Here is a 108,115-nt window from a genome sequence, read left to right as displayed (position 1 = left end):
CCACGTGCCACACTCCCGGGGCGTAGCGCTTGATTATCAGCTCGTTGAGCTTCTCGACCTCGTAGCCGTATTCTCTGGCCGTTTTCTGGAAGGTTTCGAGGGGTTCCCTCGGCATCAGCCTCTCAGGAACGGTGTTGTGGTAGTGGATTATAGCCTCGTCCTTGGCTATGCTCAGGGCCTTGGGGATGAACTCGTGGGTTTTCACTACATAGCCCATGAGGATTCTGTCGGCTATGTTCTCACCTGGAAAGTCGCGGTTGTCGATGTTGTAGGCAGTCATCCTGTCCTGCACTTTGTTGAGCTCGATGTTCTCAACTAAAAAGCGGAAGGTGTAGGGGCTCTTCTCTATGGCTATCACTCTAGCTTTTCCGTGAACTGCCATTGGGAGGCTGAGGTGTCCGATTCCGGCGAACATATCGACGACCAGCTCGTCCGGCCTGGCAACCTTCGCCATTCTCACCCTTTCCTTGACGTTTGCGGGCGAAAACATGATTTTAGCGACATCGAGCTTGTATTTAATCCCGTTCTCGACGTGGACCGTTACGGTATCGCTCCCGTAGAGAAGCTCGTAGTTCGTCTCCCGGAACTCGCCGCCTATTCTGCCCTTTCTGAGGACGGCTTTAACGCCGAGAACCTCCGCGTAAACCTCGGCTATCCGGTGTTTGTATGGTTCAAGCTCGGGCCTAAGCGGCAGAATCAGAACGTCTCCTATCTGGACCCAGTGTTTTGGGAGCATGGAGACTAACTCCGGCGGAAGTTCGCGTGAGAGAATCTCCCTGATTCGGGGCTTTATGAGCTGTGTCCTCACCATCGGCCTTACTCATCGAGAAAACCTTAAAAGCCTTCCTCTCGTCATTTCGGCAAAAAGCGATGAGAAAGCCTTAAAAACCTAAAGGGCGAAGATAAAGCGAGAAGTCCTCCGGAGGTCGATGGACTCTATGGATGAAGAACCCCCGAATAGTTGGTTGTCCAGACTGTTTAAGCCACGTGAGAAACCCGCCCTTCTTGAGCAGAAGTTAAGCAAAGAAGCCTATGAGGATTACAGGCGGCTTTTGATGAAGGCCCGCCCAGAGGTCGACGGCTCGAAGCTCACAATCAGACTCTCCAATGGAACCGTCGAGCTTGAGCGCGATGTTCTCCGCGTTAAGGCAAAGAATCGGAAGACCGCGGAGAAGATACTGCGCAACTTGCACTACTACAACCAGCCGCCAAGCCTCTGGCCGGCCTACGGCTTAAGCTACTCACTCAAGCGGAAGAAGGGGACGATCCTCTGATTTTCCCTTCTCCCTTCACTCCCCAAATTCTTCCCCAAAGCTTTAAATGGTGGGTCAGCCTTAACTCTCCAAGCGGATGACGACCCTTGCCCAGTCTGATGGGTGATGACGTCGGTATTAGCTGACGCAGGGGCGGCGAGGTTCGCGGGCCGATGACCCGCCCCGTTTCCTGGAGGGACATCAATGACGAGTCTTAATCAGCAAGAGGAGAACGATGGATTCCTGGAGTTTTACGCGAGCGAGGCCCTAACCTGTCCGAGGAGGATATACTTTCGCCTGAAGGGCTACCCCGAGAAGTGGCCGGAGTTCGTTAGAGTGAGGCTGAACCAGGGGATAAACACCCACAACGTGCTCGGCGAGATCTTAAAGAACCGCTTCGGCTTCGAGCTTGAGAAGCACATGATTCTCCGCTCCTCCAGACTCGGCTTCGAGATACACGGAAGGGTGGATGCCATAAGGGACTTCCCCATCGAAATCAAAGGCAAGACGAGTCTGCCGAGAGCCCCATACGACTATCACCTTGCCCAGCTCAACATCTATCTCCGCTGGGCTGAAGCCGAGTATGGCTATCTCTACTACATCAAGCTCCACGAGGAGCCTATGAAAATCATCAGCAAAATCGACTTTTCCCGCTTCCCCATCGTCAAGGGGCCGAACTTTAAGGCTTTTGAAGTGCCCTACGACGGCAAGCTGTTCCGCGAGACCCTCAGACACTTCTACAACGTCAAGAGGCACTACGAAAAAGGAAAGCCTCCCAAGGGCTGGAATGACTATGCCTGTAAATTCTGCCCGTATCGCTACCTCTGCTATCCAGACGATGGGGAGTAGTTGAGGGCCAAAAGCTCATTCTCTCCTAACTTTCCACTTTAGCCCATTATCCACTGTTGCCTCTATTACACCTTCATTGTAGAGCTTCGCCACAAAGGCCCTCAGCGGAACGAGATTGAGGGCGAGCTTCTGGGGCGTAATCTCAATGCCATAGTGCTCCATAACCCTAAACGCCAGCTCGTCGAGGCTCATCGGCGTTCTGAGGAGCTCCAGGATAAGCTCTTCAGCTTCCTCAACTCTCTTGAGGTTGAAGTCAAGAATTTCAAGTGCCTCCTTACCACTAACGGTCTTTCCATGGGAGGGAATCAGGGTGTAGCCCTTTTCTGCATAATTCTGTAGTTGTATAATTGAAGCTTTAAATAATTCTGGCTCGACCAGGTATGGAAGGCCGACCGCCTCTATGACTCTCTCGCCAAAGAAGGCGTCACCGGTGTAGATCAGACCGTTTTCCTCGTCGAGGAAGCCCGTCATTCCCGGCGAGTGGCCGTTTAGCTTTATGGCCTTAACTCCTAAGAGTTCATCCCCCCATTCGAAGACTGCGTGAACCTTTACCTCCTCCGGGAACTGGAAAACGAGGAAACCTTTTGGTGCTTTCGAGCCGAAGGTTAAAAGCTCCCTGTTGAGCGGGCTCTCGGCTATGGAGAACTCGAAGCGGTGCATGAAGAGCGGAGCGTCTATCTTTGGTGCAACAGAGACGTGGTCGGCATGACCGTGAGTGGCTAACTGGGCTTTAATCTCAAGTCCGAGCTTTCTTACCTCTCTCTTTAAGTCCTTGTGCCTCCCACTGCCGTGACCTGGGTCAATAAGAACAGCCATCCCATCAAAGACCCTGATGAGGGTTGACGGACTGCCCGGATAAAGATAAGCTGAATCCCCAAATTTTCTCAGCCCCATGATACCACCGGAGAAGTTAGGCACCTACGAATAAAAGCCCACCGGTTCATTAAAAAGAAGGGAAAGAAAAATCAGACGTGCCTCGGGTAGAGGGTCTTCTTGCCTTCGTCCTTGGCCCTCTTGACGGCCTTCTCGATAAGAACCTTAATCTCGGCCTCAAGAGCCTCGTAGAACTCCGGGTTAATTCTCATCTCGGGGTCTATGGCCTTCACGACATCCTTAACTTTGGACTTAACTATCAGCTCAGCCATTTTTACACCTCCAGATAGACGCCACAAGGTGGTCGTCATACTACATGGTGTTTTGAAGGTTTATAATCCTTCCTGAGAACTCCAGGAGATTCTCCCCTGGCAAAGGTTAAAATCCCCTTGGGTTCAACTGAGTACGGTGATGGTATGAGGCTGGCCTTGATCGACGGCGAGCACTATCCCGACGTCACCGCATGGGCGATAAAAAAGCTCGGTGACGTCTGCTGTGCCGTCTTCCTCGGTGGAAGTGAAAAGATTGGGAGCATTGGAGAAGTTGAGAGAAAGATTGGGGTTAAAGTTTATCATTCACCCAACTATCTTGACGCCCTCAGACGGGCTCTGGAGGAGAACGAGGTTGATGAGGTTGTCGACTTAAGCGACGAGCCCGTCCTCAACTATGAAGACCGCTTTAGGATTGCTTCCCTGTGCATGCTCTATGGTGTGTCCTATCGGGGAGCGGATTTCCACTTCAAGCCAAAACCGCTCAAAAAGACTAAAAAGCCGAGTCTGGCCGTTATAGGTACGGGCAAGAGGGTTGGGAAAACAGCCGTAAGCGGCTTCATCGCGAGGACTCTGAAAGAGATAGCAAAGCCCGTGATAGTTACCATGGGCCGCGGCGGTCCTGAGGAACCTGAACTGATAAAGGGCGATAAGTTCGAAATAACTCCCGAGTTTTTGCTCAAGTTCGCCGAGAGCGGAAAACACGCCGCCTCTGACCACTTTGAGGATGCACTGACTTCACGCGTAACAACCATTGGCTGTAGAAGATGCGGCGGCGGAATGGCTGGCTTTCCCTTCTTCGACGTGGTGGATGAGGGTGTGAAGCTCGCCGAGAACTTGCCCAATGATTTAATAATCCTCGAGGGCAGCGGGGCGACGTTTCCCGCTTACAGGGCAGACGGATACGTTGTTGTGGTGGGCGCCAGGCAAAAGCTCGACTTCGTCAGGGGTTACTTCGGCACCTTCAGGCTCTCACTGGCGGATATAGTGGTTGTTACGATGGCCGATTCCGTGGGCGAGGAGAGGCTGAGAGCCCTGCGAGAGGCCATACTGGGGATCAACCCCGATGCTGACCTGCACTTCACCGCCTTCCATCCGAGGCCGCTCGGTGATGTTTCAGGCAAAAGGCTCGGCCTGGTGATGACTTCCAGTGAGGCCCTGCCAAAGGCGAAGAAGCACCTAGAAGGGCTCGGTGCGGAGGTACCCCATACCTCGGGCAACCTTTCGAAGAGACCTCTCCTCTGGAAAGACTTGGAAAGCTTTAGGGGCATAGATGCAGTCGCCGTTGAGCTCAAAGCCGCCGCCGTTGACGTCGTGACGAGATGGGCACTGGAGCAGGGAATCGAAGTAATCTACCTCGACAACGAGCCGGTGAACATCGACGGAAAAGACCTAAGGGAAACCGTCCTTGAGCTCGGCCGCGCCCTGCTGGAGGGAAGAGCATGATAATCGTGACAGACCCCGAGAGGAAGATACGCCTTCCCTTTTCGAGAGGCATACTGACGCGCTCTATAACACTCGCCGGAGTTGACGTTGGAATAGCCTACATCATAGCCACCGAGGTGCAGAAGGAACTGAAGGAGAGGAAACTCAAGCTAGTGACCACCGAGGAGATACGCGAGCTGACTTATCAGAAGCTTCTCGACCACGGACTCAATGAGGCTGCGAAGCGCTATCTATTCTGGCGTCAGCTCCGGAGGCTTAAAATCCCGATAACAATCCTCCTGGGTGGAGCAACGGGCGTTGGAAAGTCCACCATAGCGACTGAATTGGCCTTCCGTCTTGGAATACGAAGCGTAATAGGTACTGACACTATAAGGGAGGTTATGAGGAAGATAATAGCGCCGGAGCTTCTTCCTGACCTGCACACGTCGTCTTTTCTTGCATGGAAGGTCGTGAGCTCGGGGAAGAGAGGTGATTCTCCCCTCATACGGGGCTTCGAAAATCAGGTTCAGCACGTCTCCGTCGGCGTCAGCGCCGTTCTCGAGAGGGCTTACAAAGAGGGCTTCAATACGATAATCGAGGGCATTCATTTGGTCCCCGGGTATATCGAGCTCAATGAGAACAGCTTCATGTACGTGATAACCGTCAAGGGCAAGAGGGACCTCGAGGCAAGGTTCTACGAGAGGGCCCGCTACAGCAAGAGGTCGGCTGACTACTACCTTGAGCATATAGACGCCATCCTGGAGATACAGGACTTCATAATCGGAAGAGCCAAGGAGTACGGGATACCGATAATAAACAACGTTGAGCTCGAGAACACCGTCAACGCGATAATGGAAAATATAATGGAAAGGCTCATGGAACGAATCGAGGTGATGGTCAAAGATTGAAGGGCCCCTTTATTTTCCATATTCCTAGCAGCCTTCCCGAGCCCCAGGTTGCCTGAACCTCGAAGACCACCGCCATGTCGCGGTAGACATCGATGAGGTTGAAAGTGTTTCCATAGGGGTTCCTGTGGAGCTCCCAGCTCACGGAGCCGGCGTTGACTACCGGAGTTTTCTCCACCTTCACACCGAAGGAGTTGCCGCCGTGGCCGGTCAGAACGAGATTTGCTTCCTCTCTCGTCAGAACCTTAAGCACGTCGCCAGCATCCTCCAGGAAGCCGACTTCCCTGCTCCTTGGAATCGGCACTATGTTGTGATGCATGACAACGACGGTGAAGCTGTCGCTGTAGTCCTCGAGATGTCTGGCGAGCTTTTTCTGACCTATCCTTCCCACAACGCCTATCGGCGTCTCGTACTGGGCGCTTATCACAGGGATGAACGTGAACTTTCCGAGCTCCAGTATTTTCGGCTCGCCGAAGTACTCCTTGAAGAGGTCGTAGCCGAGATAGGTTATGTCATTGTGTCCAGGAACGACCAGCTTTTCCGCCTCTATCTTCTCATAGAACTCGTAGGCCTTCTCGTAATAGCGCTCTATACCCATATCGACGACATCGCCGCAGTGGATCACTATGTCCGGCTTCAGCCTCTCGTTTATCGTTCGTATGGCGTTCTCGAGAACCTTCCGTCTGAAGTAAATCCTGTCCGAGACGTTGCTCTCGCTCATCTGGACTATCCTCAAAAGCCTCTTGCCCCGGGGGACGAATATCTTCGGCCTTACAGGCATGTACTCCTTTCTCAGCTCTTCTCCCGTAACGCGCCTGATCGTTACCTCTATCCTCCCGTCGTCGTGGAGGGTTATGATGTTGTAGCTGTTAACATCGCCCTTGCGCGTCTTCCTGCAGGAGGTGCAGCCCGCGTTAGCAACTACCATGTCCTCCACGCGGTAGACGTTGGGAACATGTTTATGCCCGCAGGTGTAGAGGTTCACCCCGTGCCTCAGGAGCAGGTCCAAAACGTCGCCTGCGTTGAAGAGCACGTTCCTTTCCCTGCCCGTGTCCGGTAGTGGAACGAGGTGGTGGTGGGAGGCAACGATTTTGAACTTCCTGTCAGAGTACTCCTCAAGTCTTTTTTTGAGCCACTTGAACTTGTAGCCGCCTATCCTGCCATCGCTCAGATCCGGGATCGTCGAGTCCACCCAGACTATAACGCCGTTCCTGAACTCGAAGACACCGTTTAGGGGCCCGATGAAGTTCTCGAAGAGCTCGTAGCCGACGTTTCTGACGTCGTGGTTGCCCGGAATAACAACGAGCGGTTTCTGGATCTTCTTCAGCTCGTAGGAGGCTCTCTCGTACTCCTCGCGCAGCCCCTGGTTGGTCACGTCCCCTGTGTGAATAACGAAGTCGAAGTTTCCACGGTTTATCTCGTTCACGATGAGGTCGTAGGCGTAGCCCTTGTACGCTGACTCGCTTGTTATGTGAGTGTCGCTTATGTGGGCAATCCTGATCATATGCATCACTCAGCCGCTATGGCCGTTTCAAGCCTTCTTCTGCTGGCGGTAAGAAGGTCGCTCAGGCTGAAGATGCCGATTATCTCGCCGCCCTCCTCGATGAGCATGTGCTTGATGCCCTTCTTCGCCATCAGGTCAAGTACCTCTCTCACCGGTGTGTTTGCGTCAACAGTTATCAGCTCGCTGCTCATTATCTCCCTGACGGGTGTCGTGTTTGGTAAACCCGGAATTACAACGCGCCTTATCACGTCGCTCTTCGTGAAGAAGCCGATCACCTTCCCTTTATCAACGACAACCAGAGAACCGATGTCGAACTCAACCATGACCTCGCAGGCCCGCTTTACGGTATCATCAGGTTCAACGCCTATGAGCTTTCTCGTCATGTAAACTTTAATCGGGGCGCTCTCTTCCATGCCACCACCCAAAAAGGAAATGGGGAGACGTCCTATATAACCTTTCACAGGTGAACCGTTTCGACCTCCACGTTCTCTTCGAGTATCTTGACGTAGAAGGCCGTCTCGTTTGGTATGATTTCATAATGGGCCTTGTGATAGAGCTCCAGCGTGGAAGAAGCGACCGCAAAGAGGTTCTCTTCCCTTAGGAGAAGCAGCTTTGAGTAGTCATAGTACTCCGGTTTCTGGAGCAGTTTATCGACCATCTTGGCTGTTATGAAGGCACTGAAGTCCCCCTCTGAACTCTGAAAGAGTGTCATCGTGTTGAAGACGCTCTTGGTGGTCTCTTCTATTATCCTGTAATGGACTAGAAGGTCTTCGAGCTTCGGGCTTGGAAGCCTTCTGCAGAGGTAAGTAGCGAAGGTGTAGCTGTCGGAGGCGTTCCTCAGGTCTTTCTCATCGAGCTCGGCGAGCTCTACAATCTTTGCCTTGTCGAGGTCTCCATTATGAAGCAGCCAGAAGTTGAAACCCCTCCTCGTAGAGAAGGCAAAGGGCTGGACGTTGAAGAGGTTTTTAACCCCCTGGCTGGCTGCCCTCGTGTGAATCATCAACACGGAGAATCCCCCGAGCTCGGTCTTCAGGGATTTAACTGCTTTGAAGTCTTCAAAGATTGGCTTTATACTCCTGTAGTGTCTCACGCTCCCATCTTTCAGCAGGACGTAGCCCCAGCCGTCCCTGTGCTGTCTTCCCCTTCCCCTGCGCTCCTTGTAGGGATCGTTCTCCGAGGCCTTGACGATTGCGTCAACTAGAGGTATGATTTCCTTTCCATCGCCAGCCGCAAAGAGTATCCGGCACATATCTTCCACCATAGGAGCTTAGCCCAAGAACCCCAAAAGCTTTTAGGTCTCGTGCGTAAATGTCTCCATGCTGTTGCGGGAGATAAAACGGAAGGCACTTACTCTAATCAGGGAAGACTTCAGGCTGATCGACTTCTCCTTCGCACTGCCATACACCTATGTTCTGATAGAGGGTGAGCGTGGGAAATCTATCGGCGTCGCTATGACCCTGTCTGAGGAGGTAGGTCGGTACAGGACTTCAATCGAGGAGCCCTCCCTGGAGGCGTTCATCGAAAAAGCCGACAGCCTGAACATCATCGAGAGGACGCTCGCTCTGGCAGCTATAAACGCGGTTTCTCAGTACTACCTCGATGTCTCTGAGGCCCCGAACGTGGACGTTGTCGAACTCCTGGATGGGAGCTTTGAAAAGGTGGCCGTTATCGGCAACATGCCGCCGGTGGTAAGGGCCCTTCGGGAGAAGGGCTTTGATGTCCTTGTCTTCGAGCGCAACCCGAAGCTCTGGGACAGGAACACCCTTAGCGATGCCCTTGAGTACTGGCTTCTGCCAGAAGTCGATGCCGTAATAGCGAGCGGTTCTGCAATTCTAAACGGTACCCTCGATATGATGCTCGATAGGGCCAAAAAGGCAGAGCTCTTTGTGCTGACCGGTCCTACGGCCCAGCTCCTGCCGGAGCTCCTGAAGGACACGGGAGTTACTCACCTGGCGGCAATGAAGGTAATCGACGTTGATGGGGCCCTCACCAAGCTCAAGCTGGGCTCATTTAGGGGTTTTGAGGCTGGAAGCAGGAAGTACATCATCGAGGTCGGTGGGTGATATGGACGAGCTGAGAAGGGCCGTTTTGAACGTCATCAGAAAGATACGCTCTCACAGAGAGCTCTACGTGAAGAACGAGGAGGCCGTGAAGCAGCACCTAATAGGCGAGATTTTTCAGGCCCTCGGGTGGGACTGGAACAACCCCGAGGAGGTTCGTCCAGAGGAGAGAACCGAGGATGGAAGGGCTGACTACGCGCTCATTCTGAACGGGGGTGTCTTCGCCTACGTCGAGGCTAAGAACCTTGGTGTGAACATCCTCAAGCGCGAGGAGCCTCTGAGGCAGCTTGCCCGCTACTGCTTCAACTCAGGTGTTCGCTACGGTATTCTCACCAACGGTGCGATGTGGATAGCGGTCAAGGCATTTGAGGAGGGCTCCAGGCTGAGGGACAGGGTTCTGCTCACCGTCAACATTGAGGAGGAGCCCGTCGAGAAGGCCATCCTCAAGCTGTCTATCCTCTCGAAGTCCCGCATAGAGGACATCGAGAGGCTCTCATCTCTTCTCAGGGCGCTGGAGTTGAGCTTCACCGGGCTGAAGAGGGAAGGCTACCCGGAGGAGATGCTCATCGAGTACCTGACCTCAAAAGAGGGATCAAATACCGTTCCGGTGGAGGAGCTGACGGGCGACGAAACGCCCAAAGCAGCTTACGTCTATGACAATGGCTGGAAGCTCCTTCCATTGCCGGAGAAGAGCATCAAAGGTGTCCTGCTTGCGGTTCTCCTCTACATGGAGCGCAGGGCCCATGGCTATCAGCGTGAGGAAATAAGGAAGGCCTACGAGCACCTCAGGACGATGCCCCTGAACCCAAAAACTGCTCTCGAGATACTGAGAAAGCTCGAGGAGGAAGAAAAGCTCAGAATTTCCGTGGAGCTCTAAACGACCTTCCAGAGCTCGTCGCTCTCTGGCCTTTCCAGAGGCTTTTCCCTTCCGTTCTCAACCATTACCCTTGAGTCTTTGTCTTCCAGAAACTCCCCGATTACCGAGGCGTTTATGCCCTTCCCCTTGAGGGCGGAGATTATACCATCGGCTTTTTCTTTGGGAGCGGCTATCATAAGCGCACCTGAGCTGATGAGGGCGAGCGGATTGAGGTCGTAAAACTCACAGATTTTTAGTGTTTCTTTCCTTATCGGGATCTTCTCTGCGTAAACGCGGAAGCCGAGTTCGGCAGCATCGGCCATCTCGTGGAGGCCGTTCGCCACGCCGCCCTCAGTGGGGTCGTGCATGGCATTGACGCCGACCTCGTTGTTGGCAGTTAAGGCGTCTTCCACGACACTTATCATCTCAATGAGGGATTGTGCTTTTTCCACGAACTCCTTTCCGAAAGCTTTTTCGAGCTCCTCACTCCTCTCGCTTGCTATTATGGCCGTTCCCTCCAAACCTGCCCACTTGGTGAGGATTATTGCATCGCCTGGCTTAGCCCCGTTCGAGGTTACGAGCTTCTCCTTCGAAACCTCCCCCAGCATGGTGCCGACCACTATCGGCCTGTGAAGGCCCGGAGTGACCTCCGTGTGACCGCCGACTATTGCGACGCCGAGTTTACTGGCGCTCTCGTGGAGCTCGTTCATGATCTTGGCGAGCAAGGCATCGTCGGCATTTTCGGGAAGGAGGATAGAAACTAAAAACCACTTGGGCTTGGCGCCGAAGGTCGCAACGTCGTTCGCGTTGATGTGAACCGCATAAAATCCTATTCTCTCCTCGGCCCCGGTTATCGGGTCAGTGGAGGCAACCAAAACGGAAGAACCGAAATCGATTGCAGTGGCATCTACCCCGAGGTCTGACTTAATTATAACTCTCTCGCCTGGGGCTCCCAGGCGGTTGAACACTATCTCCCTGAGTTTTTCTGGGGGAATTTTGCCTGGCGGCAGCATTTCAGACTTCCTCGAGCTTCTTCTTGACTTCCTCAGTGTGTCTCTTGGTCTCCTCCAGAGTGTTCCGCAGGTTTGCCAGCTCGAGCTTCAGCTCACCCAGCGTCTTGTTCATCTGGTAGAAGGCGAAGACCATTATGGCTATCAGGATCAGCCCGAGGATTATGGATATCCACCCGCTCGGGGTCGAAGTGTACGGCATCATCACACCTCCTTCAGGTTTTTCACAATCTCGTTATCGATGACGAGCTTGAAGGGCTTTGCCCGGTAATACTTCTTCGCCCTTGGATCATTCGGCTCGAGGCGAAGCTCGCTCTCGACGAGGTTTGCCTTTTCCAGCTTTTTCAAATGGAGGTAAAGCAGCTGGCGAGAAATGCCCAGGGTCTTTGCGAGCTCGTAGACGTACCACTCCTTTTCGCAGAGCATCTTGAGTATCCTAACTCTGATTGGAGAGCTCAATGCCTCCGCGATCACTGCCAGCTCTTGAATGCTCTCAACCATTTTCACCACGCTTGGCCTTCCATAGGGCAGGAAGTTCTTACATAAGTTGGAGGGGAAAAATAAAAAGCTTTCGAAATCAGCGCTTCAGGAGGGCGTAAAGCAACGCCCCCAGCAGGAGGAGGGGCAGGAGCAGGAACGCTAAGCGCGCAAATATGAAAAAGATTGCAAATATTCCAAAGCCCCACCACATCCAGCCGAAGCCCCACCTCCTCCTTCCGAACATTGGGCCCCTCATTATTGGTCCTCCAAATCCCCTCGGCATTTTCATCCCTCCAGATAAAGCCATCCCACGACGGTTTCTCCGCAGTCGAGCGTTACTTTGACCCCAAACGGGGTCTGGTAGGCGCTTCCAATGGTGAGCTTTTCAATGGGGCACTCACCTACGACCTTTCCGATGTAGTTTCCGTACTCATCGAGCAGTTTCATCACAGTTCCCCTTGAGGTCTCGTACATCTCGACCCTCACGCGCCTGAGCAGCTTTAGAGCGTCGTCCTTAACTTCCTCCACATCTATCTCCTCAACCGGGAACTCCCCGAACTCAACGAAGTGCCAGACCTTGGCCTCCATATCTAAACCTCCATTCGATTATAGAATAAAGAAGGAAAGCTTCAGATGGCGAAGCCCATCCTGTGGGCAAAGCCCCTCATCCAGTTCCAAGTGTTCCTGAAGGTGTTGATGATGCCGTCAATTATTCCAGTATCCTGAGTCGGCTCCTGCGCGGCGCTTTCCCACATTCCGTGGCCCCTGACAACGTCGCCCATCGGGTTGCCGAAGCCGTGGCTGTTTGCCGAGCTGATGACCTCCTGGTAGTAGTCCTCGCTGACCACCTGCGGCTCGTATGTTACCCCGTAGTTCGCGAGCACGCTCACAAAGCCCCTGAGGTGGTTCTCGCTACCTGCCTTGAGGCTCTCGTAGACCTGGATTATGTCTGCGTTGTCGGTCTTCTCAGTCCACTCCTCCAAGTCAGCTATGTCAGTCTCCTCTATCAATGCCCCGACCTTGAGGGCGTCGACGAGGCTCTGGCTGCCCATCTCGACGAGCTGGTCGTAGAGGGCCTGAAGCTCCGGGTTCGTGAAGACGCCTATCTCGTCGGTGGCCGGGTCGGTAAGGTTGTACTTCTCTATCAGGGCAAGCACGGTGTCAGTGTGCGTCTGCTCGCTCTGGGCTATGTTGTAGAATATTGGCAGTCCATACATCTCATAGAACGTCAGGTAGACATCCCTGGCGAGCTTTTCCTCTTCTCTCATCCAGAGTAGGCCGTCTATTTCCTCCTGGCTCAGATCAGCGTAGTAAGTGGTGAGTGTGCTATCCACGAGGGGCGCGGTCTCCTGGACCGGCATCCTCGGACCGGCCCAGCTCGGCATTGCCGCGACCGCTCCAAAGGTCATTCCAAGCAACAGGGCGAGGAGCCCAACTCCAAACAACTTCATATTTCTCATGTTCTCAGCCTCCTCCATGTGTAAGTCTAATATTACATATGTCGGAGACTTTATAAAGTTTTCGGTATAGATACAGTTAAAAACGTAGCCTTGGGCCCATACATCATGCGGCTCAAGCTGAAGAAAATACTCATTGAGGAGTGGTTGTTTTCTCTCTCGGTCTCTGGCCTAGTCCTGACTTCCCTTGTGACACAGAGAATCCCCCACTACTCCACCGACGACTTTCAGGTTGTCTTCACACTATTCGTGTTCTTAGTCATTGTCAACGGCCTACAGCGCGAGAACGTCCTCAGGTTCTTGGCGGCCAACTTTCAGGGGAACTTGGGAGCGGTTAAGCTCGTTGCAATAACCGGGATTCTCTCGATTTTTGTCACCAACGATGTCGCTCTAATAACGATGGTTCCCCTCACTCTTGCCATAGACTTCGAAGACGCCGCCCTAGTTGTTATTTTGGAGACGCTAATGGCCAACGCCGTCTCAGCTTTGACGCCCTTTGGCAACCCCCAGAACCTCTTTATCTACTACCACTACAACGTTTCACCCGCAGATTTCGTCTACACTATACTCCCCTTCGTCTTGGTGACCTCTCTTGTTATACTTCTCCTGAGTTTCAAGGTGAGGGCCACTCCAGAGGTTGAGTTCTCTGGGAAGCCATCTCGGGAGGGATGGATATACGTGGGGATGTTTCTCCTGTTCATAGCTGCAGTCTTGAAGATTGTCCCCCTGTGGATCGGCGTTATAGTTTTGGGCTACGTCCTCCTTTTCGATAGGATGAGCCTCAGGGTAGATTACTTCCTTCTCGGCACTTTTCTGGCGTTCTTCGGCTTCACAGACAACGTCTCCCACCTTCTGAGATTTGAGCTGGAGTCCTCTCACGAAACATTCTTCACTGCCGCATTCCTCAGTCAGATAATGAGCAACGTTCCCTCAGCACTGCTCATTGCTGACTTCACGTCCGATTGGAAGGCCCTCCTCTGGGGAGTGAATGTCGGTGGATTCGGAACGCTTATCGCTTCACTTGCAAACCTAATTTCCTATCGCATATACTCATCCCACAAGAATAAAGAGAAGAAGTATCTGATACGGTTCCATCTATACTGCTTTTCATTGTTCCTGCTGGGGATTATCCTGTATCTGGTTATTGGATAACAGAATTTGGTTGCCTGATGACAGTAAGTAAAAAAGGATCAAAAACTAAAATTAAACATCATGGGGCCCCTCTATGGGCAGGGAGCATGGCGTGGGCCTTTAAGTGGGACTTGCCGTCCATGAAGAGTTCCCTAAGGGTGCTTTCCAGCCTCATCAAGAGGACGTTGGCCGTCTCCACGTCGTTGTTCTGGATGGCGACCTTGAGCTGCTCAACCAGAGCCTCCAATTCCGAGACATCGATTCCTGCCCTTTCCAGGACTTTTATCTGGGCTTCCAGGCGGTGGAGTGTTACATTGGCCCTCATCATGGGGTTGAACCTCATCCTCATGCTCCACTCGCTAGAGGCTATTCTTATCACGAACTCCGCGTGGGCCTTCGCCGCTATCGCCATCCCGTAGGCCTTTCCGTATTTACCTTCGCTGTAGGCTTCTTTGGCTTCTGACAGCTCTTTCTCTGCAAGCGTCAGCATTCTCTCTACCAGCCTCTCCTGCATTGGAGTGAGGGTTGCGTTCTCAAGGAGGGCTTTGGCGGTGTTGATCCTCTCCTCGCTCGCGTTTATCGCTTCGAGAGCTATCTCGGCAGTTATGTTGACATGAACACTGGTGCAGTTGCACTCCCTGGACTGGTTTCTGAGCTGCTCCCTTATCCTGAGCATGGTTCTGTTCATAAGGGGAGTCTGGACGATGGTCACGTTGCCGGTTCTGACCTGAAGCTTCAGCATCAGCCTGGTCACGTTGGTTGTTCCATTGACGAATGCAATCATCGCCCTTTCTCTGACCGCTATCCTGAGGGCGGCCTTTATTCCGGCCGTGTCGTTGCCCGGAACCATGATGAGCTTATCCTTGAACTTGAGCTTGAACTTGACCTGGGCCTGGGTCATGACCATGAGGTTGGTCTCGTACCTGTTCTGACCGCCCCAGCGCTCCACTGTAATACCCAGCTCCTGGAGATCATTGACGTACTGCTCGACCACTGCCTCGGGGCCACCTATTATTATGACCTCGTCCGGAGCGTAGCTCATTATTTCGGCGGCGACGTTCGGGTCATAAACACCCCACGTAGTCGTCACAATGATTGCACCGGTTACGTTTGCCAGGTACTCGGCCAGTGCACAGTCTGCCTCGTTGTCACTAACAAGAATGACAGTTACTGAAGTTTCCTCTGCTGAAACCTTTCCAAAGGATAGGGTAGTTGTTATAAGCATCAAACCAAAGAGCAGTGCAATTGCTTTTTTCCACATCATGTCACATCACCTCGGTTATTCTTATGTGAAAAGGCATATTTAAGCCTTTTTCACGAAATCGTCTGTGTAAATTCAAGTTTGTTTAGCCTTGAGCTGGTTATTGTGATTTTTTGGTCGGCACTGTTAAACAACGTTAGCCATCGTTTATTTGTGTTTAACGTGCCTTTTCAGAAGAGAAAACTGGAAGAGGAAGCATTTCGCCCTTCTCTTTGGACCTACCATCCATTGTGTCAGGGCGCTAAAAATAAAGCATCACTCGCCTCACACTTCCTCGAGTATCTTCTCCACCTCGACGGTCTGCCTCCGAAGCTCCGTTGCGGCCTCGTTTATTCCCCGGAGCTCTTCGGTTATGGCCGCAAGGCTCTTGTGGAGGGAGTACATGGAGAACAGAACCACTGCTAAGAGAACGAGCCACAGGGCTATATTCATGTACTCGACGTAGCCGGGAGTTTCGGCGTAAAAAGATTGGGGAAGGTAGGGACCCATCAGTTTTCACCTCCTTCAGCTGTTTCGTTTCCTTCAACGGGGGTGTTTAAACCCAGGAGCTTCTCAATCGCCGCGGCGAGCTCTTCCTTGAAGACCTCTCTGTCTAGACCGTTCTTGAGCTCGATGGTCTCAAGGAGTTCGTCGGGCTCTGCTTCGATGCCGTAATCTTCCTTCAGGACTTTGGCCAGCTCGTCCGCAGGGACGCCGTAGAGATCCGCGAGCTGTTGTAGCGTATAGCTCTTGAGCATCGTTCCGGTGATTTCAACGTAGGTGTATGTGGTGTTGATGGTCTCATTCGGGAGGTAGTCCAAGTAGTCGTAGGTGCCCTCAGTGTCTTCCGTGTTCTCTTCCTCTACGATCAAGGTGCCGTAAGCGTAGAACCCCGCTGCCAGGAGGGCGAACACGAGCAGCAGCGCAGCGATGGGCTTCCACTTAGTCTTCCTAAAGCCCATCCTGAGCATGGTTATCATGCTCTTGAACCCTATTATCAGGTGAGCCGCCACGAGACCTACCATGGCAAAGCCGAAATATGTGTGGATGTTGGTCCACGTGTCCTTGTCAAGCCCTAGGAAAGTCCAGCCCAATGTATCTGCTATCCTTCCAGAGGGTGCTAAATACAGGGCTATTCCAGAAATGATGATCACTATAAAAACAACCGTTAGTGCGAGGTCTATTATTCCCCTAAGCCAGGCCGGGGCCGCTTTCCACTTCATCAACGGCACCTCCCCTTGCATTTTATGGTTCCGAGAGTGGGAATTGTTGGAGTTTCAATGCGGAGGCCTCTGTCAAGGGACATTCCTTTGGTTTTCAACATCAATTTCATACGAATCACCACATATGTAACTTTAAAATTACATATGATAGCTTCATTTAAAAAAGTTTCGGTATGGTGATTGGCCAATTGAATACTCTAGTATCAAAACCTTAAAAGAGTAATCTCCTGCAGAATAAAGGGAGAGAACACAGAATCAGGGAGAGACGTAGTAGTACTCCCCCATCTCCTTCTGTTCCCTGTCCTTGACGCTTCCTTCCTTGTTGGCCCTCGGCCTTCCAGTATCAGGATCGCGCCTGAAGGTTACCCCCACACTGGCCAGGAAGCGGTTCATTCCCTCGCGCATTCCCGTCGGTGGCAGAGCCTTACCGTACTTTCCGGGCTCGCCCTCGAAGACCATTATCCTGTCGCTTATGTAGTCTATCATGAGGACGTCGTGCTCTACTACGAGGGCAGTCTTTCCTTCCTTTTCCATGAGGTGCCTTATCGCCCTTGATACAGCCAAGCGCTGCTCGACGTCGAGGTAGGCTGAGGGCTCGTCGAGCAGGTAGAGGTCGGCATCGCGTATGAGCGCCGCAGTTATGGCGACCCTCTGCAACTCTCCACCGCTCAGCTCGTTCACCTGCTTGTCGTAGAGGTCTGGAATGCCCAGCGGGTTTAACAGCTCGGTCTTGTAGAAGTTGCTGAGGAGCTTTGAGGCATCTATCTTGCTCAGGAGGTCGTAAACCGTTCCCTCATAGTCTGCCTTGATGTACTGGGGCTTGTAACTGACCTTGAGCTCCCAGTCAACCTCGCCCTCCGTCGGCTTCTCCACTCCGGCCAGCATCTTCACGAAGGTGGTCTTACCGATACCGTTTGGGCCAACGATGCTAACCACTTCACCCATGTAGAGCGTCCCTGGCTCGGCCTCCAGTCTGAACCCACCGTAGTCCTTGACGAGGCGCGGATACTCAACGAGTATCTCGCTCGCCTGGCTCTGCCTCTCGCTGGACTTGGTGAAGCGTATCTCGTAGGGCCTAAATCTAACGTTCTCGTCTCTTAGGTAACCCCTGAGGAACTCGTTGATGCCGTTCCTCGTTCCCTTCGGCTGGGAGAAGATACCGTAAGCGCCAGGCTTACCGTAGACGACGTGGATTATGTCGCTCAGGTAGTCGAGAACCGCCAGGTCGTGCTCGACAGTTAAGACGGCCTTTCCTGAGTCGGCAAGCTTCCTTATTATCCTCGCGACCTTGAGGCGCTGTCGTATATCGAGGTAGCTGGAGGGCTCGTCAAAGAAGTAGAAGTGTGCATTCCTGAGCAGAGCCGCGGCTATTGCAACCCTCTGCAGCTCACCACCGCTTAGCTGGTCTATGTTCCTGTCGAGGACGTTCCTGAGCTCGAGCTCATCAACAACTTCATCGAATGCTCCAATCTCGTCTGCCCTCTTGAGTAAGTCTCTCACCTTGCCCTTCACTGCCTTGGGGATTAAATCGACGTACTGGGGCTTGACAACGGGTCTAATCTCCTTGTTTTTCAGCCTCTCAAAGTAGGTCTGGAGCTCGTTGCCGCGGAAGGCCCTAATAACGTTGTCCCAGCTGTCGTTGTCGCCGCAGAGGTTCGGGAGGAGCTGGCCAGCGAGTATCTTGACCGCGGTGGTCTTACCGGTTCCGTTTGGACCAAGGATTCCGACGACCATACCGTCCTTGACGACCGGCAGGCGGTACAGCACAAAGGCGTTGACGCCGTAGCGGTGGACGCAGCCCTCTTCAAGCTCCTCCGGGAGGTTCACGATGGTTATCGCGTTGAACGGGCACTTGTGAACGCAGATTCCACAGCCGGTACAGCTTGCCTCTTGGATTATGGGCCTGTAGTTCTCCTCGTCGATGATTATAGCCTCGCCACCCATCCGATTGACTGGGCAGACGCGCTCACACAGGAAGTGCCCGCACTTGTCAGGGTTACACTTCTCATAATCGATGACCGCGATTCTCATTCTCACCACCGCCCTACCCTACTGGGAAGGCCTTTAAAAAGTTGCGACGTAGTTCAACCCATGAGCATATTCGAGGCCTTCAAAGACCTCAAAGGCGAGATAGCCCACGTAAGCGTTTTTCCACCGAGGGAAGGTGATTTCTCGGATTTCCGGTTCAACCACCGTGAGATAAATGCCCTCCTCAACGAGCTGGGATTCACCCTCTACCGTCACCAGGTCGAGGCGCTGGAGAAGCTCTACTCCGGCAAAAACATCGTGGTAACCACTCCAACCGCGAGCGGAAAGAGCGAAATCTTCAGGCTTGCCATCTTTGACTCTTATCTCTCGAATCCTCGCGCAACGTATCTTCTCATCTATCCCACCCGCGCGCTTATCAACAACCAGTATGAGAAGTTCTCGCTCGAAGCCTTCCACTTCTTCAGGCTCACAGAAAAGATGCCGACGGCGAGTATCTTGACTGGCGACGTCCCGTGGGAGGAGAGGAGAAAGATACTCCGCGAGAAGCCGAACGTGATATTCACGACCCCCGACATGCTCCACTACAACGTCCTGAGGCGGTGGCGGGACTACGAATGGCTCCTGCGGAACCTCCGCTACCTCGTCGTTGATGAGCTCCACACCTACCGCGGCGTCTTCGGCAGCAACACTGCCTACCTCTTCCGCAGGCTGGCCTTCAGGCTGAAACGCCTCGGAGTTAAGCCCCAGATAATAGCCCTCTCCGCGACGCTCAGGAATCCGAAGGAGTTTGCCGAGAACCTCTTCAAAACCAAGTTCGAGGTCGTGGGAGAGGCCACAAACCCCTTTCCGAGGAGGTACCTAATCCTCTTCGAGCCGAGGAACCTCGACGAGAGACAGCTCCTCAGGGCGGTCGTCGAGAGGCTGGCGGGGAGAGGAATCAAAACCCTTGTCTTCTTCGACTCGCGGAAGGGCACCGAGAAGCTCCTGCGCTTCATGCTCGGCTCCCCGGTTTTCACGAAAACGAGCACCTACAAGGGAACACTGCCAAAAAACGTCCGCTGGGAAATAGAGTGGGACTTCAAGGAGGGAAGGCTTTTGGTTTTACTCACCACGAACGCCCTCGAACTGGGAATAGACATCGGAGATTTGGACGCAGTGATAAACTATGGCATCCCACCAGACGGCCTCTTCTCGCTCATCCAGCGCTTTGGCAGGGCTGGGAGAAAAGCGGACAGAGAGGCTATCAACGGTATCGTCCTGAGGAAGAACGGACTCGACTATTACTACAAGGAGCACGTCGATGAGCTCGTCGAGAAGCTTGAGAAGGGCATAATCGAGTACATGCCAGTCAACCTGGAGAACGAGCGCATAGCGGAAAAGCACCTGCACTATTTGCTCACTGAAATAGGAGTAATCGAGTGGGACGAACTGGACGAGTTCGAGCGAAAGGTGATGGAGAGGCTTGTTATAGAGCGCAGGGCCTCGCTCAGGAAGAACCCAATAACAGGCAAGCTCGAGGTCAGACCTCTGAGGCCCGCTTTCAGCTACTCCTCTCTCCGGACGGCCACCGACGAGAGCTTCTTCCTCGTCAAGGACGAGCCCTGGATAAGGGCGAAGCTGATGCAGAAGCGGGATATGGGAGAGCTTCTCCGCTTCGTCAACTGGCTCAAGATCAAGGGCTACCTCATCGAGGAGGTCGATGCCGACGAGTATCACCGCTCACTCCTCCCTGGAATGGCCTACTTCTCCCGCGGGGAGCTTTACATGTCAGGAGAGCGCTTAACCCTTGGAAAGTTCCACTTCGTCTTCGCCAGGCAGTTAAATCGCCTCTGGGACGTGGAGACATTCGTGAGCAAACGCGAGGAGGTAGAGATACTTGAGACAACGGCAAGCAAAGCGTATAAGGGCGTAGAGATAGGCCTCGGCAGGCTCAGAGTAAGGCACATCTATACTGGCTTCGCCATCAAGGGCAACGACGTGGGCAACTACGTGGCTGAACTGATGAGGCTGAAGGAAGCGGGAGTTCTGAAGGGCGAAATCTATTCCCCCCTGAACGGTGAGAGGGTCAAGGCCGACGAAGACTTCTCGATACTCAACTGGGAAAGGTTCGCCAGGGTTGAGTTCGAGGAGCCCCACATTAGGGAATTCGAGACCGAGGGAATCTGGCTCGTCTTCCCCGACTGGATACGAGAGATTCCGAACGAGGAGTTCAGGGAATTTTTTGGCATAGCTGCAGAGAAAGGCAAGGAAGACCTCGCTTTCACCCTCTACGAGAACCTGGACAGAAAGAAGCTCTTCCCCATCTACCTCGGTGCCACGAGCCACGTCATCAGGAAGGCCATAGACGACGCCCTCCAGCGTTTTGGAATAAACGAGGGGGAGCTGGCCTTTGCGATAAAGAAGATGGTGGACAGCAAGGATGGAATAGGCTCGGCCCTTCACGCCATAGAGCACAACATTATCAAGATAGCGCCCATCTTCACCTACGTCGATTCACGCGAGCTCGGCGGCTACAGCTACGCGAGCTTCCCCAATCCGCCCCACATCGGAAGGCCCCTCGTCTTCATCTACGACGGCAACGAGTTCGGCGCTGGGCTGGCGCCAATACTCTACGAGAACGCCGAAAAACTGATGGAGAAGAGTTTAGAGCACCTGAAGGGCTGCGAATGCAAAGACGGCTGCCCGGTCTGCGTCCTCTCGCCGAAGTGCGGCACCTTCAATGAGTTCCTTGACAAGTGGATGGCGATAAGGGTGTGGGAGAGATTACTTAAACAACCCAACAAAGGGCAAGATTTTTAACTCCCGATGGTCACCCTCAGCCCATGACCGTGCAGAGCATCCCTGGACCCGAGGCGTACCAGGTAATCTACAGCCTTGTGGACCGTGGAAGGTTCGAAGAGGCCCTCGCCAAGATACGGGAACTCCCTCCGGACTATGTGAGCGAAGAACTGGCTTCTCTTGTGGTGGAGATTGCAGCGGACTTCGCCCGGCGGGGCGATCTTAGGAAAGCACTGGTCGTGGTGGACATCCTCATGGGGGACTCCGTCGATTGGGCGAGATGGCGCGTTTTTGTTTTTAAGGAGTATCTGGATTCATGCAGTCCGGAAAGAGCGGAGACGTCCTTTGAGAGACACCACGTTCTTATAAAGCCGGAGAGCAAGGTGGAGGTTCTCCTGGACATTGCGAGGTGTGCCGGAAAAGAGAACTCAAAGCTTGCCCGTGACGCGCTGATGCTGGCCCTCCAGTGGGCGAGGCACATAAAGGGACGTTCAAACAGGGACTGGCGGCTGGAGATGGTTATAAACACTGCATGTGACCTTGAGGAGTGGGATATCGTTGCAGAGGCCTGCCGGGCCATGAGCGGAAAGGGGCGAAGAGAGGCCATAGAGGATAGGCTCTTTCCCGAGGAGCTGGAGAAAGGGGTAACCACCTGTCGGGAATTCGCCGAGACCCTGAAGAGGCGCTATGAATCGGCGGAGGAAAACGCCCTTGACCTGGTCATAGAGGCCCACTTGAAGTATGAGAAGGAAATCCTGAGATCGCGGGGAGTGAACCCTTACCTGTACAAGCTGAAGGCAGTAAAAACTGAAGAAGGCGTTACGTTCTACGCCGTTAGAAGACCCCTTACGGTGGCACTTGCCAGGTACCTGTTGGACAGAGTGAGGCGGCTCCTGAGTCTAAACGCTCCTCATGAAGAGGGGCCTTAGTCTAACCCTCCCGCGCGTCTTTTCGGTCAGAAGCTCCATCAGCGGTTCGGCATCACCCTTCCGCGTCTCGACCGTGAACTTAACCAGTCCGCCGTATTCCTCTCCGACTATTCTGCCGCCTGCCTTCTCAACAGTCTCCTTTACAACGTGGAAGAGTTGTAGGGGAGGGTAACCTCAAAACGCTCGGTTTCGTAGATTTCGACGATGCCAGCCTTATCTATGGCCAAGCTAGCCGCATCGCTGTAAGCCTTAACAAGCCCGCCGTAGCCGAGCTTTATGCCGCCGAAGTAGCGCGTAACAACGACAACGACGTTGCTCAGGCCTTTGTTCTGGATGACCTTTAAGACAGGCTTTCCGGCAGAGCCTTTAGGCTCGCCATCGTCATCGTAGCGAACGGCGAAGTTCTTCCCATCGTTGATGAGGTAGGCTGAGACATTATGGGTCGCATCGTTGTGATGAGCCTTTATCCTGCCTATGAAGGCTTTAGCTTCCTCTTCCGAGCTGGCCGGTGAGGCGTAGCCGATGAAGACGGACTTTTTGACCACGAGCTCAGCGGTGCCCACTCTCTTGAGCGTCCTGTATTCCATACCTCACCCTCTCAGTGTCGCTGTGAGCTTCCTATCATCGAGAAGCATCGCTATCGCGTCTTTTACATCTTTGACAACGATGTCACTTGCGAGGAGGGCTTCGACGGTCGCTCCTTCTGACCCTATGATGCAGAAGGCCAGTTCAGCGCTCTCAAGCATTGCCACATCGTTGTTCCCGTTGCCCACAGCTATGTAGGAGCCATAGGCCATGGCCTTCTCGAGTTTTTCGCTTCCATCTTTAACGCGCTCGATCCTTACTGGAAGGCCTTTGAACTCTTCCTCCAGCGTCCCGAAGGTGTCGGCGCTCAGAATGACGACGGTGTACTTGTCCGACAACCTCTCGAGGAGGTGCTTTACCTCTTCATCCACCCGGCCGCTGACGCCAAGGGTGCCGTTGAGGTCGAACACTACTGTTTCAGCTTTTATCTCTCCGTAGCCCGGAATCTCCATTGATCTCACCATCATCTCTTTGTTCGGAGAGTTTTTAAGGGCTTGGACTCTAAACGCCACTGAGAATGACAACTCACCTCTCGAATGTTAAAATTAAAGACGAAAAAGTTAAATATCTAACCACTGGGGGTAATACCATGCTGAAGCTGCGGGAGCTCACTAACGACTGGGAGGTTCTCGTGAGGCTAAACGCCTTCTTTATAAGCTACTTTGGGTGGCTCCTCTTTGGGCTCGCTTACGGTTTTCTCGGCAGGTACAGCGTCGACGTCACTCACTACCTCCTGCAGCTCCCGTTCACCTCCAGGGATTTTGTGATAGGCCTCATCGAATTTACAAAGAGCCTCCCGCTTCTCTACTGGCTCTTTGAAGGTGTGTACTACCTTGGTTTTTCAGGCTCAATAGCCCTCGCCGTTGCGTATCTGCTCCTCTACAAAAGGGATCTGGGAGCCTCTGATGAGCTTTTCATTAGATACTTGCTCTCCTACACCGTGGCAGGGTCGATATATTTGATCGTCCACGTCCACGCGCCCCATCTGGTCTACAACCTGCCCGGATACCTCTCGGAGAACACCTATTTGACCAGACAGGAGTTCGTCCTGCCTTCCCTTCACAACACGTTCGCCATGGTCAACATAATCACCCTCTGGAAGTACCGGAAGGAGAAGATTGGTGCGACTCTCATTGTCCTTAACTTGTTGATACCCTTCACGACGCTCTTCCTTGGCCACCACTGGATCTACGATATAATAACTGGAATGGTCCTTGCAGGGGTCGTTTCGAGGCTCACAGCGGGTTATTCTCCAAGACTTCCAGCAATGTTGTGCGGGCTGGAGCTTTCATATTTAAGACGGCTGGCAGTTCTGAGCTTCTTCATTGGTGTAATCGCCCTCTTTCTAGCCGCTGATCCTCAGCACTGGAGCCAGCTTGTCAGCAATCTCTTTGGGACTCCCTGAGAAAAACTTATAAAGGTCTCCAGAGCCCTTAACATGGGACGCCGGGGTAGCCTAGCTCGGCAGGGCGGCGGACTCGTAATCCGCAGGTCGCGGGTTCAAATCCCGCTCCCGGCTCCACAATACCTTTCCGCATTTCTGAAGCCGACCTTCGCTGGAAAGCCTCATTAGAACGGCATTATCATTATTGCCACCAACTAAAATCTACACCTCACCACAGAATAAGGCCGCCCTTCACCTGGAGATGGACGGAGGTGGGCTCATCGGTCGAGTCGGACATTATGACCAGATACAGGGGACCTTTTTTGGGAAATCTCCAGACTCTCTCCACGCTGGTGGTGCTGTCAACCCTAAAGAGGCATATCGTCCCTTCTCCAGATTTTAGCATGCTGAGGCCAGTGTCATCGGTGATGCATATTGTAACCGGTCTGTCAGACTCTATCAAGAAATAGAGCATGCTCCACTCGTAGCCGTCTAGTTTGTAGACCTGGTAATCCCCTGGCTCTATCAGGATATCCTCCTTGAACTGATATGAAGCCCCCCATAGTATTGGAGCGATAATGAGAACAGTAATCACTACTATAGTGAATCCAATGGCTTCTATGCGCTTAATGGTTGCTGATTTGAGAGTTATCGTGGCCACTGTCTATCCCCATTTTTTATTATCATTATCGCGCTATTTAAGCGTTGTGACGTTAAGTTTGACTTTACTTATCTTATTGTCACATTTGTCCCCACAATCTGAAGCTTCAGCATCATATTGGACAAAATCCAAGATATGGGAGGTATTACTCTTTCCCTATATGAACTATTGGGACATTAGAAGCGGTGCTTACGAACCCTCCTGAGGATTTATAAGCAAGAAAGGAGAACAGGAAAACCATGGAGAGGGAATCCCTCGGGACACTCCTCGCGATGACTGGGATGTTCATCTACGGCCTCGAGCCAGTCGTGATAAAATCAAACCCATCAAACCCAATTAGTTTTGCCGCATTTTCAGCTCTCACGGCCTCCCTGATACTCTGGGGGAGTCTAATTTGGAGCGGGGATTGGCGGGAGATTCGGGGCAATCCAAGAGACCTCAGGAAGGCCTTTTTTGTGGGATTATTTGGAACTGCACTGGCTTATCTTGCCTATTCCTTCGGCGCGCGAATGAGCACTGCCATAAATGCCGCACTCATAACGAGGAGCGAAGTGCTCTTCTCCTTCTTCCTCTCGTGGCTCTTTCTTGGGGAGCGGATAACCCGGCGGCTAGTGGTTTATTCCCTCTTTATACTCACCGGCTTAGCCTTCGTGATCACCCAGGGCCGTTCTCTGGAACTTCACCTTGGGGACTTTCTGCTCCTCCTCGTCCCACTCTTCTGGCAGCTCGGCCACGTTATAGCCAAAAGGCTCTCCTACGGCCCAATTACAATAGCAGCACTGAGAAACACCTTCGGCTTTTTACTGCTCTTCCCTCTGGCGGCTGCTACTAGTTTGGAGCTTTCCAGGTTCGTCATCGCCGAAGGCATGATAATAGCTTTAGGCCAGATAGTCTGGTACAAGTCGATAAAGCTCATCAACCTCTCGAAGGCGACGGCGATAATAACGCCCGCTCCTGCAGTGGCGATTGGAATAGGCGTGCTCCTCGGTGAAAGCTTCACGCTCTATCATGCCATCGGTTTTCTCCTCATAACCCTCGGAACGCTGGGTGCAGTAAAGGTAAAGAGCGAGCTCAGAACTTGAGGAGAGCCCAGAGAAAACGAAAGACGTCCTCAAGACGGAAGTGGCCTGTTTCAACACCGTAAATCATGCTGACGGGTACTTCTTTAATCCTCGCTCCCATCTTCGCCGCCTTGATGAGCATCTCGGTTTCAACCTCATAGCGGTCGCTTTCAATGGTCGGCACGAACTCCCTCTTCATTGCCCTGAAGCCGCTCTGGGTGTCATAGACGTACTGCTTCAGCTTGAGCCTCAAAAGCCTAGTTGTTATTATGTTGCTCAGCCTTCTGTGGAGAGGTCTTTTACCCTGAACCTCAAACTTCCTCGCGCCGATAACGAAGTCTGCGTCCTCTCTAACTATTGGCTCAACGAGGTTTATTATTTCCTCCGGCCTGTGCTGGCCGTCGGCGTCCATGAAAACTATGATCTCTCCAGTCGCTTCCTTCACGCCTGCCCTCATGGCTGCTCCTTTTCCGCTGTTCTTCTCGAGTCTCAGCGCTTTGATCCTGGGATCTTTTTTGCTGTATTCAACGGCTACCCCATGGGTGTTGTCGTTGCTTCCATCGTCCACGACGATTACTTCATCCACGAACTCTGGAATCCTCTCGAGGACTTTCCCGATTCGTTTTGCCTCGTTGTATGCTGGGATTATGACAGTTATCCTCTTGCCTTCCAGCATTCAATCATCCTCGCTCAACCTTTCGAGGACCTTCCTGGCTTTTCTCTTGAATTCCTCTTTGTCAAGAAACTCCCAGTAGTGCTCCCTTGCAGGGAAAGAGCCGTTCTTGACCTCTTCACGGTAGTTCTCGAGGGCGAGGCGAATCATCCCACCTATGTCAGCGTACTTCTTGACGAAGGGCGGGACGTTCTCGTAAATTCCAAGGAGGTCGTGCCAGACCAGAACCTGTCCGTCCACGTATGGCCCAGCCCCGATGCCGATGGTCGGAATGGAAACCTCCTCGGTTACGAGCTTGGCAACATCAGCAAGCGTGAACTCCAGAACGACAGCAAATGCTCCGGCTTTTTCAAGGGCCTTGGCATCGCGCAGGATTTCCTCGATCTCCTCCTCGGTTTCACCCATCAAGCGATAGCCTCCCAATCTGAGGTAGCGCTGTGGAGTTAAGCCTGTGTGCCCCATAACTGGAATCCCCATGCGGACGAGCCTCTTAACGAGCTTTTTATGATCATAGCCGCCCTCTATCTTGACGGCATCTGCACCGGCCTGAATCAGCCTGATGGCATTCCTGATGCCTTCTTCAACGTCAACCTCGTAGCTCCCGAAGGGCATATCGGCCAGAACGAGCGCCCGCTTGACGGCTTTGGCAACGGCCCTCGTGTGGAGAACCATCTGATCCATAGAAACGACCAGTGTGCTTGGTTCGCCGTAAACGACCATGCCGAGAGAATCGCCGATGAATATGATGTCCATTCCTGCCCTGTCCGCTATGAGCGCAGAAGGATAATCGTAAGCGGTGACCATAGCGATTTTCTCTTTGCCCTTCATCTCCATAATCGTCCTTGGGGTTATCTCCCTCATGCTCTCACCCTTAGCCTAATAAACCCCCGTCCCTATAAGTCTTCTGGAGGTGAAAAGATGCGCGAGTGGGAACACTACGAGCACACCGCGGACATTGGAATCCGCGGGTATGGTGAGACCCTTGAGGAGGCCTTTGAAGCTGTCGCGTTGGCGCTCTTCGATGTCATGGTCGATGTGAGGAAGGTCGAGCCGAAGGAAGTGAGAGAACTTGAGGTTGAGGCTGAAGACCTAGAGGCTTTACTCTACCTGTTCCTCGAGGAGCTCTTGGTGCTCCATGAGATGGACGGCCTCGTCTTTGGGGACTTTAAGGTCAAAATCGAGAAGACGGAGGAGGGCTACAGGCTCAGGGCCAGGGCCTACGGTGAGCCCCTCGATTACGAGAAGCACGAGCCCAAGGAGGAGGTTAAGGCCATAACCTACCACGACATGAGGATTGAAAAACTGTCAGATGGGAAATGGATGGTCCAGCTCGTGCCCGATTTATGAGGTGGTCAGATGAGCGTGAGGGACGAGATCAGGGAGGCCAACCCGGAGTTTTACGAGCGCTATTCTCAGATAGAGGATACCGATGAGTTCTGGGAGTTCATAGTAAAGCCCCTCAGGCAGAGCATCAGGGTGAACACGCTCAAAGCCCCGCTTGAGGTTGTAGTTGAGCGCCTGAGTGAGGACTACGAGCTCGAGCCAGTTCCATGGGTCAGGGAGGGCTTCTTTATCAACGTAGATAACCTCGCCAGAGTTCCGGAGCACAGCCTCGGTCTGATATTCGGCCAAGAGGCCAGCTCGATGATTCCACCCGTTGTTCTTGATCCAAAGCCTGGAGAGCTCGTTCTCGACATGGCCGCCGCGCCGGGAAGCAAGACCGGACAGATAGCCCAGTACATGGAGAATGGGGGCTGCATAATAGCCAACGACCCGAAGATAGAGAGAGCAAACGTTCTCATAGCGAACCTCAACAGGATGGGCGTTTTGAACACGCGCGTAACGACGCGCGATGGTGCCTACTTCGGCCGCTTTGAGAACACCTTCGACAGAATTCTCCTCGATGCCCCCTGCTCAAGCGTTGGCATGATAAGGAAGAGCTGGAAGTTCCTGACGGGGTGGAGGTTCAGGGGGGTCATCAAATACATGAACATCCAGAAGAGGCTTATCCTTGCAGCATACAAAGCCCTCAAACCCGGAGGAATTCTCGTTTACTCTACCTGCACCATAGACCCGCTGGAGAACGAGGAGGTCGTTGACTACCTCCTGAGGAAGACGGACGCGAGGCTGGAGAAGATAGAGCTACCTGTGAAGACGAGTGAGCCAGTTCTCGAGTGGGAGGGCAGAACCTACTCGGAAGAGCTTAGGAAAGCCCTCAGGATTCACCCCAACGACAACGACACTGAGGCATTCTTCATTGCGAAGATAGTGAAGCCAGGGGAGGGAGAAGCATGAGCGAGAACCCGAGGGGAGAGATAGGGAAGACGAACGATACCGAGCTCGTGAAGAAGCTTTTGCTTGAGAATTACGGCTACGCTCCGGATTTAATTTACGAGATACGCGGCAGATACCACAAGGTCTATGCATACAAGCCTTGCGACTTTGAGGTGAAAAGTACGGACAGACAGGGGGTCTATTTTGGCAGGATAGAGAGCGACGGGATAAGGCTCACCATCGAGGGGAGCTTCCTGGTTGGACCAAAAGCGACGAAGAACATTGTTGAGCTGGATAAAGAGCGAGCCAAGCGCTATCTTGCCGGCGAGAGCGTTTGGATTGACGAAAACCTTCACGGCTGGATCATTGTCAAGTGGGGGAGCTACTACCTCGGTTCGGCCAAAGCCAAGGGGGGCAGGCTCATCAACTACGTACCGAAGGAGAGAAGGTTGAGAGTCTAACGCGAATTAGGGATTTCATATGGGGTAATTCTTTTAAATTTTAATAGTATAGTTAGAACTTGATTGCTTATGCAGTCTAAGAGGTGCGATATACATTATCTCGTAACACGGATTATTAATCCAACGTTGAACTGGATTATAGTGACTATGCGTTCATCCCAACATGTACTTAAGGGCAGGATTAACACCCAATATGGACCGGCAAATTTAAGGTGGAGAGATACTACTATATGGGACAGCTTTTCGATAGAATTAGAAGTTTGGAGGGATGACCTTTGGAGATATGAGAAAAAAGAGTCAGTAGACCCTGAATTAATACTTGAACCTTTGTTCAGTATTCTTTCGAGGATGGAGGCTAAACTTCCAGACAATGAGAAAAAACAAAGAATACTCTCTGAGCTTTACGAGATGGTTCTAAGAATTGGCAGATACTTGGAAGCTGAGGAGTACGTGAAAAAAGAGTTATCTGAGGTAAAGTCAAGAGCCGCTTATATCAAGGAAATGGATGAGAATCTAAAGAATACTATCCGAGAGAGCCAAAGAAAACTTTCGAGAGAAGCTCCAATAGTTTACTCCTCTCTCAACAATAGTGTATCTGTCCCCAAAATCTCTTCTCGACAGAGTTCCATCGAGACTAGAGGGATTCCAGCACTGATAATAATTAAAAATTCACGAATCAGAAGAAAAGGGAGACTCTGGGTGAGCAATGATGGCTGGGTTGGAATTGCCATTGATGGAAGTTCTCTCAAAGGAATTGTGAAAAGATCTAAAGTTAGAATATGTAAAGATAGTAACACAATAAAAGTTGAAATTGACAAGATTACTGACAAAGATATGGAACGATGGAACCATTATAAAAACACGTATCTTGCTCCCGAGAAATTGATTCCTGTAAATTTTGATAAAAATTGCAGCAAAAAACAGAAGACCAAGAAAAAAGGCATATTTCCTATTATAGGCAAAATACTAGGGGGAGTGACTTCCATATTTGTGGGCATTTTAGCTGTTCTCTTATTACTTTTGTTATTACTCTCGACAATTTCATACATATGGGGCTTTGTATCCCCAATAACACTTATTTTAACAGCTCCTAACAGTCAGGACATGAACTGGGTTATGGGAAATCCTTCGAGAGTGTATTTCTACGACATTGATTCAAGCTGCTATACCGCCGACAAAATAGTAATAGACTCAAGTCTAAATTATCTCTCAAAAGAGACTGGTGTTAAATTTATAGAGCTCCCTCACCCTTTGGCTCTTTTGATTGGGGGCATCAGTTATTCATGTACTCCGCCAAAGACGGAATTCGCTGCTGGTGAGGCTGAATCTGGGTATGGTGGCATCTCGATTTTTGTCATATCATGGAACAAGATAAGAATCCCCCACAATTTTATGACCCAGGAAGTAGTACTACACGAAACTTTACATGCCATGAGCTTTGGACACAGTAATGATCCCAGCAACATCATGTATCCAACTATCACAGGAGTTTCAACCTTGAATTCCCAGCTTAAGAACTACATTCACACTTGGTATGTGAAAAATCCTCTAGCATATCTCACAATAGTACCAAGGAACTTGGCACTTTTAGTGTTCATTCTGTTTATCCTAATCTCAAAAGCCAGTTAATTGGGGATAACGACTTTGTCCCTCGAAAGCTTAAAATAACGTTAGGAGAATCTAAAACGGGGGTGAGAGGATGATTCCGCTGAAGAAGATTGATAAGATAAGGTGGGAGATACCAAAGTTCGATAAGAGGATGCGCGTTCCGGGAAGGGTCTACGCCGATGATGTTCTCATAGAGAAGATGAGAGGAGATAAGACTCTTGAGCAGGCGGCAAATGTTGCCATGCTCCCTGGCATCTACAAGTATTCCATAGTCATGCCCGACGGACACCAGGGCTACGGGTTCCCAATCGGTGGTGTAGCGGCCTTTGACGTGAAAGAGGGCGTAATAAGCCCCGGAGGCGTGGGATATGACATCAACTGCCTTGCTCCCGGCTCAAAGGTCCTGACCGAGCACGGCTACTGGCTTAAGGTTGAGGAGCTTCCCGAGAAGTTCAAGCTCCAAGGCGTGAAGGTGTACAACCTCGATGAGGGCCACAACGACGCCTCAAACGTTGCCTTCGTCGCGGAGAGAGAAGTTGAAGAAGGCGAGATTGCGATAAGAATAACGACCGAGAGCGGCAGGGTGATCGAGGGAAGCGAAGACCACCCTGTTCTCACGCCAGAAGGCTACGTCTACCTGGGCAACGTCAAGGAAGGTGACCTGGTCATAGTGTATCCCTTTGAGGGAGTTGAGTACGAGGAGAGAGAGGGCATAATTCTCGACGAAGATGCCTTTAAGGATGAAGACCCCCAAGTGATAAAGTTCCTCCGTGAGAAAAACCTAGTTCCGCTCCGCTGGGAGGATCCCAAGGTAGGGACGATAGCGAGGATACTGGGCTTCGCCTTCGGCGACGGCCACCTTGGCGAGATGTCTGGAAGGCTGACCCTGGCCTTCTACGGGAAGGAGGAGACTCTTAAAGAGCTCAAGAAAGACCTCGAAAGGCTCGGGATAAGCGCGAACCTCTACGTCCGCGAGAGAGACTACAGCATCGAAACGACCAGCGGGCACTACGAGGGGAAGAGCGTCTCCGCGGAGCTGAGGGTTACCTCAAGGAGCTTCGCGCTCCTCCTTGAGAGGCTTGGCATGCCGAGGGGCAGGAAGACAGAGAAAGCCTACCGCGTCCCGGAGTGGATAATGGAAGCCCCCCTCTGGGTCAAGAGAAACTTCCTGGCCGGGCTCTTCGCGGCCGATGGGAGCATAGTGGAGTTCAAGGGCAACACGCCTTTCCCGATAAACCTCACCCAGTCCAAGGATGAGAACCTTGCTGAGAACCTCGCGGAGTTTTTGGGCGACGTTGCCAAGCTCCTCGCAGAGTTCGGCATAAAGACGACCCTCTACGAAATAAAATCGAAGAAAGGAGTTACCTACAGGCTCTCGATAGTGGGAGAGGAGAGCGTTAGAGCCTTCGTCGAGAGGATAAACTACGAGTACGACCCAGAAAAGAAGGCCAAGGGCCTCATAGCGGCCGCTTACCTGAAGCTCAAGGAGCGCGTTAGGGAGGAGCGCAGGAAGGCAATGGAGAAAGCAAGGGAAGTTTACGAAAGAACAGGAAGCCTCAAAGAGGCCCACAATGCAGTTAAAGACGTTGTCAACAGGCGCTTCGTCGAGAGGAGTATCTACGAGGGTTACCGGGAGCCGAGGGTTTCAAAGGACTTCCCGACCTTCGAGGAGTTCGCAAGGGAGAGGGGCTACGAAGGCGGCTTTGTCGCCGAGAGGGCCGTGAAGGTGGAGAGGGTTAGGCCTTCCTACGACAGGTTCTACGACGTCGGCGTTTACCACGAGGCCCACAACTTCATAGCCAACGGCGTTGTCGTCCACAACTGTGGTGTCCGTCTTATCCGCACGAACCTAACTGAAAAGGAAGTTAGGCCGAAGATTAAGGAGCTCGTCGACACACTCTTCAAGAACGTGCCGAGTGGTCTTGGAAGCAAGGGGCGCGTGAGGCTCCACTGGAGCCAGCTCGACGATGTTCTGGCAGAGGGAGCAAAGTGGGCCGTTGACAACGGCTACGGCTGGAAGGGGGACCTTGAGCACCTTGAGGAAGGCGGCAGGATGGAGGGCGCGGATCCAAATGCCGTCAGCCAGAAGGCTAAGCAGAGGGGAGCTCCACAGCTCGGTTCCCTTGGCTCGGGAAACCACTTCCTCGAGATCCAGGTCGTTGACAAAATCTACGACGAGGAAGTGGCGAAGGCCTACGGTCTCTTCGAGGGCCAAGTCGTTGTGATGGTTCACACCGGAAGCAGGGGTCTCGGCCACCAGGTAGCGAGCGACTATCTTCGCGTGATGGAGAAAGCCAACAGGAAGTACGGGGTTCCGTGGCCCGACCGTGAGCTTGTCAGCGTTCCCTTCCAGAGCGAAGAGGGCCAGAGGTACTTCAGCGCAATGAAGGCGGCAGCAAACTTCGCCTGGGCCAACAGGCAGATGATAACCCACTGGGTCAGGGAGAGCTTTGAGGAGGTCTTCAAGCGCAAAGCCGAGGACATGGAGATGACCATCGTTTATGACGTTGCCCACAACATCGCAAAGGTCGAGGAGCACGAGGTTGATGGAAGGAAGGTCAAGGTCGTCGTCCACAGGAAGGGTGCTACCAGGGCCTTCCCTGCCGGTCATCCAGATGTGCCGAAGGCTTACAGGGACGTTGGCCAGCCGGTTCTCATTCCTGGCTCGATGGGTACCGCCAGCTACGTTCTTGCTGGAACTGAAGGCTCGATGAAGGAAACCTTCGGTTCGAGCTGCCACGGAGCCGGCAGGCTCCTCAGCAGAAAAGCGGCAACCAGACAGTACCGCGGTGACAGGCTCAAGAACGAGCTCCTCCAGAAGGGCATCTATATCAGGGCGGCAAGCCTCAGGGTTGTCGCTGAAGAGGCCCCAGGCGCTTACAAGAGCGTTGACAACGTTGTTAACGTCGTCCACGAGGCTGGCATTGCCAAGCTCGTCGCCAGGATGCGCCCGATGGGCGTTGCGAAGGGCTGATGCCTTTCTTTCAACTTTTGGGGGCGTTGCAATGAAGGAACTAACCCACGTCGATGAAAAAGGTGTCAAGATGGTCGAGGTTGGGCATAAGAGGGAAGTCTTCAGAAAGGCTGTCGCGAAGGGCAGGATACGGCTCAGACCGGAGACTATCGAGCTGATAAAGGCTGGGAAGACGAAGAAGGGCAACGTTATTGCGACGGCGCAGATTGCTGGAATTCTGGCCGTCAAAAAGACGCCCGAGCTGATTCCGCTCTGCCACCCGATACCGCTCACGGGCGTGGACATCTCCTTCGAGTTCGGCGAGGACTACATCGAGGCCACCTGCGAGGTTCGCGCGACCTACAAGACCGGAGTCGAGATGGAGGCCCTGACGGGGGTAACCCTCGCGCTGCTGACCATATGGGACATGGTTAAGGCCGTCGAGAAAGACGAGCAGGGTCAGTATCCGTTCACGAGAATTGAGGGCATCCACGTAGTCGAAAAGGTGAAGGAAGAAGGCTGAGGCCTTTCTTTTCTCATTCCCTGCAGTATCCCAGGATAACATATTCGAGGATCTTAAGCAGGTCATTGAGGAAGAAGCCCAGGAGCACGAGGAAGAAGCCTGCGAACGGGTATCTCTCGTCTAAATACTGAAGGCCGAAGACTAGGGGCGCCCAGATAACGAGAGGTTGGAAGCCCATCAGTATCTTCATCATTGTTGAAGTCTGGCTTAGGATGAGCTTTTTCAGTGCTCCCTCGTTCCTCACTAGATATGCGTTTTCTTTAAGCTTGAATTCCTTCGTAAGAGGGTCGGTGGTCCTCGCAAGCAGTTTGATCCCGTCCTTGAACTTTATAAGGTAGACGTGTTCTCCAAAGGTCGACTCAAGAAAAGCCTCAACCGTCAGCTCGACGTCCCAGTCTTCTCTCAGCTCGGCGACGTGAATGCCTTTTCGCCTCAGGCCTTCCACGAACTTCTTACTATCAAACTCCAGCTCCCATATCCTAAATCTGTAGCTGGGCTTAAGGAGTCTTTCGAGGAGCATTGAAGACACCGTGTTACTGTTATCGTTAGTACTGGCGCAACTCATCCTTATAAAATTTCCCGGGAGTTTCCTTGATGGATTGTGCTGGTGTGAGACGGTGAATGTCGGAAGGTTTTTTAGACTTCGACCCATTTCTTGAACGATGACCCTCAAGCTTAACCCAGAGGCTAAGGCAATCTACCGGGCGATACTCGAGGAGATAAAGAGGCGGTTAGTCCTTCCTGGAAGCTCGGCTTTTCTTGACGAGTTTGGGCCGGTTTCTGAGAGGGGTGAAATCCTCCGCAGACAGGCGTATTTCAAAGAGAACCTGCCGAAAATCCGGCCTGAACTCAGGAAATATCTCTCGAAAGTTCGGCCCATAAAGTTCAGGCGCGACTTCCTCCACGACAGGGTTCTGATAGTTGATGAGAGCGAGCTTGAAAAAGCGGAGAATTTAAACCTCTGTGAGGTCTCGACCAGCCTTGAGGATGCCGAAGGCTATCCCCTCGTCCTCAGCACCGTTGGCTACGGCATCGATGTTAAGCTTACACCTTCCGATATAGCTCCTGAGCTCTACATCATGCCTCTATGGGAGAACAGAGAGACGCTTCAAGCCCTCGTGGGTATAGGTGAGCTCACAGGAGAGAAGAGCGTTGCGGAAGAAATTCTCGAGGCGCTTAAAGAACTCGAAGAAGTCATGGAAAAAAGGAGGCTCCTTGATGGGCTCGAAGAACTGATAGCTGGCAAGGAGCGCGAGCTGAACGAGAAGATTTCAGAAAAGCTCGAGAAGTTCAGCTTGACTTTGAGCGGGAAAGAGCTGCTTGAATTCCTGGGCGAGCTTAAAGCTGGGAACTACGAGGCGATTTTCTCGCACTTCGGAGAGGTAGAGGGCGAAATTTTAGACCTCATCAACGGGGCAGAGAAAGAGCTGAGCGAAAAGCTCGGCGTCACGGTTGAGCTGTTCTCCCGCGAGGAGCTCTATCCCGTCACAGTTCCCCCAGAGAGAGTCGAAATGCTGAGAGAGGAACTTGAGAAGGAGCTCAAGGTGGAGCTCTACCTCAAGAGCCGCGAGGTTCTTGGAAAAATCCGTCCGCTTCTGGCTAGGCTTAAGGAAGAGCTGGAGAGAGTTTACGAGCTGGACTTCTTGAGGGCAGTGAAGGAGTTTGCGGAGGGCTTCACCTTCCCCGAGCTCTGGAACGGTGGAATCGCGTTCATCAACGGAAGGCACCTATTCATCGAAAATCCCCAGCCGGTGAGCTACGTCGTTGGGAGAAAGCCTGAGAACTTTGCCCTTCCCGGCGCGGAGAAGGTAAAGGACGAGCCCGTAGTAATCCTCACCGGTGCGAACAGCGGTGGAAAAACTTCACTCCTGGAGCTGATCACACAGATAACGCTCCTCGCCCATATGGGGCTGCCAGTTCCGGCAGAGAAAGCGTGGGTGGAGCCTCTCGATGAGCTGTTCTTCTTCAGGCGTAAGAGGAGCGTTTACGGTGCCGGAGCCTTTGAGACGGCCTTGAGGTCTTTCGTGAGGGCACTGAAGGGGGAGGGCAGAAAGCTGATCCTCATAGACGAGTTCGAGGCCATAACCGAACCGGGGGCGGCGGTCAAGATAATCGGAGAGCTCCTCAAAGTCGCCTATGAGAGGGGCTTTTACGTCGTCATAGTTTCACACCTCGGCGAGGATCTGAAGAGGGAGCTGCCCTTCGCGAGGGTTGACGGCATAGAGGCCAAAGGTCTGGATGAGAACCTCAACCTCATCGTAGACAGGCAGCCGAAGTTTGGAACGCTCGGAAGAAGCACGCCCGAGCTCATAGTCGAGCGTCTCGCAAGGATGAAGCGTGGAAAAGAGAGGGAGATTTTTGAGAGGATTCTTCAGGCATTTAGGTAACCCAGCTCCTCTCCCTGTACCTGCCTCTGCTTTCTATCTCCTCTATCTTGGCCTTCAGCTCTTCCGCCTTTTCTCTGCCCCTGACATCGGCGTAGCCCTCGAGAACGGCCGCAAAGCCCTCCTCAAACCAGGTGTAGTGCGTGCTCTCCATGGCTCTCTTGAGCAGGTGCAGGTCGACGCCCTGGGCTTCAAGCGTTGGGTCGAAATCGGCCAGACCGAAGTCTATGAGGTAAACCTTTCCGTCTCGAAGGATCATGTTTGAAGTTGTAAGGTCACCGTGCACTATTCCTGCCTCGTGGAGCTTCCCCACCTGTCTCCCAATCTCCCGGCAAAGGTTCAGCCTCTCCTCCATCGGGACGCTCTCGAGGAGCTCCTTTAATCTCTCTCCCTCGATGAACTCCATAACGATTTTCATGTCCCTCAGGTCGACCTCGTAGACGTAGGGGCAGTTGACGCCGAACTCCTTCGCCTTGTGGAGCACTCTTGCCTCGCGGACGGTTCGCTCTTTCCTCAGCCTCTCGTCTATCTCCTTTATGCGGTATCTCTTTGGAATGCGGTGTTTGATGATGACCTTCTCGTTGTCCCACGGAAAGTAGAGCTCCTCGAAGTGTGCTAGGTATATCTTAGCCTCCGCTCCCTGTTTTATGAGCTCCACTCCGGTCACCTCTCCTTAAGTCCGAACTCCTCGATTAGTCTCTCGTAGTTCCCGACTGTTGCCCTTATCGTTATTACGTTTTCCATCTTCACGACGAGGGTTCCAGTTCCGTCCCTCACTACGAGGACGGCCGAATCGATGTTGCCGTCATCGAGCTTCTCGCGGGCGTATCTGAGCTTCTCCTCGTCCGACTCAAGCATATCATCAATCACGGAAGCCTCGTTCTCAACGTCCACGCTCAGGAGGTCGTACTCCTCAACGCGTCCAAAGACTTCCCTCACCCTCTCAACAGGCACCTCATAAACCCTCGGCTCCATGTTCCACACCTGGAATTGATCCGTTTTGAAGGTTTTAGCCCTTTCCCCCACTTCTATGTCAACTTTTTGTCATTTATTCAAAAATCAGTCGTTTTTTTGAAATTTTCGACCCAAAAACTTTTATAGAGTGCTGACGAAGCGTTTTTGCCAAATTGATTTAGAAGGAGGAATGTCGAATGGCACAGCTTAGTGGACAGCCGGTTGTTATTCTGCCCGAGGGAACCCAGAGGTACGTTGGAAGGGACGCCCAGAGGATTAATATCCTTGCCGCGAGGATTATTGCTGAGACCGTGAGGACCACCCTCGGTCCGAAGGGTATGGACAAAATGCTTGTTGACAGCCTTGGGGATGTTGTCATTACCAACGATGGAGCCACCATTCTTGACAGGATTGATCTCCAGCACCCTGCTGCTAAGATGATGGTTGAGGTCGCCAAGACTCAGGATAAGGAGGCTGGTGATGGTACTACTACTGCTGTTGTGATTGCTGGTGAGCTTCTCAGGAAGGCTGAGGAGCTTCTTGACCAGAACATTCACCCGAGCATCATCGTCAAGGGTTACACCATGGCCGCCGAGAAGGCCCAGGAAATACTCGAGAACATCGCCATCAAGGTCACTCCCGACGACGAGGAGACCCTTCTGAAGATAGCCATGACATCAATCACAGGCAAGAACGCCGAGAGCCACAAGGAGCTCTTCGCCAGGCTCGCCGTTGATGCCGTCAAGCAGGTCGCCGAGAAGAAGAACGGCAAGTATGTCGTCGACATCGACAACATCAAGATCGAGAAGAAGGCCGGTGAGAGCGTCGAAGAGAGCGAGCTCATCCGCGGTGTGGTTATCGATAAGGAGCGCGTCCACCCGAGGATGCCTACCAAGGTTGAGGGAGCCAAGATAGCCCTCATCAACGAGGCCCTTGAGGTCAAGAAGACCGAGACCGACGCCAAGATAAACATCACCAGCCCGGACCAGCTCTTCCAGTTCATCGAGCAGGAGGAGAAGATGCTCAAGGACATGGTCGACCAGATAGCTGCCACCGGCGCAAACGTTCTCTTCGTCCAGAAGGGTATTGACGACCTTGCCCAGCACTACCTTGCCAAGTACGGTATCCTCGCCGTCAGGCGCGTCAAGAAGAGCGACATGGAGAAGCTCGCCAAGGCCACCGGAGCTAAGGTCGTTACCAACGTCAAGGACCTCACTCCGGAAGACCTCGGCCACGCCGATCTCGTTGAGGAGCGCAAGATAGCGGGCGAAAGCATGATCTTCGTTGAAGGCTGCAAGAACCCGAAGGCCGTCACCATCCTCATCCGCGGCGGTACCGAACACGTCATCGACGAGGTTGAGCGCGCCCTTGAGGACGCCATCAAGGTCGTCAAGGACGTCATGGAAGACGGAGCCGTTCTCCCGGCCGGAGGTGCCGGTGAGATTGAGCTCAGCATCAAGCTCGACGAGTACGCCAAGGAGGTCGGCGGCAAGGAGGCCCTTGCTATAGAGGCCTTCGCTGAGGCCCTCAAGATAATCCCGAAGACCCTCGCTGAGAACGCCGGTCTCGACACCGTCGAGATGCTCGTCAAGGTCATCAGCGAACACAAGAACAAGGGTAAGAACATAGGCATAGACATCTTCGAAGGCGGACCTGCTGACATGATTGAGAGGGGCATCATCGAGCCTCTCCGCGTCAAGAAGCAGGCCATCAAGAGCGCCAGTGAGGCGGCAATAATGATCCTCAGAATCGACGACGTCATCGCCGCCAAGCTCAGCAAGCCCGAAGGTGGCCAGGGCGGTGGCATGCCCGATATGGGCGGAATGGGCGGTATGGATATGGGCATGTGATGCCCCTTTCACTTCTCTTTTCTGTCCAGCAGTTCTTATAAAGCAGCGTTAAGCAATCCTTCCGGTGGTTGTATGTACAGCGTGAAGAAAAGCAAAGCTGGCTACATTTTTGACCTTCCGAGGGAGAGGATAGCGTTCATGTTCCTTGAGGACGGCACGTACCTTATGTATCACGACGAGAAAGTCCTCTGCTACTCCATGAAGCCAGTCCCCGTTAGTAGGGAGGAAATAGAGCGCTTTGAAAAGAGCGGAGAGCCTCCAGAACTGGTGAAGTCAATAAAGTCTGGAAAATATCCGGAAGTCTGCGTCGTTAAACAGCTCCCGCCTGTAGACGAGGACTTAACGCAGCTCAATCCCGACAGGAAGTGCGTTGTCATCTTCACGGGCTTTCAGGATACGGTAATAGACTACGTCGAATGCAACGGGCAGACCCTTGCAGTGGCGAGGCTTGTGGACGAGCCCGATAGAGTCTGCAGGTTCTTTGGAAAGGGCAACTACAAAATTGCGGCGGTGAAGCTCAAGCGCGGTGGGGACTGTCTCGGCAGGAAGGAGTTTCTTCAGAAGGTCGAAGAGTGCAGGAGTGCACTTCAAGGGAACTTAAGGCACCGAAATATTTTAGTATTGTCTGGTTAGTTTAATCTTGTGGGTAAAGGTTAAGCGGAGGTGAGACCATGGGGCTCGAACTGTGGCTCAGAACCGGCCTGCTGATGGCCGTGCTTACGGGATTACTGATGGCAATAGGCTACCTCATCGGCGGAACGAGTCTAATGTTCGTAATGTTCATGTTTTCGCTCGTCATGAACTTTATCTCCTACTGGTACAGCGACAGGATAGTGCTGGCCTGGTATCGGGCTAGAATAGTTGATGAAGAGGAAGCACCGGAACTCTACGCGATAGTCAGGAGTCTTGCCGAGAGGGCTGGACTTCCGGTGCCAAGGATTGCGATAATCCCTAGCGAGACACCGAATGCGTTCGCCACTGGAAGGAATCCCAAGCACGCGGTGGTGGCCGTTACAACTGGATTGCTCAGGATACTCAACAGGGACGAGCTTGAGGGCGTTATAGCTCATGAGCTCACTCACATCAAGAACAGGGATATCCTCATAGGCACAATAGCAGCAGCTCTGGCGGGGGCGATAGTCCAGCTTGCCTACTGGGCCAGGTGGATAGCAATATTCGGAGGCTTCGGCAACGACAGGGACAGGGACAACGTTATAACGGCCCTCCTCATCGCGGTTCTCGCACCGATAGCAGCCATGCTTGTCCAGGCCGCAGTCAGCCGCTCGAGGGAGTACCTCGCCGACGAGGGAGGGGCCAAGATAAGCGGGAAGCCCCACGCTCTGGCCAGTGCACTGCTAAAGATTGAACAGGCCGTCTACTACAAGCCAATGAGGGAAGGCAACCCTGCGACGGCCCACATGTTCATAGTCAACCCCTTCAAGGGGACGAGCCTCGCGAGCCTGTTCTCCACCCACCCGCCAACGGAGAAGAGAATAGAGAGGCTCAGGAAGATCGCGGAGGAGATGGGCATCTACTTCTGAGGCCCTTCCCTTCTGTTTTTATCTTGCTTTTGCCGGATAGGGTGGATATTGTTGAGTTCTTGAATTCTATAATTGTTTAATTCTGCAATTACATCATCGACAGGCATTTAAGCGTTCGGGCGAACTCTTAAGCGGTGACGACCATGAAGGCCGTTAAAGCCACCCTTCTCTACGATGGTCTTGGCAACCTTGAGAAAGACGTTTACGTCGTGTTTGACAAGGAAATAATCGAGGTAACGAAGGAGAAACCGAAGGAAGCGGAGATAATAGCAGAGGGCGTTGTAACCCCTGCGTTCATCGATGGCCACAGCCACATAGGAATGGGCCGCTACGGCGAGCCCTACCAGGAAGGCGAGACCAACGAGCAGATGGATGCAGTCCTTCCACTCGTTGATGCGCTCTACTCCATCTACATGGACGACAAGGCCTTCAAGCACTCGATTGAGTTTGGCGTTCTGTATTCGTCCGTCCTGCCTGGCAGCGGGAACATCATCGGTGGAAGGGCCGTTCTCATCAAGAACTACGGCAGAGACATAGAGGATGCCTTCATGAAATATGTCGGTGTCAAAGCTGCCTTCGGCTACAACCCGCGCTCGACCACGAACTGGAAGGGAACAAGACCAAGCACGAGGATGGGTGCCATAGGTATTCTCCTTGACTGGCTCATAAAGACGCAGAAGACGATAGCTTTGCTTGAGAAGGGCAAGAAAGAACCGGAGGAGATAGAGCCAACGGTTGAGGCACTAATCCCTGTCCTTAAAGGAGAGGTTCCACTCAGGGTTCATGTTCATAAAGAGGACGACATTGCGGCGCTGCTCATGATAAAGCGCAAGTTTGGGCTTAAGATAACCATCGAGCACGCCTGCGACGTCCACAGCAGGGAAACCTTCGAGAAGATAAAGAAAGAAGGCGTGCCACTCGTCTACGGCCCCTTTGATTCTCTGCCCTACAAGGTCGAGCTGAAGCACGAGGACTGGAAGAACGCCAGATACCTGCTCGAGGTCAAGCCGCTCTTTGGACTGATGAGCGACCACCCAGTTACGCTCCAGGCCAACCTCTACCTCCAGCTCAGGCACTTCATAAGGCTCGGCATGAGCAAGGAAGAGGCGATAAAGATCATAACCCACAACAACGCGAAAATCCTCGGCGTTGACGACAAGCTCGGAAGCATAGAGAAGGGCAAGTGGGCCTCGCTGGTGGTCTGGAACGGCGATCCGTTCCACATGGAGAACTACCCGACGCACGTCTTCGCGGAGGGAGAGCTGATTCACGAGGTAGATTGGTGAGTTTTCTTTTTCCTAATTTTGAAGAAATGAGAAGAAAGGCCTTCAGCTCAAACTAAAGTCAAACCCCCTCGCGAAGGTGTAGGCTTCTCTAAGCTCTGGCCTCTCCTTGAGGAAGCGGAGGATGTACTGGCCGCAGTTCGAGCCGATGAGATTCTCGCGCGTGTCGCCGACCGATATAATGACGTCGTAGCCGAGCCTCTTTAAATCGTCCACGAACTTCCTGTGCTTCATCGGAAGGCCCGTCTCAAGGTCAACGTCGTTGGTGAGCTTATTCTTTAGCACGCTCACCGTCGGGTTGAGCGGCGTTATCTTGATGAGGAAGTATTCCTTCGGGAAGTACTCGGCTATGACCTCTGCATCGGCCTCGTTCTCCCTCGCTAAGGCGAAGTTGAGCGTAATCTTCTTGCCGCCCTCGTCGTAGAAGGCCTTCCCGTACTCGGCTATCCTCTCGAAGTCCCACTTCCTTATCGGGATTATCTCGTCCCTCTGCTCCGGGTTGGTCGAGTGTATCGAGAACTGGAGCTGGAAGTTGGTTGGAAACATTTCCTTCTTGAGCTCGAGGAGGGCCTCGAAGAACTTATCGGTTCCTATCGGGGCAACGGTGGAGAGTGATGGGTGGAAATTCTCGTAGCGCTCGCCCAAAATGCGCATCGCCTCTATCACCGCCATGTTGAAGCTTGGCTCGCCCATGCGCGCGAACTGCACCTTGAACTTCCTGGTTTTCGGCTTCCCGTTCCAGCGCTTGCTTACCGGATACTCAATCTGCTCGAGGAGCTCATCCACTGTAAGTCTGCCCTTGTAGAAGAAGCCAGCGTCGCACATCTTACAGCCCACGGGGCAGCCGTTGAGCGATGAAACTATGAGCACCCACTTTTCTTGCGGATTGTAGGTCGGAACCGACTCCACAAACTCCACTATGTTGTCCTTCGAAGTTTTCCCGATGTAAACGACCGCAACGTTCGGGTCTCCAACCTCACTCAGTATCTCCATATCTTTCCCTCCTCCATATGATCATGGCGGTCTTTATGCCGTCGGCTATGCTCAGGGCGGTCTGCCTGTAAATCCCGTTCTTCACGTCGCCGACGAGGAGAAGGTTATCGTCCTCAATCCCTTCGACGAGCTCGACGTTGGGAACCCTGCCTATCGCGCCGAGCACCAAATCAACCTCAAAATCGCCAGCGCTGGTCTTGGCTAAAAGCTTTTCTCTCCGCTCGATTTTCCGGAGCTGTCCCCGGAGAGTTGTTATGTTCGGCCTCTCGGAGACGAGCTTCTGGAGATAAGGTAATGCTTTGGGCTCGCTCCTCATGAGAATTATTACCTCATCGCTCATCTCGCTCAGGGTCATGGCGTAGTCAAAGGCCACATCGCCGCCGCCGATGATGAGAACCCGCCCATAGTGCTTCTTTGGAACTTCAGCGACGTGGTAGACTATCCCCTCGAAGGGAAGCTTTCTCGGTCTCGTCCCCGTCGCGACCACGAGGTATTTGAAGCGGTAAGTTCCTTTGTCCGTTTCGACCTCAAACAGCTCGCCGGTCTTTCTCACGGCCTTGACTTCCTCGTAGAGGATTTTCAGGTCGTATTTTTTTACGTACTCCTCAAGAATTTCGACGACCCTCTCGCCTTTGATTCCGTCGGGAAAGAACATGGTGTTCTCCACGGAGTAGGCGTTCCTTATCAGCCCCCCGATTCGGTCGCGCTCGAAGATTACGCTTTCAATGCCGTAGCGCTTGAGCTGGACGGCCGTCGCTATGCCGCCGATTCCAGCCCCGATTATTCCGACGAGAGCCATTCTAACACCTCCGAGAGAAGCGGCGTAACCGCGAAGCCGTGGGAAAGGTTTCTAAGCGTCGCCTCGTGGAAGAACCTGTTCTGGGTCAGTGTTCCGTCAACGGGAAATACCACCTTAAAGCCCCTCACGAAGGCCTCCCGGGCGGTCGTCTCGCAGCAGAGGTGGGTCATGACGCCGGTGACGATTATGGTCTCCACGTGGAGTTTTCTTAGAATGCCTTCAAGTTCGGTTCCGTAGAAGGCATTGTAGGTGCTCTTCTCGATTACGGTTTCGGCAAAGGGCCTGAACTCCCCGAGGAGCTCGTTCATCGGGTCGTCCCTTTTCATCTCGTCGCCCCACCAGTGGGCCATTATGTCTTTTTCGTGGTAGTGGCGCGTGAAGATTATCGGGACTCCGAGCCTCGAAGCTTCTCCATAGAACCCTACCAGCCTCGGAACGAAGCGTCTGGTCGAAGGGAGATAGGCTTTACTTTCCTCGCTCAGGAAGTGGCGCTGAAGGTCTATCGCGAGAACGGCGACCCTCTTGAAGGGCCGTATCTTCTCCCACTTTCTCTGCCTGAAGTACCGCTCCCTCATCTCCAATATAAAGTCCTCGGTGAAGTAGTCCTCCTTCATGGGGAGAAGAAGGAAAAAGCCGTTTAAAGGCTTATCCCCCTCGTCATCGCGCCGTCTATGACCACCGTCGAGCCGAGCATGTACTCTGCCTCATCGCTCAGGAGAAAAGCCACCAGCGAACCTAACTCGTCCCATCTGCCGGTTCTGTGGAGGGGTGTTCTGCCCAGCACTTCCCGCTCCCAGGTCTCCTCAAAGGTCTCGCCCCTCGACTCGGCAACGGCCTTGAGGTTCTCCCGTGCGCCAGGCGTATCAAAGCTGCCGAGCAGAACGCTGTAGGCCCTTATTCCGTGCTTTCCGTAGGTTCTTGAAACGCTCTTCGCCAGCTGAACCAGGCCGGCCCTCGTAACGTCCGCCAGAACCAGCGGCGGCATTGGCTCCTTTATCGAGACAGAGTTGAGGTAAACTAGGACTCCCTTCCTTTTCCCTTCAAGCCACGTCTGGACGAGGAGGGTCGTCAGGTAGCCTGGGGCAACTGCGTGGAGCTTCGCGGCCTCAACCCAGTCATCATAGCCCGCCTCGTGGAGGAGGCACGGCTCGCAGCGGACGTTTCCGGCATTCCAGACGAGGGCATCAATTCCACCCAAAAGCTCCCGGGACTCCTTGACGAGGTTCTCTAGGCTCCGCTGGTCGCAGAGGTTAGTCTTAACTGCGTAGACTTCTCCGAAGGGGGAGAGCTCGTCGAGGGCTTTCTTCAGGTTCTCCTCGCTCCGTGAGCTTATAACGACTCTCGCGTTCCTCTTCAACAGTTCCCGCGCCACGTTGAACCCTATTCCGCGTGATGAAGCCGTGACTATCACACCCAGGCCCTTGAGGTCTATCTCCACGCTCATGATCGTTTCTTCACCCGGGGATTAATAAACGTTGGCTGTCATTCTGACAAAGATTACCCGAATTAGGGTAACCTAATTCGTCTCATCGTCGGTGTTTCGAGAGAAAACAACTTAAGGTGCAAAACCTTCGGTTTTAGACAGACTTCTTTAAAAATTTTGGGGGTGATTGTGTGAGGTTCTACATCTGCGGGGAGAGAGAAGAAGCTAAGCCTTTTAAAATAGGGATTATCGGAGCGGGACCTGCAGGCCTGGCCGCCGCGGGTTATCTGGCGTGCAGGGGTTATGAAGTTCACGTCTATGACAAGATGCCTGAGGGCGGTGGAATGGTGGCCTTTGGCATTCCCGAGGCAAGAATTCCAATAAGGGCTGTCAGAGAGGGCGTCGAGGCTCTTGAGCGGCTGGGCGTCCACTTCCACTTCAGAACGAAGGTGGTCTATGATTCCCCAAAGGAGCTCGGCGACGAGTGGGCCGAGCACTTCGTTTCGATTGAGAAGCTTTTGAGCGAGTTCGATGCTCTCATAATAGCGACCGGTGCTTGGAAGCCGAGAAAGCTGAAGGTTCCCGGTGTTGAGCTTCCCGGAGTTTACGATGCCCTCAGCCTGCTCCACAGCATAAAGATGGCCCGCATAGGCTATTACTCCTGGGAAAGAATCCCTGACCTTAAGGGGAAGCATCTCGTAGTGATCGGAGCCGGCTACACAGCAGTTGATGTCGCCATGGAGGGTCGTCTTCTGGGTGCGGAAAAAATAACCATGGTCTACCGCCGCTCTCTCGAGCACAGCTACGCTAAGGCCGAGATAAGAAAGCTCATCGCAGAGGGCGTCGAGTTCGTAGAGCACGCGACTCCCGCCAGGATACTAGGGGAAGAGAAAGTGGAGGGCGTTGAATTCGCTAAAACAAAGATAGTCGGGGGAAACGTCGTGACGACGGACGAGCACTTTGTCATAGACGCAGACGTCGTTGCCTATGCCATCGGCCAGTTGCCCACGAGTCCAATAAAGGAAATCGTCTGCGCCAGCGAAAAGGTGCTGGAGGAGGCGGGAATATTCTTCGCCGGTGACGTCATAACTCCAAGGAACATAGGCACCGCCATAAGAGAGGGAAGAGCCGTCGCTGAGAGGATAGAGGAGTGGCTCCTGAGGAAGGCACCGCGCAGGGTCTTTCCCGTTGCTATGACCGGCAGGCTCATAGCGGAGGTCCTCAGCGGTAAGTGCTGAGCAAAGTTTATACGCCCTCCCCTGAACCCACTATCATGACCGAGCCAAAAGATATAGTCCTCAAGGAATCGGAAGAGATTGAGGGAACGCCCATCAAGGGGCCGTGGCTGGATGAAGTGAGGAGCCTTGAAGAGGTCATCGATTACTATCACCGCATAGGCTTCCAAGCAACGCACCTTGGAAGGGCCATCGAAATATGGAAAAAGGTGGAGGAAAAGCGCGCCAGCGGCGAAGCGGTCAGGGTCTTCCTCGGCTACACTTCCAACATAGTCTCTTCTGGCCTCAGAGAGCTGATAGCATGGCTAGTCAAGGAGGGCAAGGTGGACGTCATCGTAACAACGGCTGGCGGCGTTGAGGAGGACTTCATAAAGGCCCTAAAGCCATTCATTCTGGGCGACTGGTACGTCAACGACGCGGAGATGAGAGAGAAGGGCATAAACAGAATAGGCAACATCTTCGTGCCCAACGACAGGTACATTGAATTCGAGAAGTACATGATACCCTTCTTTGAACGGGTTCTTGAGATGGAAAAGGAGCGCGGGAAGCCGCTGACGGCGAGCGAGTTCATCTACGAGATGGGCCGCTTCATGGACGAAAAGCTCGGGAAGGAGAAGGAGCGTTCGATAATCTACTGGGCCTACAAGCGGAACGTCCCGATATTCTGCCCTGCTATAACCGACGGCTCAATAGGGGACATGCTCTACTTCTTCAAGGAGGAGCGCGGAGACAGGGAGCTTATCATAGACGTAGCCAACGACATCGTGAGGCTCAACAACCTGGCTGTCACGGCGAAGGAGACGGCCTCGATAATCCTTGGAGGTTCTCTGCCGAAGCATGCAATAATAAACGCCAACCTCTTCAGAGGAGGAACGGACTACGCGATATACATCACCACTGCCATCCCCTGGGACGGCTCGCTTAGCGGCGCGCCGCCGAGCGAAGGAGTGAGCTGGGGCAAGATAAGGGCAAAAGCTGATTACGTCGAGATATGGGCCGATGCGACGCTCGTCTTCCCGGTGCTGGTGTGGAAGGTTATGAGGCGTTGAGTTTTACCTTTTTGTATTGTTTGTGGACTTTATTCAAACTATTCCCTCCGGTGCGTTTTAAGATGTGTCGAATGCCCTGCAAAATACTTTTATTTGTGTATAAAGTATGTACATTCGGGGTGAAATATTGACGCTGACGTTTGATGAAGTTCTTAAACGCCCCAAACGGGGCAACATTGATGAAGCCCTTGTTGAACTCAAAAGGCTCCTTAAAGACAAAGTCTCAACGAAGCCCGCCGACCTTTTCTCGTACAGCCACGACTACTGGCTCATAACCTTCCACTGGCTTCTGAAGGGTGAAGTGCCAGCACTCCCAGACGCGGTGATCTTTCCGGAGAGCGAGGAAGACGTTGTGAACGCAGTTAGGGTGGCTCACGAAAAGGGCGTTCCTCTCTACCCCTACGGCGGCGGCTCTGGAGTTTTAGGGGCAACAGTGCCTGAGTACGGGGGCATAGTGGTTGACCTGAAGCGTCTTAGGGACCTGAGACTTTACGAAGATGACCTTATGGTCGAGGCCGGTGCTGGAGTCAACGGCTATTACATCGAGGAGTACCTCAACAGAAGGGGCTACACACTCGGCCACTTTCCACAGTCGCTCTACCCCTCAACGGTGGGCGGCTGGGTTGCCACCAAGGCTATAGGCCAGTTCTCGACCAGATACGGCGGCATCGAGGATATGGTGCTTGGCCTAAGGGCGGTAATTCCGCCTGGGAAGCTCATCGAGCTCAAACCACACCCAAGGACGGCAACGGGTCCAGACCTGCGGAAGCTCTTCGTTGGGAGCGAGGGAATATTCGGCATCATGACTAGGGTATGGCTCAAAGTCCGTCCCTACCCTGAGGAGCGCTTTTTGCTCTCCTTTGCATCGGAGAGCCTTGAGGAGGCCCTGGACTCCGTCAGGCGGATACTTCACCGCGGTGCGAGGCCGGCAGTGGTGAGGATATACGACCGCGTCGAAACGAAGAGGCACTTCTACAAATTCGAAGAGCTGTACGGAAAGATAGGGACGGTCATCATAGTCGAGGGGGACTCTAGGCTGGCAAGGGCCGAGAAGGAAATCGTCGAGAGGGAGTTCAGGGGAGTGCCTGCTGGGGAGGAACCAGTGAGGCACTGGCTCAAGACGCGGTTCAACGTGAAGGAGATATCCGAGTTCGCGCCGATCGGAGTAGTCATAGACACGATAGAGGTCGCGGTAAACTGGAGCAGGGCTGCGGAACTTTATGAGAACGTCATCAGGGCCATGAAGTCTGTCAAGGGCACGCTGATGGCTTCTGCCCACGCTTCGCACTTTTACGACCAGGGAGTCTGCTTCTACTTCACCTTTGCAGGCGTTCCCCCGAAGGGCAGAAGCGCGGAGGAGTTCTACAACGCGGTCTGGGATGCCGCAATGAGGGCCACGCTCGATAGTGGAGGCACGATAAGCCACCACCACGGAATAGGCCGTCACAGGCGCAGATGGCTCGCGGAGGAGCTGGGAGATGCCTACGAGGTGCTGAGGAAGATTAAGCTCGCGATAGATGAGAAGGATGTTATGAACCCCGGCAATATGGTGATGTGAATGCCCGGGAAGTGGGACTGGCTCAAGGACGAAATCGGCTTCTCGAACCTTCTTACAGGCGGAAGGATGATCTTCAAGGTCGTTCAGGGAAAGCTCTCAGCGGATGACCTGACCAAGTGCGCCCTCTGTTCCAACATGTGTCGCCATGCCTGTCCAGTTTCGATAGTTGAAGGGCGCGAAACGACCTCCCCTGCAGGGAAGGCGCGGATCGCGCTCATGATACGCGAGGAACGGATTGAACTGAACCTCGACAACCTGGAGCCCCTGTACACCTGCCTCGGCTGCGACCTGTGCACCCCCTACTGTCCGTTTGAGTTCTCGGTCGCCGATCTCATCCGGCCGGTGAAGGAAGAGGCCGTGAATATGGGTGTGGTGTTCGAAGAGTTCAGGGAAGTTTTTGAAAACCTCGAAACGTCAGGGGACGTCTACGGGAACACTGATTCGGGTGCGGACGGTTCGGGGAAAGTCCTCTACTTCAGGGGATGCACCGTGAGGAACGAGAGGCCGGAACTGGCCGAAAAGACCCTGACTCTCCTCGAGAAGCTCGGCTATGAAGCCTTCACCATAAGCGAGACCTGCTGCGGCCTCCCGGCGTACAACCTTGGCAATACGGAGCTGTTTAAGAAGGTCGCCAAGAGAACCGCGGAGAGGCTCAACGCCGCGGGTGCGGAGCTGATAGTCACCTCGTGCCCCTCTTGTGCCTACACCTTCCGCGTCCTCTACCCCAAATACGGGATAAAGCTCAAACCTCAGGTTCTGCACATAACGGAGCTCCTTGGTGAGGTCATCGGCGGTCTGAAGCTGAAGGCAGCTGAAGCCGTGACCTACCACAACCCCTGCAAGCTCGCGGTGCATCTCGGGCGGAGAGGGCTCCTCAAGAGCCTGCTGGAGAATGTGGAAGGGCTTGAAATCAGAGAGCCGCGCAGAGAGCTCTTCTGCTGCGGTCACGGTGGGAGTGCCGTCTCAAGGCTGAAGCCGGAGCTTGCCGAGGAAATTGCCGCGGAGAGGAGGGAGCAGCTCAGGGACGGCGCAGCCAGAGTCGTGACGGCCTGCCCGAGCTGTGAACTGGCACTCAACGGGGATGGTCTGGAGGTTATCGATATAGTCGAGTTCCTGCTGGAGAGGATGGAAGAATGAGCCTCGAATCAAAGGTTCGGAAGGCCCTTGGAAGGTTTCCGTACAGAATCACCTTCGAGATCAGGGACGGCGTGGTCTTCCTCGACGGGGAAGTGGAAGCTTACGAGGAATGGGTCAAGATCGGACTTGCAGTAGGGAGCATCAAGGGCGTTGAGGGCGTGGTGAACATGATAAAATGGAAGGACTACCCCGAGGAGGAGCTCAGGCGTAAGAAAGAGCGGAGGAGGAAGCTCTACGAGGAAAACAAGGATAGAATTATCGGCGAGTACGACGTTGTCATAATCGGGGGCGGTGTTACCGGAACGGCGATAGCGAGGGAGCTCTCAAAGTACCGGCTGAAGGTCGCCCTCCTCGAAAAGGCCACCGACGTTTCTGTGGGGGCATCAAAGGCGAACAACGGGATGATACACCCTGGCGTGGCTGCGAAGCACGGCACGCTGAAGGCCAAACTCAACGTCAGGGGAAACGCGATGTATGATGAGCTTGCCAGGGATTTGGGGGTCAAGTTCAAGCGCGTCGGAAGCCTCTGGCTGATAACCCCACGGACACTCCAGAAGTACAGGAGATACCTGCCGGGCCCGTTCTACAAATTCGTCTCGGCCTACATCCTCCCGTACATCGTGAAGCTCAAGGGCATGCTGAACGGCGTTAAGGGAATACGCATAATCAGAGGCGAGGGGATATGGAAACTGGAACCTAAGGCCACGAGGGAAGCCTGGGCTGCGGTTTACGTGCCGTCAACGGGAATACTTGACCCCTATGACCTTGTCGTCGCCCTGGCGGAAAACGCGATTGCCAACGGTGTTGAAATACACCTCGAGACAGAAGTGGTGGGCTTCATCAAGGAAGGGGAGACCATTAAGGGCGTCGTTACGAACAGGGGGACTTTTCTGGCGAGGTACGTCGTGAACGCCGCCGGCGTTTTCGCTGATGAGATAGCCGAGCTTGCCGGCTCGAGGGAGTATACCATACACCCGAGGAAGGGTGTGATCCTTCTCTTCGACAAAGAGCTTGAGGGATGGGTGAACCACTGCGTCACCGAGCTCAGGTTTCCTGCGCCGGCCCATACCAAGGGTGGTGGCATAAACCCCACCGTTCACGGAAACATCCTCTGGGGGCCGACCGCGGTCGAGGTGCCGGATAAAACCGACACGTCAGTCCATCCCGAGGAGATCGAAGAGATACTCGAGCGCTACAAGGACATATACCCGGACTTTCCGAAGCACAGGATAATCCGCTACTTTGCCGGGGTCAGGGCGCCGACCTTCACGGAGGACTTCATAATAAGGCCTGCCAAGTGGGTGAAGAACCTCCTCCACGTCGCTGGGATACAGTCTCCTGGGCTCGCGTCAGCACCTGCGATAGCGGAGTACGCCGTCGAGCAGTTGCGCTCGATGGGGCTCACTCTGGAGCTGAAGCCCGACTTCAACCCGTACAGGGAACCGATTCCTCGTGCGAGCGAGATGAGCCTTGAGGAACTCGATAGGAGGATAAAGGAAGACCCCCGCTGGGGCAACATCGTGTGCACCTGCGAGATGGTATCGGAGGCTGAAATAGTGGAGGCGATACGCCGGGGCGCGAGAACCCTTGACGCCATCAGGAGACGCACGAGGCTCGGGATGGGAACATGCCAAGGCGGTTACTGCACGCTGAAAGCGGCGGAGATACTATCAAGGGAGCTGGGAGTTCCGATTTCCCAGGTCGTCAAGGAGAACGGTGGGAGGCTCTTCAACGGCACCGTTAGGGGTGAGGGGCCGTGAAGGATGTCGTTGTGATCGGTGGAGGGCCGAGCGGGATGGCCGCGGCGGTTAAGCTCGCCGGTAAGGGCTACGATGTTGCGCTCATCGAACGAAAGGAAGAACTCGGTGGTATCCTCGACCAGTGCATCCACGACGGCTTCGGGACCAAAATATTCGGAAAGGCCCTCTCCGGACCGGAGTTTGCGGGCCACTTTATGGATGAGGTTAGCAAACTTGGCCTTGAGGTGCACCTGAACACGTACGTCAAATCCGTAAACGCCGGGGGAGACGTCAAGGAGCTTGTGACGGTGAGCCCGCGAGGTGTCGAGCGCATAAAGGCCCGCTCGATAGTGTACGCCATAGGCTGCAGGGAAAGGCACCCCTTCGAGATAAAGGTCGGTGGGACGAGGCCGGCGGGCGTTTACACGGCCGGAATGGTGCAGCGGCTCGTGAACCTCTACGGAATTCTGCCCGGGAAGAAGGTCCTCATGGTCGGCGGCGGGGACGTTGGCATGATCGTTGCCAGGCATCTTTACCTAGAAGGGGTTGAGTCTATAATGGTCGTCTTTCCGGAGGAGTTCTTCGTTGGCCTCCCGAGGAACGTCCAGCAGTGCATCCTCGACTTCAACATACCTTTCAGGCCGAGGACGGTGGTGAAGGAGATAGTGGGGAAGGAGAGGGTCGAGGGAGTAATCCTCGTGAAGGTCGACGAGAACTGGAGGCCCATACCCGGCACTGAAGAGTTCTACCCCTGCGACACGGTGATATTCTCCGTTGGCCTCGTACCCTATGCCAAGAAGATGAGGGCAATTGGGGCCGAGATAGACCCGAGAACCAGAGGGCCGGTCGTGAACGAGTTCTTCGAGACGACCGTGCGGGGGGTCTTTGCCGCCGGCAACCTCGTCCAGATATTTGACTACGTTGACGACGCCGTTGAGAGCGCTTACATCGCGGCAGACGGCGTTGAGAAGTACCTGGCGGGCGAGGGACGGCTTGATGACCCAGTACCTTTCAAGCCCGGGAGCAACGTCCGGACGCTGACGCCCCACCGGCTGGAATGGGAGGACGAGAGGCCGGTGGTTGCTTTCCTCAGGCCTGCCGTCGAAGGTCGCGCGTGGATAATCGTTAGGGACGGGAATGGAGAGATTCTGAAGAAGGAGTTCCGGCAGTATGTGAGGCCGTCGACGCTTGAGCGGATTGAGATCCCTCGGGAAGCTATCGACGGAGCGGAAGAGGTGTACATCGATGTCGCCGGAGTATGAGGTTCTCTGCATTCGGTGCCCCAAGGGGTGCAGGCTGAGGATCACGGTCGAGAGGAACGCGGTTCATGTCGTTGGCTTTGCCTGCCTTGAGGGCAAGAGATTTGGGGAGGAGGAAGTGCAGAACCCGAGGCGCATTGTCACGACGACCGTGAGGATACTCAACGCCCGCTATCCGCGCCTTCCGGTGAGAACGGCAGAACCCGTGCCCAAGGACAGGATTCGGGACGTTATAGATGCTCTCAAAGGGCTCGTTGTGGAGGCCCCGGTCAGGCGCGGTCAGGTTATCATGAAGGATGTTGCTGGAACCGGTGTTGATGTGATAGCGGAGAGGGACATGGAGGCGGTTGAATGAATTACTACCTCATCCTCGACGTTGGGACGACGAACGTCAAGGCCTACGCTTTTTCCGAGGAGGGGGAGAAGCTCCTGGAGAAGAGCATGAGAACACGGCCCGTTTATCCGGAGCCTGGCTGGGCCGAACTCGACCCCGAAGAGCTCATTGAAACGGTTAGGCGGCTCATAGACGAGGTTACTTCTTCCCTTGGGATGCCAAAAGGAATGGGCATCACCAACCAGCGGAGCTCCACCGTCGTGTGGGACGACGAGGGCGCCCTCCACAACATGATAACCTGGCAGGACACGAGGACCAAAAATATCGTGGAGGCCTTTTCCCGCGATTTCCTTGTTCGCTTTGGTAGGGCTCTCGGAAAGGTCTTCTACGGACTCTCCCGCCTCGTTCCCGGAATAGCCAGCCTACCAAAGGGAGCCTATATAATCACCCTGGCCCACGTGGGCTTCGGCACTTCCCACTCCTCGATGCACCTACGCTGGCTAATGGACAACGTCCCCGAGGTTCGGAGAGCCCTGGAACGCGGTGAAGCGAAGTTCGGCACGATAGACAGCTGGATAGCGTGGAACCTGACGGGGAAGCACGTGACGGACTACACGAACGCATCCGCGACAGGCCTCTTTGACCCATTCTACCTCAAGTGGAGCGACAACATCATGGGCATTGTTGGGATTCCTAAGAAAATCCTTCCCGGGCTCCAGCCGAACGACCTCCCTGTGGGGGAAACGGACTACGGTGTGCCCCTCCTCACGATGGTGGCAGATCAGCAGGCGGCCCTTTACCGTGCGGGCGTTGAGCCGGGGAGCGCGAAGATGACCCACGGAACAGGGACCTTCGTCGATCTGAACGTTGGAGAGAAGCCCAAACCCGCGTCGCCAGGCCTCTACCCGATGGTCGCCCTTAAAACCAGGAAAAAGACGCTCTACCTCCTTGAGGGGATAATAAACGCCTCGGGCTCGGCTATTGACTGGCTGCTGAAAGTGGGGCTCGTCGAGGACTACTCCGAGATCAGCGGTGCGTTTAAAGACCCTACCCTTCCAAGGGTGCTTTTCATACCCGCCTTCGCCGGCCTCTCGACGCCCTATCTGAGGCCTGACTTCAGGGGAGCGCTCCTCAACCTGTCGTTCAGCGTTGGAAGGGACGACGTCATCAAGGCGCTCATAGCGGGGATAGCGATGAGGGTCGCGGAGGTCATAGCCGCCATGGAATCGGGAACCCGGGTTGAGATTGGCTCCCTGACCTCCGACGGGGGCGCTTCGCAGATCGACCCGCTCCTGCAGCTGATAGCCGACTTCAGCGGGAAAAGGATCGTACGGCCGGAGGAGCTCAACGGCTCCGCGCAGGGAACCTTCATGATAGCACGCGCGGTTGCAGAGGGAAGGGATGTCCTGAGCGCGTGGAAGGAGCCCAGGGTAGAGAGGGTTTTCGAGCCGAGCGGGGAGAAGCACGAGGACTTCAGAAGGCTGTGGGAGGAGTTCATGGGGAGGCTGCTCTGAATTTCTAGTTTTCTATTCTCTCAGCCCTTCTAGTATTTTCTCCTCCCCACCTGGCAGCACTAGAGGCCTTGACAGGTGCTTCCTCGCGTCTGGCGGCACTTCGTAGATTTTCATCTCCAGCTCGCGCGGGACTTCAACCGGGATGAGCTTCTTCGGCATCTTATGGCCACAGCGCTTGCACTTGAGGTAATCACCCTTGCTCTTCATCGTCCCGCCGCACTTCGGGCACTTCGGCTTCTGGTACTCGATCCTCGGAACGAGCTTCACCGGATAGAACTTTTCGAGGTTAAGCGTCAAAACGCCCTCGTGCTCCTTAACGCCTCCAGCGGCTATGATCTCGTCACCCGGAAGAAGCTTCCTCACGTAGTTCCTGAACTTCTTGGTCGGCTCGAAGGCAGCAACGCGAATCCTTCCCGTTTCATCCTCAAGCTCAAAGAATACGTGCCTCCCGCGCTCCCAGTAGGGCTTAACCACCGTTCCCCTAACCACCGCGCTGTCGTAGAGTTTCAGCTCGCCGATTTTTTTGTATGTAAGGTGGTCGTCCGTGTTCTGGTTCGTCTTGTAGAGCTGGTAAAACGCCACTGGCTCCTCAAAGCGAACCATCTCAAAGGTCTGGAGAACCTTTCCTCTGTCAATTCCCCTGATGCCAACCAGAACGGGATCCTTGCCGTGAGGGGTTATGAGGACGCTCCTCTTGTAGGGGTCAACGTTATCGTAGGTAAAGGGATAGCTCCAGCTATCGGCCAGAAATACACTCTCCCCGTCCACTCTCCTCGGCGTTCCCCAGTTGTCGGGCTCTCTGTAAGCTAACAGCTCGTAGGTGAACCTCTCCAGCGGGTAAGCAACCGCCGCGAGCGCGCCGATTATGCCCCTCCCGACTTTGAACTTGAAGTACTCTGCCTCAACTTTCTTCGCAACCCTTTCAGCCTCCTCGATCGTAACGTGCTCCCTCAAAGCCCTCAACGAGAACTCGCGGAGCTCTTCTGGAATATCTCCTTCGAAGAACACGACACCGGGGTTAGTATTTTCGTGCTCGAAGTCGGCAAGCCGATCCACGTAGAAGAGGACGGTGTTTTTAACCTCGGTTATAAGCTCCTCATCAACTTCAAAGGTCATCGCCACCGCTCCATTGCCGCGGGTCTTGTAGGGAATGTTCGGGTTGAGCCTGATCAAGCGGGGAAGGTCTATGGGCTCCGCTATCCGGGACAGCTCGCGGTAGAGGATGGCACCGAGGTAGGTAGTGCACATGCCGTTCGGTGAGTCAGTGTCGTCGATGCCGATGTGGAGCCTCATGGTTGGAAGAAAAAGGGGAGGGGTTTAAAAAGCTAAGGCTCGCGGAAGAGCTCGTAACAGAGAACATCAACGAAGCCTTCCCCTGGGACGTACTGATGCTTCCTCCAGCGGCCGGCCAATTTGAAGCCGTTCTTTTCGAGAATCCTAATTGAAGCCCCATTGCTCTCGTAGACATGGGCATAGACTTTCCTCAGGTTGAGCCACTCAAAGGCATAGCGAACCGCCAGAGAAACGGCCTCACTGGCGTAGCCGCGGCCCCAGTATTCTTTCCCAATGAAGTAGCCTAGCTCGGCGCGTCCGTTGTGAAAGTCGATTTTGTGAAGTCCCACGAGTCCAACGAGGGAGCGCGAGGAGTTCTCGATTACCGCAAAAACCTTTTCGTGCTTCTTTTCTCTTCTCAGTGTCTCGTACCATTCGAGCTCGTCCTCGTAGAAGAATATCTCCTCCGGAAAGGAGAGGTAGCGCCTTACGTCTCTGTCGTTGTACCAGAGCCAGACATGCTTCAGGTCTTCGCGCAGAAGTATCCCGAGTGAAACAAGGTTCCCTTTAAGGATTATCGGCCTCATGCAAACACCTTAACTTTATTAAGGCCTTTCACCTATTTAAAAATGATGGACAGGGAGAGACTCATAAGAACCGTCGAGGCAATACTCAGGGGCACGGGCTACAAAACCGCAAGAATGGAGTTTAAAGGTGCGTGCTTTGATATAGTGGCGAGCAGGTTACTCTTGTTGCTCTTCATTAAAGTAGCGACCAATATAGACACTGTAACCGAAGAGCAGGCAGAAGATTTGAAGAGACTTTCCAAGTTCTTCAAGGCCTCACCGCTCATCGTCGGCCTAAGGAGCAAGAACGCCGAGCTCGAGGAGGGTGTTGTCTACGAGCGCTTCGGCATTTATGCCCTGAGGCCGGAAACCCTCTACGATGTCCTCGTCGAGAACGAATTGCCAGCGATCTTTGCCGAGCGCGGCGGCTTCTACGTTAGAATAAACGGCAGGCTTTTGAAGCACCTCCGCGAGAAGCATGGCTATTCCGTGAATGAGCTGGCTCAGCTCGTGGGAGTCTCCAGGAAGAGCCTCCTCAACTACGAGAAGGGCGAACAGGCGGTTTCCCTTGAGGTCGCGATTCGCCTTGAGGAGCTCTTCGACGAGCCCCTTGCCGAGCCCATCGACATACTCCACTCAACGGTCGAGGCCAACCTCGACGTCACACCGGAGACCCCCCTCGAAAGGGAAATCTTCGAGCAGCTCAAAGGGCTTGGACTCGGCGTCGTCAAGGTCAAGAAGGCTCCCTTCAACGCGGTTTCAAAGGAAGACGAGTTCAAGATACTCACGGGCATAGACGAGAAGAAGACCCGCTCAACGGTCAAGCGTGCAGAGATGGTTGCGGAGGTAAGCAGGATAATCAACAGCGACGGTGTCTTCATCCTGGAGGAGACCAAGACAGAAGTCGTCAAGGAGGTGCCTCTCATACCCAAGGAGAGCCTCCAAGAGGTTAGAGACGCCGACGAACTCATAGAAATGATTGAGGAGCTGAAAAGGGAGATAAAGAAGCAGCTCTTCAGCTGAAGATGACCTTTCTCCAGACTTCTCTGACTTTGTCGACGTATTCCTTCGGTGAGGCTATGAGAACGGCCCACCGGGGAGTCTGTCTTCTCTTGAGGGCATTGGCCAGGGGGGTAACTTTGGTGAGGGGCTGAAGCTCGCCGTTTCCGAGGAGCACGTTTATCTCCGTGGCCTTGAGCCTCGGCTCGCTGAGCATCAGGTCGGCTATGCTGAACTCGAGGATCACCTCGCCCTCCCTGGCACCAACGGCATCGGCCAAAGCTCTCTCTATCTCCTGCCTCCTCTTGACATTCCTGTAAGCGGTCAGGAGCTCCCTCTTCTCCTCGCTCGTCAGCTCGTCTGCACTGGCTAAAACGGCCGCCTTGTAGAGTTCCCTGTACTTTATGCGCCTGACGATTTCAGCTGGATAGCCCTCGAGGTCCTCAAGCTCCACCAGAACGCGGCAGTCAATCATCTTCCAGAAGTCCCAGAGGTGGCCTTCTTCCAGGGCAAACTCTAACGCTCTGGTCAGCATTCCCTCTGCTATCTTCACCGTGTGGTGGAAGTAAACGCGGGAGTACATGAGCGAGCGGGCAACCATCATGCCCTCGACAGCCTCGATTCCCTTCTCATCAACGACGAGTTCGCCCTCATGCACCTTCAGGACTTTCATCAGCCTCTCCAGGTCAATTATGCCGTGGGCGACGCCCGTGTAGTGAGCGTCCCTTATGAGGTAGTCCAGCTGGTCGACGTCAACATCTCCGTGGAGCATCTGTCCCAAGTAGCGCTTTTCGTGCTTTCCGAGGATGAGGTCAGCAACGTCTTTCGGCGTGAAGTCGTAGCCGTAGCTTTCTATTATCTCAGGAATACTGCCCCCGTTCTCGCTCTCCGTAATGTTTATCCTCCCGAGGATGATGTCTTGGCCGAGGCGCATGTGGTCGTGCTCTTTGACGTAGTGCTTGTAGATGCTCTCGAAAGTGTGGCTGAAGGGCCCGTGGCCGATGTCGTGGAGGAGAGCACCAACCTGGAGGAGCATGCTCTCGTCTTCGCTCAGGCCTACCTCGGCGGAGAGCCTCTTGGCTATGTTCCATGCACCTAGGGAGTGTTCGAAGCGGGAGTGATTTGCTCCTGGATAGACGAGGTAAGCTAAGCCAAGCTGTCTTATGTTCCTGAGCCTCTGGAACTCCGGAGTCTTGACGAGATCGAGGATTAAGCCGGTAAGCTTCATGCTACCATGAATGCCGTCGTGAATAATCTTTCCACTCATCCTACCACCGCTGGAAGTTTGAGAAGAGCCTTAAATAAATTTTCGGCATTGTGACAAAATTGAAGAGAAAAGGTGGAAGAATTAAAGATCTTTACCAACAATATATATCCTCTTGGTCTTGCCAAGCTTTCTTGGGAGGCCTTCCTTCAGCTTCTCCAAGGGGACTGCCTCGATTGTGAGCTCTGCCTGCTTTGATTCTTCCACTTCGTATCTGACAGGATTATTTGCCCCATATATAAGCTCTCTAACTTCGTCTTCAATTCCAGCAGGCTTCTCGCCACTGTATGCGACGCGGATGATGGCCTTGGGTTTTGGGTTCTTGGGTGAGAGTGGGTGGTAGATTATCACGAAATCGAGCAGGTCGGGATGGTCGAAAACGATTTCCATCACCTGATCTATGTGGAGCTTTGCCCCGGCGAGACTTATTACATCTTTAACTCTGATAATGTTTCTGACTTCACCATCGACAACCCTTGCAAGGTCGCCTATATCGTAGTTGAAGAGCGGTAAACCTGTCAGCTCGCCGTTCCTCATCACTTTTGTTATATAGATTCGCTTATACTCATCATAACCATCGCCGTTGTCCTTGAGGATTACTACTGATTCTTCAAAATGGAACTCGGTTGTTTTCTTTTTCGTTATCACACGGTAGCCTGTTATTGCATCTTCAGTTGAACCAAAGTTATCTATAATAACTGCGTTTTCGAAGAGTTCTAAAGTAGCCCTCGCAAGTTCGGGGGTCAGTGTCTCGCCGCCGACAACTATTGTCTGTATGTCCTTCTTTATTGATTCTGGAAGGATGAGTCCTAGGTTGTAGGCGGTTGCTGTTAGACAGAATATGGCTGTGGGTTTGATGTCTTGGAGCTCCTTCAAGAGCATCTCCTTGTCGAGGAGGTATTGAATGGGTATCTGGTAATATGCCGACTTGGCGTTTATGGCCTCAAATGCTCCAAAGGCAAACATTCCGGATGAAGACGGAAGCGGTGGAAAGAAAGATGCTATCCTGTCTCCATTGTCCATGTACTTGCGTATCCATGGCTCTACTTGTCTGGCAGTTCTGAAACGGTCATCGCGCGTGTACGGGATTCTTTTTGGCTTCCCTGTAGTTCCACTGGTACGCATAACAGTATAGAACACCTGAGCCTTGTGAATGTAATCTGGCCACACCTCTTCGACTTTGTAAAGGTCGTGAGGAGTTATCTTCACTGTCTCTGTCAGCTCGGCCAACTTCTCTACGTTCATTCCGTTGGGGTCTATCCCAGAAAATTTCTCCCTCCAGAACTCAGTGCTTTTCAATGCCATTTCAAGAGTATATTGGAAATCTTCCATGTCCCTCCGGCTGATTCTTCCAACAATCAAGTTCATAGACGCTCACCGATGCAATAATTTGAACTCATGATATATAACTTTTAAAGGTTTATTCAATATACCTTGTAGATTATCTTATCATACTTTGTAGATTATCTTATCGAAAAGATGGGATTCGATGGGGAAAAGGTTTTTATATAATCCAGCCTGAGAAGTCTCCATGAATTACAGGAAGATATTGGATAATCTGTATATTAATCCCTTGGATGTTGATGAAACCAAGACACTCGAATATCTTCGGGAGGTCTTCGAGTTTCATTTCCAACGAACACCCTACTGGAAGAAGATCGCAGAGACTCTTAAGCCTAACTTTGATGATATATTTCAGGGAAACCTAAAGAATGTGTTTGAGAACATTTTCAATTCAGGACTGGCCGTTGATGAAGACTTTCTGAGGAACAACTGGCTGGAGTTTGTTCCTACCAACTATCAGGGCAGAATCCGTTTTTACCAGTCTTCTGGGACCACACGAGAACGGGCTATTGGACATTGGGACAGGCACTATCTGAAGGTTCTTCATATTTACCTCAGACAGGCGCTTGACAAAATTTACGGTCTTGATGAGATTTACAATGAAGAGCACCAAATGAGGGCAATTGCGCACGGTCCGTACGGTTGGTATCAAGATGAAATAAGTAAACTCGTCTGGAGCTATGGTGGCATATTGTATTTCATTGGCATGGAAACTGACGGATTGAAAAAAGTCTACGCGGAGCAAGGCCTTGAAGCAGCCCTTAAGATTCTTGACCCTCTCGTTAAGTACACAAAACGCGTGATGGAAAAGGACAGAATAAACCTTGTTAGGTCTGCTCCTCCTATCATGACACTCTTTGAGCCGTACAGTGAAACAATCGAGACTGCCATAATAAGCGGCGTTGGCATAAACCATGAGTTTTTTGAAATCTTATCTCAGAAGTTTGAGAACACTACGTTAATACCCCTCTATGGCTACTATCTCTTTGGTGATCTCGTTGGTATTCATAAGGGTAGTGAGTTCTGGTATTATCCCAACTACCCATTCACACTTATTTTTCCACTAAAGAATGAGGAGGATGAATATTGCATAGTTAAACATGGCGAACGGGGTAGGGTTGGCATAATAGTAGCCAGACCTGAGATTCTAGTGATTAAATTTGAAGATGAGACTGCCATCAGAGCTCCTCCTGAAGGGCCGTTCAAATGGGATGGATTTGGAAATCCCCAAAGGAATAGGGGGTGAGAAAGTTGGGTAGTATTCAAGCAATTGTTTCTGTAGAGGCAATAATGGTACTTATGGCGGACTTGGTGGCGGCTGGATGGATATTTAAGATATATCTCTACAATAAAAGGAAATCTGCCCTAGCATTCTCTCTGGCTTGGATTTTCGATTTTCTTGCGATTTCTTCTACGGTCTTTACAAACCCAATATTTCAGATGCTTGGGGTTCTATTTCTTCCGGCATTTTCGGCGTTAATGTTCTACGGATCCGTAAAGTTCCTAGAGGAGGAGTCTATTGTAGCTAGACATAAAACCCTTGCTATATTTGCACCCATGCCTGTTTTTTTCATTATTTATATGGTGGGTGTCTATGCATACACTAAAGATGCCTTTTGGACTGCAACTAGCGCTGCAACACTGGGTATAAGTGGTATCTTTGTGATAGCGGGTGGGTTATTACTGAAGGAGACTGAAGAGATATACAAAACTGCCATTAAGATCCTTTATGTTAGCATAATTCTCTTCGGAGTCCATCTTGTACCTGCCGCGCTGTTCGGAACTAATGAGTGGTATAAACCAATCGGGTTTACCCTATCTACAGTTCTAATAGTTACTATGGTAGCCGCAATGGTGAAACTCACATCATCGGAATTCTTCAAACCTCCAAAAAGAGATGATGGTAACCCCATTAATCTTGAGCCAGGAGTTGTTTTAGTCAGTGAAACCGAATATCAAGAGATCAAGGAAAAGCTAAGAGGTCGGCCAGTACTTGCATTTATTAGGAATGTGGATGACATTCCAGAGGGATGGAAATACTACTTTGTTACAACGATACCCTTCCAGGGCAAATTTGAAAACACTATAAACCCCACCAATCTTGCAAGGATAACCGAGATTTCTTATAGGTATCTTGAAGAGTTCGCAAGATCCGGCGAGCACGGGATCATCGTAATTGACTGTCTTGAATATCTTACGGTTTACAACTCGTGGGAGAGCCTCATGAAGTTCCTGTCAAAGCTGAGGGACTTTGTAATCGTCAACAATGGCACGCTCATAATCGTTCTCGAAAAGGAGAGTCTGGAACCCAGGTTCTACGCTCAGCTCAAGAAGCTCGTTGAGTGAAGGCAACTTTATATACCTCTTTTTTTAACTCCATAATGCCCCTGCGCGAGGACCCCGGGGAGAATGAACCGGGGGGCGATGCGGGGGCTACAGCTCGGCCTCAGCGAGGTCCCCACGGGAGGGCCTTCCGCGTTACGGAGCGCAATGACCGTGGGAAACCCAGGCCGAGTACAGCTGAGGCCCGCCTGGGTTAGCCCGCCCGAGCTCGCCGTCAGGCACCGATGGGGGCGGGAGTTACGGGCGGGCCATAGCATGCACATTTGTGTTCTCTACAAATTCTGCATTATTGGTCCAGATAATTGCAAAATCTGTATAGAAAAGGTTTATTTATCCTTGCGTGATATTAACAAATGTGAAAGACATGCAAGGGTTGAATACTCGGCCGGAAGACTTTGACAGCAAAATACAGGAGATAATTCCGTGGGCAAGACCAAACCCACTGACAGAGGTTATAGATGAAAAAGAACAGGAGAAACTCGAAGTCATCGAGCTTATAGAGAACCTTGCCAACCATGGAGAGCTTCCTAGCGAAGTCAAACTCCTCGTTAAGAAGCCAAAAAAAGAAGAGCTGATGGAGGAATGAGTGTTCTTTTCCGCGGTTTTACGTAGGTTGTCGGCTCATGGGCTTTCATTATGGCTGTAAGGAGTTCTTAATAAAGTACGACCTCCACGGTCTCTCCCTCTAAATAACCCTCACTGTCCTCAGGAATCATGATGTAGCCGTTGCTCTTAACGAGCGAGCTTATTATTCCGCTGCCCTTCTTCTTAATCGGCCTTGCAACACCGTTTTCGTACCAGACCTTGACGAACTCATGCCTTCCAAGCTGACTTGAAACCCTCTCGGCCAGCTTTGCGTAAACTTTGACCTCGTAGTTTTCAGCCCCGACGAGTTTCGCTAAGGCATGCTTGACGTAGAGGTAGAACTGCACGAAAACGGCAACGGGATAACCACTCATAATGAAGACCCTCTCGCCGTAGCCTATTGGCCTTCCCGGCTTTATCGTCGTCCCATGGAAAAGGAGCCTGACGAAGCGGTGGGCGAAGTCCTTGTCACCGAAGGCGCTTCCCCCTGTTACCAGGACAATGTCGTTCTCGGCCTTTGCTCTTTCTATCGCTGCTCTTATTGTCTCCTCGTCATCGGGGACGACTCCGTAAAAGACGGGTTCGCCGAAATACTGCTTAACAAGTCCCTTTAGCATAATAGAGTTGCTCTCGAGTATCTTGCCAGCCTTTAGCGCTTCCTCGTCGAACTCTTCTATCAGCTCGTCACCGGTGACAATTATCCCAACGCGCGGTTTCCTCTTGACCTTGACCGTTTTGAACCCTATGCTCTTGAGCAGTGACAGATCCTGGGGCCTTAAAACCTGGCCCTTCTTCAGCACGACCTGGCCCTTCTTCACGTCCTCTCCAGCAAAGGCAACGTTCTGACCCGGGGCGACGGGTCTGAGAACCCTGATTATCTCCCCCTCGCGCTCAGCCATTTCCTGCATGAGAACTGCATTGGCCCCTTCCGGCATCTTTGAGCCGGTCATGAGCTTTACTGCCGTTCCGGGTTCGACTTTTACCTTGCTCTCCTCCCCGGCGACTATCTCATCAATAACTTTAAGCTCAACGGGGTTGTATTCCCTAGCCTGGAAGGTGTCCTCGGCGCGCAAAGCATAACCGTCCACTGCAGAGCGGTCGAAGGGCGGGCTGTCTATGGGTGAGACTACGTCCTCGGCCAGAACCCTGCCAAGAGCTTCTTCGAGCGGTATCTCCTCGACGTCCGGGATTTCGGTTAAATCGTTTAGCATCAGCTCAAGGGCCTCTCTGTAAGGCGTCAGCTTCTTGAACTCGCGCATATTCACTCCCTCGCGTGCTTGAGTACATGATAAGCTTCCCTCTTGATTATCTCCACTCCGGTCTTGACTGCGTTCAGGCTTCCCGGCAGGCAGAAGACAACTATGGCCCTGCCATCGCTCCTGATGATTCCAGCGGTTGCCCTGGTGAGAACGACGGCTGTTCCAATCTCTTCATAGCTCCTCAGCCTGAAGACCTCGCCAAAGCCAACCAGCTCCTTATCGAAAAGCGTTCTTATGCTCTCTATCGTGACATCCCTGCTAGTTATTCCCGTTCCGCCTGTGGTAACGATCACATCGGCACCTTTTTCGATAGACTCAATGACTGCTTTGATTATTGCCAGCTTTTCGTCCGGCACGATAGTGTAATGGACGTTCTCGTTTCCACTCTCTTTCAGGGCCTCAACGAGAAACTTTCCGCTAGCATCCTCTTTCTCTCCTCTGCTTGCGGTATCGCTGACCGTTATAGCTGCAAACTTAAACTTCTTCGGCGCTTTTTTCCTGTGTTCCTCCGCTCCCATGCTATCACCCAAAAAATCTTTGCGAGGAAGTTAATAACCTTTTCAGTGATAAGCGGAAGCATTTAACAGAAAAAGCGTAAAGCGTTAATATGTCCTCCCCGTAGAGTCCCCCATGGAGTCCAGACATTTCATAAAATCATTCAATGAACCTATGATGGCCCTCAGCAACGCGCCTCACAGAGGAGGTCTTGTTAACGCCAACGGCTTCTTCTTTATGATGGTGCACAAGAACTACTCCGGTGACTATAAGGCTGACTGCATTTCCTTCGAGCGTGAGAACGGGTTGGAGAACTTCGTCGGCTTCATGACTGCCGCAGATGTGGGGAAAGTTCTTAGCATGGCCAGGAACGGGAGCGTCGAAGCCTACGTGACGGCGGGCATTACAAATCCGGCCATAGCTGGCGAAGTCCCCACACCGTGGAAGCCGGGGACGATAAACATCGCCCTTGTGATAAACGAGGGGCTAACCGTTGGGGCTATGGCCAACGCGATAATGACAGCGACTGAGGCTAAGACATACACCCTCTTAAAGCTTGGCTACAAGGCCACCGGGACGACAAGCGACGGTATAGGGGTTTTTGCATATCCCGGGGAGAAAGAGTGGGCCGGAACAGCAACGAAGCTGGGAATAAACATCGGAAAAACCGTCAGGAAAGCCCTTGAAGAGAGCATAAGGAAGTGGGAGAAAATAAGGGGCTAGGTGGCCTTCAGCTCCATCAGCCTTCTGTAAAGCTCGTCCACCTTTCTGCTGACGTCTTCAGGGGAGAATCCGGCCTTAACCGCCAGCCAGGTGGCACCACCAGCCCCAACGCCCTCCTTAACGTAGCCATTCTCGTAGTCCCTGAGGCCTTTGAATTCGCTCTTCGAGAAGTCCAGATCAGCGGCGTAAGTGATTATCCCGATCTCCTTTGCGGTGTCGATGAATGTGGCGCTTCTATCATTTACAACCCACTTGGTTGTCGCTATCATAAACCTGCTCATGTCCTCTCCGAGGGCCTTCAGCAGAGCTGCAACGGCGAGCATCTGGGTTCCACCGGCAAGAACGACTTTGCCTTTGAAACCGAGTGCTATCCCGACTACCGCTGCCATCATGGGGTCACCGAACTGCTTGAGTGCTTCGAGGGGTTTCTCTTTGAAGTCTCCAGGCTTTATTCCAGCCCTTTCAAAGCCTGCTTTTATAACCTCCTCCTTTAGGCTCTGGGGGTTGTTTGGGGCCGCTGAAGAAGTTCTGGCTTCATAGCCGAGCGCCCAGAGGACAGCCTGAGCGGTTGTCGTTCCTCCTGGAGTGGACTCGCCGATGACGAGCTCTTCGATTGGGGTATTGCTGAGCTCTTCGCCGAAGAGCCTTGCCCTCTCGATTATCTCCTCAGCCCCCGGAAGGGCAGGTTCTTTCCTGAAGTCCCTGCCAACGTGGTCGCTGATGTGGACGTGAGGCACGAGGGGGGCCAGATACGTCCCACCGCGGACTATCATCAGCGGGAAGTTGGCAAGCTCCCTTGCAGCCTTGGTGATTATGGCTGGCGTGGGATGTCCCTCGGGGGTAACGGGAATCACGTCTATGATTTTCGGCTTCTCGTAGAACAGGTATTCAGCATCGGCTGGTGGAGTAAGCTTTGTGAGCTCTGGCGTTGCTCCAGCAACGCTTATTCCCGGCACGGTGCTTATTTCTGTGTTTCCGAGGACAACCAGCATGAGGCTTTTCATAGCATCACCGTTGGAGGTTTTATCCAACAGGTTTATATGTCCTTCGTCCACTTCCAGTGGGGGGTGTGAATGGGAAAAGCCCTAATGGTTCAGGGGACTTCCTCCGGAGCCGGAAAATCTCTCCTTGTCATGGCTTTGTGCCGGATCTTCTCGAACTTAGGGTATGACGTTGTTCCGTTTAAAAGCCAGAACATGAGCCTGAACTCCGCACCGAGCATAGAAGGCGGCGAAATAAGTCGCGCCCAGTACCTTCAGGCGGTAGCCTGCAGAAAGAAGCCGTCGGTAAGGTTCAATCCGATACTCCTCAAGCCCGAGGGTAACATGAGGAGCCAAGTTGTGTTTATGGGAAAGCCCATAGGAAGCGTTTCAGCCAAGGAATACATGCTCTCCCGGAAGGAGGAGCTCTTTCGGAAGGCCATGCGGGTTCTGGATGAACTCATGGCGGAGCATGAGATTGTGATAATCGAAGGTGCAGGCTCGCCCGTTGAGATTAACCTCAAGGACTACGACATAGCCAACATGCGCGTTGCGAGACACGCCAAAGCAAAAACCATCCTCGTTACCGACATCGACCGCGGTGGGAGCTTCGCCTCTATAGTGGGCACGATGGAGCTCTTGAGCGAGGAGGAGCGAAACCTAATCCTTGGCTTCGTATTTAACAAGTTCCGCGGCGATGCCTCCCTGCTGGAGCCAGGCTTCGAATATCTGGAGAAGCGCTACGGGAAGCCCACCCTCGGAGTCGTTCCCTACGTCGAGCACAAGTTGCCAGAAGAGGACTCTCTGACGAGCTTTCCGAGGGTTAAGGGCAAGCTCCACATCCAGGTAGTCAAGCTACCCCACATAAGCAACTTTACCGACTTTGAGCCCCTGCACTGGGCCAATGGGGTGGACTACGTTACAAAAGCGGAGGAAATTGAGGGCGATTTAATAATAATCCCCGGGAGCAAGAACACCGTCGAGGACTTGCTCTGGATGCGCGAGAATGGAATAGAGGACGCGATAATTCGGGCTCACCACGAAGGTTCTTTCGTCGTTGGAATCTGCGGCGGCTTTCAAATGCTCGGGGAGAAGATAATCGACAACGTAGAATCGAAGCGCGGTGAGGTCAAGGGTATTGGACTGTTGCCCGCTAAAACAATCTTCACGCCCGTTAAGCGGACAAACCACCTGAAGGCCGAAATCGTCTGGAAGCCGGCCAAGAGAATGAGCGTTGATGGCTATGAGATACGGATGGGCCGCTCAATCTCAAAGAGGCCATTCTCGATAATACGGGAGATAAACGGTGCTAATGCCTTTGAGCCGGAGGGAGCCCTTGGTGAGAGAACCTTCGGGACCTATCTACACGGCATCTTCCACAACTTCGCCTTCACGGAGCGTCTCCTCAACTTTCTGCGGGCGGAGAAAGGGCTTGAGCCGATAAGCGTTGATGGATGGAGCATCGAAGAAGAGATAGAGCGCTTTGCTAGGATTGTTGAGAAGAATCTCGACATGGAATACATCCTCTCGGAGCTCGGATTAGGTTAGCAATCTTCTTCGCGAGCTCCAGCTCTTCGGGAGTGTTCACATTTAAGGCTAACAGGGGATTTGTGAACTCAAAGAATCTCTCCCCTTCTTCAGCAACGGCATTCAGTCCAACGATTGCATAACCCCGGTAAACTACAGGATTCAAATCCCCCGGCACCTTTTCAAGCGGAAGGACCCCTGTCAGGCTCGTCTTCCCGTCGAAGGCCTTCTCGATAAGCCAAAAATCCGAGGCCTTCACAAAGAGGATATCGGCGGAGACGCTTACGAATGGGCCGAACTCACTCAAAAGCCACTGGATGTCTTGGACGTAGTCTTTTCCCGGCGTCTCAATGAAGGGAATCCCTTCCCTGAGGCAGAGCTCCCTTGTTTTGGGGGTGTTCCGCGATAGAGCAACGAGGACGTCGTCAACTTTCCCCGCTTCCTCGTAGACCCAGAGGAGCATCGGCTTACCGGCCACCTTAAGGACGGGTTTTTCCTGCCCCATGCGGGTTGATTTGCCTCCGGCGAGGATGATTATCATGTATACCACCAAACGAAAGCCAGAACCAAAAGCGTCCCAGCCCTCGTTATCTCCGCTATTGCACCTATGCAGTCCCCATTTATCCCACCGAAGTTGTCGAGGGCAACTTTGATGGTGTAACCTCCGAAAGCCAGACCAAGGAGCGAGACCAGGGCATTTTGCTCGTAGACAACTACAGGGACGAGGAGAATGGTGTAGAAGATGAACCCGCCGAGGAGCTGACCGTTGTCCATCTTTTCCATAAAGTATGCCCCAAGCCCTTGGCCGAGCGGTTTCTTGGTTGCCAGCGCGAGGAGCATGGCGAACTTTGAGTTTAGCTCCGCCAGGAAGAGGGCGTAGAAAGGAACGAGCTGAAGGGAGTAAACTTGAAGGAGCAGAACCATTACCACCGCGAAGAGGCCCGCTATTCCGGTGTTCAGATCCTTCATTGCCTTTATTTTCCTCTCGCGATCGCCTTTGACCATCACTCCGTCGGCGAAGTCCGCCAGACCGTCAAGATGGAGAAGACCGATAGTGAAGTAGAGCGCCAAGACCGCCAGGAGGTTCGAGAGGGGAAGTTTTAAGTAGAGGACGAGCGTTGGGAGCGCCGAACTCACCAAAGCAACAAGTGGAAAGGCCCAGAGCTCCTTGCGAGCTTTCTCGAAGTCGCCCTTAATTGGCACCCGTGTCAGGAATGGCAGGACGTTTCTCATGGCTCAGTCCTCCGAAAGGAGCTTCGTCATGCAGCCCGCTATGAAGCCACCAATGGCATCATCGAGGAATGGTGGTAGCCTACTCAAAATCCCTGGCTTTTTGGTGTCATAGTAGAAGAAGTTGAAAAGGGCCATTTTACCGCCGATGTATTCCGCTATGCTTATCCCGATGAGCTCATCGGCGACTAAGTTCACGGGGTCACCTTCAACCTCGAAGTTCTCCTCAAGGAGGAGCGCCGCCATGAGAAGGGACTGAACGTTAATGTCGTCAAGATAGCGGAGCATCGTCTCCTCTAGCAGTTTTCTAACGTCTCCGGCATTTTCGCCGATGTAGAGCTCCATCGCAGTATCGAGCATCTTTTCAAGGGTTATTCCTTTTGATTCAAGTTTCCTGAGGATTTCTCCGGCTCTCATTCTCTCACCAGCCTGAACTTCAGCCACCAGTAGGTCTCGCTCTCATCCACCTTCTGCGGCTTCAGCTCAAAACTTCTCTCAAACAGCGGGCACTTTAAGACCACCGTGTGGAACTCAGCGAACTCGCCAAGGGGGTCAATGCTGGGATTTGCATCGAGGAAGTGCTCCAAATCCTCAACCGACCGGAAGGTGTAGCCGAGCCATTCCTTAGAGAGCTTCTCCTTGTTGACCGCGATTATCGCGTATTCAAATCCCGCTTCGATTATCTCTCTCGCGAGCTCAAGCGTGTTCCTGCCCCATAGAGGCTCCAAGACTTTAACGCCCGCTCCTTCGGCCAGCCGTTCGATCCACTCCAGGTGGTCTTCGAGCAGCACATCTCCTGCGATAAGATAATCGACGCCGAGGGAGCCGATGAATTCAGCTAAAGCCTCGCTCCCTTTTGCCATATCAAAGATTAGAGGCTCCTTTCCTATAGCCTCGGCGAGCTTTTCCAGTTCGCTTAGGTTCTCGTAGTGCGGCGAGAGTCCGATGGTGGTCTTCAAGACGAGGAAATACGGGATACTTATGCCGCTTTTCTGGGCCAAATAAGTTGCATAAAGCCCGTCCTTGCCGCCCGAGAAGAAGGCGATGCCCTTCAAATTGAACCCTCCAGCTTCGTCTGCTCGTACTCTTCGCGGAGGATTGAAAGCTTCTTTTCATCAACGTACGCCACAACCGCGCCGCAGTCGATGCAGAGCCAGGGCCTACCCTTTACTCCCGGCTTCAGGAAGCCTGTCAGTTTGCTCTTCCAGGGCGGGACCCAGAAGTACTGGGCGTGCCCAAGGAAGTCAGTTTTGCTTGGCACCATAGTCCCTCCGCAGAAGGGACACTTTCTCGTCTCCATGTCACCACCAGAATTATAAACGCCTTGGATGTTTTATCCTTTATGCTGCTGAAGCTTGACGAGCTGGAGCAGATTGGAAAGGTCTATGTAAATCCAAGAAACCTTAAGACTAAGCCCCTCTTCCTCAGGGACTGGCGAGACTTTCTCAACCTCGAGGAGAAGGTTTACGGCCTCTACGCGAGGACGATTTACAATCCGGAGCAGCGCTTCCTTGTCGTTGATAGGAAGGATGAGAAAGTCTCAGGAGAGCTTGAGGCCCTTTACCGGGAGTTTCTCCGCGAACCGCTGAGGTTCTGCCACGAGGAGTATTACAGCTATCAGCTCGAGGTCAGGAGTTTCGATGGTCTGCCCTTCGCCAATGGCTGGGTCGGTTCGGGCGTCGTCCTTGTGGGCGAAGCACCTGGGAGAAAGGGGTGTGGATTAACTGGAATATGCTTCTATCGCGACGCCTCGGGAATGCTGCTCAGGAAGGCCCTCTTTTCCCTGGGGATTAACCCGGACTTTGTCTACATCACCAATGTCGTGAAATGCAATCCGCCAGGGAATAAGCTTAAGGGCTTCGACGAACGGGAGCTTAGTCTCCTCCAACGGGAGCTTGAGATTCTGAAGCCAAAAGCTATTTTTGCCATCGGCAGAACTGCAGAGAAGGCCCTAAAAAGGCTTGGCTTTGATGCAACCTACTTAAGACATCCCGCTTGGTACGTGCGCAGGGGCTTGAGGGAAGCCAACAAGGAGATGCTCAATGAATACACCCCGGTAAAGGAGGTCTTCGGGGAATGGAAGCCTTAATGATTTTTGTGGTTGCGCTCCTCTGGGATTTCCTCCTTGGCGAACCCCCTGCCTTGGTCCATCCCACCGTCTGGTTCGGCAGGCTAATCGGTCTCTTTGATGGGATATACAAAAGGAGGGGCCCGATTTTGGACTTTCTTGCCGGAACCTCTGCTTCTCTCTTTGTCATCACCTTCGCCTTTGCCCTCTCCAAGCTTCCGGAGCTTCTGCCAGAGTGGCTGGGTTTCGCTCTGGGCGTTTACCTTCTAAAAAGCTCCTTCGCGATTAAAAGCCTCGCCCAGCACGTGGAGAACACGATGAGGGACGACATAGAAGAGCAGAGGAAGTACGTGGGCTGGATAGTCAGCAGGGACGTCTCAAAGCTCGATAGGGCCCATCTCAATTCAGCGGCCATAGAGAGCCTCGCCGAGAACATCACAGACAGCATCGTTGCTCCGCTGTTCTACTATCTCCTCTTCGGCCTGCCAGGAGCTTTGGTCTACAGAGCCGTTAATACGCTCGACGCGATGATAGGCTACCGCGATGAGAGGCACGAGTATTTCGGCAAGTTCGCAGCGCGTCTCGACGATTTGCTCAACTTCATCCCAGCCCGCATTACCGTTCTGTTCTTCCTGCCGCTCAGCCCGAGAAAGGTTCTCGAATATTGGGGGAAAGCGAAGTTTAAGATAAACGCCGACAAGCCCATAGCAGCGATGAGCGCCGTCCTCGGTGTCTGGCTTGAGAAAGAAGGGGTTTATCACTTTGAAGGCAGGGAGCCGACGCTCGAAGATATAAGGCGGGCGCTGAGGATTTATTGGATTGTTGTGGGAGAGTGGATAGCTGTCGTGTTGCTACTGCTCTTAACGGGGGTGTGTCCATGCTTGAACCCGTGAGATTCTCAACCTATCACGGAGGGGCGAGGGAAGAAGGTTTGCTCGACTTCTCAGCGTCTCTGAACCCCTATACCCCTGAATGGCTAGATGATATGTTTAACCGAGCAAAAGAGCTGAGCGGCCGTTACTTGTACTGGGAAAAGCTTGAGGAAGAGCTTTCTGAATTAGTTGGTGAACCCCTGACGGTGACGGCCGGAATCACTGAGGCGCTCTATCTAATCGGCATCCTCGCGATGAGGGAAAAGCGCAAGGTAGTAATCCCGCGCCACACCTACGAGGAGTATGAGAGAGTAGCGAGGATTTTCGGCACGGAGGTAATCAAAGGCCCAAACTCTCCAGAGAAGCTTACCGAACTCGTGGAGAACGAGAGTATCGTTTTCTTCTGCAACCCCAACAACCCCGACGGCAAGTTCTACTCGCCAAAGGGGCTCAGGCCTCTTCTCGATGCCGTCGAAGACAAAGGCGCACTCCTTATACTTGATGAGGCATTCATAGACTTCGTCAAAGGAGCAAAAAGTCCCGAAGGGGAAAACCTCGTGAAGCTCAGGACCTTCACCAAGAGCTACGGGCTGCCCGGGATAAGGGTGGGCTACGTCATCGGCTTTGAGGAGGCCTTTAAAAGCGTCCGCATGCCCTGGAGCATAGGCTCGCTCGGCTACGCCTTCCTGGAGTTCCTCATCGAGGACGGCTTCGAGCATCTCAAGAAAACGATGCCTCTAATCTGGCGCGAGAAGGAGCGGATGGAAAAGGCCCTGGACATCAAAAGCGATGCCAACTTCTTCATCAAGCGCGTTGGGGATGCAAAGGCGGTCGTTGAAGCGCTCAAACGTAGAGGAATAGCCGTCCGCGACTGCACGAGCTTCGGGCTTCCTGAGTATATTCGTTTCTCAGTGAGGAAGCCGGAGGAAAATGAAAGGCTCATCAAAACCATGATGGAGATTGGCATTTAGAAGATTAGAAGATTTGGATGAAATATATTGCCATTAGAATTTAAGTGAATTTTCTCCCGCTACAATAATTATCCCCATTAGAAGCAATTGCAATCGAACTAATCTCAATCTCTCCCATATAATCTTTCATGTACTCCACCAATTTATGTCTTCTGCTTTTACTCCCCGCATCCCGACCATCGCCCCCACAAGGAGGGCAACCCAGAGTAAAGCTAGGAGCTTCCTCATTTTTGAGCCCCCTATGGAGTTAACAAATTGACATAGACGTATGTTTCTTTGGTCTTATATCACTTTCTCTCTTGAGTGGTTGGAACGTAATTCTAATGTTTGGACACATAACAACGGAAGAGAAAAAGTTATATATTGTCATACATAAAAACGTGCTTGGTGTCATCTCATGGGATACCTCTCCCTAACCCATGACCAGCAAGCGCTTCTTTATCTTCTTCATGCGTACACTGGGGACAGCAGGGGGGAGTTTCTGTGGGTTAAGGAGCTTCATTTGAACGCCCTCATTTATTACCTTATAACTCAGGGGGTGTTCAAGGAGTACGACTACGCTCCAAGTCTCATAACCTTCCACGGGATAAAAATGTACGCTAAAATAAGTCAGGAAGCACTGTGGGATCTTGAAAGGTTCAGACGAATCGGCATGGTTCAGAAGCTTAAGCTTTCGAACAAATATTATGACGATGTAGGTGCTTATAGGCTTCATAACGGTATTTCCAAGATAAGTGTCCTTGTTTCTGATGAAGTAATAGAGGAAGTAGAAAATGCAATTACCTGTGGTGGGGGCTATTTAACAGTGACCATCACAGAACACAAAAAGAAGTCGCGTACGGTTCTTGATGCATACCTTAAGTGCCCAAACGGAAAGAGAATGAGAATAAACTTCTTTGACGTTAAGAGAGTTGAATACTCATCAAAGACTTACCTCCCAGGAGGGCTCTAAATGAAAGGAAAGAGCCACCTATATCTGACTGGGAGGACAAGGATTCTGGTAACCGAGTGGCTTCCCTTCGGTGAGAACACTATACTTGAGCTCTCAAAAAAACTGGAAACCAATAGGAGCATTGGGGCCCACAGCATACTAACAGAGGTCATTGATCCCGAACCGGAGGAGATGATATTCCGAACTGAGTCAATTCCCACCGTCATTCAAGTCATTAAAAGTGAAGAGGGAACGAGCATAGAGTTCAAGTGCACGGTGTCTTACAAAGAGACCAACGCTGATATCCAGGAGGAGCATTTTGGTGTTCACGTTGATAACCTCGGTAGAATCGTATATGGACTGGAGCTCCTAGAAGCCGAAGGGGTAAGGGACAAATATAGCCTCGACGATATAGCTGCAGTGGTCGCAGACGTTGTACACGATAGTTCCCAGATGCTTAATACCGTAGTATCCAAATACCAGAAGCGGCTCCTTGAGCTGATATACTTCAACGAACCCCTCCATAGGGACAAGTTCTTCCTCGTCTTTGCTGAGGGCATTGAGCCGGATCTGGATGAGGAAGGGTTGAGGAAGTTCCTTCCCGGCATGCTGGAGCTCAGACAGATAGTTTCATCGATCATAGATATAAAGACGCTCAACGATGGAACACTGTTGATTATCGGTACGCAGGGATTAATAATCATCGGCAGGAATTCATACAGATATGAGAGAGTGCTTCTGGCGTATGCTTTTGTCAGGAGTATAGAAAACAGTCTCGACAACGCCCTTGCAAGGCTGTGGCGCTCTTGGGATATGTCGGAAGAGCTCAAGAACAACATTCTCTCCAGCAAAGGTATGGTGTCTCTCAGGGAGGTGAACAAGAAGATCAGTGAGCTCCAGAGTGACGTCTCGATAGTTGGCTCGGTCTTTACGTACCTTCAGGAGACCCTAAGTTCTCTTGAAGAGCCGCTTTCCACCATTGACGATGAGGAGCTCCAGAGCATTCTCCGGATACAGGAGCGGCTGGGGGTCCTAAGGAGAAGAGTCGAAGATGCAATTCCCGTCGCTGACACTCTGGCGAGGGAAGTTGACAGTCTCGTTAACGTCGCTAATACTCTCCTTGATAATTCCATTGCCAGAGTCATGAATGCAGTTGAAGAAAACACCAAACGATACGTGGCAATTGGAGAGGCCCTTGAGCTCCTGGAGGTAGGAATCTTTGGAGTCTACGTTGTTGAACTCCTCCACATAGCTCTCCAATATAGTGGAATTGAAGAGGAACTCTTGGGTATAACGATACTTGGTCTGTCGTTGGCGTTCTGGGCAATACTCACCATTGGAATTGGTGGTATAGCGCTTGCATGGTACCTTCTGAAGAGAACGAAGAGAAAGATTCTTGAGGAGGGGCAATCCAGCACACCTTGTGGCCCTTCAAGGCGCTCTGAGGAATAACACACATGGGTCAAATTCGAAAACCTTTTAAAACTATGCACCATTAGGTGCACCGGTGGTGCCTATCGTCCACCGTAAGATTCAGGAAAACTAAAGCTCGTGCACACTTCTTGGTTTCTGGGTTAGTGCGGACTTTAAGGGCACCATCGAAGAGATTAACCTTTTTAAACGCCCTTTCTGATAGGGAAACCATTACTGAAAAAGCCTCAGGTAGGTGGTAAGATGCTCCCGAAGAATTACAACCCTCAGGAAATCGAACCCAAGTGGCAGAAGTTCTGGCTGGATGAAAAAATCTACAAATACGAACTCGACGAGAAGAGACCAAGCTACGCGATCGACACTCCACCCCCGTTCACAAGCGGAACCCTTCACCTTGGTCATGTGCTCAGCCACACCTGGATTGACATTGTGGCCCGTTATAAGCGCATGACTGGCTACAACGTGCTCTTCCCACAGGGCTTCGACAACCACGGCCTTCCGACTGAGCTGAAGGTGGAGAAGGAGTTCGGAATCAGCAAAGATCAGCCAGAGAAGTTCCTCCAGAAATGTGTTGAGTGGACCTGGCAGGCCATCGAGGCCATGCGCAACCAGTTCATAAGGATAGGCTATTCCGCCGACTGGGATCTGGAGTACCACACAATGGACGACTGGTACAAGGCAACGGTCCAGAAGTCCCTCCTCGAGTTCTACAAAAAGGGCATGCTCTACCGCGCCGAGCACCCGGTTTACTGGTGTCCGAGATGTAGGACGAGCCTTGCCAAGGCTGAAGTAGGATATGTCGAGGAAGATGGCTTCCTCTACTATATCAAGCTCCCGCTTGCTGATGGCTCCGGTTACGTCCCGATAGCCACTACCAGACCGGAGCTTATGCCGGCCTGTGTTGCGGTATTTGTCCACCCTGACGATGAGAGGTATAAGGACGTTGTCGGCAAGAAGGTGAAGCTCCCGATATTCGAGAGGGAAGTGCCGGTTATAGCTGACGAGGACGTTGACCCGACCTTTGGAACCGGTGCCGTTTACAACTGTACCTACGGCGATGAGCAGGACGTCGTGTGGCAGAAGCGCTACAACCTGCCGGTTATCATAGCCATCAACGAAGACGGCACCATGAACGAAAACGCCGGCAAGTACGCGGGTATGAAGACCGAAGAGGCAAGGAAGGCCATCGCCGAGGATCTGGAAAAGATGGGCCTTCTCTACAAGAAGGAGAAGATAACTCACCGCGTCCTGAGGCACACCGAGAGGAGCTCCTGTATGGCCCCAATCGAGCTCCTGCCGAAGAAGCAGTGGTTCATAAAGGTGAAGGACTTCACGGACGAGATTGTGAAAGTGGCAGAGAAAATCAACTGGTATCCGAGCGATATGTTCCTCCGCCTCAAGGACTGGGCCGAGTCGATGGACTGGGACTGGGTTATAAGCAGACAGCGCGTCTTTGGAACCCCAATCCCATTCTGGGTCTGTAAGAACGGCCACGTAGTCCCTGCCAGAGAGGAAAATCTGCCCGTTGACCCGCGCTTTGACAAGCCGCCCGTTGAGAAGTGCCCGGTCTGCGGTGCCGAGCTCGAGCCTGTAACTGACGTCCTCGACTGCTGGGTGGATTCGAGCATTACGCCGCTCATCATCACCAAGTGGGGCAAGGACGAGAAGTGGTTCAAGCACAACTTCCCAACGGCTCTGAGGCCGCAGGGAACCGACATCATCAGGACGTGGGCATTCTACACAATATTCAGGACCTACGTGCTCACCGGGGAAAAGCCCTGGGACGACATCCTCATCAACGGAATGGTGGCTGGTCCAGACGGAAGGAAGATGAGTAAGAGCTACGGCAACGTTGTTGCACCGGATGAGGTGATCCCGAAGTACGGCGCCGACGCCCTGAGACTTTGGACTGCCTTAGCGCCGCCCGGAGAAGACCACCCGTTCAAGTGGGAGACCGTCGATTACAACTACCGCTTCCTCCAGAAGGTCTGGAACATCTACCGTTTCGCCGAGAGGCACCTCGAAGGCTTTGACCCAGAGGCAGCAAAAGGAATCGAGCTGGAGCCGATTGACAGGTGGATACTCTCGAGACTTCACCGCCTCATAAAGTTCGCCACCGAGGAAATGGAGAAGTACCGCTTTAACCTGCTCACGAGGGAGCTGATAACCTTCGTCTGGCACGAGGTCGCTGACGACTACATCGAGATGATCAAGTACCGCCTCTACGGCGACGACGAGGAGAGCAAGCTCAAGGCTAAGGCCGCCCTCTACGAACTGCTCTACAACATCATGCTCCTGCTCGCTCCGTTCGCGCCGCACATCACGGAGGAGCTCTATCAGAACCTCTTCAAAGAACGCATCGGAGCGAAGAGTGTCCACCTCCTCGAGTGGCCGAAGTACGACGAGGCTAAGATCGATGAAGAGGCGGAGAAGCTTGGAGAACTTGCCCGCGAGATAGTAGGTGTCATGAGGCGCTACAAGAACTCCCACGGCTTGGCGTTAAACGCCAAGCTCAAGCATGTAGCAATCTACGCCACCGACAGCTACGAGATGCTGAAGGCCATCGAAAAGGACATCGCCGGAACTATGAACATTGAGAGGCTTGAGATAATCAAGGGCGAGCCGGAACTCGAGGAGCGCATCATCGAGATAAAGCCCAACTTCAGAACAGTCGGGCCGCGCTACGGAAAGCTCGTGCCGAAGATAACCGCCTACCTAAAGGAGAACGCCGAGGAAGTTGCCAGGGCCCTCAAGGAGAGCGGAAAGGTCGAGTTCGAGGTTGAAGGACAGAAGGTCGAGCTCAACAAGGACGACATCGTCCTAAGGAAGGCAGTGTTCAGCGAGGGTGAAGAGGTTGAAACGGCCGTCGTTGGAGATGCCGTGATTCTGTTCTTCTGAACTTTTCTTTCTCTAATTTGTCAGAGAACAGGAAAGAGGAACACTCAGCAGTTGTAGCACAGTATCGCGGCCTTCTTTAGGAGTATGACCCTGTAAAGCTTGCCGTTGATTATTCTCGGGTTGGAAATCTTGTTGAGGTGGTGCATCCGCTTCCTCTCGAGCGCGACGAGATTTAACTCGCGCAGAACCTTGACGAAATCCTCCCAGCGTATCTTGAGCCACTTGGAATAATCGTCGAAGAGCTCCTTCTCGACGACGCGGTAAACTTTGCCGTTAATCATATAGCGCGTTGCATGCTTTGGAAGCTCCTTTCTGAGGCGCCAGCGTGCGTGAAGCGGCTCCTGCATCTCGTAAACAGCCTCGTTCATTGACTTGCCATCAACCATCATCTTGAGGATTATGCCGAGGATTCTGTTTATCCTGTCCGGGACACCGACTACATCGCCCCTAAGGACTATTTTCCTCCTGCGGACCTTAATACCTGCGTTCTCAAGCTCCTCACCGATTTTTGGCGTGGTCTTCTTCTTTGTACCGCCGGTGTCGACGATTCCCCCGATTATGAAGGCCTTAACGTCGAAGTCCTCCTCTCCCAGAACTTCCTCCGCCCAGGGGTCGAGGAGTACGACCTCATCGATGCCCTCTTCTTTCAGGAAGTTGGCGGTAGATCCTTCGTATGTCGTTATCCTCTCAATCGGGCCGTGGAACATGGATTTGAACTCATCATTCGCCCAGGTTACTGCCAGCTCTTTTCCCGTGAAGTAGTCCCTCAGCAGGCCGTAGCTCTGAGCCACCTGGAGGCATATCTTGCCCTTTTCCTTCTGGGTGTGCTTGTCCCAGTGCATTAGGTCAATTATGAAGTAGGGCCACTCCGGAATGCAGGCCTTCAGGTCTTCAGCCCTGATCAGAACCTTGAACTTTTCAGCCATGCAGCCCGGCACGTAGGCATAGCGCGAACCCTTAACGCGGTTCCCGTTTAAATCCCACGCAACTGCCGTTGGCTCTGGAACTTCTGCTATGACTCCCTTTCCGTTAAGGACGTCCACTGCCACATCCTGGAGCTTATTCTTTGACTTGCGGTAGCGCTTTGAAAGCACGCCGAAGCTATCTATACCCTTCTCCTGCAGAACTTCCCTGAAAACCTGGGCGAGTGTCTTCATGGCCATCGGGCGGGAAAACGGGTGAGGAGTTAAAAGCCTTTCCATTCGAATTTGGTTAACGTTAAAGAATAAGGGAAAACTGTATTCAACAAAAAACAACAAGGTATCAAAAGATCTGGATTCTGTGCTCTTCTGAGAGTTTTATGGTGTAGTGTCTCGGTTTGAACTCAGGAACAAGAGATTTTGGCACCAGTATCGTCTCCTCAAGACCAGAGTTATCAGTGTTGGAAATAAACTCTATGATTTGGTCGCTAAGACTATAGAACCACGCCGTTACATAATCGGGAACAGCATCTCTGTTCAGGAGGGCGACTGTGACAATATTAAACTTATTTTCCCTTATTGCCGCTTTCTCAAAGCTTGCAAGTGATGCCCTTATTAGGTTGTCCATGGTCTGTTTTCCAAATTCGTGATAAAGTCCCTCCAGAGTCGATGCAAGACCAACAATTGTTGAGTTCTTAGGAATTTTTGATGCTATCGCGCTGTATATCTTGAGTAATTTTGGGATTCCTGTGTCGTCGCTCCAATTTTTTATCTGAACAACATATGGTCGATTATCGGGTATTGCATACTTGGACCCAAAGAGATCAATTATGTAAAGCTTTCCTGCTTTTGCTTCTTTTTCAAGGTCTAATCCAACACAGCTAGTTCTCAGCTGAAGCTTTGAAATTGGCAAGGTTGTATTTAATATGACTCCAATTGCTCCTTGATCAATCATACTCTTGAAAATCTTTAAACCAAGTATCCATCCCAGTGACCTTCTATCATAGGCTATCAAAAGATTCCCCATATCGACTATTCCTCCACCCAAGGCAGAATCAATATCCTCTATTCCAGTCTTGACAACACCTACCATAATACCACCATTGAGAGTCCCTTTTTAATGTTAAAAAATTTTCGGGCATTTCTTTAACAATATATTATAATCGCTTGGAAAATCTCCAAAATTACAAAAATCTCTCGAGATACGAGATAGGAATGTAAAAATCACTCATCAAAAATGAGTGCAAAGCTTGGAGATGCTGAACATCTAAAGACAGTGTATTTCAAAGTTCATGCAGCTTTGGGTTGAAAAGTCGTGGAACCTCTTGAGGGATGACTTACAATAGGTCCCGTTTTATAAACAGCCTTTTGCGGTGGGCTCTCTTTGGGGATGAGCCTCCTAAAATTGTGAAGCTTCTTGTAGAACAGCGTTTGGGGGAATTTTGGTGCCCCGGCCGGGATTTGAACCCGGGGCGCGGGCTCGAAAGGGGGCATTAGAAGCGTCCTCTAGCGAAATAGGGCTTAATGCTCTTTGGTCTCAGCATAAAGAGGCATTTGAACAGTGGCTCTCCGTAAAACTGGCCACAGAGGAGACTAAGGAGCGCTACATGCGGTACCTCGAAAGGTTCTTTGGAAAGTACAGAATAACCGATAAGGCCTCTCTCGACGAAGCTCTCGTGAAAGAAAACTACAATAGAGGGTTTGCAAAGTCTCTGAGAAACTTCATAACTTTTCTGAAGAACAGAGGCCTCATCAGCCGCACTGAATACCTCGACCTTAAAGACATCATCAAGCTGAAGCCCACGGGGGTCAGGAGAGTTTACGTCTCCGACGAGCAGATCAGGATTGCTTACGAGTATTACCTCCAAAAGGATCCGCTCCTAGCCTTGATCTACGAGGCGTTAGTGTACAGCGGGCAAAGGCTCAAGCATATCGTCAGGATGCTCAACGAGTTCGATCCGGACAAACTAGTTCTCTATGGGGATACTGTAGCAAAATATCCAATGAGCGGAATTGGTAGGGGACAGAAGCAGACGTTTTGGGCGTATTTTCCAAGGGAATTCGCAGAGAGGCTCGAGAGGGTGGACATCAGCTACAAGCGCGTCCACGCGAGGATGAGGGTAAAGATACGGAGCATCAGGAACACGGAAAAGAGTGTTGTCTTCTCGTCTTCAGCAGTCAGGAAATGGTTCAGCGGTTTTCTGGCCCGTCAGGGAGTCCCCCTGGAGGTCATTGATTATATCCAGGGTAGGGCGCCGAGAACGGTCATAGAGCGTCACTATCTCAACCTTGAGCTCCTGGCTGATGAGTGGTATTCTGCAGTGGTGGATGACCTGAAGAAGGTGCTGGAGGGAGGGAAATGAACACGACCGAGGCTGTAAGGGAAACGCTAGTGCTCTCGCTCCTTGGCCTCATTATCTTCTACTTTATCATTCTGCTCTACGACACCATAGCCCGTCCCTGGCGCCTCGTGGAGGAACAGCTCATGGAAATCGAGATGCACATCGAGACCCTCAGAAAAGGCGGACGGAGGGCGAAGTTTCACAGCTGGATTTCAATGCCTGCTTGGCGTGGAGATGTTGAGAAACACTTGAAGTATTTGCTCGGCCTTCGCGAGCTGAAGAAGGCCGAGCTTGAGCTTTTTGAAAAGCTGAGGAGGTGAGCGGAGGTGGCCCAAAGATTTATTACGTTGGGGTATGAAAATTGTGACGGATTGGAGATGGAGGGTAAGCAGAAATTCCTGGCGGTAGTGCTAGTGTTCACGGTACTGATAGTTTTCTACTCTATTATTAGATTTCAGATAGCTAAGAGGATATTTCACGTCATGGATATTGACCTCTTTATTTTTGCAGAAAGCTTTAGGACAACTTTGCAAGGGGAAGGCTTCTTTTTCAACACAAACGAGTGGCAGACCTTTGGAGCGTGGAGCCACTTTGGAGTTCATAATTCGCCAATATTAATTCTTTTACTTCCAATCTATGCGTTATTTCCTAGTTATTATACTCTCATAATTCTCCAAGACTTGATAGTGCCCATCAGCGCAATAATTCTCTTTAAATTTGCCACAGAAGTCCTCGATGATGGAAAAAAAGCCTTAGTGGTTTCGGTAGTCTTTCTTATGAACCCACTCCTTCATGGAACAATAAGATATACATTCCATCCCTCTGTTTTTGGCATTCCGTTTATGCTTCTGTTCGCGTATTATATGGCAAGGAATGAATTGAAAAAGGCGTTTATTGCAGCGTTGTTCGTGCTGTCTGTGAGGGAAGATGCAGGCTTATTCCTTATTGCTTACGCGTTATTTGACGTTCTAAGAAAACATGAATGCAACATAAAAGGATGGTTTGACGAAAGACACGTCATTAATTTTGCAATGTTAGGACTAGGATGGATGGCAGTTAGCGTATTCCTTGTGATCCCATATTTCAATATTGCCCACAAATATCCCTTTTTTGGAAGATATGAAATAACAGAAGTTACTTTAGTTATCTTTGAAATTTCGCTAGCAAAGCTCATAGTTCTACTTCTGAGCGTTGCATTTGTGCCCCTAAGGAGGTACGCTTATTGGATACCAATAATCCTCCTCTGGTTAGAGAATGCCATAGCAAATAAGATACAACAGGCGATGATTGGATTCCACTATGATTATATGGTACTACCAATGACGTTTATTGTACTAGTATACGCACTTAAAGAAGACGAGACAGTAAACCTACGGAGACTAGTGTTCTCTGCGATGATATCAATGTTGCTATTTTCACCTATGTTTCGAGTGATCAATACTGAGCCAGTTTCTTTGGGAACATCATTGTGGGAATATATGGCAATTTTGTGGGGGTGAGATGATGGCCCGGGAAAAACTGAACGGTTCTGGTGCATTTGTTTGGTCGTTTAGTATCGATAAGGAGACTCATCGCATGATTAAAGAACTCTCTAGGAGCCTTGGCCTCAACAACGACTCGGCCGTTGTCAGGATGGCAGTAAGGAGGCTCTACAAAGAGATAAAGGCTTGATTCTCTCCAATCTTTTATAACCATTATAAACGCTCTATAAAGCACTTTTCTAATATTCTTAAATATCTTCGCCGTATTCTCTATTTTAGGTTACCTTGGGCCTTCCTCCGCTCAAATCAGTTCTCTAATCAGGTTCATAGTTTGGGGGCCGAGCCGTGCGCTCCGGTAGTTGGCTGGAGCCACGGCGATGAGGCCGAGTGCATATGGGTGGTAAAAATGCAGCACGTGGAGGATGTTGCTTCTCTAAAGAAGAAGCTTGAGCGCGTTCAGAAGCGTATCGTCGAACTCAAGCGCGAAGAAGCCCGCCTGATTCGGCAGCTCCAGCAGGCGAGGATGGCGAGCATCAAAAGGAGGGCGGTAACATGAGGCCGCGCTCGGCAAGCCAGCTGGTCCTATTCTTCCTCGTAGCGGCGATCTGGATATACTTTGCCTGGCCCATGATGACGAAGGAGAGCCTAGCAATCGGCGCCCTTGGTGGCCTTCTGGTTCATTGGGCTCTCACAAACAAAGGCTCAAAGGCAGTCGCCCTCATCGAGCCGCTCACTTCGGGCTGGAGGGTCCTTCTCTATGACATGATGCTCGTGGCCTTCCTCGCGGCGTTGATTCAGCAGAACGGCAGCGCTGTTCTTGACGTGCTCTGGCCTCTCAATGAAAAGACGGCGGTTCTGGTTTCCCTGATCAGCGCTATCGTCGTGGACTACTCGGTGGGAGGCTGAGCGATGGACGTTCTGCTCATTCCGCGCCTGGCCATCGCGGCTGCGTTCGGCCTTGTCCTGGCATATCTCGCGTATGACGCGCTCTCGGCCTGGTGGTGGGCGCGGGAGCACTCAAGGAGGTGGGTGAAGTGAAGAAGCTCGGCTTTGTGCTCGCTCTACTTATACTGTTTAATCTGTTGAGTATCAGCAGTGTTTCAGCGGCGAGTGAGATTACTATAGTTAGCAACGACGTTATCAGCGGGCCAGAAATTAAGTACTATGATTTCAACACGTCTTACATTGTTGATTGGATTGAGTTCAGTGTAAAGGTCGTAGAGGACGGAACTAAGCACGATTTCTTCCTAATGCTAATTGATGAGAATGGGAACGAGTGGGGCGTGAGGCTCTGGAAGGACGGCGGCGTAGGTATGACGACGCACAGTATTACGCCGCAGGGGTTGGCTGAGCCGCAGAATAACTACGACACAGGTATAGATTTCCAGGACGGGAATTGGCACACGATTAAGTTTGTCTTAGATAACGATAATAAAGAGGCGGACATTTATGTGGACGGTTCTTTGTTTGTACACGTGAACTTTTCAACAACTACAAAGTTCACAAAATTGAAGCTTGCAGGACACTACTACGACAGTGATACTGGCTGGTACGCTGATTTATACATTAACTACATTAAGGCGAGTGTTGAGGGGCAGTTCCCTGTCCAGTTTGTCATTAAGGATGCCCTTTCGGGCCAAGAGTTAAGCGGTGTAACTGTCAAGGAAAACGGGGTTATCATCGGGACTATTGATAGTGGCAGCTCGCTGATGCTGTGGGAGGGTTCTCATACACTCACTTTCGAAAAGCAGGGTTACTGGAGTGTTACGAAGACAGTAGTCTCTCCAGCAAACCAGACAATCGTCATTGAAATGTACCCCTCCAGCGCGGCCTTCAAGCTCGAAAACTTCCCGAGTGACATCACGATTCCCGAGAACACGATTTACGAGCTCACTTTCACCCTGAGCCCGATTGAGACGAGCGCGACCTACAACACTTACCTCTCATTAAGCGGCCTCTCTGACATCATAGAAGTCAGAAAAGACGGCTCTCTCGTCAGTCCCGAGAACGGGAAGTACTACCTCGGCGACATCTCCTCGCCCGTCCAGGTCAGCATCAAGTTCAAGGCCGGCGCGGTCGGCACTCATGGTTTCACTCTCACCCTCACCTCGAACGACGCCATTATGAGCAAGACCTACACGACGACGAAGACCGTCACCTACACCGTCGAGCCGCTCCCATTCTCGGTTCAGATGCCCTCTGAGTGGCAGGTCGGCCAGAACGAGCTGAGGATTTCTGAAAGCTCTGGCCAGAGCTACCTAATCACGGCCGTTCTGAAGGACAGCCAGGGCAATGAAGTCTGGAGCGATTCTTATGCCTTCAGCCCGTACGAGGCTCACACTTTCCAGGTCAATGTTCCAGCTGAGGGCAGCTACACTCTCGAGCTGATGTGGAACGGCATGACTGCCGTCTATGACATCACCGTGAACCCGGCCATTACCCTCGTTACCAAGACCATCACCGTCAGCGAGGGCGGCGAGGGAGTCATCACGCTCCACTTCAAGAACCCGAGCTCCAGCGTGCAGTACTACACGATTGTCGTCAGCGGCGGCTTCCTGCCGGCCGAGATAAACCAGAGCATCAGCGTTGCTCCATTGACTGAAAAGGATGTTTCAATAGCCTTCGCCGTGCCGGAAGACCTGACTTACGACGCCTACGAGCTCCAGGTGCAGGTTCTCCAGGGTGATGCAGTCGTCTTCAGCGACAAGGTTGCCGTTACAATTGATTCTGGAGGCTTTACGCTCTTCGGCGGCGGTAGTGGTGGAAGCACTTGGCTCTGGATTGTTGGAGGACTTCTCGTCGTGGGTCTCGGGATTTGGGCACTGAGAAGGAGGTGATGGCAACGAACGTGAACGTGCCAGTTCCCGCTTTTCCATCTATTCATATGGACAAAAGGAAGCTGAAGCAGTACCTATTTCCTTTCATTATCATAGCAATCATCGCAGTTGCAGTGGCAGCCGGCGCAGCGGGATACTACCTCGGCTCTTCAGGTAGCGATAGTGGAGGTGGCTCAGAGACCGTCTCGAACTATGCAAACACTTCCGACACGACAAATGACGCCGACACTCTCCGGCAGATTGCCAACGCCATCGATGATGCTAATCAGGAAGCCTACAAGAAGATTGCAGAGCTCAACGCCATGCTCCGCTCCGACTTGACCAAGTACGACATCACCGAAGAGGGAGCCACCGGAGATCTATGGGTCGAAGTCTATGGTCCTGAGAAAGTCTACGGCTTCTCTGCATTCCCCGTTCAGGTCAAGCTCTACACGAAAGAGAGCAACATTCCGTTCTCATATGTCCACATTAGGAGTATCAGCATCTACATCAAAGAAGAAAACAGCACTGTGGAACTCTGGAAGCGTATTTGGGACTATGGAATCAATGGGAGCGAAGGGCTGAACGGCGAAAGCGCTGTTTATTCAACAATTCTCAAGGTTCCAGACCCTCTCGCTTACCAGGTGCAGAGCATCATCACGACAGGAGCCGTCTCAAAGGACGTTCTTGAGAGCGTTTTTAATACGAGCACGAAGTCGTGGGAGATTTACGTCGATGTGGACGCGTATCGCGAGGTCTGGCAGAGCGACCCAAGCCTTTCCGACCAGCAGGAGTGTGAGAATGCAGGTGGAAAGTGGGACTCTGACACGGGTACCTGTTACGTCTTCGTCAGGAATGCCGACATCGACTACCACGTCCAGACGACCTCGGCATGGAAGCATGTAACTAGAGCAAACGACGTGGCCCTGCTCAATGAAGGCTTCTACTCCAGCCTCCCTGTTAAGTTCCTAGCTTCAGACGCGGCCTCAAAGTGGAGTCTCTATCAGGAACAGTTCGCAGGAGCGGTTTCGAACTTCATCATTCTGACTTACGCCAATCCAGTCCACGTTATGGGATCGACGGCTGACTACAAGTTCTACATCGCGCCGAACCCTGGATACTTTGAGCCGCTCAAAGTCAACTACACCGATGACTTCCGCTTCCTGACAGTCAGGGTCTACAAGGACGGGCATTGGGAGGTTGCAGACAGCATCTTCGGAAACCTTGGAACGCTGACAGACAGCACAGCAGTCGAGAAGCTCCTCAACGCGAAGTACACCGAGGATCCTGATGCACTCACGTACAAAGTCTTCGGCATGGCTTACTTTGAGATTCACCGCGATGACGGAATTACGATTCCAGTCTGGCTTGTAGCGAAGCCAGAAGTCTCAATCATCCAGAACACCCGTGTGGTCTTGGACGATACGCAGATTGAGCAGCTCACTGCCCTCGTGGATGACAAGGAGATTTCAGAAGCTGACCTCGAGCAGATACGACAGACGGCACAGGCATGGATTGACGGCATCAACGAAAAGATAGCCAATGCTAAGGCCCTCAAAGCAAAAGCTGAGGGTGTGAACAACGACAAGGCAGCGGAATATGCCGGGAAGGCCATAGATGCCTATGAGGAGGCCATTTCAGCCCTTCAGAAGCTCATGCAGACTGACGACTACCAGATGTTCCTGAACTGGCTGAACGTTGCGAAGAAGTACGAGCAGGCTGGCGATATGTACACGAATGCTGCAGAGAAAGCCCTCTATGGGGAGTATGAGCAGGCTGAGCTCGACGCAAAGATGGCTGAGGATCTTATTGACCTTGCAGACAGCTACAAGCCAGGGTTCAGCTTTTTCGGAGGGGATCTGCCCTTCGGTCTTACCTGGATGGACATCATAGTTCTCATCATAGCTGCAATAGTCGCGTGGGTAGGAAAGCAGTTCTTCGGGCCAATTGGTGCACTCTTTGGCCTCGTGGTCGCAATTGGCTGGTTCGCAGGCAAGGGAATTGGAATCGGCCTGGATTGGTTGTTTGACAAGCTCAAGTTCTGGTGAGGTGGTGGAGAATGGGTGAAAAAAGTCTGAAGTTTGGACAGTGGGTCCTCAAAACAGGCCTTGCCTCGGCCTTTTTGGGGGTCCTGCTCTGGTATGGAGCCGAGAAGAGCATTACAGTGGCGCAGGTGAACACGGCACTGGCCAGCGTGCCCCTGGCCTTCGTTGCCCTGATAGAACTCTTCGACAAGATTGCAGACAAGAACGACTATTACAACAGACTCTACGCTACGTTCGGAGCAAAGAAGAGCCGTGCAGGAGCTATACTCACCAGCCTGTTTTTCGCGGCCCTCGGAATGTTTGTCGTTATTTGGGCACTGAGTGGCACGATAACGATGAACCTCGGAACAATAGGGCCAGAAAACATCTTCGTCGCAGGGCTCATCAGCCTCTACATCTTCGCGCCCGAAACGGGCGACGACGAGCTTCTACTTTGGGCCTGGATTGGAGCAACCATCGCTACAAAGGGACAGTACCTCGTCCTGTTCCCGCAGATGTGGGGCTTTAGCATGCTCGTGAGGACGCTGATTCCAGCACTCTGAGGTGGCCCACAATGCTCGGCAGGGTTGCAGCAGCTCTCATCGCCTTCATCCTCTGTGTTTTCCACTGGCAGGACACCATCATCACAGTAGGCCAGCTCCTTGGGCTTTCAGGCTTTTGGGCCCTCTACATCCCCTCGGCCCTCATCGGGCTTTCCGTCTACAGGATCGCAGACCTGGACAATTGGGGCGTTTGGGACGCGGCGGCATTCCTCACCATCGGCAGCATCGCCATGCTCGCCATGACCAGCGACCCGCAGGCGACAGTCTATGAACTCATCAAGGGCGTTGTGAGCTTTTCAGTTGCAGCCATACTCGGTGCACTCGCCCTCCGTGGAGGTGGGCGCTGATGGACGTCAACGCGGCAATTGATGGATTCAAAGAAGTCGCAGCGGCCCACCCCTACCTCGGCCTGGCGATCATATTATTCACCATCGGTGTCCTAGTGCGCGGAAAAGTCAGCTATGTATTCTACTTCCTCGGCGGCCTCGCGCTCCTGCAGGAGTTTTCGTTGTTTGGAACCTTTGTTGAGTTCCTCAAGGGGATTCCTGACCAGATAAGCTCCCTGATAAACGCGCTTGGAGGTGTGTTAGGTTGAGAAAGAAGGAAAGGAGACTCGTGACAATCGGCCTGATAGTGCTCTTCGCGGCCATAGCCTGGTGGGCCTACAACGGCGGCTTCGGCAGCGGCGGCTTTGTTGACCTGAGCAACACCCTGAACGACAACACCAGCACCACTGAAACCTACCAGCTCGCCATAGCCGACCTTTCGGCGGCTGTTGACCAGGCAACCGGCCACGTGCTCGTGACCTTCAGTCTGACCAACGCCGAGCACTTCAACATCAGCAGCGTTGAGATCCTCTACGCGCTCAACGTCGCCGACCCGAACAACGCCACATACACCGCCCTGAACGCCACCGCCGAGAACGGCACCTACAAGGCCGAGATTCCGTCAAAGTTCGGCGACCTCGTCTACTACAAGGTCAAGGTCACTTACGACGGCGATAAGATCCTCGAGAGTGAGGTGCAGAGCATAACCGTCACCGACACCACTGCACCGACCCTGAACTCTGTCAGTATTGACTACAACAGCACGGCCCTGACCTTTGCAATCAGCTTCAACGCCACCGACAACGACCAGATTGCAAAGTACTACGTCTATTGGGCCGACCTCGGAACTTCCAACACCGTGAGCAACACTACCACCTTCACTCCAGTCGAAGCAACCACCCTGCTAGTCACCATAGCCAACCTCACCGATGGCAACTACTACGCGTTCTACTTCAAGGTCGAGGACCTGAGCGGCAACATAGCTACCCTCTACAACGAGACGGCTCCGCTCATCATCCAGGCCAACGCGAGCGCCACCTGGCCAGTTATAGTTCCTGAACAGAGCTCCAGCTGAGGTGGGCTGAAATGATGCCCACCTACCGCGCCTCTCCATCTTTTTCAAAAGTGATATTCCGGCTCTTTGCGATAGTTAGCATAATTTTTTTGCTCCATTTCAGCTATTCGACATTTGCCGAGCACGACCCGCTGAAAGAAAGACTGTACGAGCTCGGCTATCCAGCAGAGGGCTACATCTTCACCAACGACACGGTGAGGTGGGCCGACGGTCACCTGACAGTCTTCCAGGGCGCCTACGTGGAGGACTACCCAATCACCGCCGAGCAGGCGTACGAGATCGTCAGGAACTACCTCGCCGACTACAACCAGAAGCTGAAACAGTACGACATGAAAATCGAGCCGAAAAAAGAGAGCCTCGCGGAAAAGGAGGAGAACGACAACCTGTATTGGGTCTTCGAAGTCTACATCCACAAGGGCTCGACGGAAATCTTCGCGGGCTTTGCCTACGTAAACAGAAAGACAGGCACGGTGAAGATGAAAGGCCTTCTCGACTGAGGTGAGCGAGATGAAGAGGTTCACAATTCCGTTTATCATACTAATATATATTGGACTAAGCGGGCTCGTTGGGGCCCTCTACACCTGGACCGGAACGGCCGACGTAGGCTCCCACATCTACGTGAATGACCTCACTCTCACTGTTGACCAGGACAACATAACCAAAGAGCTCGCCCTTATAATAGAGAAGAACGGTCAGCTCCTCGGCCTGCTCAAAGCCGGCGAGAGCGGCGAGTTCCAAGGGTTGAGTATTAGCTTCAAGGAGTTCAACGGCTACGGCATCATCAGCATCCAGAGCGAGGAATTCTTCACCGTTTCCATCACCTCTTCCAGCGAGCTCGAGCAGCTACGGCAGGAGAATACGGTCCTGAGGGCCGAGAATGAGGAGCTAAAAAAGGAAGTTCAAAGCCTCACGGCAGAGAACAAGAAGCTCAAGCAGCAGGTTTCAGAGCTTGAAAAACAGCTCTCAAGCCAGCCCGACGTGCAGGGCCTCCAGGCCCAAATCACGAACCTCACCAAAGAGAACCGCGAGCTCAAAGCGCAGATCGCGAACCTGACAAACAAAGTGAACCAGCTCAAAGCTGAGAATGAGTTTCTAAGCCAGCAGAACGAGGAGTATCGGACTATGATTCAGAATCTTCTCAAGGAGACAGCGCAGGGGAGCGAGCAGGACTACATTGAGCAGGCAAAGAAAGAGCGCCTCATAGGTTCTGTACTGCTGAAGAGCATTCTATTTGCCGGTGTCATCGTGGGGCTGATTGGATACGGCCTGTACAAGAAAAAGAGAGGATGGGAGTTAACATAGCTATAACACAGAAGGAGGCGGGAGTTTTGAGGGAAAAGGCCGACGGCAGGGGAGGAATCGTGTAAAAACATTATGTGTGTGAAAGGGGTTATTTTATTTTCAGTAAAGAAACGGAGGGGTTAGCGTGGAGTACGTTGGCAAGAATCTGGCCTCATGGGCACCAACAACAAAAGGGCGCCTAAACGAGATTTATCTCGGAAGAGGCGTTAGAAGCATGAACCATACTCTAGACCGCTGGCTGAGGATCAACGAGGACGATGCTAACCACATGCTCTTCCTCGGACCGAGCGGCTTCCAGAAGTCAACAACAATGAAAGCCATCCTACAAGAGATCTGGCTAAACACTCGTTGGGGCAGGAATCAGGAACCTCCACTTATCATAATCTTCGAGCGCAAGTACGATCGCGCTAAAGCGCAACTGGTCAAGAAGACGTTCTACGATCTGGTCAGGGAAAGAGGAGAGGGCTGGCTGAGGGCGAGGATGACCCAAGTAATGGAGCTCAAGCTCTATATCCAAATGCTTGAGCTTCCAGCCTATGAGGGGCAGCTTGGACTCATGGGGGACTTTGCACTCGGGTGGGAGAACATCCTCGGCTGGCTGAGGTACGATAGGCAGCACACCCTCTTCAGCCTCTTCGGTATCCGGCCACAGGCCTTCCCCATCAGGAGATTCGTCTTCAATCCAACCAGAGATCCTCATCACATAGCCCTGGACTCTGGACCGGAGACTGAAGTCGTTGCAACATTCATCCGGTATGAGCGCTTGGACTTCGAGGATGTTGCTAAGGTCGTGAACATCAACCCCAACACAATCTATGCTCAGATCATAAAGTCGGCGTGGGATGAGGAGAAGGCAAGGGATCCTGATGATCTAGTCTTTGAGGCAAAAAGGATCTACAATGAAATGCTGGAATTTCTTGAGGTGGAAAACAAGAAGCCTCCAACGAGCCTGTGGGGCGTTTACAACGTCGCCAAGAGCCTCAAAAAGGTTCGGTGGTTGAAAGTCAAAGGAAAAGACCTCTTCGACCAGCTCGACAACACGAAAATCAACGTGATTGACTTTAGCCAGAACTCCGACCTGACCGAGAGCGCAAAGAACATCATCTTCAAGAAAGTCGTCGAATGGGTCCTGAACGAGTACGTCCAAGAGAAAGAGACGGCCGTCTTCATCGCTGGCGATGAAATCCAGAATTACCTCCGCTCCCGGTGGGGCAAAGCTATGGCCGCCAAACTCTTCAGAGAAGGCCGTTCCAACCAGGTAAACTTTCTCGCCGCCACGCAGTACCTTCACAGCCTGCCGTCCGAACTCATATACGGAGCCAGCCACATCGCCATCCTCGGGACCCTCGCTTCAGCTGACGATTACGCGCTCCTGAAAAAGGTTGTTCCAGATTTTGACGTCAGCTTTGAGCGTATTGTAGCCTCTTCGCCCGATGAAGTTGAAGAGCTCAAAAGAAAGTATCGCGGGCGCGGGTATTTCATTTATAACAAGTTCTTCACCGAGCGGATTCATTTCCGCCCTTCACAAACCCTGTGAGGTGAGTTGAGATGCTCGAGTGGTTGAAGAGGAAAAAGAAAAGAGACGGTGGCCTTCCAAGAAGGGATTATTATACCGAACCCCAAAGCGGGCTCCAAGAAAAAGTCCTTGAGAAAGCCGAGCAGACCGAACAGAAATTGATGCATGAGGAAAAGCCGGTCCTCCAGGACTGGAGGCAGAAACAGGCCGTCCAGTCCCTAAAGTTTGTGAGAACCCACCACCAAGTTCTGAAGGTCTACTACAAATTCAAAAGCGGCAGCAGCATGGTGAAAGAAATCGTAACCCTCGGCTATGTCCAGGGCGTTGCGATAGCTCCTAACAATATGCTCGTGATTGCATATACCCCACGGCCTCCAAGTTGGCTGGATGAGATATTTCTCTCCCTCGCCAGAGTGCTCGGCAGGGGGCCACAACAGAAACTCCTCTGGACCTTCCCACAGTTCGCCCCACTCTCGGCCATGGATACAACGATAATCGTGGAGACCTCAAGGATAATGAGCACAGTGTGGGGCGACTTTGCAATGCCTCCAGAGCTGAACGAGGAGCAGATCGCAGCCTTCTACGCAATCTACCAGAAGAGCCAGACGCTCGAGGCCCTGGTTGATAACGTGCTCAAGAAGACCGGCTCGCTCGTGAACACGGCCCTGGACATTAACCCGTTCGTCAAGAGCTACCAGCTCATCGAGAAGACCAAAAACCAGAAGAAGAAAGAGGAGCGCTTCAAGGTGGCTGAAGGTGGAGAAATCATCCTTAGCAGAGGAGAGAAAGACATTTGGGAGGAGTTCAATATATGAGCGAGGTAGCCGAACCAACCGCCCCACCACAGGACGAACAGAAGGTCGTAGCGAAGGACCTGTTCAAAGAGATCCTCGAACAGCAGGAGGCCGTGGAGCCGCAGCATACTCTCCCGACTGAGGATGTGAAGGTCAGCGAGAAGGAGAGAAAGCAGAAGAGTGGCGGAAAACGCCGCTACATTTCCATTACTGACAGAACTAACTCGGCGCTGATGCTCCTCGTGCTTCGGAGGCTGAAGGCGGCGGAAGAGCACTCGTTCCAGCCCGACGTCAAGGAGAATATCCGCGAGGCCGTAGTGCTTTTGAAAAGAATCATCGAGGAGAACGAGGACATGTTTCCAGGGGTGTTGAAAGAAAGAGATAAGTAACTAGAGCTTTAGAAGCTCTTCTTCTAATTCTTCATCGCTCATGTCTAATATCCTGTTCACCTTTTCTAAAAGCTCCTGGCTTTTTTCTCTAATTTCTTTGGCCTTTTCCATAGAGTTTTTAGTATCTCTTATTCTCTCCAACTGCTCGTATTCTGAAATTAAGGAATTGTACTCTCGTATATCGATTCCCCATTTTTCAAGGAACTTCTCAATTTTCGACGCAGTCTTGTTTATCATCCCAAGCTCATCCGGAGCTAGCGTCTGATTACCGTGACGTTTCTGATAATTGGTTTTCACAAAAAAGAGGCTATTATGTAACGGTTTATAGTTCCTATTTGCTCTAGAATTATTAACTAGCTCTCTCATAATCTCTTCCTTAAGGTATCCAATGAGTGAATTCTTGATGAACTCAATATTCATGCGCTGTTTCTTCATTTCTATTAGAGTCTGGCGTGTCAGCTTCACTTGTTCAGAAGTTTGTTCTACAGCCTCCCTGGTAGCCATTGTTTGAAGTGCAACAAAAATAGCCACCAAAATATTTGCCATAGCTACCGCAAACTGAATACCGTTCACATCTGATATAAGATAGCTCCTAAGAACAAAACCTCCAAAAAGGGCCGTTAAGACTAATAATGAAATACTAAAAACCTTAGCCCAAATACTTCTGTCATTGTCCAATTTCTGTCACCTCACGACAGACAGCCGCCTTCTTTTCATTAAGACCTTCCTTCCAAGATACCTCTCAACTTGTGAACACACTCAAGCGCCCTGATGCCAAGATAGCCCTGATTCCGATCCAGAATGGCCTTCAAGCAGTTCTCTTCTATTTCATATAATAAATCTAACAACTTCGACTTGGTCTGAATATCCAGCTTTCTGAGATCCACGTCCCCCTTAACAAAGTGCCTGAGCTCAGAATACCCAACAGGCATGGAAGCTTCTTCTTCGAGCAATATGAGAATACCCAAGCACTTATCGATGAAGGCCTCCATGTCAACCTTACTTATCCGCCCTTCGATTATGATCTTGGTCTCCTCAGAGACAATGCCCCTGCTTTCCGGCTTCACCTTCCAGACCTTAAACCGCACCTTCGGGGCACCACCTATCTTCTTGAGAACCTTCTCGTCAAAAGGCAAACCGGGCATGGTTTCAATCTCAATCAGAGTACCTGCAACAACCTCCTTGCCGAGCAACTGAGACTTTATTGTCTCCTCCATTCCGTAGACTTGGACCGTCGGTTCGTCAGGAATCAAGTACACCTTTTTAGCAACCACTTTCTCAGTAGGTTCAATATGTCTTGGCAATTCTTTAAGTTCCTCTTTCTTTCCAAACAAAGGCATCGCCACCACCTCCACCAAGTTAATTTCTTCCGATTGCCGAGATTGCTAAAACAAAAAGGAATAGTGCCTGAGGCATTAATTCCAAGGATTTTTAGTGCAAAGCTTCTACGCCCATCATGGCGCCAATGACTAGCATTGTTATTATCAGAATTATAATGTAGAACACTACTCCTGCCGTAAAAAACCCAAGCCCAAATCGGAATCCATCACTAAACGTCAGCTTTTTCTCATCCGGCATGGGTATCACCCCTATGATTTCTTACTAGGATTATTACAACCACATATAAGAAAGTTTCGGCTTTTGTCCGCAGGAAAACAATCGAAAGGCTCGAATAAAACGCAGTGATGCAAAATTCAAGCAAAAGGGCCCTGACCTTAATAATTGGATAACTTGTCCGACATTTCCCTTTTCTACCCGATTATCCCACAGGCAAAGTTAGAAGCGCAAATTCGTCACTCCGGCAGATGCTGCCAGGATAAGGTATTTGTAGGGGGGTGAACTACGGATAAGGTTGAAAAAATGACCGGAGGTGATAAAACGAAAGAACTACGGATCCTATACATCGAAGTTGGAACTCCCCCCACTAGAAGTCTGGTGGTCTACATACTTATATCTTTTTTGGCGGGCCTGCTCGTGGCCCTCCATTGAATTTTCTTTTATTTGTGAACAGCATTATGGAGGTGAAGATATGACCGATCGAGCTGAAGGCCTCCTTGTGCTGCTTGCCATGGTATTCCTGGCATTCTTGTTCATTTGGATTGGGGGTAACAGCTCACCAGTGGGATGGTTCATATTTGGGAATACCGGGCTTATGCTCTTAGCTGCGATAGTTTTAGGGCTCGGGGCAGCGATCTTGATATTGATGTTCAAAGAGTAGAATGAGCCTCAGGAAAATTCAATAGTCCTACAGAGCCCAAGTACAGAAATCTGTTACTCGACTAAGAATACCCATCATTCTTTAGCTTACTTAACCATATTGATGACAAGAGCTATAATTGAGTAGATAATAAGGATTACAAAAATGTTCTCATGGCTACCTATTTTTGATACTTGCTTGATGTCAAACACTCGTTTATTTACTATGTAATTGTCGATTAATACGAATATTGCCAGAAAAAATGAAAAAAGTGAAGATCTAATCCAGAACTTTTTTCTGAGGTTTTGAATTATATATTCCTTTGAGAATATGGGAGCCGAAAACAAGAGAAGAAACCTGCATATAACATTACTACTTAGTTCCTCCATTATGACAGCCTCCAACTTCTTGGTGGCATCTTTTCACTCCTAATCTTAACCCCCAACTTAATCTATAAAAAGTTCCTGAGCTTATTGGGACCCAAATCTTTCTTTTGCATCAGCCACTAGTTTGCGAAGATAATCAATATACAATCTAGCCAGGTTAGAAATTGAAGTATCTTCTAGTTCCTTCCCCAAATGATATTTGGGCGGATCTGGAAAATGCAAACTTACAGATCCTATGTCAATTGGGAGTTCAACGTAATATTTTTCTACGGAACCATCTGGAAATTGAATTTCCCACCCACTACCACCAAGATGGTCTCCAATAAAGAATCCTACCGCATTTGGAGGGCAAGGTTCAAAGCGAGCCAAATCATCTGGAACTCGGAAGTTTCTTATATAAACATGGGTTGAGGTTTCCAATAGCCCTTCTTTGAGTATTTTCGAACGCAGATCATAGAAATACTTCATTAGTGGATCATTCTTCATTTCCTCCCTATATTTTTCATACCAACTATCAAACTCTGGCTCTACGGAGCGAAGCTTCTGAAGGACATTAGTGACTGCACGACCAAAAACAACTAAATTTCTTAGACCTGCCAGCTTTCTCTCTGGTGGTCCATTAATCAAGTCATCTAAGCCTAATTCTGCTGTTTTTAAGGTCTCTTCAACACACCGTAAAATATTAGACGTTTTGGTCTTGTTAGAAACAGACATTTCTTAACACCTTCTGAAGTCATGGTGATCCATATAGCTTAGCCAGTATTCTCTTGAGGATTTCAATTGTTAATCTCGCGTCGTCCTTGGTTACTTGCGACAGCAAATCCTCTTGAGGGTGTGCTCCATAGTTCCCAAAGTGTCTAACCCCATCAGCCAAGCTTTTCGTGGCTTTATCTAGAAGTCCCTTCTCAAAAAGCTCATTTATCTGTTCATGCAATCTTCTCTTCTTTGAAGCGCCCTTGTCCTCAACTGCCTGCTGAAGAGCTCTTCTAGCCATTACAACAGCGGCTCTATATGCTCCCACGTTATATGCTTTTAAAGCTTCAATATAGTCATGTAAAACCTCCTGCGGAACTGATTTAGGCAAACCTGCATAGTAAGCATAGATACCAGACCATTGGGCCATCCATTCCTCGAGCGTCTTTTTCGAGAGTTGGAACTGAAATGATAGCGCATAGTTATGTGTCTTCTGACCCAACTTCCCTTGGTTATACAAGGCAGAAAACTGCAGATTAATGACCAATGTGACAACTCCCTCCTTTTCAGCAATTTCTTTCATTCTTTCTGCGTGCTCTAGGGAAATCTTCGAGAAAAATTGGACACCTAAAAACTTTCCTGGAGTAATCAAACCATGAAACCCATTGATTTGCTCCCATTGTTTATTTTCGCTATTATATCGCAAGTTAGAAAAATGATACAGCGGTCCAACTATAACCCTGGTAGCAACTCCTCCTTCACGAGGCTCATAGTACTCAACAAATCCTGTGAAAGGTAGCCAAATCTCAATGTTGGGGGTAACATCTTCTTTCCAGAGATTTCCAAATACAACAAAGATGCCTAGCCCTCCTCCATGGGGATATATTTCTGCTTTTACGTGAAAATGGTCATATAGGACTATTTCATATTCCATTTCCATAGTACTACCCCCGCTACCTAACGGATAATTATCTTCCTCCTTGCATCCTGAATTATAATCTCCCTAGAGCGGCCTTTCCTCCTAATGTCTCCTTCCAGAACCACGACCTCGGCACCGAGTCTCCGAAGTTTCTTTATGTAACTGTCAATGTCCACGTTAGCTCCAACGTCGAGGATAACTGCAATGACCTCGTCAAAGTATTCAACATAATCCAGAACCTGCCCAACCAACCGCTGGAGCTTGCTCCTGCTCTCTGCAATCTTGATCTCGATTCCGATACGGTCCCCAATTGCAATATCAATTTTCTGATCTGCAACAGGATATTGCCTCTGGATCTGGCTTCCAAGCCTCGCACGGAGGTACTGGTAAAGCTGCTTCTCCAGATCCTCTTCATCTCTGACGGTCTCGGGCTCAAAATCCAGTAGGATGTCCAGGATGTCAAGCTCGTGAGAGGCAGAAAATTCTTCCTCCTCATCCAGAGTCTCTACTTCCCCAAGAGACTCCTCCGTCTCCCCCTCCAACTCAATAGTCTCGACTTCATTGGCCTCTGCTCCAAAGAGCATGGCTTTGTACTCGTCGAGTTCTCTCTGTTTTTGTTTCTTTAAGGCCATTAAAGCTTCATTCGCTTCTTCGAGCCATTTGTTGAACTGCTGAATGACGTGCCTGGACTTCACCTTGTATCTCTTGGCTACCTCGGCGACTTCCTCAAGAGTCATTTTAGAGGCCATTACATCAATAAGCTCTTCCTTGTTCCTGATTTTGTACCGCTTTTTCTCGCCATTGACAATTTTTGTGCGATAAGTGGGGATCCCCTTAGCAACACAGACGGCCTCAAGTTGCCTCATCTTAAGCTGAGAAAGAATTTCTCGTTTGGCCTCAAATGCCCGCTTTTTCATTTCACGCTTAAAAGACTGTTCAGCGGCAGAAATTTCTCTTTTTATTTCAAGTGCCTTGGCGCGATACTTCGCTTCCTTAGCAGCGCGATCCATGGCCCTTTTAGTGGCGTCACCAACTTTCTTAAGGAAGTCGCCGAGCCCCATGAGCATCACCGTTCGGATTAATTACTTACGTAATTATTACGGTGGATTATAAGAAAGTTTCGGCTAGGGCTGGAAATATTCCGGGCCATTGGAGAAAGTCTCGACGCCAAAATGCCGTAATAATGACGGTAAACCTTATTTATTAAACAACCAATAAACAACTGATATTGTGCACGCTCGTGCACGAGTGTTTACACCCTTCAAAATTCGCCACCGGGGGCGAGACAGTGAGCCAAGAAAGCAAAGAAATCATCGAGCCATTGGCAAAGTTTCATGCAAGGCTCGACAAAGAAGGCAGGGTAGCCATTCCTAAACCCATACGAGATGCTCTTAATCTCGCAAAGAACGATTACATAGAAGTTGTTGTCAGAAAAATCGAGATTGATCATGAGAGGCGGGAAATTCGGATACTCCGGCAAGCTTACCTCATTACGAGACTTGGTACCAAGGGATTAATATTCCTGCCATCAGAGCTGAAAAAACAATTTGACCTAAAAGAGAAAGACATCGTTGAAGTTGTTCTTTATGGATTTCACAAATTCGATGAACTTGTAAGTGAAAAAGGTAAGCAGTTGATGACCAAGATGCAAAGCGTGGGGAAATGGTCCGAGCTAAAGCCAGAGGACAAGCTTCCAGAAGACCAAAGCATAGAACATTTCACCTATGTTTTTGTTTGAGTTTAATATTAAGTACTTATAATTAATTAGGATTATAGGAACAACCTAAAAGCTTCTATGGTTCTTTACGCCATGCTCGTGGCTGATTTTCGGAGAACTGAATTAATATGCCGATAAAATATTTTGATTTACTGTTTTAGCTCGTAATTTGCCAGAATTTTTCTATCCAAAAAACCAACGCTGTGCATTTTGCCACAATTATGCCCACAAAAATCTTTTATATTTGAAGTGCTTACTATCTTACGAGAAATATTCTCGTACGGGAAAAAATCTCGTAAGGTGATAAAGGTGGGAAGGCTCGGAAGGCCTCGCAAGTATGAAGGTCCTGTGAAGAGGTTCGAGGCATGGATCCCCTATGATGTCTACAAGGAGATGGAGGAAGAGAAGCAGCGCCGCGGCATCTCCTGGCCAGAGCTCGTTCTCGACATGTGGGGTGCTTACAAAAGCCAGAGGTGATTTCTATGAGAATTCCCGCGAGGGGCCCTGGACGTCCAAGGAAATGGAACAGCCCGCTTGTGCAGTGGAGGGCTGACATACCTCAGGAGGATTATGAGCTTGCCGAGGAAGAGCGCCTCAAGTTGGGCCTCTCGCGGGCCGAGTGGTTCCATTGGATGCTTCGTCATGTCAAGTTGGACGTTATGGAGCTTATTGCGAAAGTCAAGCACCAAGAAGAGTATATCAAGCAGCTCGAGAAGGAAAAACAGGCCCTTCTTGAGGAGCGCGAGAAACTCCTCGCCAGGATCGAGAGGCTCGAACTTGAGCTTGAGGCCCTCAAGCAGGGCCGCTCCGTGAGGTCATACCAGGACGCGCTCAAGCTCAAGGAGCTGGCCAAGAACGCCCGCGAGGGCGTCAGCTGGAAGGCCCTCTGTGCTGAGGTTCTCGGCCTCCGCGATGAGGGCAAGATCAAGGACCTCATGAAGCTGGCTTTTGTCGTCAGGAAGAACGAGCGCAACACCTGGCCAGGCAAGTTCTATCCCAAGGACATCGCGGAAGAGTTCCATGGTTGGGTCCTCATGCGCCCGAAGGACCGCCAGGTCGCGGACATCATTGACTACGTGCTCTACCGCGAGGACACGCTGAAGGCTGCAAAGGGCCTGGCGGTCGGTGAGGCCGCGAAGGAGAAGGTCCCCGAAGTCAAGCCGCTCAAGTCCGGCCCGGCTGCCGAGCGCTACCTGGAGATGGCTTTCGAGGTCATCTATCACGAGTACATGAATTATATCACCACCAAGCAGGGCAAGAAGGCGAAGGAGTTCATTGAGGAGAAGGTCCCGCCGAGGCTGGAGCGGACTTTCCAGGATATTGACCCGGCCGATGTTAGGAGGGCCGCTTTTGCAGTTCTGGAGAAGCACGAGTCGGATTGGAATGAGGCTTTCGTTTCTAACCTTCGCCGTGTTCTCACGCGCATCCTGAACGCCGGGCAGTATGCCCGCCCCTTGGAGGTGAAGGCCGATGTCTGAGTCGGAAGCCAATTTCTGGAGTTGGGTTGCTGAGGAAGTGAAGCAGGCCCGCCCGCAGGAGGGCATTGAGGACGTGGTAGCGTGGCTTGAGGCCGAGAAGAAGAGGGCGGAGGAGAGGCGGTTCGACTACATTCTCCGCGGTGACGAGGAGAAGGTGGCGTACTGGAACGGGCGGCTCGAGGTAATCAACGAGGTTCTGAGGAAGCTCAGGAGGGTGGGAGCATGAGAGATTGGGGCCACCTCCGCGTGAAGGCTCTTGAACTTCTCCGCGAGGGCTGGAAGCGTCCGGATGAGCTCGCCCGCGAGCTGAACATCCGCGTTGAGGACGCCCGCGCTCTCTTGGACGACCTCGAGCGCAGGAGGGAAGTCTGGAGGGACGGCCCACTAGCAATAGCCAGGGAGGGGATGGTAGCATGAGCTTCTGCGACCTGCTGTGGGAGGCAAGACATGCGCTCGATGCAAACAGGGTCTACGTTGGGATCGACTCATTCATGTACGAGAAGCTGCTCATGGCAGAGTACGAGCACTCAATTTCTGACGAGGACGTTCAGAGAATCGTGGAATTCGCGAGGAAGCACGAGTTGTCATTCAGAATTCACCCGGACGCGGAAGGAGTAGTCGTCATCTTTCACAGATACCTGAAGGAGGAAGAACGTGACAAACTCGCAGAGGAGGCGGGAGCATGAAGTTCTACGCGTACTTCTCAGGAATTGGCGAGGAGTACCTGGTCATCGCGGACAACCTCAAGGACGCGGCCCGCGCGGCTTTGGCGCATTTCTTCGTCAAGCACTACGGCGAGGAGCTGCCCGAGGGCAGCCGCTTCGAGATAATGCCCCTCGCTGACGCCTACCGCAGGGGCTTCCTCGTGAACGCGGAAGTGGCATTCCTCGAGGAGGTCACGTACGAGCAGGCTTTCAGGGAGTTCAAGGAGCTGCTTGACCGGGAGGCTCAGCGCCGCGCCGCCGGGAAGGTTGCTCAGGCCGGACAGGCCACCCTCGCCGCGTGGGGGGTGAGAGCTTGACCGTCCGCTCTCTTTCTCTCCCTGAGGAGCTTGAGGTCAAGCTCGAGGAGGCCCTCGCGGCCTGGCACGCGAGGAAGGTGCAGATCCTCATCGATGACGACGACCTGCCAGAGAACGCCATGAACGTGCTCCCGCTTGAGCGGCTCGAGGAGATCCTTCAAGAGCTGCCCGTGCCCACGAAGGTCTACGTCTCCGGCCGCGTTTACAAGGTCAAGCTAAGGAAGAAGGTGAGCTACGAGGAGTACCAGCGCATCAAGGAGAAGCTCGGCGAGCTCAGCGATGTGTGGTGGGACAGGAAAGAGCAGGTTCTCAAAGTGCTGAGGTACCAGGAGGCGCCCGAGGAGTCTGAGGAAGAAGAGCTCGAAGTGGAGGAGATCGTCGTCGCGCCCAAGGAGGTGAAGGCCTGATGGCCTCGCGGACCGCTTTCGTCTATCAGGACGCCCTCAGCATTGACGACGCTTTCACTTACTTCAAGCGCCTCATGCGGGACGCGGAGAATAGGGTTCACTTCAGCCGGGCGCTCCAGAAGGCCCGGAAGGGCCTGGACGTGCACATGTACGTGACCGATGTTGACAGCCTCATCATCCAGTACCTCAACCGCCGCGGCGTCAAGGACTTCCGTTTCACCGGCTTTGAACTCAAAAACATGAACCCGCGCTCGGCCCTGGTCAACGGGAAGGTCAAGGTGAACGGCAAGCAGTACGAGGGCCACAGGATGTTCGCGCTGCAGGCTGGCATTGACTTCTACTACCTCGTTAACCTCGGGCAGGAGTTCCTCGTTTGGAACGTGGCGAACACGCCGGTGAGCTTCGACTGGTACGGGCACGGCTCGGCTCATGATTACTACGCGTTCGTCCACCTTGATGATGTGATTCGCGTTCCCGCTCAGGAGCTGCCCGAGACGCTCAGGTTCCTGCTGTGGAGGAGGTGACAGGGCGTGACTAAGTTCGTAAAGGTTGCGAGCGTCTCGGGAGGAAAGGACAGCGTGGCAATGCTCATAGTGATGAAGGAGCAGGGGATAAGGCCGGATTACGTAGTTTTCCTCAACACGGGCATCGAGTTCCCTCAGCAAGTTCATTACGTCCACCAAAAACTCGCTCCTTGGGTCAAGGAGAACTTCAGCCTTGACATCACAGAAATTCACCCAAAGGAGCCGTTTGCTCTCCAAGTGAAAAAGCGTGGCGTCCCCTTCGCTCCAGCCGGGCGTTGGTGTTGCAGAACAATCAAAAAAGAGCCCTTCTACCTCTGGCTTCGGGAAAAGGGCATTAGATACCTTGACCTCTACCTCGGCTATGCGGCTGACGAGGAGGAGCGGTTTAGGAACGCAAAGCGGCAAGTTAAATCCTACGCCCGCAAGTTCGGGGTGAAGATTGTCCACTTATACGCTCCGCTCCTTGATGCGGACATTACTGAAGAAGATGCTCTCAAGCTCACGAGGAAGCATGGCCTTTACAACGAGCTCTATGACCACTTCAAGCGGACAGGTTGTTACCTCTGCCCATATCAGAGCCTCGACGACTGGAGGGCCCTGTTCTGGAACTTCCCTAAGCTCTTCAATGCGGCGAAGACGTTGGAGGAAATGAGCATCAGGGAGCATGGAAAGACGTTCAGGCGGGATTATACGCTCGCAGAGCTTGAAATGCGTTTTAGGCTTGAGAAACGGCAGGCAAAGATAGAAGAGTATGTGATGATATAAAGGAGCGTGATGGCCGTGAACGTTAACTTTCGTATGAGTGTTGACGTATTCACGAAATCCGTGAGCGGGGTTTCAGTTTCACCGGGTGCGGCCTCTTTCCTAGCTCACACTTTCCGTGAATACGGGCAGTCATTTACGAGTGAGGAAGCCCACACACCAAACACTCCCGAAAGCCTCACCATGCTCACAAAAACCGTGAGTGGGGTGAGCCCATGAAGCCCAAAATAGCCCTGCCTGAGAACGAGTTCAAGCTCAAGGGCCTCTACAACTTCCTTGAGCTGATCTTCGATGACGACGAGCACCGCATAGGCATAGCCGAAACCCTCCTCGAGCGGCTGAGGCAGAAGAGGGAGACCTACACTGAAGACTGGCTTGAGGTCATCCTCGAATACCTCGGCGAGCAGAACCTGCTTGAGCAGTACCACGAGCTCCTGAACAAGTTCGACGAGGGGGAGATCACGAAGACTAGGATAAACAAGCTCATCGAGAAGGAGCTCCGCGAGAGAGGTTATCCCGCCGCAAAGCTGAGGAAGGACTGGAGCATAGTCAAGAAGACGCTCATTCAGCTCGGGATAGTGTCCAGGACTTCAAACAGGCTCAACCTCTCGTGGGAATTCGTTGAGAAGCTGAACACGCTGACAAAATTCTACAACCTGTGGAGGGCCGGCGAGATCTGAGGTGAAGCCCATGACCACAATGGCTATATCCTTGGGGCGCCAAATTTTTCAGTGTGGCTACATGTGGCCACGTGTGGCCACACATGGAACAGCCTTTGGAGGGCTTTATATGTCTAAAAGACGGCCGAGAAGGCTCCGCAAAACTATACATATCACGATTAGTCCAGAAGTCCTCGAACTTTTAGACAAAGCGACTTATAACAGGTCTCGTTTCATAGAAGATGCGATTATAGAGCGGCTCTCGACTGTAGAAGGGCGCAGAATTGAGAGGAGCGCGGTTTTGGTGCCCCGGCCGGGATTTGAACCCGGGGCGCGGGCTCGAAAGGCCCGCATGTTTGACCGGGCTACACCACCGGGGCTCGATATTAGGGAAGGGTGAGCGTTTAAAAATCTTTCGTCGCTGGAGCTTGGAGGTAATATCCTCGGAAGTCAAAAACGGCAAACCTTTTGAACCTCCAGCGTAACTAACCCCTGATGCTCGCCGTAAAAGTCCCTAAGAGAGAAGCCGAAAAGACGAGACGAAAGCTCATCGAGCTTGGTGTTTTGGCTAGGGGCTACTCCGTGAAGCGGGAGGGCGAGTTCATACTCTTCCCCGTCACCGGGCCAGTTAAAGGCTTTGAACTCGTGGAGGCAGAGTTCGAGAAGACTAAGCGGAGGCCCCACAGCTACCGCGAGGTCGTTGAGGTTCCTGAAAAATTGAGGCCTCTCCTCCCAAGTTCTTTCGACATCATTGGCGATGTCGCGATAATCGAGCTTCCCGAGGAGCTGATGCCCTACGGGGAGGATATTGGCGAGGCAATTCTGAAAGTCCACAGGCACATAAAGGCTGTCTTCGCTAAGGGGAGCAAGGTTGAAGGTGAATACCGCGTTAGGGAGCTGATTCGCCTTGCCGGTGAGAGGAGAACCGAAACGCTCCACCGAGAGAATGGGATACGGCTCAGGTTGGACGTTGCTAAGGTATACTTCTCGCCGAGACTCGCCACCGAGAGGATGAGGATATTCGAGAAAACCCAGCCGGGTGAGATCGTCTTCGACATGTTCGCCGGCGTCGGGCCATACTCGATACTCCTCGCAAAGAAAGCAAAGCTCATCTTTGCTTGTGATATAAACCCTTGGGCGGTTAGGTACCTCGAGGAGAACAGACAACTGAACAAGACGCCGAACGTTATCCCCATACTGGCCGATGTAAGGAAAATCGCTGGAAAAATCGAGGCCGATCGCGTGATAATGAATCTCCCCAAGTTCGCCGACCGCTTTTTGAGGGAGGCAATGCTGAGCGTTAAGGACGGCGGAATTGTCCACTACTACGGCTTTGGGCCCGAGGAGAACCTCTTTTCTGAGCACGAGGCGAAGATAAATGACATAGCGAGTGAACTCGGCTTCCACGTTGAGTTTTTGGATGAGAGAAAGGTTCGCCCCTACGCGCCGAGGCAGTTCAACATCGCGATTGACTTTAGAGTTCTGAAGTGAATGTTTTGTGGAGAGAACATTCTTTTTTAGCTGCCATGTCTCATTGACAGAACGGCCAGGTGTGACATTGAGAACAGAGACATCAAAAGTTGAGAAAAAGAAAAACGTCACTTTCCGGCGATTTTCACGTTCTCGAACCTGATGAACGGCGTTATCATTGTCGTCATGAAGGGCATAACGATCTGCTCCTTACTGACCTCGCTGGCCTGTTTAAGCAGTTCATAGACGTTGCCCGCTATGAGGAAGACGCTGGAGCCGACGACTTCGCCGTCCTCGATGATGTAGGCCGGATTGGCCGTTACAGCGAAGTTTCCGTTGTCCGGGTTGCTCGAGTGCGCACCCTGGAAGCCGTCCACAAAGTAGCCTCTGTCAATCTCGCTTATCATATCCTCAAAGCTCTTTTTACCGTTCTCGATTGCCATGGTGTGGAAGCCGATGTTTATTCCGCCGCTCCTCAAATCGCGCTTGCCGTTTCCTGTGCTCTCAGTGCCGTAGATTTTGGCCCAGTAGTTGTCCCAGACGAAGCCCTTGAAGGTTCCTTTCTCGATGAGGATGTTCTTCCTCGTTGGAACACCCTCACCATCAGCTATAACCGGCTCAATGGCGAGCTCGTGGAACGGGTCATCGTAGATAGTGAGAACATCGCTCGCTATCTGTTCCCCGACCTTGTCTGCAAGTGGAGTGGTCTCCTTGACGAGCCTCTCGCCGCTGAAGGCCGGGAAGAGCGCGTAGCTGAAGAGGCCCGCTATCGCCCATGGGCCGAGGATTATCGGCACTTCCTCGTTCTTGCTGGCTTTCACGTTGTAAGCCCAGCCGACCTTCCGAACGGCCCTCTCAACCACCCCATCAACGTCAAGGTTGAGGTCTCTCCTCGCTTCAAAGTCAAATATGCCAGGGGTTACGACACCTTCTTTCCTGCCGACCAGCTCGAAGAATATGTAGGCAGCTCCTCCTTCCTGTGCGACCTCAATGCCGTGTGAGTTGACGATCTGCCTCTCCTCCCAGGTTACGCCGCCTTCTCCACCCGCAACGATAGCGTTGGGGTCTTTCTCGCGGGCGAGCTTAATGCCGTGAACCACCATTTCGACC

121 protein-coding genes, 2 tRNA genes and 1 pseudogene (2 of these 124 only partly in view) are annotated in these 108,115 nt (G+C 52.1%); 74 read left to right on the top strand and 50 right to left on the bottom strand.

The genetic code is table 11. From position 1 onward, the window contains the following. Positions 1–811 carry the 5' portion of a class I SAM-dependent methyltransferase family protein gene (locus tag E3E26_RS07450; protein WP_167900627.1) on the bottom strand. The gene continues 29 nt to the left of window position 1, outside the view, so the window shows 811 of its 840 coding nt (coding positions 1–811); it begins with the start codon at positions 809–811; its stop codon lies off the left edge, out of view. A 127-nt stretch (positions 812–938) separates the two neighbouring features. Here E3E26_RS07450 and E3E26_RS07445 point away from each other — a divergent pair, with 127 nt between their 5' ends. Together E3E26_RS07445 and cas4 are read left to right on the top strand one after the other, a co-directional pair. Then, complete coding sequence (locus tag E3E26_RS07445) at positions 939–1,274, top strand: hypothetical protein (RefSeq protein ID WP_167900792.1); 336 nt, start codon at positions 939–941, stop codon at positions 1,272–1,274. A gap of 183 nt (positions 1,275–1,457) precedes the next feature. Continuing rightward, on the top strand, positions 1,458–2,102 hold the full coding sequence (gene cas4, locus E3E26_RS07440) for a CRISPR-associated protein Cas4 (protein ID WP_167900626.1): 645 nt from the start codon (positions 1,458–1,460) through the stop codon (positions 2,100–2,102). Between the two features lie 15 nt (positions 2,103–2,117). Here the strand turns inward: cas4 and E3E26_RS07435 are convergent, their stop codons facing one another. Continuing rightward, positions 2,118–2,996 carry an MBL fold metallo-hydrolase gene (locus tag E3E26_RS07435; protein WP_167900625.1) on the bottom strand — a complete coding sequence of 293 codons (879 nt, stop codon included), beginning with the start codon at positions 2,994–2,996 and terminating at the stop codon, positions 2,118–2,120. Between the two features lie 71 nt (positions 2,997–3,067). Beyond that, positions 3,068–3,247, bottom strand: coding sequence for a hypothetical protein (locus E3E26_RS07430; RefSeq protein ID WP_167900624.1), 180 nt, complete (start codon positions 3,245–3,247; stop codon positions 3,068–3,070). A gap of 144 nt (positions 3,248–3,391) precedes the next feature. Between E3E26_RS07430 and E3E26_RS07425 the strand changes: the two genes are divergently transcribed. Then, positions 3,392–4,690: a 2,3-diphosphoglycerate synthetase gene (locus E3E26_RS07425; protein WP_167900623.1), complete on the top strand. Its 1,299-nt coding sequence runs from the start codon at positions 3,392–3,394 to the stop codon at positions 4,688–4,690. Next, on the top strand, positions 4,687–5,577 hold the full coding sequence (locus E3E26_RS07420) for a 2-phosphoglycerate kinase (protein WP_167900622.1): 891 nt from the start codon (positions 4,687–4,689) through the stop codon (positions 5,575–5,577). The genes E3E26_RS07425 and E3E26_RS07420 overlap by 4 nt, the downstream gene beginning before the upstream one ends. Here E3E26_RS07420 and E3E26_RS07415 read toward each other — a convergent pair. Genes E3E26_RS07415 through E3E26_RS07405 form a run of 3 tightly spaced genes read right to left on the bottom strand, consistent with a single transcriptional unit; the run spans position 5,567 to position 8,327 of the window. Then, positions 5,567–7,078 carry a metallophosphoesterase gene (locus E3E26_RS07415; protein ID WP_167900791.1) on the bottom strand — a complete coding sequence of 504 codons (1,512 nt, stop codon included), beginning with the start codon at positions 7,076–7,078 and terminating at the stop codon, positions 5,567–5,569. The genes E3E26_RS07420 and E3E26_RS07415 overlap by 11 nt on opposite strands. Before the next feature lie 5 nt (positions 7,079–7,083). Beyond that, entirely contained in the window at positions 7,084–7,491 is a 408-nt protein-coding gene (locus E3E26_RS07410; protein WP_167900621.1) for a cyclic nucleotide-binding/CBS domain-containing protein, read from the bottom strand. A gap of 44 nt (positions 7,492–7,535) precedes the next feature. Next, positions 7,536–8,327: a class II glutamine amidotransferase gene (locus E3E26_RS07405; protein ID WP_167900620.1), complete on the bottom strand. Its 792-nt coding sequence runs from the start codon at positions 8,325–8,327 to the stop codon at positions 7,536–7,538. A gap of 67 nt (positions 8,328–8,394) precedes the next feature. Here E3E26_RS07405 and E3E26_RS07400 point away from each other — a divergent pair, with 67 nt between their 5' ends. Both E3E26_RS07400 and E3E26_RS07395 read left to right on the top strand, forming a co-directional pair. Then, entirely contained in the window at positions 8,395–9,141 is a 747-nt protein-coding gene (locus E3E26_RS07400; RefSeq protein WP_167900619.1) for a Rossmann-like domain-containing protein, read from the top strand. Between the two features lies 1 nt (position 9,142). Further along, on the top strand, positions 9,143–10,015 hold the full coding sequence (locus E3E26_RS07395; RefSeq protein WP_167900618.1) for a type I restriction enzyme HsdR N-terminal domain-containing protein: 873 nt from the start codon (positions 9,143–9,145) through the stop codon (positions 10,013–10,015). Here the strand turns inward: E3E26_RS07395 and E3E26_RS07390 are convergent. From E3E26_RS07390 to E3E26_RS07365, 6 genes are all read right to left on the bottom strand, one after another. Then, positions 10,012–11,007 (bottom strand): AIR synthase family protein, encoded by a 996-nt coding sequence (locus E3E26_RS07390; RefSeq protein ID WP_167900617.1) that lies wholly within the window; start codon positions 11,005–11,007, stop codon positions 10,012–10,014. The genes E3E26_RS07395 and E3E26_RS07390 overlap by 4 nt on opposite strands. Before the next feature lies 1 nt (position 11,008). Continuing rightward, a complete protein-coding gene (locus E3E26_RS07385) occupies positions 11,009–11,206 on the bottom strand; it encodes a hypothetical protein (RefSeq protein ID WP_167900616.1) in 198 nt (65 codons plus the stop codon). A gap of 2 nt (positions 11,207–11,208) precedes the next feature. Beyond that, entirely contained in the window at positions 11,209–11,505 is a 297-nt protein-coding gene (locus tag E3E26_RS07380) for a winged helix-turn-helix domain-containing protein (RefSeq protein WP_012571694.1), read from the bottom strand. Between the two features lie 76 nt (positions 11,506–11,581). Continuing rightward, positions 11,582–11,773 (bottom strand): hypothetical protein, encoded by a 192-nt coding sequence (locus E3E26_RS07375; protein WP_240911669.1) that lies wholly within the window; start codon positions 11,771–11,773, stop codon positions 11,582–11,584. Further along, a complete protein-coding gene (locus E3E26_RS07370; RefSeq protein WP_167900615.1) occupies positions 11,770–12,072 on the bottom strand; it encodes a hypothetical protein in 303 nt (100 codons plus the stop codon). Before E3E26_RS07370 ends, E3E26_RS07375 begins: the two co-directional genes overlap by 4 nt. A 41-nt stretch (positions 12,073–12,113) precedes the next feature. Then, positions 12,114–12,944 (bottom strand): DUF2202 domain-containing protein, encoded by an 831-nt coding sequence (locus E3E26_RS07365; protein ID WP_167900614.1) that lies wholly within the window; start codon positions 12,942–12,944, stop codon positions 12,114–12,116. 105 nt (positions 12,945–13,049) lie between these two features. Between E3E26_RS07365 and E3E26_RS07360 the strand changes: the two genes are divergently transcribed. Then, positions 13,050–14,093: an SLC13 family permease gene (locus E3E26_RS07360; protein ID WP_167900613.1), complete on the top strand. Its 1,044-nt coding sequence runs from the start codon at positions 13,050–13,052 to the stop codon at positions 14,091–14,093. A 58-nt stretch (positions 14,094–14,151) separates the two neighbouring features. Here the strand turns inward: E3E26_RS07360 and E3E26_RS07355 are convergent, their stop codons facing one another. The 4 genes from E3E26_RS07355 to E3E26_RS07340 all read right to left on the bottom strand — a co-directional run bounded on the left by E3E26_RS07355 (position 14,152) and on the right by E3E26_RS07340 (position 18,566). Continuing rightward, positions 14,152–15,336, bottom strand: a complete 1,185-nt coding sequence (locus tag E3E26_RS07355; protein ID WP_167900612.1) for a cell wall-binding repeat-containing protein — start codon at positions 15,334–15,336, stop codon at positions 14,152–14,154. A gap of 261 nt (positions 15,337–15,597) precedes the next feature. After that, a complete protein-coding gene (locus tag E3E26_RS07350; RefSeq protein ID WP_167900611.1) occupies positions 15,598–15,822 on the bottom strand; it encodes a hypothetical protein in 225 nt (74 codons plus the stop codon). Next, positions 15,822–16,535, bottom strand: a complete 714-nt coding sequence (locus E3E26_RS07345; RefSeq protein WP_167900610.1) for a DUF4405 domain-containing protein — start codon at positions 16,533–16,535, stop codon at positions 15,822–15,824. The genes E3E26_RS07350 and E3E26_RS07345 overlap by 1 nt, the downstream gene beginning before the upstream one ends. Positions 16,536–16,790: 255 nt before the next feature. Then, entirely contained in the window at positions 16,791–18,566 is a 1,776-nt protein-coding gene (locus E3E26_RS07340) for a ribosome biogenesis/translation initiation ATPase RLI (protein WP_167900789.1), read from the bottom strand. Between the two features lie 60 nt (positions 18,567–18,626). On the opposite strand from E3E26_RS07340, the gene E3E26_RS07335 reads away from it, so the two are divergent. Together E3E26_RS07335 and E3E26_RS07330 are read left to right on the top strand one after the other, a co-directional pair. Continuing rightward, positions 18,627–21,323 carry a DEAD/DEAH box helicase gene (locus E3E26_RS07335; RefSeq protein WP_167900609.1) on the top strand — a complete coding sequence of 899 codons (2,697 nt, stop codon included), beginning with the start codon at positions 18,627–18,629 and terminating at the stop codon, positions 21,321–21,323. A 23-nt stretch (positions 21,324–21,346) separates the two neighbouring features. Beyond that, entirely contained in the window at positions 21,347–22,231 is an 885-nt protein-coding gene (locus tag E3E26_RS07330) for a hypothetical protein (protein WP_167900608.1), read from the top strand. On the opposite strand, the pseudogene E3E26_RS07325 reads toward E3E26_RS07330, so the two are convergent. Together E3E26_RS07325 and E3E26_RS07320 are read right to left on the bottom strand one after the other, a co-directional pair. Continuing rightward, positions 22,202–22,818 (bottom strand): annotated as a pseudogene (locus E3E26_RS07325) (YigZ family protein). The gene E3E26_RS07330 and the pseudogene E3E26_RS07325 sit on opposite strands and share 30 nt — an antisense overlap. 3 nt (positions 22,819–22,821) lie before the next feature. Next, on the bottom strand, positions 22,822–23,268 hold the full coding sequence (locus E3E26_RS07320; protein ID WP_167900788.1) for an HAD family hydrolase: 447 nt from the start codon (positions 23,266–23,268) through the stop codon (positions 22,822–22,824). Positions 23,269–23,405: 137 nt separating this feature from the next. Here E3E26_RS07320 and E3E26_RS07315 point away from each other — a divergent pair, with 137 nt between their 5' ends. Then, a complete protein-coding gene (locus E3E26_RS07315) occupies positions 23,406–24,221 on the top strand; it encodes a phosphatase PAP2 family protein (RefSeq protein WP_167900607.1) in 816 nt (271 codons plus the stop codon). Between the two features lie 40 nt (positions 24,222–24,261). After that, positions 24,262–24,338, top strand: a tRNA-Thr gene (locus E3E26_RS07310). Positions 24,339–24,429: 91 nt separating this feature from the next. Here the strand turns inward: E3E26_RS07310 and E3E26_RS07305 are convergent. Beyond that, positions 24,430–24,861: a hypothetical protein gene (locus E3E26_RS07305; RefSeq protein ID WP_206204358.1), complete on the bottom strand. Its 432-nt coding sequence runs from the start codon at positions 24,859–24,861 to the stop codon at positions 24,430–24,432. 239 nt (positions 24,862–25,100) lie between these two features. Here E3E26_RS07305 and E3E26_RS07300 point away from each other — a divergent pair, with 239 nt between their 5' ends. Continuing rightward, entirely contained in the window at positions 25,101–25,943 is an 843-nt protein-coding gene (locus E3E26_RS07300) for a DMT family transporter (protein ID WP_167900606.1), read from the top strand. Here E3E26_RS07300 and E3E26_RS07295 read toward each other — a convergent pair. Both E3E26_RS07295 and panB read right to left on the bottom strand, forming a co-directional pair. Then, positions 25,933–26,598, bottom strand: a complete 666-nt coding sequence (locus E3E26_RS07295; protein ID WP_167900605.1) for a glycosyltransferase family 2 protein — start codon at positions 26,596–26,598, stop codon at positions 25,933–25,935. The two genes, E3E26_RS07300 and E3E26_RS07295, sit on opposite strands and share 11 nt — an antisense overlap. Beyond that, positions 26,599–27,456: a 3-methyl-2-oxobutanoate hydroxymethyltransferase gene (gene panB, locus E3E26_RS07290; RefSeq protein ID WP_167900604.1), complete on the bottom strand. Its 858-nt coding sequence runs from the start codon at positions 27,454–27,456 to the stop codon at positions 26,599–26,601. A gap of 57 nt (positions 27,457–27,513) precedes the next feature. Between panB and E3E26_RS07285 the strand changes: the two genes are divergently transcribed. From E3E26_RS07285 to moaC, 6 genes are all read left to right on the top strand, one after another. Then, the gene (locus E3E26_RS07285) at positions 27,514–27,942 is read left to right on the top strand and encodes an archease (RefSeq protein WP_167900603.1); all 429 of its coding nucleotides are present in this window, start codon (positions 27,514–27,516) and stop codon (positions 27,940–27,942) included. A 9-nt stretch (positions 27,943–27,951) separates the two neighbouring features. Continuing rightward, entirely contained in the window at positions 27,952–28,890 is a 939-nt protein-coding gene (locus tag E3E26_RS07280; RefSeq protein WP_167900602.1) for a tRNA (cytosine(49)-C(5))-methyltransferase, read from the top strand. Further along, complete coding sequence (locus E3E26_RS07275) at positions 28,887–29,330, top strand: hypothetical protein (RefSeq protein WP_167900601.1); 444 nt, start codon at positions 28,887–28,889, stop codon at positions 29,328–29,330. The genes E3E26_RS07280 and E3E26_RS07275 overlap by 4 nt, the downstream gene beginning before the upstream one ends. Positions 29,331–29,399: 69 nt before the next feature. Beyond that, positions 29,400–30,959 (top strand): hypothetical protein, encoded by a 1,560-nt coding sequence (locus E3E26_RS07270; protein ID WP_167900600.1) that lies wholly within the window; start codon positions 29,400–29,402, stop codon positions 30,957–30,959. A gap of 70 nt (positions 30,960–31,029) precedes the next feature. Then, the gene (locus tag E3E26_RS07265; RefSeq protein ID WP_167900599.1) at positions 31,030–33,912 is read left to right on the top strand and encodes an intein-containing RctB family protein; all 2,883 of its coding nucleotides are present in this window, start codon (positions 31,030–31,032) and stop codon (positions 33,910–33,912) included. A 31-nt stretch (positions 33,913–33,943) separates the two neighbouring features. Further along, positions 33,944–34,414 (top strand): cyclic pyranopterin monophosphate synthase MoaC, encoded by a 471-nt coding sequence (gene moaC / locus E3E26_RS07260; RefSeq protein ID WP_167730015.1) that lies wholly within the window; start codon positions 33,944–33,946, stop codon positions 34,412–34,414. 13 nt (positions 34,415–34,427) lie between these two features. Here moaC and E3E26_RS07255 read toward each other — a convergent pair whose 3' ends face one another. Next, a complete protein-coding gene (locus tag E3E26_RS07255) occupies positions 34,428–34,934 on the bottom strand; it encodes a hypothetical protein (protein WP_167900598.1) in 507 nt (168 codons plus the stop codon). Positions 34,935–35,076: 142 nt separating this feature from the next. Between E3E26_RS07255 and E3E26_RS07250 the strand changes: the two genes are divergently transcribed. After that, on the top strand, positions 35,077–36,801 hold the full coding sequence (locus E3E26_RS07250; protein WP_167900597.1) for an endonuclease MutS2: 1,725 nt from the start codon (positions 35,077–35,079) through the stop codon (positions 36,799–36,801). On the opposite strand, the gene E3E26_RS07245 is transcribed toward E3E26_RS07250, so the two are convergent. Together E3E26_RS07245 and E3E26_RS07240 are read right to left on the bottom strand one after the other, a co-directional pair. Next, positions 36,794–37,456, bottom strand: coding sequence for a Kae1-associated kinase Bud32 (locus E3E26_RS07245; RefSeq protein WP_167900596.1), 663 nt, complete (start codon positions 37,454–37,456; stop codon positions 36,794–36,796). The genes E3E26_RS07250 and E3E26_RS07245 overlap by 8 nt on opposite strands. A gap of 5 nt (positions 37,457–37,461) precedes the next feature. Continuing rightward, a complete protein-coding gene (locus E3E26_RS07240) occupies positions 37,462–37,773 on the bottom strand; it encodes a hypothetical protein (RefSeq protein ID WP_167900595.1) in 312 nt (103 codons plus the stop codon). A 176-nt stretch (positions 37,774–37,949) separates the two neighbouring features. Here E3E26_RS07240 and thsB point away from each other — a divergent pair, with 176 nt between their 5' ends. From thsB to E3E26_RS07220, 4 genes are all read left to right on the top strand, one after another. Next, the gene (gene thsB, locus E3E26_RS07235) at positions 37,950–39,602 is read left to right on the top strand and encodes a thermosome subunit beta (RefSeq protein WP_167900594.1); all 1,653 of its coding nucleotides are present in this window, start codon (positions 37,950–37,952) and stop codon (positions 39,600–39,602) included. Between the two features lie 72 nt (positions 39,603–39,674). After that, the gene (locus E3E26_RS07230; protein ID WP_167900593.1) at positions 39,675–40,235 is read left to right on the top strand and encodes a hypothetical protein; all 561 of its coding nucleotides are present in this window, start codon (positions 39,675–39,677) and stop codon (positions 40,233–40,235) included. A 38-nt stretch (positions 40,236–40,273) separates the two neighbouring features. Beyond that, on the top strand, positions 40,274–41,143 hold the full coding sequence (gene htpX / locus E3E26_RS07225) for a zinc metalloprotease HtpX (RefSeq protein WP_167900592.1): 870 nt from the start codon (positions 40,274–40,276) through the stop codon (positions 41,141–41,143). A gap of 143 nt (positions 41,144–41,286) precedes the next feature. Further along, positions 41,287–42,429, top strand: a complete 1,143-nt coding sequence (locus E3E26_RS07220) for an amidohydrolase (protein WP_167900786.1) — start codon at positions 41,287–41,289, stop codon at positions 42,427–42,429. A gap of 42 nt (positions 42,430–42,471) precedes the next feature. Here the strand turns inward: E3E26_RS07220 and E3E26_RS07215 are convergent, their stop codons facing one another. Genes E3E26_RS07215 through E3E26_RS07200 form a run of 4 tightly spaced genes read right to left on the bottom strand, consistent with a single transcriptional unit; the run spans position 42,472 to position 45,662 of the window. Then, complete coding sequence (locus E3E26_RS07215) at positions 42,472–43,419, bottom strand: radical SAM protein (protein ID WP_167900591.1); 948 nt, start codon at positions 43,417–43,419, stop codon at positions 42,472–42,474. Further along, positions 43,403–44,218, bottom strand: a complete 816-nt coding sequence (locus E3E26_RS07210; RefSeq protein WP_167900590.1) for an NAD(P)/FAD-dependent oxidoreductase — start codon at positions 44,216–44,218, stop codon at positions 43,403–43,405. The genes E3E26_RS07215 and E3E26_RS07210 overlap by 17 nt, the downstream gene beginning before the upstream one ends. Beyond that, positions 44,200–44,832: an isochorismatase family protein gene (locus E3E26_RS07205; protein ID WP_167900589.1), complete on the bottom strand. Its 633-nt coding sequence runs from the start codon at positions 44,830–44,832 to the stop codon at positions 44,200–44,202. The genes E3E26_RS07210 and E3E26_RS07205 overlap by 19 nt, the downstream gene beginning before the upstream one ends. A gap of 23 nt (positions 44,833–44,855) precedes the next feature. Then, a complete protein-coding gene (locus E3E26_RS07200) occupies positions 44,856–45,662 on the bottom strand; it encodes an SDR family oxidoreductase (RefSeq protein ID WP_206204357.1) in 807 nt (268 codons plus the stop codon). A gap of 170 nt (positions 45,663–45,832) precedes the next feature. On the opposite strand from E3E26_RS07200, the gene E3E26_RS07195 reads away from it, so the two are divergent. The 8 genes from E3E26_RS07195 to E3E26_RS07160 all read left to right on the top strand — a co-directional run bounded on the left by E3E26_RS07195 (position 45,833) and on the right by E3E26_RS07160 (position 55,466). Beyond that, positions 45,833–46,879, top strand: a complete 1,047-nt coding sequence (locus E3E26_RS07195) for an FAD-dependent oxidoreductase (protein WP_167900588.1) — start codon at positions 45,833–45,835, stop codon at positions 46,877–46,879. Between the two features lie 35 nt (positions 46,880–46,914). After that, positions 46,915–47,925: a deoxyhypusine synthase gene (locus E3E26_RS07190; RefSeq protein ID WP_167900587.1), complete on the top strand. Its 1,011-nt coding sequence runs from the start codon at positions 46,915–46,917 to the stop codon at positions 47,923–47,925. A gap of 127 nt (positions 47,926–48,052) precedes the next feature. Then, positions 48,053–49,483 (top strand): FAD-binding oxidoreductase, encoded by a 1,431-nt coding sequence (locus E3E26_RS07185; RefSeq protein ID WP_167900586.1) that lies wholly within the window; start codon positions 48,053–48,055, stop codon positions 49,481–49,483. Then, positions 49,484–50,620 carry a (Fe-S)-binding protein gene (locus tag E3E26_RS07180; RefSeq protein ID WP_167900585.1) on the top strand — a complete coding sequence of 379 codons (1,137 nt, stop codon included), beginning with the start codon at positions 49,484–49,486 and terminating at the stop codon, positions 50,618–50,620. It abuts the gene before it with no gap. Continuing rightward, positions 50,617–52,380, top strand: a complete 1,764-nt coding sequence (locus E3E26_RS07175; RefSeq protein ID WP_167900584.1) for an FAD-dependent oxidoreductase — start codon at positions 50,617–50,619, stop codon at positions 52,378–52,380. Before E3E26_RS07180 ends, E3E26_RS07175 begins: the two co-directional genes overlap by 4 nt. Beyond that, the gene (locus E3E26_RS07170) at positions 52,377–53,621 is read left to right on the top strand and encodes an NAD(P)/FAD-dependent oxidoreductase (RefSeq protein ID WP_167900583.1); all 1,245 of its coding nucleotides are present in this window, start codon (positions 52,377–52,379) and stop codon (positions 53,619–53,621) included. The genes E3E26_RS07175 and E3E26_RS07170 overlap by 4 nt, the downstream gene beginning before the upstream one ends. Beyond that, the gene (locus E3E26_RS07165) at positions 53,605–53,973 is read left to right on the top strand and encodes a DUF1667 domain-containing protein (protein WP_167900582.1); all 369 of its coding nucleotides are present in this window, start codon (positions 53,605–53,607) and stop codon (positions 53,971–53,973) included. The genes E3E26_RS07170 and E3E26_RS07165 overlap by 17 nt, the downstream gene beginning before the upstream one ends. Continuing rightward, positions 53,970–55,466, top strand: coding sequence for an FGGY family carbohydrate kinase (locus E3E26_RS07160; RefSeq protein ID WP_167900581.1), 1,497 nt, complete (start codon positions 53,970–53,972; stop codon positions 55,464–55,466). Before E3E26_RS07165 ends, E3E26_RS07160 begins: the two co-directional genes overlap by 4 nt. Before the next feature lie 12 nt (positions 55,467–55,478). Here the strand turns inward: E3E26_RS07160 and tiaS are convergent, their stop codons facing one another. After that, positions 55,479–56,759, bottom strand: coding sequence for a tRNA(Ile2) 2-agmatinylcytidine synthetase TiaS (gene tiaS / locus E3E26_RS07155; protein WP_167900580.1), 1,281 nt, complete (start codon positions 56,757–56,759; stop codon positions 55,479–55,481). A gap of 32 nt (positions 56,760–56,791) precedes the next feature. Continuing rightward, entirely contained in the window at positions 56,792–57,325 is a 534-nt protein-coding gene (locus tag E3E26_RS07150) for a GNAT family N-acetyltransferase (protein ID WP_167900579.1), read from the bottom strand. A 45-nt stretch (positions 57,326–57,370) separates the two neighbouring features. Here E3E26_RS07150 and E3E26_RS07145 point away from each other — a divergent pair, with 45 nt between their 5' ends. Then, entirely contained in the window at positions 57,371–58,327 is a 957-nt protein-coding gene (locus tag E3E26_RS07145) for a transcriptional regulator (protein ID WP_167900578.1), read from the top strand. On the opposite strand, the gene E3E26_RS07140 is transcribed toward E3E26_RS07145, so the two are convergent. Both E3E26_RS07140 and E3E26_RS07135 read right to left on the bottom strand, forming a co-directional pair. Next, a complete protein-coding gene (locus E3E26_RS07140) occupies positions 58,320–59,570 on the bottom strand; it encodes an HD domain-containing protein (protein ID WP_167900577.1) in 1,251 nt (416 codons plus the stop codon). The genes E3E26_RS07145 and E3E26_RS07140 overlap by 8 nt on opposite strands. A gap of 81 nt (positions 59,571–59,651) precedes the next feature. Beyond that, the gene (locus tag E3E26_RS07135) at positions 59,652–60,935 is read right to left on the bottom strand and encodes a phenylacetate--CoA ligase family protein (protein ID WP_167900576.1); all 1,284 of its coding nucleotides are present in this window, start codon (positions 60,933–60,935) and stop codon (positions 59,652–59,654) included. 163 nt (positions 60,936–61,098) lie between these two features. Between E3E26_RS07135 and E3E26_RS07130 the strand changes: the two genes are divergently transcribed. The 3 genes from E3E26_RS07130 to E3E26_RS07120 all read left to right on the top strand — a co-directional run bounded on the left by E3E26_RS07130 (position 61,099) and on the right by E3E26_RS07120 (position 63,840). Beyond that, the gene (locus tag E3E26_RS07130) at positions 61,099–62,157 is read left to right on the top strand and encodes a hypothetical protein (RefSeq protein WP_167900575.1); all 1,059 of its coding nucleotides are present in this window, start codon (positions 61,099–61,101) and stop codon (positions 62,155–62,157) included. Further along, positions 62,154–63,257: a DUF835 domain-containing protein gene (locus E3E26_RS07125; protein WP_370520098.1), complete on the top strand. Its 1,104-nt coding sequence runs from the start codon at positions 62,154–62,156 to the stop codon at positions 63,255–63,257. Before E3E26_RS07130 ends, E3E26_RS07125 begins: the two co-directional genes overlap by 4 nt. A 361-nt stretch (positions 63,258–63,618) precedes the next feature. After that, a complete protein-coding gene (locus E3E26_RS07120) occupies positions 63,619–63,840 on the top strand; it encodes a hypothetical protein (protein ID WP_167900783.1) in 222 nt (73 codons plus the stop codon). A 67-nt stretch (positions 63,841–63,907) separates the two neighbouring features. Here E3E26_RS07120 and glp read toward each other — a convergent pair whose 3' ends face one another. Further along, positions 63,908–65,098 (bottom strand): gephyrin-like molybdotransferase Glp, encoded by a 1,191-nt coding sequence (gene glp, locus E3E26_RS07115; protein WP_167900574.1) that lies wholly within the window; start codon positions 65,096–65,098, stop codon positions 63,908–63,910. Positions 65,099–65,100: 2 nt separating this feature from the next. Beyond that, positions 65,101–65,616: a molybdenum cofactor biosynthesis protein B gene (locus tag E3E26_RS07110; protein WP_167900573.1), complete on the bottom strand. Its 516-nt coding sequence runs from the start codon at positions 65,614–65,616 to the stop codon at positions 65,101–65,103. A gap of 112 nt (positions 65,617–65,728) precedes the next feature. Between E3E26_RS07110 and E3E26_RS07105 the strand changes: the two genes are divergently transcribed. After that, on the top strand, positions 65,729–66,316 hold the full coding sequence (locus E3E26_RS07105; RefSeq protein ID WP_167900572.1) for an adenosylcobinamide amidohydrolase: 588 nt from the start codon (positions 65,729–65,731) through the stop codon (positions 66,314–66,316). On the opposite strand, the gene cobT is transcribed toward E3E26_RS07105, so the two are convergent. Further along, on the bottom strand, positions 66,313–67,320 hold the full coding sequence (gene cobT, locus E3E26_RS07100) for a nicotinate mononucleotide-dependent phosphoribosyltransferase CobT (RefSeq protein ID WP_167900571.1): 1,008 nt from the start codon (positions 67,318–67,320) through the stop codon (positions 66,313–66,315). The two genes, E3E26_RS07105 and cobT, sit on opposite strands and share 4 nt — an antisense overlap. Before the next feature lie 69 nt (positions 67,321–67,389). Here cobT and E3E26_RS07095 point away from each other — a divergent pair, with 69 nt between their 5' ends. Next, entirely contained in the window at positions 67,390–68,844 is a 1,455-nt protein-coding gene (locus E3E26_RS07095; protein ID WP_167900570.1) for a cobyric acid synthase, read from the top strand. Here the strand turns inward: E3E26_RS07095 and E3E26_RS07090 are convergent. Genes E3E26_RS07090 through E3E26_RS07070 form a run of 5 tightly spaced genes read right to left on the bottom strand, consistent with a single transcriptional unit; the run spans position 68,783 to position 71,353 of the window. Beyond that, complete coding sequence (locus tag E3E26_RS07090) at positions 68,783–69,364, bottom strand: NTP transferase domain-containing protein (RefSeq protein WP_167900569.1); 582 nt, start codon at positions 69,362–69,364, stop codon at positions 68,783–68,785. The genes E3E26_RS07095 and E3E26_RS07090 overlap by 62 nt on opposite strands. After that, positions 69,361–70,056 (bottom strand): adenosylcobinamide-GDP ribazoletransferase, encoded by a 696-nt coding sequence (gene cobS / locus E3E26_RS07085; RefSeq protein ID WP_167900568.1) that lies wholly within the window; start codon positions 70,054–70,056, stop codon positions 69,361–69,363. Before cobS ends, E3E26_RS07090 begins: the two co-directional genes overlap by 4 nt. 3 nt (positions 70,057–70,059) lie before the next feature. Beyond that, on the bottom strand, positions 70,060–70,470 hold the full coding sequence (cobZ, locus tag E3E26_RS07080; protein WP_167900567.1) for an alpha-ribazole phosphatase CobZ: 411 nt from the start codon (positions 70,468–70,470) through the stop codon (positions 70,060–70,062). After that, positions 70,467–71,108, bottom strand: a complete 642-nt coding sequence (locus tag E3E26_RS07075; RefSeq protein WP_167900566.1) for a diphthine--ammonia ligase family protein — start codon at positions 71,106–71,108, stop codon at positions 70,467–70,469. The genes cobZ and E3E26_RS07075 overlap by 4 nt, the downstream gene beginning before the upstream one ends. Beyond that, positions 71,105–71,353, bottom strand: coding sequence for a hypothetical protein (locus E3E26_RS07070; protein ID WP_167900565.1), 249 nt, complete (start codon positions 71,351–71,353; stop codon positions 71,105–71,107). The genes E3E26_RS07075 and E3E26_RS07070 overlap by 4 nt, the downstream gene beginning before the upstream one ends. A 42-nt stretch (positions 71,354–71,395) precedes the next feature. On the opposite strand from E3E26_RS07070, the gene E3E26_RS07065 reads away from it, so the two are divergent. From E3E26_RS07065 to E3E26_RS07040, 6 genes are all read left to right on the top strand, one after another. Further along, positions 71,396–72,142: a uracil-DNA glycosylase family protein gene (locus E3E26_RS07065; RefSeq protein ID WP_167900564.1), complete on the top strand. Its 747-nt coding sequence runs from the start codon at positions 71,396–71,398 to the stop codon at positions 72,140–72,142. Next, positions 72,130–73,014 carry an adenosylcobinamide-phosphate synthase CbiB gene (cbiB, locus tag E3E26_RS07060; RefSeq protein ID WP_167900563.1) on the top strand — a complete coding sequence of 295 codons (885 nt, stop codon included), beginning with the start codon at positions 72,130–72,132 and terminating at the stop codon, positions 73,012–73,014. The genes E3E26_RS07065 and cbiB overlap by 13 nt, the downstream gene beginning before the upstream one ends. Beyond that, on the top strand, positions 72,999–73,964 hold the full coding sequence (locus tag E3E26_RS07055; RefSeq protein WP_167900562.1) for an aminotransferase class I/II-fold pyridoxal phosphate-dependent enzyme: 966 nt from the start codon (positions 72,999–73,001) through the stop codon (positions 73,962–73,964). The genes cbiB and E3E26_RS07055 overlap by 16 nt, the downstream gene beginning before the upstream one ends. Positions 73,965–74,361: 397 nt before the next feature. Then, entirely contained in the window at positions 74,362–74,916 is a 555-nt protein-coding gene (locus E3E26_RS07050; RefSeq protein ID WP_167900561.1) for a hypothetical protein, read from the top strand. A 171-nt stretch (positions 74,917–75,087) separates the two neighbouring features. Beyond that, positions 75,088–76,347: a hypothetical protein gene (locus tag E3E26_RS07045; RefSeq protein ID WP_167900560.1), complete on the top strand. Its 1,260-nt coding sequence runs from the start codon at positions 75,088–75,090 to the stop codon at positions 76,345–76,347. A 222-nt stretch (positions 76,348–76,569) separates the two neighbouring features. Further along, a complete protein-coding gene (locus tag E3E26_RS07040; RefSeq protein ID WP_167900559.1) occupies positions 76,570–79,224 on the top strand; it encodes a valine--tRNA ligase in 2,655 nt (884 codons plus the stop codon). Between the two features lie 44 nt (positions 79,225–79,268). Here the strand turns inward: E3E26_RS07040 and trm10 are convergent, their stop codons facing one another. Together trm10 and E3E26_RS07030 are read right to left on the bottom strand one after the other, a co-directional pair. After that, positions 79,269–80,381 carry a tRNA (guanine(9)-/adenine(9)-N1)-methyltransferase gene (gene trm10, locus E3E26_RS07035; RefSeq protein ID WP_167900782.1) on the bottom strand — a complete coding sequence of 371 codons (1,113 nt, stop codon included), beginning with the start codon at positions 80,379–80,381 and terminating at the stop codon, positions 79,269–79,271. Positions 80,382–80,487: 106 nt separating this feature from the next. Further along, positions 80,488–81,237 carry a hypothetical protein gene (locus E3E26_RS07030; RefSeq protein ID WP_167900558.1) on the bottom strand — a complete coding sequence of 250 codons (750 nt, stop codon included), beginning with the start codon at positions 81,235–81,237 and terminating at the stop codon, positions 80,488–80,490. A 514-nt stretch (positions 81,238–81,751) separates the two neighbouring features. Between E3E26_RS07030 and E3E26_RS07025 the strand changes: the two genes are divergently transcribed. The 18 genes from E3E26_RS07025 (at position 81,752) to E3E26_RS06945 (ending at position 94,772) form a co-directional block, all read left to right on the top strand. Beyond that, positions 81,752–82,507 (top strand): integrase, encoded by a 756-nt coding sequence (locus tag E3E26_RS07025; protein ID WP_167900557.1) that lies wholly within the window; start codon positions 81,752–81,754, stop codon positions 82,505–82,507. Next, entirely contained in the window at positions 82,504–82,806 is a 303-nt protein-coding gene (locus E3E26_RS07020) for a hypothetical protein (RefSeq protein ID WP_167900556.1), read from the top strand. The genes E3E26_RS07025 and E3E26_RS07020 overlap by 4 nt, the downstream gene beginning before the upstream one ends. Before the next feature lie 6 nt (positions 82,807–82,812). Next, on the top strand, positions 82,813–83,985 hold the full coding sequence (locus E3E26_RS07015; protein ID WP_167900555.1) for a DUF2079 domain-containing protein: 1,173 nt from the start codon (positions 82,813–82,815) through the stop codon (positions 83,983–83,985). Positions 83,986–83,989: 4 nt separating this feature from the next. Then, positions 83,990–84,157: a hypothetical protein gene (locus E3E26_RS07010; RefSeq protein WP_167900554.1), complete on the top strand. Its 168-nt coding sequence runs from the start codon at positions 83,990–83,992 to the stop codon at positions 84,155–84,157. Between the two features lie 216 nt (positions 84,158–84,373). After that, positions 84,374–84,523, top strand: coding sequence for a hypothetical protein (locus E3E26_RS07005; RefSeq protein ID WP_167900553.1), 150 nt, complete (start codon positions 84,374–84,376; stop codon positions 84,521–84,523). Next, entirely contained in the window at positions 84,520–84,873 is a 354-nt protein-coding gene (locus E3E26_RS07000) for a hypothetical protein (RefSeq protein ID WP_167900552.1), read from the top strand. The genes E3E26_RS07005 and E3E26_RS07000 overlap by 4 nt, the downstream gene beginning before the upstream one ends. A gap of 3 nt (positions 84,874–84,876) precedes the next feature. Next, the gene (locus E3E26_RS11265; protein ID WP_255452934.1) at positions 84,877–85,005 is read left to right on the top strand and encodes a hypothetical protein; all 129 of its coding nucleotides are present in this window, start codon (positions 84,877–84,879) and stop codon (positions 85,003–85,005) included. Further along, positions 85,002–86,804 carry a hypothetical protein gene (locus tag E3E26_RS06995; RefSeq protein WP_370520097.1) on the top strand — a complete coding sequence of 601 codons (1,803 nt, stop codon included), beginning with the start codon at positions 85,002–85,004 and terminating at the stop codon, positions 86,802–86,804. The genes E3E26_RS11265 and E3E26_RS06995 overlap by 4 nt, the downstream gene beginning before the upstream one ends. Then, on the top strand, positions 86,804–88,831 hold the full coding sequence (locus E3E26_RS06990) for a hypothetical protein (RefSeq protein WP_167900551.1): 2,028 nt from the start codon (positions 86,804–86,806) through the stop codon (positions 88,829–88,831). Before E3E26_RS06995 ends, E3E26_RS06990 begins: the two co-directional genes overlap by 1 nt. Before the next feature lie 11 nt (positions 88,832–88,842). Then, positions 88,843–89,370, top strand: a complete 528-nt coding sequence (locus E3E26_RS06985; protein ID WP_167900550.1) for a hypothetical protein — start codon at positions 88,843–88,845, stop codon at positions 89,368–89,370. Positions 89,371–89,381: 11 nt separating this feature from the next. Then, positions 89,382–89,717: a hypothetical protein gene (locus E3E26_RS06980; RefSeq protein ID WP_167900549.1), complete on the top strand. Its 336-nt coding sequence runs from the start codon at positions 89,382–89,384 to the stop codon at positions 89,715–89,717. After that, a complete protein-coding gene (locus E3E26_RS06975) occupies positions 89,717–89,965 on the top strand; it encodes a t26-9p (RefSeq protein ID WP_167900548.1) in 249 nt (82 codons plus the stop codon). The genes E3E26_RS06980 and E3E26_RS06975 overlap by 1 nt, the downstream gene beginning before the upstream one ends. After that, positions 89,962–90,771 (top strand): hypothetical protein, encoded by an 810-nt coding sequence (locus E3E26_RS06970; protein ID WP_167900547.1) that lies wholly within the window; start codon positions 89,962–89,964, stop codon positions 90,769–90,771. Before E3E26_RS06975 ends, E3E26_RS06970 begins: the two co-directional genes overlap by 4 nt. An 11-nt stretch (positions 90,772–90,782) precedes the next feature. Then, positions 90,783–91,268, top strand: coding sequence for a hypothetical protein (locus E3E26_RS06965; RefSeq protein ID WP_240911668.1), 486 nt, complete (start codon positions 90,783–90,785; stop codon positions 91,266–91,268). Positions 91,269–91,278: 10 nt separating this feature from the next. Further along, positions 91,279–92,073, top strand: coding sequence for a hypothetical protein (locus E3E26_RS06960; protein WP_167900546.1), 795 nt, complete (start codon positions 91,279–91,281; stop codon positions 92,071–92,073). A 124-nt stretch (positions 92,074–92,197) separates the two neighbouring features. Next, positions 92,198–93,610, top strand: coding sequence for a helicase HerA domain-containing protein (locus tag E3E26_RS06955; protein ID WP_167900545.1), 1,413 nt, complete (start codon positions 92,198–92,200; stop codon positions 93,608–93,610). 11 nt (positions 93,611–93,621) lie between these two features. Continuing rightward, a complete protein-coding gene (locus E3E26_RS06950; RefSeq protein WP_167900544.1) occupies positions 93,622–94,404 on the top strand; it encodes a hypothetical protein in 783 nt (260 codons plus the stop codon). Then, positions 94,401–94,772 (top strand): hypothetical protein, encoded by a 372-nt coding sequence (locus E3E26_RS06945; protein ID WP_167900543.1) that lies wholly within the window; start codon positions 94,401–94,403, stop codon positions 94,770–94,772. The genes E3E26_RS06950 and E3E26_RS06945 overlap by 4 nt, the downstream gene beginning before the upstream one ends. Here the strand turns inward: E3E26_RS06945 and E3E26_RS06940 are convergent, their stop codons facing one another. The 3 genes from E3E26_RS06940 to E3E26_RS06930 form a co-directional block, all read right to left on the bottom strand. After that, a complete protein-coding gene (locus tag E3E26_RS06940) occupies positions 94,773–95,450 on the bottom strand; it encodes a hypothetical protein (RefSeq protein WP_167900542.1) in 678 nt (225 codons plus the stop codon). A gap of 38 nt (positions 95,451–95,488) precedes the next feature. Next, positions 95,489–96,118, bottom strand: a complete 630-nt coding sequence (locus E3E26_RS06935; protein ID WP_167900541.1) for a hypothetical protein — start codon at positions 96,116–96,118, stop codon at positions 95,489–95,491. Positions 96,119–96,203: 85 nt separating this feature from the next. Further along, positions 96,204–96,350 carry a hypothetical protein gene (locus E3E26_RS06930; protein ID WP_167900540.1) on the bottom strand — a complete coding sequence of 49 codons (147 nt, stop codon included), beginning with the start codon at positions 96,348–96,350 and terminating at the stop codon, positions 96,204–96,206. 451 nt (positions 96,351–96,801) lie between these two features. On the opposite strand from E3E26_RS06930, the gene E3E26_RS06925 reads away from it, so the two are divergent. Continuing rightward, positions 96,802–96,990 carry a hypothetical protein gene (locus tag E3E26_RS06925; RefSeq protein WP_167900539.1) on the top strand — a complete coding sequence of 63 codons (189 nt, stop codon included), beginning with the start codon at positions 96,802–96,804 and terminating at the stop codon, positions 96,988–96,990. Between the two features lie 449 nt (positions 96,991–97,439). On the opposite strand, the gene E3E26_RS06920 is transcribed toward E3E26_RS06925, so the two are convergent. The 3 genes from E3E26_RS06920 to E3E26_RS06910 are packed head-to-tail and all read right to left on the bottom strand — an operon-like array spanning position 97,440 to position 100,034. Beyond that, the gene (locus E3E26_RS06920; protein WP_167900538.1) at positions 97,440–98,069 is read right to left on the bottom strand and encodes a hypothetical protein; all 630 of its coding nucleotides are present in this window, start codon (positions 98,067–98,069) and stop codon (positions 97,440–97,442) included. A 19-nt stretch (positions 98,070–98,088) separates the two neighbouring features. After that, positions 98,089–98,988 (bottom strand): DUF4145 domain-containing protein, encoded by a 900-nt coding sequence (locus E3E26_RS06915; protein WP_167900537.1) that lies wholly within the window; start codon positions 98,986–98,988, stop codon positions 98,089–98,091. 17 nt (positions 98,989–99,005) lie between these two features. After that, positions 99,006–100,034: a hypothetical protein gene (locus E3E26_RS06910; protein WP_167900536.1), complete on the bottom strand. Its 1,029-nt coding sequence runs from the start codon at positions 100,032–100,034 to the stop codon at positions 99,006–99,008. A gap of 221 nt (positions 100,035–100,255) precedes the next feature. Between E3E26_RS06910 and E3E26_RS06905 the strand changes: the two genes are divergently transcribed. From E3E26_RS06905 to E3E26_RS06855, 11 genes are all read left to right on the top strand, one after another. Beyond that, positions 100,256–100,705, top strand: coding sequence for an AbrB/MazE/SpoVT family DNA-binding domain-containing protein (locus tag E3E26_RS06905; RefSeq protein ID WP_370520096.1), 450 nt, complete (start codon positions 100,256–100,258; stop codon positions 100,703–100,705). Positions 100,706–100,993: 288 nt separating this feature from the next. Continuing rightward, on the top strand, positions 100,994–101,161 hold the full coding sequence (locus E3E26_RS06900) for a hypothetical protein (RefSeq protein ID WP_167900535.1): 168 nt from the start codon (positions 100,994–100,996) through the stop codon (positions 101,159–101,161). 5 nt (positions 101,162–101,166) lie between these two features. Further along, entirely contained in the window at positions 101,167–102,162 is a 996-nt protein-coding gene (locus E3E26_RS06895; RefSeq protein ID WP_167900534.1) for a hypothetical protein, read from the top strand. Beyond that, positions 102,155–102,388 (top strand): hypothetical protein, encoded by a 234-nt coding sequence (locus E3E26_RS06890; RefSeq protein ID WP_167900533.1) that lies wholly within the window; start codon positions 102,155–102,157, stop codon positions 102,386–102,388. Before E3E26_RS06895 ends, E3E26_RS06890 begins: the two co-directional genes overlap by 8 nt. Continuing rightward, complete coding sequence (locus E3E26_RS06885; RefSeq protein WP_167900532.1) at positions 102,385–102,579, top strand: hypothetical protein; 195 nt, start codon at positions 102,385–102,387, stop codon at positions 102,577–102,579. The genes E3E26_RS06890 and E3E26_RS06885 overlap by 4 nt, the downstream gene beginning before the upstream one ends. Beyond that, positions 102,576–102,848 (top strand): hypothetical protein, encoded by a 273-nt coding sequence (locus tag E3E26_RS06880; protein ID WP_167900531.1) that lies wholly within the window; start codon positions 102,576–102,578, stop codon positions 102,846–102,848. The genes E3E26_RS06885 and E3E26_RS06880 overlap by 4 nt, the downstream gene beginning before the upstream one ends. Further along, on the top strand, positions 102,845–103,183 hold the full coding sequence (locus tag E3E26_RS06875; protein ID WP_167900530.1) for a hypothetical protein: 339 nt from the start codon (positions 102,845–102,847) through the stop codon (positions 103,181–103,183). Before E3E26_RS06880 ends, E3E26_RS06875 begins: the two co-directional genes overlap by 4 nt. Beyond that, a complete protein-coding gene (locus tag E3E26_RS06870; protein WP_167900529.1) occupies positions 103,180–103,590 on the top strand; it encodes a hypothetical protein in 411 nt (136 codons plus the stop codon). The genes E3E26_RS06875 and E3E26_RS06870 overlap by 4 nt, the downstream gene beginning before the upstream one ends. Next, entirely contained in the window at positions 103,590–104,114 is a 525-nt protein-coding gene (locus tag E3E26_RS06865; protein ID WP_167900528.1) for a hypothetical protein, read from the top strand. The genes E3E26_RS06870 and E3E26_RS06865 overlap by 1 nt, the downstream gene beginning before the upstream one ends. A 6-nt stretch (positions 104,115–104,120) precedes the next feature. Continuing rightward, positions 104,121–104,879 carry a phosphoadenosine phosphosulfate reductase family protein gene (locus tag E3E26_RS06860; RefSeq protein ID WP_167900527.1) on the top strand — a complete coding sequence of 253 codons (759 nt, stop codon included), beginning with the start codon at positions 104,121–104,123 and terminating at the stop codon, positions 104,877–104,879. A 212-nt stretch (positions 104,880–105,091) separates the two neighbouring features. Further along, positions 105,092–105,556 carry a hypothetical protein gene (locus E3E26_RS06855; RefSeq protein WP_167900526.1) on the top strand — a complete coding sequence of 155 codons (465 nt, stop codon included), beginning with the start codon at positions 105,092–105,094 and terminating at the stop codon, positions 105,554–105,556. 281 nt (positions 105,557–105,837) lie between these two features. Here the strand turns inward: E3E26_RS06855 and E3E26_RS06850 are convergent. Then, positions 105,838–105,915 (bottom strand) — tRNA-Glu (locus E3E26_RS06850). A gap of 115 nt (positions 105,916–106,030) precedes the next feature. On the opposite strand from E3E26_RS06850, the gene E3E26_RS06845 reads away from it, so the two are divergent. After that, positions 106,031–107,026 (top strand): class I SAM-dependent methyltransferase family protein, encoded by a 996-nt coding sequence (locus E3E26_RS06845; RefSeq protein WP_167900525.1) that lies wholly within the window; start codon positions 106,031–106,033, stop codon positions 107,024–107,026. 107 nt (positions 107,027–107,133) lie between these two features. Here the strand turns inward: E3E26_RS06845 and E3E26_RS06840 are convergent, their stop codons facing one another. Further along, positions 107,134–108,115, bottom strand: the 3' portion of a protein-coding gene (locus E3E26_RS06840) for a TldD/PmbA family protein (protein ID WP_167900779.1). Its footprint extends 344 nt past the window's final position; 982 of the gene's 1,326 nt are visible here — the last part of the coding sequence; its start codon lies beyond the right edge, outside the window — the gene reads right to left on this strand; the stop codon is at positions 107,134–107,136.

Source organism: Thermococcus sp. LS1, from assembly GCF_012027395.1.
Taxonomy (GTDB): domain Archaea; phylum Methanobacteriota_B; class Thermococci; order Thermococcales; family Thermococcaceae; genus Thermococcus.
The sequence above is the reverse complement of the archived record's forward strand: the minus strand, read 5'-3'. Positions and strand labels throughout refer to the sequence as shown.

What these genes read in the sequence shown, in the direction of transcription:
- cbiB (WP_167900563.1), top strand. Translation starts at nt 72,130, where the DNA reads ATGGAAGCCTTAATGATTTTTGTGGTTGCGCTCCTCTGGGATTTCCTC.
- E3E26_RS07365 (WP_167900614.1), bottom strand. Translation starts at nt 12,944, where the DNA reads ATGAGAAATATGAAGTTGTTTGGAGTTGGGCTCCTCGCCCTGTTGCTT.
- E3E26_RS06965 (WP_240911668.1), top strand. Translation starts at nt 90,783, where the DNA reads ATGATGCCCACCTACCGCGCCTCTCCATCTTTTTCAAAAGTGATATTC.
- E3E26_RS07140 (WP_167900577.1), bottom strand. Translation starts at nt 59,570, where the DNA reads ATGAGTGGAAAGATTATTCACGACGGCATTCATGGTAGCATGAAGCTT.
- E3E26_RS07415 (WP_167900791.1), bottom strand. Translation starts at nt 7,078, where the DNA reads ATGATCAGGATTGCCCACATAAGCGACACTCACATAACAAGCGAGTCA.
- E3E26_RS06980 (WP_167900549.1), top strand. Translation starts at nt 89,382, where the DNA reads ATGCTCGGCAGGGTTGCAGCAGCTCTCATCGCCTTCATCCTCTGTGTT.
- E3E26_RS07410 (WP_167900621.1), bottom strand. Translation starts at nt 7,491, where the DNA reads ATGGAAGAGAGCGCCCCGATTAAAGTTTACATGACGAGAAAGCTCATA.
- tiaS (WP_167900580.1), bottom strand. Translation starts at nt 56,759, where the DNA reads ATGAGGCTCCACATCGGCATCGACGACACTGACTCACCGAACGGCATG.
- E3E26_RS07110 (WP_167900573.1), bottom strand. Translation starts at nt 65,616, where the DNA reads ATGGGAGCGGAGGAACACAGGAAAAAAGCGCCGAAGAAGTTTAAGTTT.
- E3E26_RS07420 (WP_167900622.1), top strand. Translation starts at nt 4,687, where the DNA reads ATGATAATCGTGACAGACCCCGAGAGGAAGATACGCCTTCCCTTTTCG.
- E3E26_RS07270 (WP_167900600.1), top strand. Translation starts at nt 29,400, where the DNA reads ATGCAGTCTAAGAGGTGCGATATACATTATCTCGTAACACGGATTATT.
- E3E26_RS07360 (WP_167900613.1), top strand. Translation starts at nt 13,050, where the DNA reads ATGCGGCTCAAGCTGAAGAAAATACTCATTGAGGAGTGGTTGTTTTCT.
- E3E26_RS06945 (WP_167900543.1), top strand. Translation starts at nt 94,401, where the DNA reads ATGAGCGAGGTAGCCGAACCAACCGCCCCACCACAGGACGAACAGAAG.
- E3E26_RS07400 (WP_167900619.1), top strand. Translation starts at nt 8,395, where the DNA reads ATGCTGTTGCGGGAGATAAAACGGAAGGCACTTACTCTAATCAGGGAA.
- E3E26_RS07430 (WP_167900624.1), bottom strand. Translation starts at nt 3,247, where the DNA reads ATGGCTGAGCTGATAGTTAAGTCCAAAGTTAAGGATGTCGTGAAGGCC.
- E3E26_RS07220 (WP_167900786.1), top strand. Translation starts at nt 41,287, where the DNA reads ATGAAGGCCGTTAAAGCCACCCTTCTCTACGATGGTCTTGGCAACCTT.
- E3E26_RS06985 (WP_167900550.1), top strand. Translation starts at nt 88,843, where the DNA reads ATGGGTGAAAAAAGTCTGAAGTTTGGACAGTGGGTCCTCAAAACAGGC.
- E3E26_RS07280 (WP_167900602.1), top strand. Translation starts at nt 27,952, where the DNA reads ATGAGCGTGAGGGACGAGATCAGGGAGGCCAACCCGGAGTTTTACGAG.
- E3E26_RS07385 (WP_167900616.1), bottom strand. Translation starts at nt 11,206, where the DNA reads ATGCCGTACACTTCGACCCCGAGCGGGTGGATATCCATAATCCTCGGG.
- E3E26_RS06875 (WP_167900530.1), top strand. Translation starts at nt 102,845, where the DNA reads ATGAAGTTCTACGCGTACTTCTCAGGAATTGGCGAGGAGTACCTGGTC.
- E3E26_RS07055 (WP_167900562.1), top strand. Translation starts at nt 72,999, where the DNA reads ATGCTTGAACCCGTGAGATTCTCAACCTATCACGGAGGGGCGAGGGAA.
- E3E26_RS07215 (WP_167900591.1), bottom strand. Translation starts at nt 43,419, where the DNA reads ATGGAGATACTGAGTGAGGTTGGAGACCCGAACGTTGCGGTCGTTTAC.
- E3E26_RS06865 (WP_167900528.1), top strand. Translation starts at nt 103,590, where the DNA reads ATGGCCTCGCGGACCGCTTTCGTCTATCAGGACGCCCTCAGCATTGAC.
- E3E26_RS07300 (WP_167900606.1), top strand. Translation starts at nt 25,101, where the DNA reads ATGGAGAGGGAATCCCTCGGGACACTCCTCGCGATGACTGGGATGTTC.
- E3E26_RS07190 (WP_167900587.1), top strand. Translation starts at nt 46,915, where the DNA reads ATGACCGAGCCAAAAGATATAGTCCTCAAGGAATCGGAAGAGATTGAG.
- E3E26_RS07000 (WP_167900552.1), top strand. Translation starts at nt 84,520, where the DNA reads ATGAGGCCGCGCTCGGCAAGCCAGCTGGTCCTATTCTTCCTCGTAGCG.
- E3E26_RS07345 (WP_167900610.1), bottom strand. Translation starts at nt 16,535, where the DNA reads ATGAAGTGGAAAGCGGCCCCGGCCTGGCTTAGGGGAATAATAGACCTC.
- E3E26_RS07340 (WP_167900789.1), bottom strand. Translation starts at nt 18,566, where the DNA reads ATGAGAATCGCGGTCATCGATTATGAGAAGTGTAACCCTGACAAGTGC.
- E3E26_RS07390 (WP_167900617.1), bottom strand. Translation starts at nt 11,007, where the DNA reads ATGCTGCCGCCAGGCAAAATTCCCCCAGAAAAACTCAGGGAGATAGTG.
- E3E26_RS06885 (WP_167900532.1), top strand. Translation starts at nt 102,385, where the DNA reads ATGAGAGATTGGGGCCACCTCCGCGTGAAGGCTCTTGAACTTCTCCGC.
- E3E26_RS07095 (WP_167900570.1), top strand. Translation starts at nt 67,390, where the DNA reads ATGGGAAAAGCCCTAATGGTTCAGGGGACTTCCTCCGGAGCCGGAAAA.
- E3E26_RS06925 (WP_167900539.1), top strand. Translation starts at nt 96,802, where the DNA reads ATGACCGATCGAGCTGAAGGCCTCCTTGTGCTGCTTGCCATGGTATTC.
- E3E26_RS06890 (WP_167900533.1), top strand. Translation starts at nt 102,155, where the DNA reads ATGTCTGAGTCGGAAGCCAATTTCTGGAGTTGGGTTGCTGAGGAAGTG.
- cas4 (WP_167900626.1), top strand. Translation starts at nt 1,458, where the DNA reads ATGACGAGTCTTAATCAGCAAGAGGAGAACGATGGATTCCTGGAGTTT.
- E3E26_RS07295 (WP_167900605.1), bottom strand. Translation starts at nt 26,598, where the DNA reads ATGCTGGAAGGCAAGAGGATAACTGTCATAATCCCAGCATACAACGAG.
- E3E26_RS07335 (WP_167900609.1), top strand. Translation starts at nt 18,627, where the DNA reads ATGAGCATATTCGAGGCCTTCAAAGACCTCAAAGGCGAGATAGCCCAC.
- E3E26_RS11265 (WP_255452934.1), top strand. Translation starts at nt 84,877, where the DNA reads ATGGACGTTCTGCTCATTCCGCGCCTGGCCATCGCGGCTGCGTTCGGC.
- E3E26_RS07040 (WP_167900559.1), top strand. Translation starts at nt 76,570, where the DNA reads ATGCTCCCGAAGAATTACAACCCTCAGGAAATCGAACCCAAGTGGCAG.
- E3E26_RS07255 (WP_167900598.1), bottom strand. Translation starts at nt 34,934, where the DNA reads ATGCTCCTCGAAAGACTCCTTAAGCCCAGCTACAGATTTAGGATATGG.
- E3E26_RS07050 (WP_167900561.1), top strand. Translation starts at nt 74,362, where the DNA reads ATGGGATACCTCTCCCTAACCCATGACCAGCAAGCGCTTCTTTATCTT.
- E3E26_RS07105 (WP_167900572.1), top strand. Translation starts at nt 65,729, where the DNA reads ATGGAGTCCAGACATTTCATAAAATCATTCAATGAACCTATGATGGCC.
- panB (WP_167900604.1), bottom strand. Translation starts at nt 27,456, where the DNA reads ATGAGGGAGATAACCCCAAGGACGATTATGGAGATGAAGGGCAAAGAG.
- E3E26_RS07330 (WP_167900608.1), top strand. Translation starts at nt 21,347, where the DNA reads ATGACCGTGCAGAGCATCCCTGGACCCGAGGCGTACCAGGTAATCTAC.
- E3E26_RS06895 (WP_167900534.1), top strand. Translation starts at nt 101,167, where the DNA reads ATGAGAATTCCCGCGAGGGGCCCTGGACGTCCAAGGAAATGGAACAGC.
- E3E26_RS07275 (WP_167900601.1), top strand. Translation starts at nt 28,887, where the DNA reads ATGAGCGAGAACCCGAGGGGAGAGATAGGGAAGACGAACGATACCGAG.
- E3E26_RS06950 (WP_167900544.1), top strand. Translation starts at nt 93,622, where the DNA reads ATGCTCGAGTGGTTGAAGAGGAAAAAGAAAAGAGACGGTGGCCTTCCA.
- E3E26_RS07315 (WP_167900607.1), top strand. Translation starts at nt 23,406, where the DNA reads ATGCTGAAGCTGCGGGAGCTCACTAACGACTGGGAGGTTCTCGTGAGG.
- htpX (WP_167900592.1), top strand. Translation starts at nt 40,274, where the DNA reads ATGGGGCTCGAACTGTGGCTCAGAACCGGCCTGCTGATGGCCGTGCTT.
- E3E26_RS07205 (WP_167900589.1), bottom strand. Translation starts at nt 44,832, where the DNA reads ATGAAGGAGGACTACTTCACCGAGGACTTTATATTGGAGATGAGGGAG.
- E3E26_RS07405 (WP_167900620.1), bottom strand. Translation starts at nt 8,327, where the DNA reads ATGTGCCGGATACTCTTTGCGGCTGGCGATGGAAAGGAAATCATACCT.
- cobS (WP_167900568.1), bottom strand. Translation starts at nt 70,056, where the DNA reads ATGAGAAACGTCCTGCCATTCCTGACACGGGTGCCAATTAAGGGCGAC.
- E3E26_RS07265 (WP_167900599.1), top strand. Translation starts at nt 31,030, where the DNA reads ATGATTCCGCTGAAGAAGATTGATAAGATAAGGTGGGAGATACCAAAG.
- E3E26_RS07150 (WP_167900579.1), bottom strand. Translation starts at nt 57,325, where the DNA reads ATGAGGCCGATAATCCTTAAAGGGAACCTTGTTTCACTCGGGATACTT.
- E3E26_RS07320 (WP_167900788.1), bottom strand. Translation starts at nt 23,268, where the DNA reads ATGGAGATTCCGGGCTACGGAGAGATAAAAGCTGAAACAGTAGTGTTC.
- thsB (WP_167900594.1), top strand. Translation starts at nt 37,950, where the DNA reads ATGGCACAGCTTAGTGGACAGCCGGTTGTTATTCTGCCCGAGGGAACC.
- E3E26_RS07250 (WP_167900597.1), top strand. Translation starts at nt 35,077, where the DNA reads ATGACCCTCAAGCTTAACCCAGAGGCTAAGGCAATCTACCGGGCGATA.
- E3E26_RS07070 (WP_167900565.1), bottom strand. Translation starts at nt 71,353, where the DNA reads ATGGAGACGAGAAAGTGTCCCTTCTGCGGAGGGACTATGGTGCCAAGC.
- trm10 (WP_167900782.1), bottom strand. Translation starts at nt 80,381, where the DNA reads ATGAAGACACTCGCCCAGGTTTTCAGGGAAGTTCTGCAGGAGAAGGGT.
- E3E26_RS07355 (WP_167900612.1), bottom strand. Translation starts at nt 15,336, where the DNA reads ATGATGTGGAAAAAAGCAATTGCACTGCTCTTTGGTTTGATGCTTATA.
- E3E26_RS06910 (WP_167900536.1), bottom strand. Translation starts at nt 100,034, where the DNA reads ATGCTCATGGGGCTCGGCGACTTCCTTAAGAAAGTTGGTGACGCCACT.
- E3E26_RS06880 (WP_167900531.1), top strand. Translation starts at nt 102,576, where the DNA reads ATGAGCTTCTGCGACCTGCTGTGGGAGGCAAGACATGCGCTCGATGCA.
- E3E26_RS07180 (WP_167900585.1), top strand. Translation starts at nt 49,484, where the DNA reads ATGCCCGGGAAGTGGGACTGGCTCAAGGACGAAATCGGCTTCTCGAAC.
- E3E26_RS07210 (WP_167900590.1), bottom strand. Translation starts at nt 44,218, where the DNA reads ATGGCTCTCGTCGGAATAATCGGGGCTGGAATCGGCGGCATAGCGACG.
- E3E26_RS06915 (WP_167900537.1), bottom strand. Translation starts at nt 98,988, where the DNA reads ATGGAAATGGAATATGAAATAGTCCTATATGACCATTTTCACGTAAAA.
- E3E26_RS07130 (WP_167900575.1), top strand. Translation starts at nt 61,099, where the DNA reads ATGAATTACAGGAAGATATTGGATAATCTGTATATTAATCCCTTGGAT.
- cobT (WP_167900571.1), bottom strand. Translation starts at nt 67,320, where the DNA reads ATGAAAAGCCTCATGCTGGTTGTCCTCGGAAACACAGAAATAAGCACC.
- E3E26_RS07010 (WP_167900554.1), top strand. Translation starts at nt 83,990, where the DNA reads ATGGCCCGGGAAAAACTGAACGGTTCTGGTGCATTTGTTTGGTCGTTT.
- E3E26_RS07005 (WP_167900553.1), top strand. Translation starts at nt 84,374, where the DNA reads ATGCAGCACGTGGAGGATGTTGCTTCTCTAAAGAAGAAGCTTGAGCGC.
- E3E26_RS07375 (WP_240911669.1), bottom strand. Translation starts at nt 11,773, where the DNA reads ATGAAAATGCCGAGGGGATTTGGAGGACCAATAATGAGGGGCCCAATG.
- E3E26_RS07200 (WP_206204357.1), bottom strand. Translation starts at nt 45,662, where the DNA reads ATGAGCGTGGAGATAGACCTCAAGGGCCTGGGTGTGATAGTCACGGCT.
- moaC (WP_167730015.1), top strand. Translation starts at nt 33,944, where the DNA reads ATGAAGGAACTAACCCACGTCGATGAAAAAGGTGTCAAGATGGTCGAG.
- E3E26_RS07230 (WP_167900593.1), top strand. Translation starts at nt 39,675, where the DNA reads ATGTACAGCGTGAAGAAAAGCAAAGCTGGCTACATTTTTGACCTTCCG.
- E3E26_RS06960 (WP_167900546.1), top strand. Translation starts at nt 91,279, where the DNA reads ATGAAGAGGTTCACAATTCCGTTTATCATACTAATATATATTGGACTA.
- E3E26_RS07370 (WP_167900615.1), bottom strand. Translation starts at nt 12,072, where the DNA reads ATGGAGGCCAAGGTCTGGCACTTCGTTGAGTTCGGGGAGTTCCCGGTT.
- E3E26_RS06845 (WP_167900525.1), top strand. Translation starts at nt 106,031, where the DNA reads ATGCTCGCCGTAAAAGTCCCTAAGAGAGAAGCCGAAAAGACGAGACGA.
- E3E26_RS07145 (WP_167900578.1), top strand. Translation starts at nt 57,371, where the DNA reads ATGGACAGGGAGAGACTCATAAGAACCGTCGAGGCAATACTCAGGGGC.
- E3E26_RS07175 (WP_167900584.1), top strand. Translation starts at nt 50,617, where the DNA reads ATGAGCCTCGAATCAAAGGTTCGGAAGGCCCTTGGAAGGTTTCCGTAC.
- E3E26_RS07165 (WP_167900582.1), top strand. Translation starts at nt 53,605, where the DNA reads ATGTCGCCGGAGTATGAGGTTCTCTGCATTCGGTGCCCCAAGGGGTGC.
- E3E26_RS07285 (WP_167900603.1), top strand. Translation starts at nt 27,514, where the DNA reads ATGCGCGAGTGGGAACACTACGAGCACACCGCGGACATTGGAATCCGC.
- E3E26_RS07445 (WP_167900792.1), top strand. Translation starts at nt 939, where the DNA reads ATGGATGAAGAACCCCCGAATAGTTGGTTGTCCAGACTGTTTAAGCCA.
- E3E26_RS07090 (WP_167900569.1), bottom strand. Translation starts at nt 69,364, where the DNA reads ATGATAATCATCCTCGCCGGAGGCAAATCAACCCGCATGGGGCAGGAA.
- glp (WP_167900574.1), bottom strand. Translation starts at nt 65,098, where the DNA reads ATGCGCGAGTTCAAGAAGCTGACGCCTTACAGAGAGGCCCTTGAGCTG.
- E3E26_RS06930 (WP_167900540.1), bottom strand. Translation starts at nt 96,350, where the DNA reads ATGCCGGATGAGAAAAAGCTGACGTTTAGTGATGGATTCCGATTTGGG.
- E3E26_RS07135 (WP_167900576.1), bottom strand. Translation starts at nt 60,935, where the DNA reads ATGAACTTGATTGTTGGAAGAATCAGCCGGAGGGACATGGAAGATTTC.
- E3E26_RS07045 (WP_167900560.1), top strand. Translation starts at nt 75,088, where the DNA reads ATGATATTCCGAACTGAGTCAATTCCCACCGTCATTCAAGTCATTAAA.
- E3E26_RS07435 (WP_167900625.1), bottom strand. Translation starts at nt 2,996, where the DNA reads ATGGGGCTGAGAAAATTTGGGGATTCAGCTTATCTTTATCCGGGCAGT.
- E3E26_RS06975 (WP_167900548.1), top strand. Translation starts at nt 89,717, where the DNA reads ATGGACGTCAACGCGGCAATTGATGGATTCAAAGAAGTCGCAGCGGCC.
- E3E26_RS07030 (WP_167900558.1), bottom strand. Translation starts at nt 81,237, where the DNA reads ATGGTAGGTGTTGTCAAGACTGGAATAGAGGATATTGATTCTGCCTTG.
- cobZ (WP_167900567.1), bottom strand. Translation starts at nt 70,470, where the DNA reads ATGAGAGCCGGAGAAATCCTCAGGAAACTTGAATCAAAAGGAATAACC.
- E3E26_RS06855 (WP_167900526.1), top strand. Translation starts at nt 105,092, where the DNA reads ATGAAGCCCAAAATAGCCCTGCCTGAGAACGAGTTCAAGCTCAAGGGC.
- E3E26_RS07065 (WP_167900564.1), top strand. Translation starts at nt 71,396, where the DNA reads ATGCTGCTGAAGCTTGACGAGCTGGAGCAGATTGGAAAGGTCTATGTA.
- E3E26_RS07240 (WP_167900595.1), bottom strand. Translation starts at nt 37,773, where the DNA reads ATGGAGCCGAGGGTTTATGAGGTGCCTGTTGAGAGGGTGAGGGAAGTC.
- E3E26_RS07025 (WP_167900557.1), top strand. Translation starts at nt 81,752, where the DNA reads ATGCGGTACCTCGAAAGGTTCTTTGGAAAGTACAGAATAACCGATAAG.
- E3E26_RS07395 (WP_167900618.1), top strand. Translation starts at nt 9,143, where the DNA reads ATGGACGAGCTGAGAAGGGCCGTTTTGAACGTCATCAGAAAGATACGC.
- E3E26_RS07350 (WP_167900611.1), bottom strand. Translation starts at nt 15,822, where the DNA reads ATGGGTCCCTACCTTCCCCAATCTTTTTACGCCGAAACTCCCGGCTAC.
- E3E26_RS07425 (WP_167900623.1), top strand. Translation starts at nt 3,392, where the DNA reads ATGAGGCTGGCCTTGATCGACGGCGAGCACTATCCCGACGTCACCGCA.
- E3E26_RS06990 (WP_167900551.1), top strand. Translation starts at nt 86,804, where the DNA reads ATGGCAACGAACGTGAACGTGCCAGTTCCCGCTTTTCCATCTATTCAT.
- E3E26_RS07160 (WP_167900581.1), top strand. Translation starts at nt 53,970, where the DNA reads ATGAATTACTACCTCATCCTCGACGTTGGGACGACGAACGTCAAGGCC.
- E3E26_RS07380 (WP_012571694.1), bottom strand. Translation starts at nt 11,505, where the DNA reads ATGGTTGAGAGCATTCAAGAGCTGGCAGTGATCGCGGAGGCATTGAGC.
- E3E26_RS07120 (WP_167900783.1), top strand. Translation starts at nt 63,619, where the DNA reads ATGCAAGGGTTGAATACTCGGCCGGAAGACTTTGACAGCAAAATACAG.
- E3E26_RS06920 (WP_167900538.1), bottom strand. Translation starts at nt 98,069, where the DNA reads ATGTCTGTTTCTAACAAGACCAAAACGTCTAATATTTTACGGTGTGTT.
- E3E26_RS07020 (WP_167900556.1), top strand. Translation starts at nt 82,504, where the DNA reads ATGAACACGACCGAGGCTGTAAGGGAAACGCTAGTGCTCTCGCTCCTT.